Genomic DNA, 113145 nt, shown 5'->3' on the forward strand with positions numbered 1-113145 from the left:
TTCCGACGTCGCGGGGCTCAAGACCACCGCGCGCAAGGACGGCGACGACTATGTGATCAACGGCAGCAAGATGTGGATCACCAACTCGCCGAGCGCCGACTTCATCTGCCTGCTGGCCAACACTTCGGACGACAAACCACACATCAACAAATCGCTGATCATGGTGCCGATGAACACGCCGGGCATCAGCCTCAGTTCGCATCTGGACAAGCTCGGCATGCGCAGCTCGGAAACCGCCCAGGTGTTTTTCGACAACGTGCGTGTGCCCCAACGCAACCGCATCGGCCATGAAGGCGCCGGGTTCATGATGCAGATGCTGCAGTTCCAGGAGGAACGCCTGTTCGGCGCGGCCAACATGATCAAGGGCCTGGAATACTGCGTCGACAGCACCATCGAGTACTGCAAGGAACGCAAGACCTTCGGCAACGCGCTGATCGACAACCAGGTGATCCACTTCCGCCTCGCCGAATTGCAGACCGAAATCGAATGCCTGCGGGCGCTGGTCTATCAGGCCACCGAGCAATACGTGAAAGGCCAGGACGTCACTCGACTGGCTTCGATGGCCAAGCTCAAGGCCGGGCGCCTCGGCCGTGAAGTCAGCGACAGTTGCCTGCAATACTGGGGCGGCATGGGCTTCATGTGGGACAACCCGGTGGCCCGCGCCTATCGCGACGTGCGGCTGGTGTCGATTGGCGGCGGCGCCGACGAAATCATGCTGGGGATCATCTGCAAACTGATGGGCATCCTGCCGGGGAAAAAGAAATGAGCGCCCTGCCCGATTGCCAGACGCTGCTGCTGGAACGGCACAACGGCGTGTTGCACATCACCCTCAACCGCCCGGAAAGCCGCAACGCCATGAGCCTGCAAATGGTCGCCGAGTTGCGCGCCGTGCTGGCCTCCGTGCGCGATGACCGTAGTGTTCGCGCACTGGTGCTCAGCGGTGCCGGCGGGCATTTCTGCGCCGGCGGCGACATCAAGGACATGGCCAATGCCCGCGCTCAGGGCAGCGATGCTTATCGTGAGTTGAACCGAGCGTTCGGGTCGTTGCTGGAAGAAGCGCAGCACACGCCGCAAGTGTTGATCACCGTGTTGCAGGGCGCGGTACTCGGTGGCGGCTTCGGACTGGCCTGTGTCAGCGATATCGCCATCGCCGATCATCAGGCGCAATTCGGTTTGCCGGAAACCAGCCTCGGCCTGCTGCCGGCGCAAATCGCACCGTTTGTGGTGCAGCGCATCGGCCTCACCGAGACCCGACGTCTGGCCCTGACCGCCGCCCGCTTCGATGGCCATCAGGCCCGACGCCTGGGGCTTGTGCATTTTGTCGAGCAGGATCCACAGGCGCTCGCCGAGCGACTGGATGAAGTGCTCGACCACGTCTTGTGTTGCGCTCCCGAGGCGAATGCCGTGACGAAAAAACTGTTGCTGGCCAGCGCCGGCCAGCCGTCGAGTGAATTGCTGGACGAAGCCGCGCAGTGGTTTAGCGCAGCGGTGACCGGTGCCGAAGGGATCGAGGGCACGATGGCGTTTGTGCAAAAGCGCAAACCCGGATGGAGCACCTGACCCTGTGGGAGCGGGCTTGCCCGCGATGAGGCCTTTCAATTCACCGCCAACATTCAGGAAAACCACCATGCCCGCCCTCCACAAAATCCTGATCGCCAACCGCGGTGAAATCGCCTGCCGCATCCAGCGCACCGCCCAGGCCCTCGGTTATCGCACGGTCGCGGTTTTCAGCGATGCCGACGCCGACGCATTGCACGTGCAAATGGCCGATCAAGCGGTGAACATCGGCCCGGCGCCGGTGCAGCAGTCCTACCTGAACATCCCGGCGATCCTCGACGCCGCCCGGCGCAGCGGTGCCGACGCGATCCATCCCGGCTACGGTTTTCTCTCGGAAAATGCCGAATTCGCCCGAGCTTGCGAACAGGCCGGCCTGATTTTCATCGGCCCCAGCGTCGAAGCCATCGAACTGATGGGCAGCAAACGTCAGTCGAAAATCGCCATGCTCGCCGCCGGTGTGCCGTGCATCGCCGGCTATCAAGGCGCCGAGCAGGACGGCGCGACCCTGGCCCGTGAAGCCGAGCGCATCGGTTATCCGTTGATGATCAAGGCCAGCGCCGGCGGTGGCGGGCGCGGCATGCGTCTGGTGCACAGCGTCGAGGAATTGCCAGCGCAGTTGCGCACGGCGCGCTCCGAAGCCTTGAACGGTTTCGGCAGCGACGAACTGATCCTCGAACAGGCGTTGATCGAACCGCGCCATGTCGAAGTGCAGCTGTTCGGCGACCGGCATGGCAACCTGATCTACCTCGGCGAGCGCGATTGTTCGATTCAGCGCCGTCACCAGAAAGTCATCGAAGAGGCACCGTGCCCGGTGATGACTGAGGACCTGCGTCAGGCGATGGGCGAAGCGGCGCTCAAGGCCGGGCGTGCGGTGAACTACGTCGGCGCCGGCACCGTGGAATTTCTCCTCGACGCCGATGGCCGGTTCTATTTTCTGGAGATGAACACCCGGTTGCAGGTCGAGCACCCGGTGACTGAATTGATTACCGGGCTGGATCTGGTGGCGTGGCAACTTCTGGTTGCCGAAGGCCAGCCTCTGCCGCTGTCGCAAGCGCAGGTCAAACTCGATGGCCACGCGATGGAAGTGCGCCTCTACGCCGAAGATCCGGCCCAAGGTTTTCTTCCGCAGACCGGGCGTGTCGAAGCCTGGGTGCCGGCACTGGATCGCGGTGCGCGGATCGATCACGGCCTGATCGAAGGGCAGTCGGTCTCACCGTTCTACGACCCGATGCTCGGCAAACTGATCGCCCACGGCGCAACCCGTGAAGAGGCCCGGCGCAAACTGTTGTGTGCGGTTCAGGACAGCGTGTTGCTGGGCGTGCAGAGCAATCAGCGGTTGCTCGCCAGCCTGTTGCAGCATCCGCAGTTCATCAGCGGAGAATTCGGCACTGGCTTCATCCCTCAACATTTCGCCGATCACGATTGCCTGCACGCCTATTCGCCCAGTGCCGAAGAGCTGGCCATCGCGGCGGTGATTTTTTACCAAGCCGCCGCGCAGCAACATCGCGCCCCGCTGTCCGGATGGCGTAACAACGTCGGTGCGCCGTTGCTCTATCGCATCGGCCTCGACGCCCGCGACTGGAACGTGCAACTGCGCGCCAGCCCGGACAACACGTTTGAAGTGCAGGTCGCGGAGCGCGTCATCGAACTCAAACTCATCGAACACATCGCCGGGGCCGTGACACTGGAAATCGACGGCCTGCGCCAGCGCCATGCCTATCGCCTGCGCGACGACCAGCTCTGGCTGCTCACCCACCCTGGCAGCCTGCACCTGGTGGATCGAACTCACGCGGTGATAGACAGTCAGACCAGCGTCAGTTCCGGCACGTTGAAAGCCCCGATGGATGGCGCCATCATCGATGTGCTTGTCTGCGAAGGCAGCCCGGTCAGCAAGGGTCAGCTGCTGGTGGTGCTGGAAGCAATGAAAATGGAGCACCCGCTCAAGGCCGGCATCGACGGCGTGCTCAAGCGGGTGCAGGTCAAGGTCGGCGATCAGGTAAAAAATCGTCAGGTTCTGTTGCAGGTCGAGTAGTCGCCGCGCGCATCCGCAAGGTTTGACTACGCTCTGAATAATCAGGACGCGGAAATCAGGAACCCTGCGATGCCCCATTGGCTGGTCATAGATCTGGAAGCCACCACCGATGAGGGTGGCTGGCCGGTTACGGAGATGGAGATCATCGAGATCGGCGCGACCCTGGTGGATCGCGCCGGTCGCGAGCAGGATCACTTTCAGCGCTTCGTCAAACCGACGCGGCGCCCGTTGTTGACGCCGTTTTGCCGCGAACTCACGCACATCACCCAAGCCAACATCGACGCCGCGCAGCCGCTGAGTGAAGTGTGGCCTGCGTTCGAGCGCTGGCTCGGTCAGCACCAGACACGCCTTGAAGGCTGGGCGAGCTGGGGCGATTACGACCGCAAGCAGTTGCTTCAGGAATGGCAGCGGCTGCAACTCGACAGCGTCCTGAGCCGGGTGCCGCACATGAACCTCAAACAGCGCTTTGCCAAGGCCCGACGCCTCGAACGGCCGCTGGGCCTCAATGGCGCGTTGCAACTGGCGGGCATGCAATTCACCGGTCAACAACACCGGGCGCTGGAAGATGCGCGCAATACCGCCCGATTATTGCCGTTGGTGCTGCCGCTCTAGCGCAGGTGACGGCGCCATGAGCCTTGTGCATACTGGCCGACCTTTTTGACCCTTTTTAAGCCCTTTTCGAGAGGAATCGCCCATGTTTAAAGTCAACGAGTACTTCGACGGCACCGTCAAGTCGATCGCTTTTGGCACCGCTGAAGGCCCTGCGACCATCGGCGTCATGGCCCCGGGCGAATACGAATTCGGCACCAGCCAGCGTGAAATCATGCACGTGGTGTCCGGTGCACTGACCGTCAAACTGCCGGACAGCAGCGACTGGGAAACCTTCGCTGCGGGCAGCCAGTTCAATGTGCCAGCCAACAGCAAGTTCCAGCTGAAAGTGGCCGTCGACACTGCTTACCTGTGCGAATACCGCGGCTGAACCCACGGTTTTCGGCAGTCATAAAAAATGCCCGTGTCCAAGGACACGGGCATTTTTCGTTTCAGGGCGGGTTATTCGAGAATTTCCACTGGCATGCCAACTTCGAGCCGGCCGTTGCCGTCGTTGACCAGGTTCTGGCCGAACATCGCACCGTCGGCCTGGGCACGGGTCTTCTGAAGTGTCGCCAGTGGCTCACGGTCAGCGCTGCGCTCACCGGTCAACGGATCGATCGTGGTGAGAATGCAGCGGGAGCACGACTTGACCACGCGGAACTCGACATCGCCGATACGAATCCGCTTCCAGCCATCCTCGGCGTAAGCATCACTGCCTTCGATCACCAGATTCGGCCGGAACCGCAGCATTTCCAGCGGACGCCCGACTTCCTGCGACAGGTGTTGCAGCGAGGCCTCACCAATCAGCAGCAGCGGGAAACCATCGGCGAACGCCACTTGGTCGTCATCGTTGCCGTACCCGGCCTGGGTTGTCCGGGCACGATCCAGCGGCACTTGCACCAGTCGGGTCGGCTTACCGATGAAATCGCTAACCCAGCGGGCCGCCTCTTCACCGGCATCCGGTACGCGCAAGGTATCGCGCCAGATGGTTACGCCGCGCAGATCGTCGTCACTGCCGGGCAAGGCAACATCGATTGCCGAATGCCCCGGCGCGCTGAGCCTCAGGCCGCCGCTGGCATTCCAAAGTGCCGACAACTGACTCATTTTCGCTTCGGCACGCTGGGTCAGGAACCGCCCGCTGGCTTCGTCCACCAGCATCCAGCGTCGATCGCCCTCAAGCCCCAGTTTGTCCAGGCCGATCCCTTGCAGGACCTCGCCCTTGGCGGATTTCAACGGGTAACGATAAAGCGCGCTCAGACGCAGCATGGCCAGCTCCCTGGTGGGTCAAAAACGCCACCCTATACGAGCTTTGTCAGCGAATCAAAGGCTGACGCAGGGTCAGCCTCGACAGGTTGATCAGGCCGGCACTTCGTCGAGCATCAGACGCTGGCGCACCACATCGACCAGTTTGTCCGGCTGGAACTTGGAGAGGAAGTTGTCGCACCCGACCTTCTTCACCATCGAGTCGTTGAAACTGCCGGACAGCGAGGTGTGCAGCACCACATACAGACCACGCAGGCGCGGGTCGTTGCGGATTTCGGTGGTCAGGCGATAGCCGTCCATTTCCGGCATTTCCGCGTCGGTGAACACCATCAGCAGTTTGTCAGTCATGTTCACCCCGGTGTCCGCCCAGGCCTTGAGCATGTTCAGGGCTTTCAGGCCGTCGCTGGCGATATGCATCTTCACGCCCAACTGGCCGAGGGTGTCGCGCAATTGCGAGAGCGCCACGTTGGAGTCGTCCACCAGCAACACTTCACGGCCACGGGCGCGCTCCAGAACCGGATCGTCCAGTTTGTCGCGCGAAACCTTGGCGTTGTACGGCACGATTTCGGCGAGGACTTTCTCGACGTCGATGATTTCCACCAGTTGATCGTCGACCTTGCTGATGGCCGTCAGGTAATGCTGGCGACCGGCGCTGGTCGGCGGCGGCAGGATGGCTTCCCAGTTCATGTTGACAATGCGGTCCACGCCGCCAACGAGGAACGCCTGCACCGAACGGTTGTACTCGGTGACGATGATCGTGCTGTTCGGGCCCGGCACCAGCGGGCGCATGCCGATCGCCTGGGACAGGTCGATCACCGGCAGCGTCTGGCCACGCAGATTGACCACACCGCAGACAAACGGGTGACGCTGGGGCATCAGGGTCAGTTTCGGCAACTGCAGGACTTCCTGAACCTTGAACACGTTGATCGCGAACAATTGGCGCCCGGCCAGTCGAAACATGAGAATTTCCAGGCGATTCTCACCCACCAGTTGCGTGCGTTGGTCTACCGTGTCGAGAATGCCGGCCATCAATGACTCCTGGGCTTGTTCTGATGAATTCACTATTGGGGGTTATCGGCTGAATCTGGCGGATCTTGATCCCGTCACAAATCACCAACAAAATGCCACGAGCAGGCATTGATGTCACATTAACATCATGCTTTACTGGCCCGGTGAAATCATCTGCTACATTCTCTTCGGCGCGACCTCGTTTTGCGCGACAGGTTCCCGTGCCTAAGGGAATCCCCTAGTAACAATCAGGCCCAACCTGATATTCGCGATATCCAATAGCCATTAATGTGACGCCATTCTCATTGCATGAACGGAGTCAGGCTATTGTGTGCGATCGCAGTTCAGTGGAAACACATCCTCTTGAAACCTCAGGTCTGTGCCAATGCACGCCGGGGCGCGGTCTCGCGACGGTTCATGATCGTCGACACACACGGCATTCCCTCATCAGACATGACGTGGTGGAGATAAGCATGCCGAACGACCGTAGTGACTGGGCGCAGCGGTTCCCCGAATTCCTTGTCGAGGCTGAAACGCTCCTGGCCAAGTCTGAAGAATGCCTCAGCCACTTGCAGCTGATCAGCAATGACAAGGACGCCATCGACTGCATGCTCAGCACCCTCCTCAAGCTGGCGAACAAGGCTGATGCCCTGGCGCTGGAGGCGGTGTCCGAATTCTCCCTGCACCTGCATGGCCTGCTCACTCAGGTCCAGGATCACGTGGATTTGCATGCGCAAGCCCTGGAAGCACTGAAAGACTGCTTCACCCTGATGGCCTGGCAACTGGAACTGGTTGACCCAAGCACCGGCCAATTGGGCCTCGATGAAAGCGAGCAGGTGTCGCTGATCGAAGCCTTTGCCTGCCAGGTCGGACAGACTCACTTTCAAATGCCGCTCAATGGCAAGCCGATGTCCCTCGTCTCCTGGTCGGAGCGCCAAGCGTAACCGGGCACACAGTGGGCTGTTCGGGCCCGTCAGTTCTCGCCCTCGAATGTCGTAATTGAATAGTTCATGCCTGCCTGCGACACCTTCCAATAAATAATTACGAGCGATGAATGCAGACTATCCTCTGCGGATGTCAGGGTTTTCCTGTGTAAAAGAAAACTTGCGGTTGCATCGATAATTATCGAGTCAGGTACTTCAACTTTTCCATTATGGAACCCCCGTCCAACATGGCCTGTTTCCTGACTCTTTGGACATATAGGGCAAACGCGACCAACGGTATGTTAAGTGGTATTATGCCGCCCGTTAGTTGTTTCAGTTAATGGCATTGTGACTTCAATGAGCGGCCTCTACCGAAGTTGGCGCTCAATTATCGATCACTGAACCGTTTTGAAATCAACAACCTGAATGACAGTTTTCCAGACAGAGACCGCCAGCCCTTCTGACCGGTCTGCCCGCAGCGAACATCCATTGGCTCCATCCGCTATGTACGCCAGCCTCAAGTCAATCACCACATGGCCTCCCTCCCGAGAAAATGCCCGCAGGTTCACACTCCTGCTGTGCACGGCTTCGGCCTTGGGCAGTCTGTTGAGCTATGGCGTCTCTGCGCCGATGTCGCTCGGCCTGCTGCTGATCAACGTGGCGGCTGCCGGTTGCGTCTGGACACAACATCGTCTGTCGCGCAAATCCATCAAGTTCCAGCCACAGGAACTGGCCGACCGTTTGCTGGAAGTCCAGGAAAACGAGCGCCATCGCCTGAGCCGTGAACTGCATGACGATATCGGCCAACTGCTGACCGCCGCCAAGCTGCAAAGCGAATGGCTCAAGCGTCGCTTGCCCGCGGACATGCAGGAACACTGTTCAGTACTTTGCGAGACCCTCGAAGAAACCCTCAACAAGGTTCGCGACGTTTCGGCCATTCTCAACCCGCGGCAACTGACCAGCCTTGGCCTGGAAGCAAGCCTGCGTGCGCACCTGCTCAAGGTGTTGACCAACACTTCGGTGCACTGGAGTCTGGACTGCCAGCAGCGCCTGAATGGAATTCCCGAAGAAATGGCCGTCGCCGCCTTTCGTATCACTCAGGAAGCGGTGACCAACATCCTTCGCCATGCGCAGGCCAAAAACCTGTTGATCCGCGTGCAACGCCTGCCACAGGGCCTGACCCTGCTGATCAGCGATGATGGCCTGGGCTTTTCCCCGGCGGCGAATCCGGGTCGTGAAGGACAGCGGGGCATGGCCGGGATGGCCGAACGCATCGAGCAACTGGGCGGCACACTGAGCGTGACCAGCGAGCCGGGCAAAGGTACTCAAATCGAAGCACTATTCCCCTGGGCGCCCCGTGCACTCGAGCGGGCCAGTACGAATAAGGTTATGCGTTGACTTGTAACTTACTTCTGGTGGATGACCACTCGCTGATCAGGGCCGGCGTGCGCGCCCTGGTGCTGGATATTCCCGGTTATGCGGTTATCGGCGAGGCCAATGACGGCTCGCAGTTGCTCGAGATGGTCGAGCTGCTGTCTCCCGATATCGTATTGCTGGACATTTCCATGAAAGAAACCGGCGGTCTGGAAGCCCTGCAGCGGCTCAGACGCGTACGCCCGCACGCCAAAGTGCTGATTCTGTCGATGCACACCGACCCCGCGCTCATCATGCAGGCGCTGGAGTCCGGTGCGCACGGTTACCTGCTCAAGGACACCACGGCCACCGAGCTCGAACATGCACTGGAAGCGCTGCGCAACAACGAACGCTATCTCAGCCCTGCCATCGCCCACACCGTGATCAATCAGGCGCTGACCCGTAACCTCAAGCAGCAGCCGGAAGTCGCCGAGTCGCACAACCTCACGGCACGCCAGTTGGAAATCCTGCGCCTGATCGTGCGCGGCAAGTCCACGCGGGAAATCGCCAATGGCCTGGGCTTGAGCATCAAGACGGTCGAAACCCACCGTTCGCAGATCATGAAACGCCTGCAGATCTACGATGTGGCGGGCCTGGTGCTGTTCGCCGTGCGGGAACAGATCATCAGTCTGGACGACTGAGCCGAGGTGATGCACTCAACAGCGGCGAGTCCTTGGGCAAATGCACACGCAAAGCTCCGGGACGCGCCGCAAACCGCAGACTGTCGCCCTCCAGTGGCTCACCGTCGAGATTGATGCAAAGCCCTTCGGCGACCTTGATTTCAACCCATGGCAAACGCGTGCGCACGAACATGTTGTCGATGCCGAACCCGTCGCTGAGCAGATTTTTCAGCGTGCCAACCAGCTCCTGCGGGGCTGGCAGAATGCTGATATCCAGAAGACCGTCGTCCACCAGCGCTTCCGGGCACAACACATGCCCGCCACCCGCCTGACGACCATTGCCGATCCCCAGCGCCAGCAACTCGCCCTGCCAGTGAAAATCCGGCCCCTGCAATTCGCCATAGGCGGCATGCAGCTCGCTGAACCGCGATAAACCGGTGAACAGATAGGCCGCGCCGCCCAGCACTTTTTTCAAATCTTCCGACGTGTTGGCCGTCACCTGGCTGCCGAATCCGCCGGTGGCCATGTTCAGGAAAATCTGCCCGCCGACCTCGCCCAGATCAATGTCATGGGCGGGTGCCTCAAGCAATTCGAGTGCTTCGGACGGCTCCAGGGGAATAGCCGCCGCGCGGGAAAAATCGTTGGCGGTTCCCAGCGGCAACAGCACCAGACTGGCCTTGCCCGGCTGCGCCGCCAGTGCTTCGGCGATGTCACGCAGGGTGCCATCTCCGCCACCGGCAATGATCTGACGGTATCCCGCCGCCAGCGCCTCCTCCACCAGCCGCTGGGCATCGCCGGCCTCCCAGGTCAGGCGCACCGCCAGTTCCCAGCCCTGCTTGCGTTTGTTCTCGACAGCGGCACGAACCGCCTCGTTGAGTGCCTGCTTGCCATGCAGAATCAACAATGCCTTGCGTTCACTCATTGCGGTTACTCCCGGAATTGAATCAGTACGAGACATCTTGACCCTCAAGACCGGTAAAAAAGTCGCACGTCTTCTGATTAATTCCTGCTGCCCGTCTGGCCCGTCCTACATATCGGTAATTTTTCGTACAGAACGTACGGAATCGGCTCAATTGACCCAGACCGGTCGTTGGTACAACGTGTGTCGGCGTTAGCGATCTTCAATTCAATTACACAAGGATGTGCATGTAATGAGTGGATACAGTTTCAAGACTTTCGATACTTTGCATTCCGGCATTTGCCAACTGCCCCCAATGGCCGCAGGCGGGCGTTTCCATGCAAAGCCATGAAGCAAGACTATCCGTGAGTCCGGTTGCCTCTCTCTCCGAAAGTCGCGCCAGTCTTAAAGACGAATTCAAATGCAGCGCTAGAAACACTGGAGAAACCGATATGGAACCGCGTGTCACCGAGCTGGAAACCCACCTCAAGTACATTCGACGCGATATGGACGAAGTCAGAGGGGACGTCAAAGCCATCAAGCATCGCCTTGCCTACTCGGCAGGGGCGACAGCGATGGTGCTCGGGCTGTTGGGCTGGATTGCCAACAGCCGGTTCGATCAGCTCGTCTCATTGCTCAGCCGTTGACCCGCTGAAAAGGCAGGCATCGTTTTGCGACTATGCCTGCCTTTCAAATGCCTGCAATCAACCGAGCAGCTCGCTGAGCGGAATGAATGGCACCTGATCACCCTTGGCCAGGACTCGCCCCTCCTGCACTTCCACCAGACCCTCGGCCCAGGCAGCGCTGCGCAGAACGCCCGAACTCTGGTTACGGTAAATAATCGCTTGCCCCTGCTCCAGACGTCCGCGCAGAAATTCACGGCGGTTACCGGCCTGAGGCCAGACAAATCCTGCAGGCACCGAAAACTTCAGCGGCTCGACATCCTGAACGCCCTGGCGACGCAACAGATAAGGCCGGGTCAGCAAGGCAAAGGTCACCAGTGTCGAGGCAGGATTCCCCGGCAGTCCAATCACCGGGACACTACGAAAATGCCCAACCGTCAGCGGCTTGCCGGGTTTGATGGCCAGCTTCCAGAGTGTCAGCTCGCCCTCTTCCCTCAATGCGATTCCGAGGAAATCCGCTTCCCCCACCGAGACACCACCGGTTGAAAGAATCAGGTCTACATCCTGAAGCTCCCCAAGTCGCGCACGGGTGGTGGGCAGGTCATCAGGCAGAATACCGGCATCCACCACTTCACATCCGAGGCGCTGCAACCAGCTGCACAACAACACCCGGTTGCTGTTGTAGATCTGTCCCGGTCCCAATGCTATCCCCGGTTCGACCAGCTCATCCCCCGTGGACAACACCGCCACACGAACCCGGCGAACCACCTCGAGCCCTGCGCAACCCAGCGATGCGGCCAACCCCTGTTCGATCGGACCGAGCCGGGTTCCAGCGGCAAGGACCAACTCACCGACTGTCGTTTCCTGGCCTTGCGGGCGAATGTTCTGCCCGGCCACCATCGCCTCGATGAAGCTCACGCGCTCATCGGCATGAATCTCGGCGTTTTCCTGCATCTCGACACAATCAGCACCGGCAGGTACCGGCGCACCGGTAAAGATCCGTGCGCAGGTGCCTGACTTCAAGGGTTCCGGTGCCTGCCCGGCGAAGATTTTCTGACTGACCGGCAACGGTTCGCCGGTCCAGTCGGCCAGATTCAAGGCATAACCGTCCATGGCGCTGTTCGGCCATGGTGGCAGATCCAGCGTCGAAATCAGATCCTGCGCCAGCACCCGCCCTTGAACCTGAGCCAGTGGCAAAAACTCGCACTCGAAAATCCGCGAGCTCTCGGCCATTTCCAGCAATCGCGCCAATGCATCTTCGACGGGCATCAGGCTACCGGTCTTGCCCGGCTTACCCACGGGATTCACAAGGCGCCGCCTGTTTCAAATGAGTGACGAAATTGCACGGGCGGTGGCGTGAGTCCAGTTGCTCGGCGAGGATGCCATCCCAACCGGTGCGCACTGCGTTGGTCGAGCCTGGCAGGCAGCAGACCAGCGTGCCATTGGCCAGTCCCGCCAAGGCCCGGGATTGCACGGTGGAGGTGCCGATGTCGGCCACCGAGATCTGGCGGAACAGCTCACCAAAACCATCGACCTGCTTGTCCAGCAGGCAAGCGACCGCTTCCGGGGTGCTGTCGCGGCCGGTAAAACCGGTACCGCCAGTAATCAGCACGACTTGCACGACGTCTTCGGCAATCCAGTGGGCGACTTGCGCACGGATCTTGTAAAGGTCATCTTTGAGCAGCACTCGCTGCGCCAGATGGTGGCCCGCGGCCGTCAGCCGGTCGACGAAGACCTGGCCGGAGGTATCGGTTTCCAGGGTTCGGGTGTCGCTGACCGTCAGCACCGCGATATTGAGCGGCACGAAAGGTACATCAGCCTTGGCTTTCATAGGCTCGTCCAGTTGTAGGAGAAACAGCCCGGTGTTATATCACAGCGCCCCCTTTTTTCGCCGCCCCTGCGGAGAGCTGCCATGACTTCGAACACGCCATTACCACCCTGCTCTATTCTGTTGCTGGCCGGTGGGCGCGGCCAGCGGATGGGCGGCCAGGACAAGGGACTGGTGGAATGGCACGGTGAACCGCTGATCGCACATCTGCATCGCAAGGTTCGGCCGTTGACGGATGACCTGATCATCTCCTGCAACCGCAATCGTGAACGCTACGCGCCGTTCGCCGACCAGTTGGTGAGCGATGACGAGGAGGACTTTCCCGGACCGTTGGCTGGCATTCGTGCCGGCTTGAAAGCCGCGCGCCGCACCCATCTGCTGGTTCTGCCCTGCGATGTTCCGCGCATCGATCTTGCATTGCTGCAAAGCATGCGCGAGGCGGCCAGTCTGAATTCTGAAAAACCTTTAATGTTGCGACATGATGATCACTGGGAACCGCTGCTTTGCGTGATCCCGGTCGCACTCCTGGCGGCATTCGAAAAAGCCTGGAATGCTGGAGAACGCAGCCCCGGCCGAGTGATGCGCAATCTTGATGCCCAGGCCCTGGTTTGCCCTGACAACGATCCACGCCTGGCCAATCTCAACACCCCTGAACTGTTGAGTTCGCACAACACTGTGTCAGACTGACAGCATTCAAGGAACTTGCACGCCTTGTATACGTCTCAAGCTCAGTAACCAAAAGAATTCCCCTTCGGAGACACACTCATGACTCAACGGACCCTCGCCACTTTCATGCTCGCACTGGGCCTCGCCACCCTCGCCGGTTGCGCTTCGCCAACAGTGATCACCTTGAATGACGGTCGCGAAATCCAGGCTGTCGACGCCCCTAAGTATGATGAAGATTCGGGCTTCTACGAGTTCGAACAGCTGGACGGCAAGCACACCCGCATCAACAAGGATCAGATCCGCACTGTCAAAGAGCTGTAAGTCTTCAGTTCGACAGCGGATACAGAAAAGCCCGCATATTGCGGGCTTTTTCGTGTCTGGCAAAAAAGGGTTGATACCCGGGATCACCAGTCCAGCGTGATCCGGCTTTCAAACTCCCGCACCTGCCCCGTGACCGGATCGATGAATCGCAACCCCTGCGCCAGCAGTTTGAGCGGATTGGCATAGTCATCTTCAACGTCTTTGAGCACTTCGGGGTAAAACGGATCATTGCAGATGCTCGCCCCCAGCGCCGTCATGTGCACCCGTAGCTGATGCTTCTTGCCGGTTACCGGATACAGGCCGTAGCGCCAGAGCTCGCCGTTCTTTTCACGAACCTCCACCGCCGTTTCGGTGTTACTCACACCCGGCCCTTCCTGCATGCGGAAAAACGGTTCACCGTCGATCATGCGGCTCTTGTGCACCAACGGGAAGTCCAACTCGGGCAGCGCGGCCGCAATGGCTTCATAGCGTTTTTCGATCTGCCGAGTCGGGAACAGTGACTGATACACCGACCGCGTCTGTGGATTGGCAGAGAAAATCACCAGCCCGGCCGTATGCCGGTCAATCCGGTGCAGCGGCACGAGATGGGGATTGTCCAGGCGCCGGATCAATCGGCGAAGCAGGGTCTGATCGACGTACTCGCCGGCCGGGGTCACCGGAAGGAAATGCGGCTTGTCTGCCACCACCAGATGCTCGTCCGCATACAGGATCGACTCGACCACCGGGATCGGCTTTTCATCCGGCACTTCACGAAAATAGTGAATGCGCAGCCCTTCCTTGTAGGGCAAGTCCAGCGCAATCGGCTGCCCCTGACCATCCAGCACCCGGCCCCGGGCGATTCGATCCAGCCATTGATCGCGCCCGATGGCACTGAAATGCTCACACAGGCAGTCGAGCACTGTCCGCCAGCTACCGGGGGGCAGATACAGCGTGCTGGCCTGATTCTGTGCGGCGGAAAACGTTGACGTGCTGGACATACGGAAAACTCTAACCTTCAAAGCAGAGAGGCATTATCCAACACCGGACGCGGCAGACCTAGCGCGGAATCAGGCGGGGATCGATTTGAGCGCCGCCGCCTCGGTGAATTCCTTGAGCCAGCGCAACACATCCACGGCGTCCCAACGGCCCGGATCGTACAAGGCGTACAAAAGCCCCTGATATCCGACCACATCCAGTTGCTTGTGATAGCCGGCACGCTGGAACAAGGCCTCGATCTCGGCAAAGCAGGTGTTGAAATGCAGCTTGTTGAAGGGAGTCTTGCCTTCCGTGACCAGACCGTCCAGGCGCAATTCGTGGACGGCCTCGCGCACCACGTCAACCGACATCCCGTTCACGCTGCTTTTCAACTGTTCGACATTGACCACGGTGGCTCCCTCTGACATCCGGCTTGCCCTGACGAATGCCCGGAAACGGCATGGCAGGCCAACCCAATTACTGTATGCGCATACAGTAACCGAATAACCCGAAAAGTGCCAAGCCGTGATTGAGCGAAGGTGACGAGCGCCACCAACGCGAAAGAGAAAGGGCCGTTAACGCAGGAATGCCACCACCTGATCGGCGCTGAACGGCCACCCCAGTTCCGCGCCGGTATCGACCCTTCGTAAGACCGGGATCCGCAGGCTGTAGGCCTCGAACCACGATTCATCGTCAGCAATATCCACCAGTTCCACCAGCAGACCATGCTCGACAAAAGGCATCAGCTCGGCCTCCGCGACTTCACACAAATGGCACCCCAGGGTGCCGAACAACTGGCATTCAGGAAGCATGTGCGCTCAACCCCAAAAATCGAGTGATCATTCTAGGCCTGCCCGCAAAGCCCGTCGACCCACCCACCGGGTTCGATCCCGCGCCTCGTAAAACCCTGATGTAAATCAGCCCACAAAATCGCCATTTACGCGATGCTCCGGTGTTTTTTACCTCTACGCTTGAAGAGCCTGACCTGTTCTGGAGTGCCTCGTGTTTGCCAATCTGCTGATCATTCTGGCGTCGTCCCTGGTGATGATTGCCCTGTTCCGTCGCCTGCGCCTGCCGCCTGTGCTGGGCTACCTGTGCGTGGGCTTGATGGTCGGGCCGAAGGCATTCGACTGGATCAATGAAAGCGAACATCTGCCGGATCTTGCCGAACTGGGCGTGGTGTTTCTGCTGTTTTCCCTGGGGCTGGAGTTTTCCCTGTCGAAAATGATTGCCCTGCGCCAGGTGGTTTTCCGTCTGGGCAGCCAGCAAGTACTGATCACCACATTCCTGCTGGGAGGCGTGCTGATGCTGTTGGGCATGCCCACTACACCGGCCTTGCTGATGGGCGCCGGCCTGTCGCTGTCATCCACGGCGATTGTGACCAAGGAGCTGGGCAGTCTCGGCGAAATCTTCAGCAGCCATGGCCAGAACGCGGTGGGCGTCCTGTTGTTCCAGGACGTGGTGGCCGTGTTGCTGCTGACGTTGGTACCGGTGTTCGCCGGCAGCAGTGATCAGGCCTGGTACTGGGCGTTGCCCCTGACCTTGTTGAAGACCGTATTGCTGTTTTTCGGTTTGTTGCTGGCCAGCCGCTGGCTGCTGCCCCGCCTGTTTCAGGAAGTCGCGGCATCCCGTTCCGCAGAGTTGTTCGTGCTGCTGGCGCTGGTGATCGTGTTGCTGACAGCCTGGCTGACCCACCTGCTGGGTCTTTCTCCGGCCCTCGGCGCGTTCCTCGCGGGCATGCTGCTGGGCGAGAGCCATTACCGGCATCAGATAGAGGCCGATATCCGGCCGTTTCGCGACATTCTGCTGGGACTGTTTTTCGTCAGCATCGGAATGTTGATCGACCTGCAACTGTTCGCCAGCCACAGCCTGCTGATTATCGGCATGACCCTGGGTTTGCTGGTGATCAAAGGCCTGGTGGTGGCGCTATTGGTGAAATGGCGCGGCAGCGACAGTGAAACGGCCTGGCGCAGCGGCCTCGCGCTCGCCCAGGGCGGTGAATTCTGCTTCGCCCTGATGGCGCAGATGCAGCAGAGCCGGCTGCTCCCCGCCGAGCTCGGTGCCCTGCTGCTCGCCGCCACCTTCTGCTCGATGCTGCTGACGCCCCTGCTGTTACGCGCCGCACCGCGCATCGCCGCCGCCCTGCACCGCAAGCCCAATCAGGAAGCGCAGATCGAGGAAATCAGCGCCCTCAATGCCGGGTTCGACGGGCATGTGGTGATCTGTGGCTACGGCCGTGTCGGTCAGTCGATCGGGCGCTTCATGCGCAATGCCGGGCAATCCTACGTCGCGCTGGACAACGATCCGGTACGGATTCAGGAAGCCGCTACCGCCGAACGCGACGTCCACTACGGCGATTCAACCCGCGGCGATCTGTTGATCGCTGTCGGTTTGCTGCGCGCCAGACTGCTGGTGATTGCCGTGGATCAAGCCGACGTGGCCTTGCGGGTTCTCAAGGAGGCCAGACGCCTCAACCCGACAGTGCCGATCCTGGTGCGCACCCGGGACGACAGCCAGTCGGCCGAGCTGAAAGCAGCCGGCGCCAGCGAAGTGGTGCCGGAACTGCTGGAGTCGAGCCTGATGCTCGGCTCCCATGCCCTGATCCTGCTGGGGTTTCCTGCGCACCGGGTGCAGGAGAAAGTCGATCAGGTGCGCATCGATCGTTATCGCCTGCTTCACGGCTTTTACCCCGGAGCCGACGATGAGGAGACCTAGTCCTGGCTCACCGCGCCGATCTTGTGCAGCGACAGGTCAGCGCCGTAGTACTCCTGTTCCTGGCTCAGGCGCAGACCATGCAGCGCCTTGATCGAACCGTAGACGGCGAAACCGCCGATCAGCGCCACCGTCACACCGAGGGCGCTGCCGATCAACTGGCTGATCAGGCTGACGCCACCGAGCCCGCCCAACGCGGTCGAGCCGAAGATCCCGCAGGCGATGCCGCCCCACACGCCACACAGACCGTGCAACGGCCACACACCCAGCACGTCATCGATGCGCCATTTGACCTGCGCCGCCGTGAAGCACCAGACAAACAGGGCGCCGGCAATCGCGCCGGTCACCAGCGCGCCGACCGGATGCATCAGGTCGGAACCGGCACACACCGCCACCAGCCCGGCAAGCGGGCCGTTGTGCAGAAAGCCCGGGTCGTTGCGCCCGACGATCAACGCCGCCACCGTGCCGCCGACCATCGCCATCAGCGAGTTGACCGCCACCAGTCCGCTGACCCCTTGCAGGGTCTGCGCGCTCATCACGTTGAAGCCAAACCAGCCGACGATCAGGATCCACGAACCCAACGCCAGAAAAGGAATGCTCGACGGCGCGAACGCCACCAGCCTGCCATCGCGATAGCGCCCGTTGCGCGGCCCGAGCAGCAACACCGCCGCCAGCGCCAGCCAGCCGCCCATGGCATGCACTACCACCGAACCGGCAAAATCATGGAAAGGGGCACCGAACTGCGCGGTCAGCCAGGCTTGCAGACCGTAGTTGCCGTTCCAGATCATGCCTTCGAAAAACGGGTAGATGAACGCCACGATCAGCGCCGTGGCGCACAGTTGCGGCACAAACCGCGCGCGCTCGGCGATGCCGCCAGAGATGATCGCCGGAATCGCCGCCGCAAAGGTCAGCAGGAAGAAAAACTTCACCAGCCCATAACCATGATCGGCACTGAGCACCGCCGCTGGTTGCAGGAAGGTCACCCCGTACGAAAGCCAGTAGCCTATAAAGAAATAGGCCAGGGTCGACACCGCAAAGTCGCTGAGAATCTTCGACAGCGCATTGACCTGGTTTTTCTGGCGAACCGTTCCGACCTCCAGAAACGCGAACCCGGCGTGCATGGCCAGCACCATGACCGCACCGATCAGAATGAACAATGTGTTGGAACTGTGAACCAGCGTGTCCACAGCGCTTTGCAGATTTTCCATGAGGAGGCAGACCCAAGGCTGAAAAAAGGCACCAAAGCGGTTCATGCGCACATTTCATGCACCAAGTTGCGACTGTGCGGTCACTGATCCGGTGGTCCGGTGAACCGCTTTGGCGCACAAGGTCGATGGGCTGACATGAACCCTCATCATCCGGGCGTTGCTTTGCCCGGTTTCGCGCCCGGCAACAGCGCACTGCCACCGATCGACGCACCACGACACAGCAAAAGTTGTACCAGCCATTTGCACTGAACCTTCACACTTGGCTCATACTCGAACGCTTCAGAACACCGCTTCAGAACGCCACTTACGGAGATCCCCCATGGCCAGCATCAAGGCAAAGACTGCTCAAGAAATCCTGATGAACGACTTCCAGACTCTGGTCAGCGACACTGAACGCTTGCTGGAACACACCGCCACGCTGGCCGGTGATCAGGCTGACGATCTGCGCGAACAGATCCACGAAAGCCTGCTGCGCGCACGGGAAACCTTGAAGCTGACCGAAGACACCCTGCGCGAGCGCGGTCAGGCTGCGGTCACCGCCACCGAAGAATATGTGTCGGCCAATCCGTGGCAATCGGTGGGCATCGCCGCTGGCGTCGGCTTCCTGATCGGCCTGCTGGCCACGCGGCGCTGATCATGTCGATCGGTGAATCCGGCCCGGACTCGGGCACCGCCTCCTCCACACGCCGTCTGGGTGCTGCCGTTCTCGGTTTGCTGCACAGCCACGTCGAACTGTTCGGCATCGAACTGCAGGAACAGAAAGCACGCACCGTCAGTCTGTTGCTGTTCGCCGGCCTGGCGCTGGTGTTTGCGCTGCTGCTGCTGGTCGGCCTGTCGACCCTCGTACTGATCGTGTTCTGGGACACCTATCGCCTGGCCGCAATCATTGGGCTGTGCGTGTTCTACACCCTGGCGGCAATCTTTTGCGCGCTGCGTCTCAAGGCCGCGATCTTCGATGAATCCTCGCCCTTCCACGGCACGCTGGAAGAACTGGCCAATGACCGGGAGCGCCTGCTGCCATGAGCCTGCCTGAACTTCCGCACAACAGCTCTCGCCGTGAAATGCGCAAGGCACTGATCCGTCTGCGCATGGAAATGCATCGTCAGGAAATCCGCCACGAAACCGGCCAGGTCCTGCAACCTCTGCAGCGCATGCGTGGCATGACGCAAAACCTGCAGGGCGGGTTCGGCATCAAGCACGCGCCGTTGTGGGGCGTGGCGGCCGTGACGCTGCTGGGTTTCATCACGGGAAAAGGGGCCAAGAGCGGAGGTGTCGGCGGCTTGACCCGACTGATCCGCCTGGGCACCAGCCTCGCTCCGCTGATCAAACTGGTCATGCAGAGTTCGAGCAAGCGCTGATCCCTCGCATCTGGCTGCATTCTTGCAATACCGGCGGGATTGAATCTCTTATCCGGAGGTTCAATCCCGCTTGCCTATCCGGCCGGCAGAATTCGACCAGAACAAGAACGACAAGGAGGCCCCGTGATCGACGGGCAACCGCTCGCCTGCTTTCAACCTTTCATCGATACCGCCACCGGACGCATTGCAGGGGTCGAGGCACTGGGTCGTCTGCGCCAGGCCGATGGCCAACTGGCGTCGGTCGGACCGCTGTTCGCCGACCCGCGCACCCCGGCCATCGCGCTGCGCCGAATGGACCGGCAGATTCGCGACAACGCGCTAAGTCGACTGCACGAGGCACCGCCGGACTGGTTTCTCAGCCTGAACATGTCACCGCGCTGGATCAGTCGATTGCGTGCCGACCAGGCGCTGCCGAGCCTGAAACAGCTCGCCCGGCATGGCATCGACCCGCAAAGGATAGTTTTCGAAATCACCGAGCTTGGCGGTAACAGCCAGCGCCTGAGCGAAGTCGTAGCGCGCTATCGCGATGCCGGCGCACGGATCGCCATCGACGATTTCGGCGCTGGTTATTCCCAGCTCGATCGCGTGCTGGCGCTGCAACCGGACATTCTCAAACTCGACATGCGCCTGTTCCAGGCCGCCGCACTTGGCGGACCGAGCAGTGACGTGGTCAAGGCCCTCGCGCAAATGGCCGAAAAGACTGGCTGCTGGATCATTGCCGAAGGCGTGGAAACCGCGGCGCAACTGAATTTCGCGCTGGAGTGCGGATCGCGTTACGTGCAGGGTTTTCTGTTCGCCCGCGCGCAGGAGGCGCTTTTTGGTACGGATGACTTCGTTGAACGCTTCGCCGAGCTGCGCCAGTCCTATGTGCGCCAGAAGCTGGCCGAACGCAGCAAACTGATGTTCATGCGCCAGCAGCTCAGCGAACTCATGACCATCCTGCAAACCTGGGCCCAGGCCCGCGCCCCGCTCAGTGCCCTGCCGCAGCTCGACGCCTTTCCCTGGCTGCTGCGCTTTTATCAGTGCGACCGTCACGGCACTCAGCTGACACCGAACCTGGAATGGCGACAAAGCGGCTGGGTGGCCGACAACCGCTACCTGGGCCACAACTGGTCATGGCGCCCGTACTTCTATCACCTGCTGGCCGAAGGCTGGGAAGAACGACGCCTGACCCTTTCCAACACCTATCGCGACGCCACCAGCAACCAGTATTGCCTGACCGCCGGACAGTTTTTCGATAACGGCGAGCGCCTGCTGCTGATCGACATCGATGCGGCGGGCTTGTAGTTGCGCTTGCAGATGCCAGCCTGAACCGGGAAGCTAGGGAATCAGTCACCAGACGGAGAGAATCAGCCTTGGATTGGCATACCCTGCTCAACCGCGAACGTCTCGGCAAACCATTGCACAGCCCGCAGGAACTTGGCCGCAGCCCGTTCCATAAAGACCATGACCGCATCATCTTCTCCGGCGCCTTCCGCCGCCTGGGGCGCAAGACCCAGGTGCATCCGGTGTCGAGCAACGACCACATTCACACGCGCCTGACCCACTCGCTGGAAGTCAGTTGCGTCGGCCGTTCGCTGGGGATGCGCGTGGGCGAAACCCTGCGCCGCGCCTTGCCCGAATGGTGCGAGCCGAGCGATCTGGGCATGGTGGTGCAGTCGGCCTGCCTGGCGCACGACATCGGCAACCCGCCATTCGGCCACTCCGGCGAAGATGCGATCCGTCACTGGTTCCAGCAGGCTGCCGGACGCGGCTGGCTGGATGCGATGAGTGATGCGGAACGCGGTGACTTCCTGAACTTCGAAGGCAATGCGCAGGGCTTCCGGGTACTCACGCAACTGGAGTATCACCAGTTCGACGGCGGCACCCGGCTGACCTACGCCACCCTCGGCACTTACCTGAAGTACCCGTGGACCGCGCGTCACGCCGACTCCCTCGGTTACAAAAAGCACAAGTTCGGTTGTTACCAGAGCGAACTGCCGTTGCTCGAACAGATCGCCCACAAGCTGGGTCTGCCGCAGCTGGAAGAGCAACGCTGGGCGCGCCATCCGCTGGTGTATCTGATGGAGGCGGCGGACGACATCTGCTACGCCTTGATCGATCTGGAAGATGGCCTGGAAATGGAGCTGCTGGATTACGCCGAAGTCGAGTCGCTGCTGCTCGGTCTGGTCGGCGATGACCTGCCGGAAACCTATCGCCAGCTCGGCCCGCAGGATTCGCGCCGGCGCAAACTGGCAATCCTGCGCGGCAAGGCCATCGAGCACCTGACCAACGCTGCGGCCCGCGCCTTCGTCGAACAACAGGATGCGCTGCTGGCCGGTACGCTGCCGGGGGATCTGGTGGAGCATATGCACGGTCCCGCCAAACGCTGCGTCCTAAACGCCAAGGACATCGCCCGCAAGAAAATCTTCCAGGACAAGCGCAAGACCCTGCACGAAATCGGCGCCTACACGACCCTGGAGATTTTGCTCAACGCCTTCTGCGGTGCGGCCCTGGAACAGCACAACGGCCGCACGCCGTCGTTCAAGAGCCGCCGGATTCTCGATCTGCTGGGCAACAATGCGCCGGATCCGCACGGCCCCTTGCACGCGTCGTTCCTGCGCATGATCGACTTCATCGCCGGCATGACCGACAGCTACGCCAGCGACATGGCGCTGGAAATGACCGGACGTTCCAGTCATTGACGCCTGCCGCCCGACCGATCTGCAATGGATCGGTCGGGTCTGGTGCAGTAGCGGCGAAAAGACAAGTCTTCCTTTTTTATAGTTTCAAGAAGACAGAAACAAACAACGAATAATAGCTTCAACCTTGACCGCACAAACTTTTCCTGCGCATCTGCCAAATTAATCAAGTACAACGCTTGAACATCTCACGCCTCTACCTACGTCAAACCTAGTTAACACGTAGTCTGATTCCTCTTTATTTGTAGGACTTCTCCTTGATTGCCGCTGACGCCCTGTCAGTTCATGCGTGCGTTCATTCATCTGAGCTAAGGTTCGCCCTTTATTTGCGCTCGTATGGGATTTGATTATGAACTCCGTTTTTATTGTCGACGATCACCCGGTCATCCGCCTCGCCGTTCGAATGCTGCTGGAGCATGAAGGTTATAAAGTCGTCGGAGAAACCGATAATGGTGTCGATGCCATGCAGATGGTTCGCGAATGCATGCCCGACCTGATCATCCTCGACATCAGCATTCCCAAGCTCGACGGCCTGGAGGTCCTGGCCCGCTTCAACTCCATGAGTTCGCCGTTCAAGACGCTGGTGCTGACCGCACAATGCCCGACCCTGTTCGGCATCCGCTGCATGCAGTCAGGTGCGTCGGGGTATGTGTGCAAACAGGAAGACTTGAGTGAACTGGTCAGTGCAATCAAAGCTGTGCTGTCCGGTTACAACTACTTTCCCAGCCAGGCTTTGAATCCTGTTCGTCACGATGATGTGCGCTATGTAGAACTTGAACTTTTCAAATCCGTCAATGACCGGGAACTGATGGTCCTGCAACTGTTTGCCCAAGGGCGCACCAACAAGGAAATTGCCAAAGGCATGTTTCTCAGCAATAAAACCGTCAGCACTTATAAAAAACGCCTGATGCAAAAACTGAAAGCCAAGTCCCTTGTAGAACTTATCGAAATGGCCAAACGTAACGCACTCGTGTGAGAGCCAACATGCCCCGTCGCTTAAAGAATTTTCTGATTGCATTGAGTGCATGCCTGAGTCTCAGCGCGCCTGTCACAGTTGCATCGCCTGGTTTTCAGGACTTTGCCCTGCTCGCGCGCTCGACCGATCGATCGCTACCGGTCTTGTTCGAGCCATCACAAGCGGCGTGGCTGCACACTCGCAAAGAGTTGATTCTGGGAGCCTCAGCTCCCGACTATCCGCCCTTCGACATGACCACCAGCGGTCACGACTTCGAGGGGTTCACGGCGGATTACGCCGGACTGATTGGCCAGGCGACCGGACTGCCGGTCAAGGTCAGGCGCTTCGCCTCGCGAGAAGCCGCGATCCGGGCATTGATCGACGGCAGCATCGACATCCTGGGTACGTCCAACGGTTTCGAAGCGGAGAACCCTGACATCGTGTTGTCACGACCCTATGCAGTCGACCAGCCGGTGCTGGTGACCCGCGAAGGCGAAACCCGCTCGCTGACCGAAGGCCTGGCCGGTCTGCGGCTGAGCATGCTCTATCACTACCTACCGCTGGATGAGGTCAAGGCGATGTATCCCAAAGCCCTCATCACGTCCTATCCGTCCTACCAGAACGCAATCAACGCGGTCGCATTCGATCAGGCGGACGTATTTCTCGGCGACACCATCTCCACCCACTACATGATCAGCAAGGGTTACCTGAACAACATTCGCATGGCCAATTTCGGCAAGCACGAGGCCCACGGTTTCAGCTTCGCCGTGCATCGCAACAACGCGCAACTGACCGGCATCATCGACACCGTGCTCAAGGCTGTCCCGGGCAGCGAGCGCGAAAACATCGCCAAACGCTGGAGCGTCGGCAGCGACACACTGCTCACCGACCAGAAGCTGCAACTGACCCGACGCGAAGAACAATGGCTGAAAAAGCATCCGGTGGTGAGTGTGGTCGTCAACGAGGCCTTCGCTCCGCTGACGTTCTTCGACAGTGAAGGCAACTTTCGCGGCATCAGTGCCGACCTGCTCGAACTCATTCGCCTGCGCACCGGTCTGCGTTTCGAGATACGCCGCAGCCGCAGCGATGCCGAGATGATCAAGCAGATTGAAAATCACCAGGCCGACCTGATTGCCGCCCTGCTGCCCACCACCCAACGCGAAGAAACCCTGACCTTCAGCCGTCCCTACCTGGAAAACTCCTACGTGCTGTTGACCCGAAAAGCGGCCGACAGCCCGACACACCTGGGCCAGCTCAAACGCAAGCGGCTGGCGATTGCCCAAGGCAATCCGATGATCGAATATCTGCGCACCGAATTTCCGCGTATTCAGCTGATCGAAACGCCGGACACCTTCAGCGCCGTGGCACTGCTCGACGAAGGTCAGGTCGAGGGCGCCGTGAACTCGCTGGTCATCGCCAACTACTTCATTACTTCCCGCATCTTTGAACAGCCACTGCAGATCACCACCACCATCGGCACACGTCAGGCGGCTTTCTCGCTGGCAACCGCCCGGGACAACACGGAGCTGGGCTCGATCATCGACAAGACGCTGATGAGCATCACCCCCGAAGAACTGGGCATCATCAACGGGCGCTGGCGGGGATACTCGAGCGTTTCACAAGGCACCTGGCGCCAATACCAGCGTTTTTTCTATCAAGTGATCGGCGGCGCCTGCCTGCTGTTGCTGCTGTCGCTGTTGTGGAATGCCTACATGCGCCGCCAGATCAGACAACGCAAGGCGGCCGAACGGGCCTTGAATGACCAGCTGGAATTCATGGGCTCACTGGTCAACGGCACCCCCCACCCCATCTACGTGCGTGACCGCCAGGGCGTCCTGCAAAGTTGCAATGACAGCTATCTCCAGGCGTTCAATGCCCGGCGCGAAGACGTCATTGGCAAAAGCGTGATGCAGGGTGCATTGAACAATGCTTTCGAGGCCCTGACGTATCAGGCCGACTATCAGCGGGTAGTGGCCGAGGGTAAACCGCTGGTGCTCGACCGGCCCTTGCAGATCGGCAACCGGCACCTGACGATCTATCACTGGATCCTGCCGTACCGGGACTCCAGCGGTGAAGTCCAGGGAATCATCGGCGGCTGGATCGACATCAGTGAGCGCCGCGAACTGCTCGACGAACTTCGCGCAGCCAAGGAACGGGCAGACGATGCCAACCGGGCCAAGAGTACGTTTCTGGCGACCATGAGCCACGAGATCCGCACCCCGATGAACGCCGTGATCGGCATGCTCGAGTTGACGCTCAAGCGCATGGATCAGGCTCATCCGGATCGCTCGGGCATCGAAACGGCCTACCACTCCGCCAAGGACTTGCTGGGCCTTATCGGCGACATCCTGGACATTGCGCGCATCGAATCCGGGCGGCTGAGCCTGAACCCCGAACGAATCAACCTGATCGATACCGTCGGCTCGGTGGTCAGAATCTTCGAAGGTCTCGCCCGGCAAAAACAGCTCTCACTGACCGTGTCCGTCTCTCCCCCTGAACTGAATGTCGATGTACACCTCGACCCGCTGCGCTTCAAGCAGGTGCTGTCGAACCTGATCAGCAATGCCATCAAGTTCACCGAAGCAGGACACATCAGAATCACGCTGGACGTTCTACCCACGGACGACCCCGAACGCTCGGTGATGCAATTGACCGTACAGGACAGCGGCATCGGGATCACGACGCAGGATCAGTCGCGCCTGTTCGAACCCTTCGCCCAGGCCGGCAACGGCGGGCAGCGAACCGTCGGTGGTGCGGGACTGGGGCTGGTCATCAGCCGCAACCTGTGCGAGATGATGGGTGGAAAACTGCGGTTGAGCAGCCTCCCCGGAATCGGCACTCAGGTCACTGTTTCTCTGCCGGTGGCGATCCTGCCTGCGCAAGTGGCGAGAGCTGAAGAGGAACCACAGATTCAGGCCCCCCTCATTCCGTTGACGGTTCTGGTGGTCGATGACCACCCGGCCAACCGGCTGCTGATGTGCCAACAGCTTGAATACCTCGGCCATCGTTTCTGTATCGCCGAAGATGGTTTGCGCGGGCTGGAACAATGGAAAAATGGCGAATTCGATCTGGTCATCGCCGATTGCAACATGCCCGTCATGAACGGTTACGAGCTGACCCGGGCGATTCGTCAGCACGAAAAAATCACCCGTCGTCCGGCCTGCACGGTGCTGGGGTTCACCGCCAATGCCCAGCCGGAGGAGATCCTGCGCTGCAAACAGGCCGGCATGAACGAGTGTCTGTTCAAACCCCTGAGCCTGAACAGCCTGAGCCAATGGGTCGGCAGTATTCAGCCGCTGTTCCGTGCGCCGGTGTTCAATCTGCAAGGGCTCACGCTGCTGACCGGTGGCAACCCGTCCCAGACTCACCGCTTGCTGGCAGAACTGCTCAACAGCAGTCGTCTTGACCGGCAGGAATTGCAGGCCCTGTCCCTCACCCGGGATCCTCCCGCGCTGGCCGTCATCGCCCACAAGATCAAGGGCGCCGCGCGCATTGCCCAAGCCTCGCGCCTGATCGACAGCTGCGATGCGCTTGAGCTGGCGTGCCTGCAAGCACAGCCGGGGGATGAGATCGAGCGTCGCTGCCAGGCCAGCCGTCTCGCCATCCTGGAACTGGAGCAGGCACTGGAACAGCAACTGAACCGGATCAGCGAGAGCAAAGTGACCGGGGCTTAACTATGCTTGGACGCTGAGCAGTGTGCTTACCTACACGGAGAGTCCGCAATGCCCAGCCCACTGCGCCCGGAACAACGCCGGTTTCCGCTGCATGTGCACATCAGCGTCATGTTCACCTTTCTGCTGTTGCTCACCGGGGTGGTGCTGGGTCTGTTCAACTATCGACAGACCACACAGATCATCCTGTCGAGCAGCGAAAAACTGTTCAACCGCATCGAGCAGGATGTGCGCCTTGATCTGCAGGCCACTTATGCACCGATCCGGCACCTGCTAAGCCTGCTGGCGGACACCCCCGCCGCCCGCTCTTCCGGCCTCGAACAGCGTCTGGCGCTGCTAAAGCCGTTCAGCCAGTCCCTGACGGACAACCCGGATCTGGCCTCGCTGTACCTGGGTTATGGCAACGGCGATTTTTTCATGGTCCGTCATTTGCGCACGCCGGCGCTGAAAACCCTGCTCAAGGCACCGGACGCCGCGGCGTTTCAGGTCTGGAGCATCGAACATGACGCCAGCGGTCAGGCGCATTCGCAGTCGCTGTTCTTCGATCAGGCACTGTCCCCGGTCGGCCGGCAGGACAACCCCGACGATCCTTATGATCCTCGCAGCCGTTCCTGGTACATCAACGCGCGGCAACAGACCGAACAGATCACCACCGAACCCTACGTCTTTTTCTCCACCCACAACGTCGGCACGACGCTGGCCCGACGCAGCGGTGATGACGCGGTGATCGGCGCCGACCTGACCCTCGACGCACTCTCCGCAACCCTGATCAAACACGTGGTGACACCGGCCACGGAAATCGTCCTGTTCGACGCCGAAGGCAACGCCGTGGCCTACCCCGACAGCAGCCGGCTGATCGTCGATGACCGTACGGCGCGTCTGGCCAAGGCTGCCGACTTGAGCCCCGCCCTTGGCGCCTTGTTGTCCGGCCATCAGGGCAATCGGCTCAAGGCCGACGGCCGACTATGGATCGTCGCCCGCAGCCAGTTGCAGGAAGGCGGGCCGAAAGGTTTGCAGATGGCGTTGCTGGTGCCGGAGGACGAGTTGCTGGTCGACGCCTATCGCATGCGCTGGCAAGGCGCGCTGATCACCTTGGCCACCCTGCTGTTGTGCCTGCCGCTCGGGTGGCTGATCTCGCGGATTCTGGTCAAGCCGCTGCATGCGCTGGTCAAGGAGGCCGATGCGATTCGCAGTTTCGATTTCAATTTTCCCGTGACCCGTCGATCACCGGTGCTGGAGGTCGACCAGTTGAGTCTGTCGATGGCCCGCATGAAGGACACCTTGGCCAGTTTCTTCCGGATCACCGACAGCCTGACCGCCGAAACCCGCTTCGCCCCGTTGCTGCAACGAGTCCTGTTCGAGACCGTGCAGATCGCCCAAGCCCAGGCGGGCCTGATTTATCTTCGCGAAAATGATGGCAACCGGATGGAGCCCTACGGACTGGTGGTGGATGGCGCGTCACAAGCCCTGGCCGCGTTCGATATTCAGGGGCGCAATCTTGACGCTACTCAGGGCCCCGAATGGTTTCGGGAACTGGCGAACGCCAACACCGTCGTGAGCAATCTGGGTTTCGAACAGGCCACCGACTTGCAGAAAGTGCTGCTGGCCATGGAGTCGCCAAGGGTGCACCTGATCGGTATCCGTTTGCATAACCGACACAACGAGACCGTCGGCCTGCTGGTACTGCTGATCAATGACAGCGGCACGGCGAGTGATCTGGAAAAGCTGCGGCCCGACCGCATTGCCTTCCTGCAAGCGGTGTCCGGGGCAGCGGCGGTGAGTATCGAAAGCCAGCGCCTGCAAGCCCGGCAGAAGCAACTGCTGGATGCGTTCATTCAACTGCTGGCCGGCGCCATCGATGCCAAGAGTCCTTATACCGGCGGGCATTGCCAGCGCGTGCCGGAGCTGACCCTGATGCTCGCCCATGCCGCCGCAGCCAGTGAGGCGCCGGCCTTCAGCGATTACCAGCCGAACGAAGACGAATGGGAGGCCCTGCACATCGCCGCCTGGCTGCACGATTGCGGCAAGGTCACGACCCCGGAATACGTGGTCGACAAAGCCACCAAACTGGAAACCCTGAACGATCGCCTGCACGAAATCCGCACCCGCTTCGAAGTGCTCAAGCGCGATGCCTGGGTCAGCTACTGGCAAGCCCTGGCCATGGGCGGCGAAGAACGGCAACTGGCCGAGCTGCGCGACGCAACCCTGACGGCACTGGATGATGATTTTGCATTCGTCGCCCACTGTAATCTGGGCAGTGAAGCGATGGCCGAGGCCGACCTGCAACGCCTGCAAGGCATCGCGAAACGCCCATGGACGCGCACGCTGGATGATCGGCTGGGCCTGTCATGGGAAGAGAACCGGCGTCAGTCACGCACCCCGGCACCGACCTTGCCGGTCACCGAACCGTTGCTGGCAGACAAGCCCGAACATCTGCTGGAACGCGCCGAAGGCGAGTTGATTCCCGAGGACAATCCGTGGGGCTTCAAGCTCGACGTGCCACCGTACAAATACAATCGCGGCGAGCTGTACAACCTGAGCATTCCTCGGGGAACCCTGACCCGCGAGGAACGCTACATCATCAACCACCACATGGTGCAGACGATCCTGATGCTCAGCCACCTGCCCTTCCCCGGGCATCTGAACAGCGTCGCGGAAATCGCCGGCGGGCATCACGAAAAGATGGATGGCACCGGTTATCCCAAGCGCCTGAAGCGCGAAGACATGAGCCTGCCGGCGCGCATGATGGCGATTGCCGATATTTTCGAAGCCCTGACCGCTGCCGATCGCCCGTACAAAAAAGCCAAGTCCCTCAGTGAAGCGCTGGGGATCATGGCCACCATGTGCCGCGAGGCGCACATCGATGCGGAGTTGTTCGGGCTGTTCATCCGCGATGGCGTGTATCTGCAGTACGCCACGCGGTTTCTCGATCCACGGCAGATCGATGCCGTGGACCCGGCGGCCGTGCTGCTCAAGGCAGGCCTGGCGGCGTGATCAGCAGTCGGTCAGACGCAGGAAGATCGCCGCCAGTTGTTCGATCCCGGCCTGATCGTCGGCACCGAAACGCGCGAGCTTCGGACTGTCGAGGTCGAGCACGCCGATCAGGCGACCGTCCTTGACCAATGGCACGACCAGCTCGCTGTTCGACGCGCTGTCGCAAGCGATATGGCCTGGAAACGCGTGAACGTCTTCGACCCGTTGCGTCTGCAGGCTGGCAGCCGCCGCGCCGCACACACCGCGACCGAACGGAATGCGCACGCAGGCGATCTGGCCCTGGAATGGGCCGAGCACCAGCTCTTCGTTGCGATTGAGGTAGAAACCAGCCCAGTTCAGGTCATCGAGCTGGTTGAACAGGAACGCCGAAAACTGCGCGGCGTTGGCGATGAAATCGCGCTCGTCCGCCAGCAGCGATTCCAGTTGCGCGGCCAACATGCCATAGCCTTCGAGGCCTTGGCCGCTCTGTTGCAAATCAATCATGCCTTGTGCTCCAACAATTTCAGTCCCACCCAGTAACGGGCGAATTGGTACGCGCAACGTCCGTTGCGGTTGCCACGGCCGGTTGCCCAGCGCACGGCGAGAATGTCCAGTTGTTCGTCGCGCTCCCAGCTCAGGCCGGCCTTGGCGGCCAACTGGCCGATCCAGTGTTCGACGACGTTTAGGAAATGTTCCTGGGTAAACGGATAGAACGACAGCCACAGGCCGAAGCGATCCGAGAGCGCGATCTTGTCTTCAACCGCCTCGCTCGGATGCAGTTCACCATCGACGCGCTTCCAGTTTTCGTTGTCGCTTTCCTTTTCCGGCACCAGATGGCGACGGTTGGAAGTGGCGTACAGCAACACGTTGTCCGGCGCCTGTTCAAGCGAGCCGTCCAGCACGCTTTTCAGCACGCGATAGTCGCCTTCGCCGGACTCGAACGACAGGTCGTCGCAGAACAGCACAAAACGCTGCGGCAGCTTGGCGATCTGCTCCACCACCCGTGGCAGGTCTGCCAGGTGATCGCGTTCGATTTCGATCAGGCGCAAACCGGCCTTGGCATGCTCTGCCAGCAGCGCGCGGACCAGCGACGATTTACCGGTACCGCGCGAACCCCACAGCAGCGCATGGTTGGCCGGCATGCCATCGAGGAATTGCTGAGTGTTGCGGCCTAGTTGCTCCAGCTGCCGATCGACGCCGATCAGGTCCGACAAGCGCATGTCGAGGCTGACTTCCAGCGGCAGCAGATAACCGCTGCGACCGTCACGCTGCCAGCGTGCGGCGAGGCAGGTACCCCAGTCGATGACCGGGCGTGGAGCCGGCAGCAGTGGTTCGATCCGCGCCAGAACCGACTCGGCGCGTTCAAGAAAAGCATTCAATCGGGAATCCACGTCTTCTCCTCGGGCTCGTTCACAGTGATGATGGCGGTGCAGCGACGACAGACAGCGTTCGAAACCTGTCCCGGGCCTTGTTACAAGGCGCTTCGGGAACCCCGGAATCCGTGCATGATCGACTATGCTTGAGCAGCGAAGGGAAACGGAAGTGGTTCAACACCCCATGGATATCAAATTCACCCACCGGCTGTCGTACAAACAGGCCCGGCTTACCGTGCTGGTCGGGTTCATTCTGGGCACGCTGCTCAGCCTGCTGCAAATCGGCATCGATTATGCCAGTGAAGACGCGTCCATCAACCGTGAAATCCTGTCTTTGCTGGAAATCAGCCATAACCCGGCCTCGCGCATCGCCTACAACATCGATGCCGAACTGGCGCAGGAACTGACCCTGGGCCTGCTGCGCTCGCCGGCGATCATTTCCGCACAACTGACCGACAACAATCAGACGGTGCTGGCCAACGTCAAACGCCCGGAGCTGCAAAGCGGCTACCGGATGATCAGCGACTTCCTGTTCGGCGCCAAACGCCAGTTCGAAGACCGCCTCTACCTCGATCACTTGCCCAACGAATCCCTTGGCACCTTGAAACTGGAAGTCGACACCTACGCGTTCGGCAGCCGCTTCCTGCGCCGGGCCGAGGTCACGCTGCTCAACGGGTTTGCCCGCAGCCTGATTCTCACCGGGATTCTGCTCGCGCTGTTCTACGTGATGCTGACCAAACCGCTGGTGCGGGTGATCCGCGAACTCAGCGGCCGCGACCCGCGCAGCGCCGAGCCGACGACCCTGGAATGTCCGGGCGGGCACGCCAACGACGAGATCGGCGTGCTGGTCAAGGTTGCCAACCAGCAGTTCGAAAACATCGCCACGGAAATCCAGCAGCGGCGCAATGCGGAAAACCGCCTCACCGACTACCTCGCGCAACTCGAAGACATCGTGTCCGCGCGTACCGCCGAGCTCAAGGCGATCAACGCACGGCTCAGCCAGTCCAACCAGGAACTGGAAGTGGCCCGCAGCACGGCACTGGACATGGCCGAAGCGCGTTCGGCCTTTCTCGCCAACATGAGCCACGAGATCCGCACCCCGCTCAACGGCCTGCTCGGGATGATCGCCCTGTCGCTCGACGGCCCGCTCAACGCCGAACAGCAGCAACAACTGTCGATCGCCCACGACTCGGGCAAAGTGCTGGTAGAGCTACTCAACGATATTCTCGACCTGTCGAAATTCGATGCCGGGCAACTGGAACTTGAACACATTCCGTTCGATCTCGGCTCGCTGATCGAAGACACCGCCAACCTGCTGTCGCAGAACGCAGCGCCGAGCGTTGAACTGACTTGCCTGATCGATCCGTACTTCCCGGCGCTGGTGCTCGGCGATCCGACCCGGGTCAGGCAGATCGTCAGCAACCTTCTGTCCAATGCGCTGAAATTCACCCGTTTCGGTCGGGTCGATGTGCGCTTGTCCACCTGGAAGGACGGCGTCCGGATCGAAGTCTGCGACACCGGCATCGGCATTGCCCAGGAAGCGCAGGTGAAGATTTTCCAGCCGTTCACCCAGGCGGGCGCCGGCATCACCCGCCAGTACGGCGGCACCGGGTTGGGCCTGGCATTGACCTACAACCTGTGCGAAGCCATGCAAGGGCGTCTGACCATCAGTTCCGAAGTGGGTTTTGGCAGTCAGTTCTGCGCCGAACTGCCACTGCCCTGCCACACCCGCGCGGTGATTCCGCCACCGTTGCACGGCAAGGTGCTGGCGATCACCAACGCGGTCAGCGGGCTGGCGGAGCTGCTGGAAAGTCTGCTGCCGGTCTGGGGGCTGACCTACGAACAACGAACCCTCGACGACCCACTGCTCGGCCTGTCCCCCGACGTCATCATCACCGACTGCCCGGAATGCCTTTTCGGCCTGCGCCCGGCGATGACGGCACCGATTCTGCTGGTGACTGCTTACGGCAGTTTCATGCCAGGTGAAGAAGCCACCGCCCTCGCCCCGTTGCAACAGCAGGCCCGACCACTGGCTCGTAACGCGCTGTATCAGAATCTGCGCCGGACGCTGTTGCCGGATCTCACCACCATCGATCGCGCACGCCTCGAAAGCGTGCCGTCGCAGCGGCGCGGTCGGGTGCTGTTAGTGGAGGACAACCCGGTCAACCAGTTGGTGGCCAAGGGCATGTTGGGCAAACTCGGCTGCGACGTTGTAGTCGCCGCCCATGGCGTGGAAGCGCTGGATCAGCTGGAACACGACGAATTCGATCTGGTGCTGATGGACTGCAACATGCCGGTGATGGACGGCTACGAAGCCAGCCGCCAGATCCGCCAAAGCGGACGCTGGCCGCATCTGCCGATCGTCGCCCTGACCGCCAACGCCATGTCCGAGGAACGCGAACGTTGCCGGGCGGCGGGCATGAGCGACTACCTGGCCAAGCCGTTCCGCCGTGAAGAGCTGGCGGCGCTGCTGGACCAGTGGATTCCGACTACGACAGTGCTTTGATCTGCCCCAGCAGGTGATCGAGACCGTCGCGCAAGTCATTGAGCCGGTCCAGATCCACCCCGCTGTCGCACAACAGCCGCGCCTTCAACGGCCCGACCTGTTCACGCAGCGTCTGCCCTTGCGGCGTTAGGCTCAGATGAACCTCACGCTCGTCACGGGCCGAGCGCTGACGCTGGACCAGTTGCAGTTGCTCCAGACGCTTGAGCAACGGCGTCAGCGTGCCGGAATCCAGTGCCAGACGCTCACCCAGCGCCTTGACCGTCGGTTGCTCCGGCGCGGTTTGCTGCCATTCCCACAACACCAGCATCGCCAGGTATTGCGGGTAGGTCAGGCCAAGCTGATCGAGCATCGGTTTGTAGGCACGGATCACCGCCCGCGATGCGGCATACAACTTGAAGCACAGCTGACTGTCGAGCTTCAGCGAATCGGCGGACAGGCTGTTCATTTGAGCAGGGCTTCGATCTCGCGGCTCAGATCCTGCGGCTTGGTGGCCGGGGCGAAGCGCTTGACCAACTGGCCGTCCTTGCCGATCAGGAACTTGGTGAAATTCCACTTGATGCCCTGAGAGCCCAGCACGCCTGGCGCGCGTTTCTTCAACTGCACGAACAGTGGATGCGCGCCGTTACCATTAACTTCGATCTTCTTGAACAGCGGGAAGCTGACACCGTAGTTCAGCTCGCAGAACTCGCTGATGGCGCCCTCGTTGCCCGGCTCCTGCTTGCCGAACTGATTGCACGGGAAGCCCAGCACCACCAGGCCCTGATCCTTGTAGGTCTGCCACAGTTCCTCAAGGCCTTTGTACTGCGGCGTGAAACCGCATTTGCTGGCGGTATTGACCACCAGCACAGCTTTGCCGGCGAAATCGGCGAGGGTCTTTTGCTCGCCTTTGATGGTGGTGCACGGAATGTTCAGCAGGTTATCGCTCATGGTGCGCACTCTTGAAAAATGGGTAGACGGCAAAAATAGCGAGCAATTGAATTGTGTGCAATTTAATTATTCGAAAGGCGACCCGTGGATCGCCCGTATCGGTTACTCGCGCGGCACCAGGTCCAGGCACACCGAGTTGATGCAGTAACGCAGGCCGGTCGGCGGCGGACCGTCAGGGAATACGTGGCCCAGGTGCGCATCGCACTTGGCGCATTTCACTTCGGTGCGGATCATGCCGTGGCTGGTGTCACGGATTTCGGTCATGGCGCTCTCGCCGATCGGCGCGTAGAAGCTTGGCCAGCCGCAACCGGAATCGAATTTGGTCTTGGAATCAAACAACGGCTCGTTGCAGCAGACGCAGTGATAGACACCGTCAGTCTTGGTGGCGTTGTATTTACCGGAGAACGGTCGCTCGGTAGCACTGAGACGGCACACGTTGTACTGCTCGGGGTCGAGCATCGCCCGCCATTCTTCCAGGGTCTTTTCAATCTTTTCCATCATCACACCTCAGCGGCTGAAAAAGCCCGATCTGTACCTTTTCCACGGATCGGGCGGCACGTATGATTGCGCCTCGTCACACGCCAGTCTGGCAGCGGGTTCCTGCGCATTCAAACGGATTGTTGGAAACCGCCGCTCGAGACACTTGCCTGTGTGAAGACGCAGGATTCCCAGCACGGTTGTCCACCCGCCGCCTGGATCGTTCATTTTCGGGATCACATCGCCATGCAGTTCAGCAAATCGAACAAGCTCGCCAACGTCTGCTACGACATTCGCGGCCCGGTGCTCAAGCACGCCAAACGCCTGGAAGAGGAAGGCCATCGCATCCTCAAGCTGAACATCGGCAACCCGGCGCCCTTTGGTTTCGAAGCGCCGGACGAAATTCTCCAGGATGTGATCCGCAACCTGCCGACCGCCCAGGGCTACAGCGATTCCAAAGGCCTGTTCAGCGCGCGCAAGGCGGTGATGCAGTACTACCAGCAAAAGCAGGTCGAAGGTGTCGGCATCGAAGACATCTACCTGGGCAACGGCGTGTCCGAGCTGATCGTGATGTCGCTGCAGGCGCTGCTCAATAACGGCGACGAAGTGCTGGTGCCGGCCCCGGACTACCCGCTGTGGACCGCTGCCGTGAGCCTGGCCGGCGGTAACGCGGTGCATTACCTGTGCGATGAGGGCGCCGACTGGTTCCCGGACCTGGCCGACATCAAGGCCAAGATCACCCCGAACACCAAGGCGATGGTGATCATCAACCCGAATAACCCGACCGGCGCGGTGTATTCGAAGGAAGTGCTGCTGGGCATGCTGGAACTGGCCCGTCAGCACAACCTGGTGGTGTTCTCCGACGAGATCTACGACAAGATCCTCTACGACGACGCCGTGCACATCTGCACCGCTTCGCTGGCCCCGGACCTGCTGTGCCTGACCTTCAACGGTCTGTCGAAGTCGTATCGCGTGGCCGGTTTCCGCTCCGGCTGGATTGCCATTTCCGGGCCGAAACACAACGCCCACAGCTACATCGAAGGCATCGACATGCTGGCCAACATGCGCCTGTGCGCAAACGTGCCGAGCCAGCATGCGATTCAGACCGCTCTGGGTGGCTATCAGAGCATCAATGATCTGGTGCTGCCGCAAGGTCGCCTACTGGAACAACGCAACCGTACCTGGGAATTGCTCAACGACATTCCCGGCGTGAGCTGCGTGAAGCCGATGGGCGCGCTGTACGCGTTCCCGAAGATCGACCCGAAAGTCTGCCCGATCCACAACGACGAGAAGTTCGTGCTCGACCTGCTGCTCTCCGAGAAGCTGCTGGTGGTGCAAGGCACGGCGTTCAACTGGCCGTGGCCTGACCACTTCCGCGTGGTCACCCTGCCGCGGGTCGATGACCTGGACATGGCCATCGGTCGCATCGGCAACTTCCTCAAGTCCTACCGCCAGTAACCGGCGCTCAGTGCGCAACGGCCCGAACGTTGCGCACTGTCTGATTCAGCAACACTTCTGCTCCGCCCCTCCTCCAGCACCTTCTACACTTTCGACTCATACGAATCATGCGTGCCTGACGCAATGAGACCGGGTGCCGCGTGCCTGTCATCCATAGCGGATCCGGCGGTGGGAAATGTCCCATGCCCGACGAATCCGGTGTAGGACACAGTTTGAAATAGTCACTCGGTTGAATCGCCAGGTGCCGCACCTTATATACCCCGCAGTACGCTACATCTTTAGCTTGAGGAGATTTCTACAACCATGATGCGCATCCTGCTGTTTTTGGCCACTAACCTGGCGGTCGTGCTGATAGCCAGCATCACCCTGAGCCTTTTCGGCTTCAACGGGTTCATGGCGGCCAACGGGGTTGATCTCAACCTCAGTCAGCTGCTGGTCTTCTGTGCAGTCTTTGGTTTCGCCGGCTCCCTGTTCTCGCTGTTCATCTCCAAGTGGATGGCGAAGATGAGCACCAGCACCCAGATCATCACCCAGCCACGCACCCGCCACGAACAATGGCTGCTGCAAACCGTCGAGCAACTGTCCCGGGAAGCCGGGATCAAGATGCCTGAAGTCGGGATTTTCCCGGCCTACGAAGCCAACGCCTTCGCTACCGGCTGGAACAAGAACGACGCACTGGTCGCGGTCAGCCAGGGCTTGCTCGAACGTTTCAAGGAAGATGAAGTGCGGGCCGTGCTGGCCCACGAGATCGGTCACGTGGCCAACGGCGACATGGTCACCCTGGCGCTGATCCAGGGCGTGGTGAACACCTTCGTGATGTTCTTTGCACGAATCATCGGCAACTTCGTCGACAAGGTGATCTTCAAGAACGAAGAAGGCCAGGGCATGGCCTACTACATCGCGACCATCTTCGCCGAGCTGGTGCTGGGTATTCTGGCCAGCGCGATCGTGATGTGGTTCTCGCGTAAACGTGAGTTCCGTGCTGACGATGCCGGTGCACGCCTGGCCGGTACGGGCGCGATGATCAACGCATTGCAACGTCTGCGCGCCGAACAGGGCCTGCCGGTGCACATGCCTGACACCCTGAACGCCTTCGGCATCAACGGTGGCATCAAACAAGGGTTCGCCCGCATGTTCATGAGCCACCCGCCGCTGGAAGAGCGTATCGACGCCCTGCGTCGTCGCGGTTGATCAAACCGGCGCACCAACCAAAAGGCCCGCAGTGATGCGGGCCTTTTTTTTGCCTGTCGATTACTGTCCGGAAATCCGGTAAACCCGTTCCTCCAGCCGCGTAACGCCGGCCTGCACGAACTTCCAGCTGTCACCGAGTACATCCTGCTCTTCCAGCATCTCGACGCGCCAGGTACTGCCCAGCAAACGCTGCACTTCGGCATCGTCTACGGAAAATGGCGGCCCGGGCATCTGCGACTGGTCATAATCCAGCGTCACCAACAGCCCTCGGCATATCGGCAAAAGTCCCTGCAAGTGCGCCGCATAACGCTCGCGCATCGCTGGCGGCAAGGCAATCACTGCCGCCCGGTCATACAGCGCGGTGCAGCCCGCCACGTCAGCCGCCGTCAGCGAGAAGAAATCCCCGCACCACAACTCGATCGACCCGGCGCGATAAACCTTGAAGTCGCCCTGCTCGCTCACCTGCGCCTGCAATTGCTGCTCAAGAAAGAAGTCTTCCACAGCCTTCTCCGACAGCTCGACACCGAGCACCTGGTGACCACAGCCGGCAAGCCACAGCAGATCCAGACTTTTACCGCACAACGGCACCAACACACGCGCTTGCGCCGGGATGGCCAGATCGGGCCAGTGCCGCTGCAAATACGGGTTCACCTCAGGCTGGTGAAAGCCGATCTGGTTCGATTCCCACTTCTTGTGCCAAAACTCCGGCTGCATGCATCCTCCTAAGAATTCGATCAAAAGGCGTTAAAACTTATATTGGAATTAGATCAATGAACTGACTGAAGATGAGCCATCTTAACGCTCAGGAACCCTTCCATGTTTCCCAGCCTGTTTATCTCTCACGGCTCGCCCATGCTGGCGCTGGAGCCCGGCGCCAGCGGCCCGGCCCTGGCGCGGCTGGCGGCCGAACTGCCACGCCCGAAAGCCATCGTCATCGTTTCCGCCCATTGGGAAAGCCATGAGCTGCTGGTCAGCAGCCATGCGCAACCGGAAACCTGGCATGACTTCGGTGGCTTCCCCCGTGCGCTGTTTGAAGTTCAGTACCCGGCACCGGGCAATCCGCAACTGGCCCGCGAGGTTGCCGACCTGCTGACCGCCAACGACCTGCCCGCACGTCTCGATCCACAACGACCGTTCGATCACGGCGTGTGGGTTCCGCTGTCGCTGATGTACCCGCAGGCCGATATCCCGGTGGTTCAGGTTTCCCTGCCCAGCCGTGGCGGCCCGGCCTTGCAGAACCGCGTCGGTCAGGCGCTGGCCAGTCTGCGCGATCAAGGCATTCTGTTGATCGGCTCCGGCAGCATCACCCACAACCTGCGGGAGCTGGACTGGCACGCCGGCCCGGAAAGCGTCGAGCCGTGGGCCCGGGAATTCCGCGACTGGATAGTCGACAGGCTCGCCGCCAACGACGAAGCCGCCCTGCACGATTACCGCCAGCAGGCACCGAACGCCGTGCGCAGCCATCCAAGTGATGAACATCTGCTACCGCTGTACTTTGCCCGCGGCGCTGGCAGTGATTTCAGCATCGCCCATCAAGGTTTCACCATGGGCGCGCTGGGCATGGACATCTACCGCTTCGGCTGAGCTGCTCATTCCCGACTCAAATCGCAGGCAAAAAAAATCCCCGAACCAGTCGGGGATTTTTTATGTTCGATCAATCAGCCCAGAGGCGGATCAATCTTCGCGGTAGCGACGCAGTTTCAGTTGCTTGCCGGCAACGCGAGTGTCCTTCAGCTTGGTCAGGAGTTTGTCCAGACCATCTTCCGGCAGCTCGACGAGGCTGAAGCTGTCACGCACCTGGATGCGACCGATGGCTTCACGTGCCAGACCACCTTCGTTGAGGATGGCGCCCAGCAGGTTTTTCGCCGCGATACCGTCACGCGCGCCCAGCGCGGTACGGCAACGGGCACGGCCTTCGCCCAATGGCATCGGAGCACGACGCTCGCGGTCACCACGGTCCGGACGATCACCGGAACGCTCAGGACGGTCGCCACGTGGAGCGCTGTTCGGCACCAGTGGACGTTCCTTCTCGATCGCTGCCAGGTTCAGCGCCTGACCATTGGTGGCCTTGCGCAGCAGTGCGGCAGCCAGGGCACGCGGGGTGCAACCGATGTCGGCGGTCAGGCGATCCAGCAGATCACCGTGAGTCGATTCGGCGTCAGCCACCAGTGGCGACAGGCTGTTGGTCAGTTTCTTGATGCGGGCATCGAGAACGGCCTGGGCGTCCGGCAGACGCACTTCGGCAACTTTCTGACCGGTCACACGCTCGATTACCTGCAGCATGCGGCGCTCACGCGGAGTCACCAGCAGCAGCGCGCGGCCTTCGCGACCGGCACGGCCGGTACGGCCGATACGGTGCACGTAGGATTCCGGATCGTACGGCATGTCCACGTTGAACACGTGGGTGATGCGCGGAACGTCCAGACCACGGGCGGCTACGTCGGTCGCTACAACGATGTCCAGACGGCCATCTTTCAGCGAGTCGATGACGCGCTCACGCTGGTTCTGGGCGATGTCGCCGTTCAACGCTGCGGCTTTGTAGCCTTTGGCGTCGAGGGCGCTGGCCAGATCCAGGGTCGCTTGCTTGGTGCGCACGAACATGATCAGAGCGTCGAAATCTTCCACTTCCAGCAAGCTGAGAACGGCAGAAGTCTTCTGGTCAGCGTGAACCAACAGGTGAGCCTGTTCGATCGCGGTAACGGTCTGGGTCTTGCTCTGGATCTTCACGTGCTTTGGATCGCGCAGGTGACGCTCGGCGATGGCACGGATCGATTGCGGCAGGGTCGCCGAGAACAATACGGTCTGACGGGTTTCCGGCATGGCCTTGAAGATGACTTCGAGGTCGTCCATGAAGCCCAGTTTGAGCATTTCGTCTGCTTCGTCGAGAACCAGGTGGTTCACGGTCTGCAGTACTTTTTCGTCGCGACGCAGGTGGTCGCACAGACGGCCCGGAGTGGCGACAACGATCTGTGCGCCATTACGGATTGCTTTCAATTGTGGGCCCATCGGCGCGCCGCCGTAGACAGCCACAACAGTCACGCCCGGCATTTGCTTGGCGTAGGTTTCGAAAGCGGTTGCAACTTGCAGCGCCAACTCACGAGTTGGGGCCAGGATCAGAGCTTGCGGCTCGCGCTTGGACGGATCAATGCGGTGCAGGATAGGCAGGGCAAAGGCAGCGGTTTTACCGGTACCGGTTTGCGCCTGACCAATCATATCGTGACCGGCGAGGATGATCGGGATCGACTGCTGCTGAATGGCCGAAGGCTCTTCATAGCCGGTAGCGACTACTGCAGCGACAATATTGGGATGAAGTTCAAGAGCGGCGAAGCCGCCGATTTCCTGGGTCATGGGTCTGCCTCTAAGTGCATCCGCAAAGACCCATGCTCCAAAGCTGCACATGCCGTGTTGAGACTCAAGAGTCGCCCTGGCAGCTTTGTCGGCGGGGATTTGCGAAAACGAATGAATGAAAAAGAATCGTCAAGGAAGAGCCCGCAGTGCGGACGTGCAGCCGAAGCTGACTTCGGGGAATTGCGCTACCTAAACGCGGCCCGGTTAAAGGCCGGCGCGCACTATACCGGAATTTGCCCAAAAAGGGAGCTTTTTTTATCGGCGAAATACAGTTGTCACCGCCGTGTAACGGGGTTTTGCGGATAATCGGGCAAAGGTCTATTTTTCAAAGACCCCGGCCCTGCGGGCGATGGCGCTTAAACGATTCACCGACGTGCGGCATCTGGTCGCTGCACCCTTTCTTCCCCTGCGAGGAAACACCCATGAATCAGCCCTGCCCCGGCCGCGTGAGCCGTGCGCGCCACGGTCACGTGCATTTGATCGGCCTGGACCGCGCCGCCAAGCGCAATGCCTTCGACCTCGACCTGCTCAACGACCTGGCCCTGGCCTACGGCGAATTCGAGGCCGACAGTGACGCACGGGTGGCGGTGGTATTCGGGCACGGCGAACATTTCACCGCCGGGCTCGATCTGGTCAATGCCAGTTCTGCCCTCGCCCAGGGCTGGCAGGTTCCCCCCGGTGGTTGCGATCCCTGGGGCGTGTTCGTCGGGCCACGGGTCAGCAAACCGGTGATCGTGGCCGCGCAGGGTTATTGCCTGACCATCGGTATCGAATTGATGCTCGCTGCCGACATCAACCTGTGCGCCAGCAACACTCGGTTCGCGCAGATGGAAGTACAGCGCGGGATCTTTCCGTTCGGCGGTGCGACATTGCGCTTTCATCAGATCGCCGGGTGGGGCAACGCGATGCGCTGGTTGCTGACTGGTGACGAATTCGATGCCCATGATGCGCTACGCTTGGGCCTGGTGCAGGAAGTCATGGCCAGCGAGGATCTGCTGCCGCGTGCCATCGAACTGGCCGAGCGCATCGCCCGGCAGGCGCCGCTTGGCGTGCAGGCGACGCTGATGTCGGCGCGTCAGGCGCGCTATGAAGGAGAAACTGCGGCGGCTAAGAGCTTGCCGCCACTGGTGAAGAAGTTGCTGGCCACTGAAGACGCCAAGGAAGGTGTGCGCTCGCTGGTGGAGCGCAGGCCTGGCGTTTTCAAAGGCCTTTGAAGATCAGGTCGCTGGACGGATGCAGTTGATCAACGTCTGCAACGAGTAGCCCAGCTTCGGCGCCAGCGCTTCAGCCCGGGCGGTCAGCGCCTGCATGTCCAGCACCTGATCAAGATCCGCCGGTACGATCAGAATCACGTTGCCCTCCTTCACCGGCAGTTCCCAGTAATGCCGGTGATAGAGCCCGCGCAGCAGCGCCGCGCCCAAGGGTTTGCCGTCATCGGTGGCCCACTGGTTGATCACCAGCCAACCGCCGGGATTCAGACGTTTCTGACAATCACCGAGGAAATTCCACGCAAGGTGCCCGGCGCCGGGGCCGACATCGGTGTACAGGTCGACGAAAATCAGATCCGCAGGTTCGGCGGTCGGCAGCAATTCGAGGGCATCGCCGACGCGGATGTACAGCCGTGGATCGTCATCCAGCCCGAGGTATTCGATGGCCAGACGCGGTACGTCGGGGCGCAGTTCGATGGCTTCGACGTCTTCCAGCGGCAGGAACTTGAGGCAGGCCTGGGTGAGCGTTCCCGCGCCCAGCCCGAGGAACAGCGCACTCTCCGGTTGCTCATGGCACAACGCGCCGATCAGCATCGCCCGGGTGTAGTCGTACTCCAGCCAGCTCGGGTCGGCGGTAAACACGCAGCTTTGCTCGATGGCATCGCCGAACTCCAGAAAGCGGTAGTCGGCCACTTCCAGCACGCGAATCACGCCGAACTCATCCTGTACCTCGGCGAGCAACAGCTCGACGCGCTCCTCAGTCATTTCGTCTCCTGGTGGTCACCGGGCGCGGTGACGCGATGGCACCGCTGTGGTGCCGTGGCAAAGCGGCGATTGTCGGCGAAGCGGCGGGAGCAGGTCACGCACTAATTGCTGCTAACATGGCCGTCCGTGCGTAGAACCTTAGAGACCGTGATGAGCCAACCCTGGAGCCCTGACAGCTGGCGCGCCCTGCCGATCCAGCAACAACCCCAATACCCCGACGCTGCGCATCTGCGCCAGGTCGAGCAGACGCTGGCCAGCTATCCGCCGCTGGTGTTTGCCGGCGAAGCGCGCGAGCTGCGTCGTCAGTTTGCCGAAGTCACCCAGGGCCGGGCGTTCCTGCTGCAGGGCGGCGATTGCGCGGAAAGCTTCGCCGAGTTCTCTGCCGCAAAGATTCGCGACACCTTTAAAGTGTTGCTGCAAATGGCGATCGTCATGACCTTCGCCGCCGGTTGCCCGGTGGTCAAGGTCGGGCGCATGGCCGGCCAGTTCGCCAAGCCGCGCTCGGCCAACGACGAGACCATCGACGGCGTGACCCTGCCGGCCTACCGGGGCGACATCGTCAACGGCATTGGTTTCGACTCGGCCAGCCGCGTACCGGATCCGGAGCGTCTGCTGCAGTCCTATCACCAGTCCACCGCCACCCTCAACCTGCTGCGCGCCTTCGCCCAGGGCGGTTTTGCCGACCTGCATCAGGTGCACAAGTGGAACCTCGATTTCATCGCCAACTCGGCGCTGGCGGAGAAGTACAGCCACCTCGCCGACCGCATCGATGAAACCCTGGCCTTTATGCGCGCCTGCGGCATGGACAGCTCGCCGCAACTGCGCGAGACCAGTTTCTTCACGGCCCACGAAGCGCTGCTGCTGAACTACGAAGAAGCCTTCGTGCGCCGCGACAGCCTGACCAACGATTACTACGATTGCTCGGCGCACATGCTGTGGATCGGCGACCGCACCCGTCAGCTCGACGGCGCCCACGTTGAGTTCCTGCGCGGGGTGAACAACCCGATCGGGGTGAAAGTCGGCCCGAGCATGAACCCCGACGACCTGATCCGCCTGATCGACGTGCTCAACCCGGACAACGATCCGGGCCGTCTGAACCTGATCGCGCGGATGGGCGCGAACAAGGTCGGTGATCACCTGCCGGCGCTGATCCGTGCGGTACAGCGCGAAGGCAAGCAGGTGCTGTGGAGCTCCGACCCGATGCACGGCAACACCATCAAGGCCAGCAGCGGCTACAAGACCCGCGACTTCGCGCAGATTCTTGGCGAGGTGAAGCAGTTCTTCCAGGTTCACGAAGCGGAGGGCAGCTACGCCGGCGGGATCCACATCGAGATGACCGGGCAGAACGTCACCGAATGCATCGGTGGCGCGCGGCCAATCACTGAAGATGGCTTGTCGGATCGCTATCACACTCACTGCGACCCACGGATGAATGCCGATCAGTCGCTGGAGCTTGCATTCTTGATTGCTGAAACACTGAAGCAGGTTCGCCGTTAAACCGCATCGTCCCTATCGCTAGCAGGCTAGCTCCCACTTGATTTTGTGTACGGCACAGATTCAATGTGGGAGCCAGCCTGCTGGCGATGAGGCCAGTTCAGTCAACGCCGAACTGGGCCAGCGCCATCCGCAACCTCCCTGCACTTTCCCGCTGACAATTAAGCTGCACCTGCTCAAGCCCCAACCAGTGCGCCATGCGCCGCAAGTTCAGCGCCAGCGCCAGCATCCCCGCGTCATCCAGTCCGGTTTCTTCCTCGTGCACCGCATGCACTGCCAGGCGCCCCGCCGCTCGTTCGGCGCGCAGGTCAACTCGCGCGGCAATCCGTTCATTGTGCAGGAACGGCAACACGTAATAGCCGTAGACACGTTTGTCCTGCGGCGTATAAATCTCCAGCCGATAGCGGAAGTCGAACAGCCGCTCGGTCCGGCTGCGTTCCCAGATCAGTGAGTCGAACGGCGACAGCAATGCACTGGCCTCGACCTTGCGCGGGATTTTCGGCTCGGGCAGGCAATAGGCGATCTGGCGCCAACCGGCGACTTCGCAGGTCAGCAGTTGTCCGTCCTCGACCAGTTCGGCCAGACGCGGGCGGGCATCGGAAGGATTCAGTCGGAAATAATCACGCAGGTCTTTTTCCGTGCCGACACCCAGCGCCTGCGCTGCATGCAGCAGCAAACCGCGCTGCGCCTCGGCTTCATCGGGCAATGGCTGTTGCAGCACGGAAACCGGAATCACCCGTTCCGGCAAGTCATACAAACGCTCGAAGCCACGCCGTCCGGCGACGGTGACTTCGCCGGCGGCGAACAGCCATTCCAGTGCGTGCTTTTCCGCGCTCCAGTCCCACCATGGCCCGGCCTTTTCCTCGCGGGTCGACAGGCTGCCAGCGCCCAATGCGCCCTGCTCTTCGACCGACGCCAGCACCCGGCGAATGGTGTCCTGTTGCTCCCGGCCGAACCGCGCCAGTTGCTGATAGATGTCCTCACCGCGCCTGGCCCGCTGCATGCGCCAGCCCATCAACGGGTACATCGACAGCGGCAGCAACGACGCCTCATGGCCCCAGTATTCGAACAGCGAACGACGTCGCCCCGAACTCCAGGCAGCCTGGTCGAGCAAGTCAGCAGAATAGGAACCGAGACGGGAGAACAGCGGCAGGTAGTGCGAGCGCACCACGGCGTTGACGGAGTCGATCTGCAACAGGCCGAGACGTTCGATCAGCCGGTTGACGTGCATCGCCTTGACAGCCGGCGGCTGGCGCCCGTGAAACCCTTGGGCAGCCAGTGCCAGACGTCGAGCCTGTTTAAGGGAAAAGGACAATGTCGCGGGCATGTGTACCTCCATGTCTGCTCGCAACCTACCTCACTACAAAGGGGTTTGTGTAGCGATGGCCTCATCATTTATGCATCGGATCGTCCCAGAACGGCCGAATCGCTTCGTGCTCGACATCGGCACGGCTGACCCCGATGTCCTTCAACGCTTCGTCGCTCAGACTGGCAAGCAACTCGCGTTCGCGGTGAAGTTCGTACCAGCGGCTAAACTTGTGCAGCAGATCGGAAATCAGATGGACCGGCACTCTTTCATCGCTCACATGCAGTTTTTGACCTTTCATCGTGTTGCCCTCCTTTAGGGATGGCTCAAGTCTCGCGCCGGGGCTACGATCAATCCAACGAATGTTTCTGATGGCATGCATCACGGAGATTCATCAATTGTCGGCTTACCCGAGTATCGATACCGATGTCCTGCGCACCTTTGTCGCGATTGCCGATCAGGGCGGTTTCACCCGCGCCGGCGAAATGGTCAACCGTACCCAATCGGCGGTGAGCATGCAGATGAAGCGTCTGGAAGAGGACGTGTTGCAGCGCCAGTTGTTCGAGCGCGACGGGCGTCAGGTGCGCCTGACCGCCGAGGGCCAGGTGTTACTCGGCTATGCGCGGCGCATCCTGAAATTGCACAGCGAAGTGTTCAACACCCTGCGCGAGCCGCACATGGTCGGCACGGTGCGGATCGGCACGCCGGACGATTACGTGATGCGGTTCCTGCCGGGGATCCTGTCGCGCTTCGCCCAGTTCTATCCGCTGATCCAGATTGAAGTGCACTGCGAGTCGACCAAACAGTTGCTGCAGCGCACGGATCTGGATCTGTCGATCGTCACCCGCGAACCGGGCAATGAAATCGGCCAACTGCTGCGCAAAGAGCGTTTCGTCTGGGCCGAGGCGCAGAATTTCAGCGCCCACGAGCAGACGCCGTTGCCGCTGGCGATGTTCAACAGTGATTGTTTCTGCCGCTTGTGGGCCTGCAATGCGCTGGACGCGATGGGCCGCGAATACCGGATCGCCTACAACAGCACCAGCCTGTCGGCGTTGATGGCGGTGGTGAGCGCGGGTCTGGCGATCACCGCACAACTGGAAAGCCTGATCACCCCGGACCTGCGGATTCTCGGCGCCGCCGAAGATCTGCCGCTGTTGCCCGAGGCCAGCATCATGCTGATCCGCAATCTCAACAATCCGTCGCCGATCACTGAATGCCTGGCCGAGCACATCGTCGAAGGCTTCAAACTTTAAAGGCGAGCATCACCGCGCACAGTACCAGGAACCCGCAGAACAGCCCGCGCAGGAGTTTTTCCGGCATCGCGTGGGCCACTTTCACGCCCCAGCTGATGCTGGCCAGACCGCCGATGGCCAGCGGCAGGCCGATCATCCAGTCCACTTCGTGGTGCACCGCGTACGTCACCAGCGTGACGCCGGTACTCGGCAGCGCCAATGCCAGCGACAGCCCCTGAGCGACCACCTGAGTGGTGCCGAACAGACTGGTCAGCACCGGCGTCGCCACCACCGCCCCGCCGACACCGAACAAGCCGCCCATGGTGCCCGACGCCGCGCCGAGCACGCCCAGCCACGGCCACGAATAACGCATCTCGGAAGTCGCTGCCGGACGCGCGCCAAACATGCGCACCAGGTTGTAGGCCGACAACGCCACGAGGAACGCGACAAAGCCGATGCGCATGGTTTGCGCGTCGATGCCCACGGCCCAGATCGAGCCGATCCACGCGAAACAGAATCCCATCACCGCCAGCGGCAATGCATGCCGGAGTTCGATGCGGTTGCGCTGGTGATAACGCCACAGCGCCAGCATCACGTTCGGCACCACCATCACCAGCGCCGTGCCTTGGGCTATCTGCTGATCGAGCCCGAACCACACGCCCAGCAGCGGAATGGCGATCAGCCCGCCACCAATGCCGAATATCCCACCTAATGTGCCAAGGGCGGCGCCAAACAACAGGTACAGCAAAAACTCGATCACAGCAGAATTCCTCATACGTCAGGCGACTCATCCTACGCAGTCGGCGCTGGCACGGAAACGCACAGCAACGCACAATGGCTGTGCCAAATCCGCATAGGCACTGAGCTGATTCATGAATCCCAACCAATTGACCGACCAACTCGGGCTGTTTCTCGATGTGCTGGAGAGCGGCAGTTTCTCTGCGGCTTCACGCCGACATCCGCTGACGCCCTCCGCCGTTGCCCGACGCATCGACAGTCTGGAAAGCGCTGTCGGCAGCCAGTTGTTCATACGCAGCACTCACGCGGTGCGCGCCACGCCGGCGGGTCTGGCATTTGCCGAACGGGCGCGACGGATCGTGGCGGAGTTGCAACTGGCCCGGGCTGAAGCGGTGTCCCTGAGCAGCGCGCCGGAAGGTCTGATTCGGGTGGACGCGCCGGCGGCATTCGGGCGTCGGCATCTGGCGCCGGTGATTGCCGATTTTCTGGTGCTGTATCCGGGCCTCGATGTGCAACTGCATCTGATCGACAGCTTCGTCGATATGGACGGTTCGAACCTGGGCAAGGTCGATCTGGTGTTGCGCGCCGGGCAAATGGCTGACACCCGGTTGGTGGCCACACCGTTGGCGAGCATGGTGCGCATCGCCTGCGCCAGCCCCGATTATCTCAAGCGTCGAGGTGTACCGAGCGAGCCAGCTCAACTGGGCGAACACGACGGCCTCGATTGGGACGGCCTCGCCCCGCCCTTCGCCTGGCGTTTCGAACAAGATGGGCAAATGCAGCTGCACCGCCCGGCGCGGGTACGCATGAGCGCCAACAACGCCGAGGCGCTGGTCTGCGGCGCGCTTGCGGGACTCGGGATCGCGCATCTGCCGACCTGGCTGGCGAGCGAATACTTGTTGCGCGGCGAATTGCTGCCGCTGTTCTGTGAAAACGGCCTTCCAAAACCGGAAAGCACCGGCATCTATGCTTTGCGACTGGAGCAACAGGCCAGTTCCCGCAGCCGCCTGCTGCTGGAATACCTCAAGACCCGGTTCAGCCCCGTACCGCCGTGGGATCTGGCCCTGCAACGGGAACTGGGCCGGCACTGACCGACTCGCCACCGGGCACAATTGTCTGGCGCATTAAAGATTCGAGCGCTAGATTCATCTGCATTACCGTTCAAGGCACCGACATGACCACCACCCGCGACACCACCGATCACTGCGAAGACCTGCTGCTCGACAATCAGGCCTGCTTCGCCCTGCATTCCACTTCGCTGATGATGACCAAGGTCTACAAGCCACTGTTGCAAGCGCTTGGCCTGACGTATCCGCAATACCTGGCGATGATGGTGCTGTGGGAGAAGGATGGTTTGACCGTCGGAGAAATCAGCACGCGTCTGCTGACCGATCCGGGCTCGCTGACCCCGCTGCTCAAGCGGCTGGAAGGTGAAGGTTTGCTCAGCCGAACCCGCAGCCGCGAGGATGAGCGGGTGGTGATCGTCGAATTGACCGAACAGGGCCGCGCCTTGGAAGACAAGGCCCGAACCGTTCCGCAATGCATCCTCGGTGCCAGTGGCTTCACGCTGGAGCGCCTGCAAAATCTGCAAGCCGAGTTGCAGGCCTTGCGCGGTCATTTGCAGGACAGCCTCGCTTAAGACTCCCCCTTCCCTGTGGGCGCAGCCTTGCGCCTGCGGGCGTATCGCCCGTTCGCTGCTAATCCCCGCAAAAAAATTTCCTCTCGTTTTTTCCTTAAAAAAACCTTCTATATCAAAAACTTGGGTTCACAGCTCGTCCTGATCCAAATGCCGATTACCGACTTCTTCAAAAATTTATCTTGCGCGCTAAATATTAGCGAAGTACATTTACCTCGCACCTAGTTAGCGCGCAAACAATTAGCGCAACATACACACTTAATGAGGCTCACATCATGCAAACTCTCTACACCGCAATCGCAACCTCCACTGGCGGCCGTGACGGTCGTGCGATCTCCAGCGACAACATCCTCGACGTCAAACTCGCCACTCCGAAAGAACTCGGCGGTGCCGGCGGCGCAGCCACCAACCCTGAGCAACTGTTCGCCGCCGGATACTCGGCCTGCTTCATCGGCGCCCTGAAATTCGTCGCCAGCCAGACCAAACGCAAAATCCCGGACGACGCCTCGATCACCGCTCACGTCGGCATCGGCCAGATTCCTGGCGGCTTCGGTCTGGACATCGACCTGCACATCAGCCTGCCGGGCCTGGAACAGGCTGACGCACAAAGCCTGGTCGACGCTGCCCACCAGGTCTGCCCGTACTCCAACGCCACTCGCGGCAACGTCGATGTGCGTCTGCACGTCACCGTGTAATCACTGACACTTCGGCCCGTACAGGAAATGAACATGAACACTTTCAGCAAAGTATTGACCGGTACCCTTCTCGCCCTGTCCATCCACAGTGCATTTGCCGGGGAGGTTGAACACAACACCCAGGCGTTTCTCGATGTGCTGAATGCTGGCACCGGCAAGCCGATGGAACAGCTGACACCCAAGGACGCCCGCGCCGTTCTGACCGGCGCGCAGTCCGGGGTCAAACTGACGCTGCCCAAAGCAGACGTCAGCGAGAAGACTATCCAGGTCGATGGCCAACCGTTGAGCCTGACCATCGTCCGGCCGGCCGGGGTCAAGGGCGAGCTGCCGGTGTTCATGTTCTTCCACGGCGGTGGCTGGGTGCTGGGGGATTTCCCGACCCACGAACGTCTGGTGCGGGATCTGGTGGTCGGCTCGGGTGCGGCGGCAGTGTTCGTCAATTACACTCCTTCGCCGGAAGCGCATTACCCGGTGGCGATCAACCAGGCTTACGCCGCGACTAAATGGGTGGCCGAACACGGCAAAGAGATCAACGTTGACGGCAAGCGTCTGGCGGTGGCGGGCAACAGCGTTGGCGGCAACATGGCGGCGGTCGTCGCCTTGATGGCCAAAGACAAAGGCACCCCGGCGATCAAGTTCCAGGTGCTGCTGTGGCCGGTGACCGATGCCAATTTCGACACCGGTTCGTATAACCAGTACGCCGAGGGGCACTTCCTCACCCGCAACATGATGAAGTGGTTCTGGGACAACTACACCACCGACGCCAACCAGCGGAACGAGATCTACGCCTCGCCGCTGCGGGCAACCACCGCGCAATTGAAAGGTCTGCCGCCAGCGCTGGTGCAGACCGCCGGGGCCGACGTGCTGCGTGACGAAGGTGAAGCCTACGCCCGCAAACTCGACGAAGCCGGCGTGCCGGTGACCTCGGTGCGCTACAACGGCATGATCCACGACTACGGTTTGCTCAACGTGGTCAGCCAGGTGCCGGCAGTGCGCTCGGCGATGCTGCAGGCCTCGGAAGAACTGAAGCAGCACCTGAAGCAGTAATTTTCATCAGGCACAAAAAAGCCCGACTCAATGGTCGGGCTTTTTCTTTCCGCAAAAAGCAGTGCTTATTTGGCACGGCCTTTGTAGGAACCGCCTTCGCGGGTATCGATCTCGATCATGTCGCCGATTTCGATGAAGTCAGCAACCGACAGCTCGGTACCGTTCTTCAGTTTGGCAGGCTTCATCACCTTGCCGGAAGTGTCACCGCGAGCGGAACCTTCGGTGTAGTCAACCTGACGCACGATGGTGGTCGGCAGCTCTACGGAAACCAGACGGCCTTCGAAGAATACGGCTTCGCAAACGTCGGTCATGCCTTCTTCCACGAATGGCAGAACGCTTTCGATGTCTTCGGCGTTCAGCTCGTACATGGTGTAGTCGGTGGTGTCCATGAACGTGTAGGAGTCACCGCTGATGAAGGACAGGGTCGCTTCTTTGCGATCCAGGATCACGTCGTCCAGCTTGTCGTCCGCACCGTAAACGGTTTCGGTCTTGTAACCGGTCAGCAGGTTCTTCAGCTTGGTCTTCATGATCGCGCTGTTACGGCCCGATTTGGTGAATTCAGCTTTCTGAACCAGCCAAGGATCGTTGTCGATACGGATCACGGTACCGGGTTTGAGTTCTTTACCAGTTTTCATTGCGAATATCCGAATTTGGATGGGATTTACAAAAATCTAGGCCGCGTATCATATCCAATTTCGGTAAAACTGTACCAGCGCCGTCGCAAGATCCGCCTGCAAGGCCTGTTCCAGACACCACGCGCGGGCATTTTCCTGCAGTTCGGGCCAGTGTTTGCGGGCCTCAAGCCAGTGGTCGCCGATAGGCTGCCCGGCACTCCAGGCGCGCCATAGACCGTTCATCGCCTCGGCGGCAGCCGGTGAAAGACGTTTTGTGTAGAGCGCAAGGAAGGCGTCGAGCTTGTCGAGATGGATGTCTTCGTCCTGCTGATAGATGTGCCACAGCATCGGCCGCCCCGCCCATTGCGCCCGGACAAACGAGTCCTCGCCGCGCACCGCGTTGAAATCGCAGCACCAGAGCAATTGATCGTATTGATCCTGCCGGACGAACGGCAGCACTTGCACGGTCAGCGACTGACGAACATGCGTCGCCCCGACCGCCAGCGACTCTACCCCGAGCCAACGGGCGACATCACCGAGAATCCGCCCTTCCGGCACCAGCAGATGAGTGGGCGTCGAGTCCGCCGCGAGCACATCCAGCCAGCTGCCGAGCCCGGCATTCTCATAGGCAAACAACGAGATCAGTTGCGCATCGGGTGCAGGAGCGATCCCCAGACCGTGCAGGAATTGTCGCTGCGCCTCGGGATCCTGCTGAAACTGCTGACGCCGCTCCAGCAAACCGCTTTCACGCAACAGGCCGCCGGTGCCCGGCTGGAACCCCGGAAAGAAAAAGTACTTCTGCACCGACTTGTACTTCACCGACGGCAGACCGTGGCAGCCAATCACCCAGTCTTCAGCGCTGAGATAGTCGAGGTTCATCCACAACGGCGGCTCTTCCCGCGCGGCCATGGCATCCATGTAGGCGCTCGGCAACTGGCAGGCAAACGCAGCGATCACCACGTCGGCCGCCTCCGCGTCCTGCCACTCGGCTGACCAGTGCCGGACTTCGACGCCCTGCTGCCATTGCTGATCGAGTCCGATGTCGATTTCCGGGCAAATGCGTTCGAAAGCGCACAGGTCATCGACCCACAATCGCACCGTCATTGCCTGCTCGCTGACCAGTTGCCGGGCCAGACGCCAGGTCACGCCGATGTCGCCGTAGTTATCGACGACCGTACAAAAAATGTCCCAGCGGGTGTTCAGTGGCGGCATTCAAGGCTCCCGTTGGCAAAAGCGCCGATTGTCCGCATAAATGTCTCCATGCAGAAGAGCCGACGGCAATTAATCTTCGTGCGACAATCGCCACTCGCCCGCATTCATCCGCCAGGAGGCAGCCATGCCCTATCGTCCCAACCCGCGTCGCCCGTTCCCTGTTCAGCTTAGCGCGCTGCAATTGACCGGCAGCATTGCCCTGGGTCTGTGGCTGGGTTTTCTGGCCATTGCGCTGACGTGCTGGCTCGCTTCACGCTTTTTCTTCAATGAACAACTGGCACCGGTTGCCCAAGCTGTACAGCAACTGGCCAATCCACCCGCCGTCCGAGCGGTGCCGGACATTCCGCCGCAGAGTCCGCTGTTCGAGCAGTACGAAGAAAACCTGCGCAAGAACGAACAGCAGGCACGCCTGGATCAGGCCCGTGGCAGCACGCGCAATCTGTCGAACCCGAAATGCCAGTTCTGGCTGCAACAGGATCAGACGGCCCCGAGCGAAAAAAGCCGCGCCAACGTCCTGCAATTTTGCGATTGATCATGAATAAACAGACGGTTCACCAACTGATTCTCGACAAGCTGCGCGTCGATCTCGACATCGCTGAACGCGCGGCGCAAACCGCTTACGAAACCGCGACCCACGAAGAGAACATCGCCGAAAACAAGTACGACACGCTGGGTCTTGAGGCGTCGTATCTGGCGGCGGGCCAGGCGAAACGGGTCGAGGAAATTCGTCAATCGCTAGCGCTGTGCCAGAACCTGACGCTGCGTGCGTATGACGATCAGCGAGGGATTGAAGTCGGCGCCCTGCTTGGTCTGGAAGACGAAAAGGGTCGTGAACAATGGCTGTTTCTGGCGCCGGATGCGGCAGGCCTGAAAGTCGACGTGGTGGGTCAGCCGATTACCGTCATCACCCCGCGCTCGCCGCTGGGCAAAAGCCTGCTGGGCAAGTTCGAGGGTGACGAGGTGGAGATTCTGGTGGCGGGCACCCGGCAACAGTTCGCTGTCACCGAGGTGCTGTAGACAGGGGCTTAGTGAACCGGCAGTTCGACGCCTTCGAACAGTTCTTCCAGTTCCTGCTTGTTGTGGCACTGAATGGCCTTGGCCATGACTTCGCGGGTCAGGTGCGGCGCGAACTTCTCGATGAAGTCGCACATGAAGCCTCGCAGGAAGGTGCCGCGACGGAAACCGATCTTGGTCACGCTGGACTCGAACAGTTCGCTGGCATCGAGCACCACCAGGTCGTTATCCAGTTTGGTGTCGACCGCCATTTTCGCCACGATGCCGACACCCAGGCCCAGACGCACGTAGGTTTTGATCACGTCGGCGTCGGCCGCGGTGAACACCACTTTCGGCGTCAGGCCGCGATGGCTGAAGGCTTCGTCGAGTTTCGAACGACCGGTGAAACCGAACACGTAAGTCACGATCGGGTATTCGGCCAGCGCTTCGAGGGTCAGCTTCGGCAGCTTGGTCAGCGGGTGGCCCTGAGGCACGACCACGCAACGGTTCCAGCGGTAGCACGGCATCATCACCAGATCGCCGAACAGCTCCAGCGCTTCGGTGGCGATGGCGAAATCGACGGTGCCGTCAGCAGCCATTTCGGCGATCTGCATCGGCGAACCCTGGTGCATGTGCAGCGCCACGTCCGGGTATTGCTTGATGAAGTTGCTGATCACCGGCGGCAGTGCATAACGTGCCTGGGTGTGGGTGGTGGCGATCGACAGGGTGCCTTTCTTCTCGTTGGAGAATTCCTGGGCGATCTGCTTGATGCTTTCGACCTTGCGCAGAATCTCACCGGCGGTGGTGATGATGCGCTCGCCGGCCGGAGTGACGCGGGTCAGGTGCTTGCCGCTGCGGGCGAACACTTCGACGCCCAGTTCGTCTTCCAGCAGGCGGATCTGTTTACTGATGCCCGGTTGCGAGGTGTAGAGGCTTTGGGCTGTAGCGGAAACGTTGAGGTCGTGGTGCGCCACTTCCCAGATGTAGCGCAATTGTTGAAGCTTCATATGAATCCCTCAAAGCAGGTAGACGCCACGGGCATCAGCGACGGTATATAACTATATTAATGGTTTGAAGAATAAATCTAGAACTTTTTTATCAAAGTGCCATTATTCCTGCTTCAGCGATCCTCCCGACGCCGACGCTCCACCAGCGGCACCAGATAAACCGGCACCTTGGACAATTGCAGCAGCCGGGCTGCCGTTCGCCCCAAAGGTGTTTCCGCCCCGACCCCGTGGCTGTGACTTCCTACGATCAGCAAATCGACAGAGAGTTTCTGTACCTGATCGAGAATCACCTGTGACGGATCGCCCTGCAGCACCCGCACCGCGCGTATCCGCTGCAGGTCCTGCTCGCCCTCGTCCCCCAGCTCTTCACGAAAACTGTCGAGCACCCGCTGCTCGATATTGGCGATGACGGTTTTCAGACCCTGACTGTGAAATTCGTTCAACGCCTGTTCGTCGAGATAGCTCTGTAAAACCGATTCGGCAAACAGCCCCATGGGTTCCACCGCGTGCACCACGTACAGATCGGCATTGAACGTTCGCGCCATTGCCAAGGCATGCTGCATCACTAACGGTGCGTACAGACCGAGGTCAGTGGCATACAGCATCGAACGAATCATATGACCTCCTCGCGTGCCAACATGGCGGAGATTTGATTCAGCTTAGCAGTGCCTTGGCGAGTACGACGTGCGACGCAACGTCTTGAACCACGTGGGCTTTAGACCGCCGGTTCGTTGCTGATGCCGTGGGGCACGTGACCGGTTGCCACGACTTCCCGGGCCAGCTCGCAGTGGCCGGCCTGATCGTCGAAAAACACGTCGGCGGCGAAGGCTTCGAGGAACGCCGATTTGGTCAGGCCACCGAGAAACAGCGATTCGTCCAGACGAATGTCCCACTCGCGCAAGGTGCGGATCACCCGCTCGTGGGCCGGCGCCGAACGCGCGGTGACCAGGGCAGTGCGGATCGGGCACTCCTCGTCGGAGAACTCGCGCTGCAACAGATTGAGCGCCGCGAGAAAGCCCTTGAACGGCCCGCCGCGCAACGGTTCGCGCGCGGATTCACGCTCCTTGGCCTGGAAGGCTTCGAGGCCACCGGATTGATAGACACGCTCCGATTCGTCGGAGAACAGCACCGCATCACCGTCGAAGGCGATGCGCAATTCATCGCTGGCCGCACGGCTGGCGCCGCCGGACAGAATGGTCGCCGCCGCGAAACCGGCATCCAGTGCAGCGCGCACGTCTTCTGCGTGGGTGGAGAGAAACAGATCGCAACCAAAGGCCTTCAGATACGGATAAGGACTGCGACCGCCGACGAACGCCGCGCGGGAGATCGCCAGGCCGTAATGACCAATGGAGTTGAAAACGCGCAGGCCGGTGTCGGCACTGTTGCGCGACACCAGAATCACCTCGACCCGGGCGCGGCCGAGGCGACTGTTCAGGTTGAGGAGTTTTTCCACCAGCGGAAAGGCATCGCCCGGCGCGAGGATTTCGTCTTCGTGATCGATCTGATATTGCCGGTAGGCTTCGACGCCACTCGACTCATACACCTTGTGGCTTTCGCTCAGGTCGAACAGGGCACGGGACGAAATCGCCAGCACCAGTTTGTCATCGATGTTCTTGGCCATGCCTTTCCCCCAGTGCGACCGGTTTAAACGTTACGCCGGTCGATAAAGCTCAATGTGCGATACAACGATTCGATTCGCGGCAACTCGCAGCCTGCCGCTTTTGCCGCCGCCAAAGGACGAGCGTAGATCGCCTCCAGCTCCAGCGGTCGCTTGTGCAAAAAGTCGTGGTACATGCTCGGCCAATAGTCGGGCATTTTCTCGGTCATCATGAACAGGTATTCGGCGTAACCGGGCGGCATGTCGTGACCGCAGGCCTTGGCGCCCTGCACCACTTCGGCCATCAGTGCCTGAATCAATGCGCGGCTGTCGGTATCGGCCATCAACGGCGTGGTGCTGGCACGGAGCAACACCGAAAGGCCGTTGTAGGGAATGTTCCACACCAGTTTCTGCCAGCGCGCCTGATGCAGGTTCGGCATCGCTTGGGAGTCGAGACCGGCGGCGCGGAACAGGCCGGCGCCCTCCTCGACGATCGCCATGCGCGCCGCGTCATCCGGTGCCGGGCCGCTGTGATACCCGACGTTCACCGCCCCCAACGCCTGGTGGGTGATCTGCCCCGGCCCTTCGCGGTGGACGCAGATCAGGCACAAACCGCCCAGCAAGTGCAGGGAGTCGGGCAGCAACGCCCGCAAGCTGTCTTCGACGTCGAGGCCGTTTTGCAGCACCAGCACTTTCGCGTCGGGCTTCGCCGCCTGAATGATCGAAGGCGCCAGCCCGGCATTGCTGGTGGTCTTGGCGCCGACCAGCAGCCAGTCGCAGGGCGGCATGTCTTCAGCTGACGAATAGGCCTGCACCGGATTCAGCGTCAATGTGCCATGCACGGCACTGTCCACCTGCAAGCCGCGCTCGGCGACCGCGGAAAATTCACTGCGCAACAGAAAGTGCACATCGAACCCGGCCCGGGCCAGCATCACCCCGTAGAACCCTCCGATGGCGCCGGTGCCGATAATCCCCACCACCGGTTTGTTCACTGCTCCCATCACGGCAACTCCTCTGCAATTCGACCCAGCGCCTGCGCCACGGCTGCGTTCAGCTCATCGACATTCAGGCGCGTGTGCACTGCCCCAAAGAACTCGCCGTCGCGCACCACAAACAGCGCCGGCAAATGAAAGACCTGATAACGCTCGACCAGTCCGCCGTTGTCGCCGGCATCGATCCAGCACACGCGATCGACGGCGAGATCGAGCCCCGGCAACACTTCGCGGGCATAGCGGCAACTGGCGCAGCCGACGCTGGTGAAGATCACCAGTGAAACGCCGTTCATCGCCAGCAGCCGTTGGTCGGCGTCAAAATCGGTCAGCTGCGATTCGACCACTATACTGGGGGAAACAATGTCAAATGGCCGACACAGGGAGTCTGTGCTCATGGGACGGTTTATTCCTCATCCGGATGATGTGCCCGTTGAATTGACCCTGCTCACACCGGAGTGTATTTCGCGTCAACGGCTGCACACTATCAGCCTCGGCGGCATCGCTTGCAATTACCACCGTGCCTGGCGCCATGGCACCGCGCTGCAAGTGCGCATGCCGACCATCAATGCCGATTTCACCTATCCGGGCTATGTGGCCTGGTGCCTGCGTCGTAAAAAAGGTTATCTGGTGGGCATTGCGTTCACGGATGAGCAGACGCTGTTCAGCGCGCGAATGGGTGAGCAGGTGTGTCAGATCGAGCGCTATTGCCGAATCAACGATGCCCACGATGACCTGCAGGATATCCAGGCGCGAGCCCTGCAATGGGTCGAGCAGCACGCCGAAGAGTTCTCCCACGACAGCGTTCGCAAGGCTTTTGCGTAACCAGAGCTGGACTGAACAGTTACTTGCCCATTGTCTAGCAGGCGTCTAACGCGATAAGGTTCGGCTCCCCGACGCGCTTAAATCCGCTGTGCTCCGCCGCGCGGGGATCGCTGGCGGCCGGCACCCGTGACCTGACGAGTAAACGATGGCTGATTTACCGATCAACGACCTGAACGTCGCTTCCAACGAGACCCTGATCACTCCCGATCAGCTCAAGCGTGATATTCCTCTGAGCGACGCTGCCCTGCGCACCGTCACCAAGGGTCGCGAGGTCATCCGCAACATTCTCGATGGCACCGACCATCGTCTGTTCGTGGTGATCGGCCCCTGCTCGATCCACGACATCAAGGCTGCCCACGAATATGCCGATCGCCTGAAAGTGCTGGCGGCAGAAGTCTCGGACACCCTGTATCTGGTCATGCGCGTGTATTTCGAAAAGCCACGGACCACCGTCGGCTGGAAAGGCCTGATCAACGACCCGTACCTGGATGACTCGTTCAAGATCCAGGACGGTCTGCACATCGGTCGCCAGTTGCTGCTGGACCTGGCCGAGAAAGGCCTGCCGACCGCGACCGAAGCCCTCGACCCGATCTCCCCGCAGTACTTGCAGGACCTGATCAGCTGGTCGGCGATCGGCGCCCGCACCACCGAATCCCAGACCCACCGCGAAATGGCTTCCGGCCTGTCCTCGGCGGTCGGCTTCAAGAACGGCACCGACGGCGGCCTGACCGTGGCGATCAACGCCTTGCAGTCGGTTTCCAGCCCGCACCGTTTCCTGGGCATCAACCAGGAAGGTGGCGTGTCGATCGTCACCACCAAAGGCAACGCCTACGGTCACGTGGTACTGCGCGGTGGCAACGGCAAGCCGAACTACGATTCGGTCAGCGTCGCCCTGTGCGAGCAGGCGCTGAACAAGGCCAAGATCAAGCCGAACATCATGGTCGATTGCAGCCACGCCAACTCCAACAAGGATCCGGCCCTGCAACCGCTGGTGATGGAGAACGTCGCCAACCAGATCCTCGAAGGCAACCAGTCGATCATCGGCCTGATGGTCGAAAGTCACCTGAACTGGGGCTGCCAGGCGATCCCGAAAGACCTCGCCGACCTGCAATACGGCGTGTCGATCACCGATGCCTGCATCGACTGGTCCGCTACCGAAAACACCTTGCGCAGCATGCACGCCAAGCTCAAGGATGTCCTGCCGAAACGTCAGCGCGGCTGACAGCCGTTTCGCAGGCATAAAAAAACGCCGGGCATTGCCCGGCGTTTTTGTGTGTGCGGTGTGAGGTCAGTCAGATCTTGGCGGTGCGCCGCTGATGACGCTCCATGTAACGCTCCACGTAGGAGCACGATGGAATGACCGTGTAGCCCATTTCATCAGCGTACTGCAACGCCCGCTCGGTCAGGGCTGCCGCGATGCCTCGGCCACGCAAGGCGTTGGGCACGAAGGTGCGGTAGATATCCAGGGTCTGTTTCCCCAGATCCATATAGGTCAGGTAGGCACGATGACCGTCCACATTGGTCTCGAACTGATGACCAGCCTGGTCATGGTGGATGGACAACGCCTCGCTCATCACTACTCCTCGCGGGTCTCGAATTCTGACCCCTACCTTACCGATGTTTTCCCGGCGAAGGAACATCTACGCCACCCCGTGCCTGATGGACACCGAGAAGAACTGCACCGATCTCGCGCAACCCGAGCACGTATCAAATAGTAGGCACCATTGGCGAAAATGCTCAAGGTACGCTCGTCATCATGCAGATTGACGGGGCAGTTCCGGTGGACTCAGGGCCGGTTCGGGAGACAATCTTCCCGAGCCGAAAGGCTGAACATCGCCGGATGTTGAGACTTAAGACGAGCCCCCTGTTTTAAAGTCACCTCAACATGGACAAAGATATGCGAGGCGCTGCGCAAATTCGCAACAAAAGTGTGGACGAATCCATATAGACAGACTTTAGCCACTACCTGCAAAACAACCCGCGGCAACGGGAACTTTTTCTCATTAACTCGCTCATCTCGCGGCTTACAGCTGGATATTTTTTATACAACGCAGTTAAAAGTTGCTCGAAAAAGAATCAACGCCTACAATTTTTTTTGCTTCTTGCCTCACGTCAGTTTACTTACTACAAGTAATGGGTAGTATGTACGCCGGCTATTTCCTCAATCGGAGGAGACAGCCACTTAATTGAAAGTCCTTGAAGGGGAACACGATGAACAACGTTCTGAAATTCTCTGCTCTGGCTCTGGCCGCAGTTCTGGCTACCGGTTGCAGCAGCGCATCGAAAGAAACCGAAGCACGTCTGACCGCTACTGAAGACGCAGCTGCTCGCTCCCAGGCTCGTGCAGACGAAGCTTACCGTAAAGCTGATGAAGCTCTGGCTGCTGCTCAAAAAGCACAACAGACTGCTGACGAAGCTAACGAGCGTGCTCTGCGCATGCTGGAAAAAGCTAGCCGCAAGTAATAGTCCTTCGGGATTGTTATCAAGCCGACCCATTTTTTGGGTCGGCTTTTTTGTGCCTGCGGTTTTCTGCGGGCAATAAAAAACCCGCCGCTGCGCAAGCCTCGGCGGGTTTTGTCTTTCAGCTTATTGCTGCAGGTCGATCGGTGCGCTGGAGACCATCGGCGCCGAGGTGTTCGGCGTGCCGATTTCGGTTGGCAGGCCATCTTCGGCCGCCACCACATCACGCACCACATCCCAGTCCATGCGCAGGTTGTTGGTGATGTCTTCACGCTTGAGCATCGCGTTGATCACGGCGGTGTGCTTGTCGACCACCGACGGGTTGCCCTTGTCGTCGATCGGCGTGTGCGCTTCCAGGTAGATCTTGCCACCACTGCGACCGAACTTGTAGGCGTCGTTGAGAATCCGTACCGAAGTCCCCACCGGCACCATGCCGGCCATTTCCAGCACGTTGTTGTTGAACATGCGGAAGCAGCCGTGGCTGGTGCGCATGCCGATGCCGAACTTCTTGTTCGAGCCGTGGATCAGGTAGCCCGGCGTGCCCAGGGTGAACTTGAACGGACCCAGCGGGTTGTCCGGACCGGCCGGCACCACGTTCGGCAGCGGATCACCGTCGGCCGCGTGCTCGGCCTTGATCGAGGCTGGCGGCGTCCAGGTCGGATTCGGTGTCTTGGCGGTGATTGTGGTGTGCGCGATCGGCGAGCCCCAGCCTTCACGACCGATACCCAGCGGGAAGGTGTACACCACGTTCCGGCCTTTCGGGAAATAGTAGAGGCGGTATTCGGCCAGGTTGATCACGATGCCTTCACGCGGGCCCGGCGGCAGGATGAAGCGGGTCGGCAGAACGATTTCGGTACCGGCGCCCGGCAACCAGGCATCGACGCCTGGGTTGGCCGCGACCATTTCCGAATAGCCCAGATCGTAGGTGGTGCCCAGATCGGCAAAGGTATCTTCGTACTTGGCCTTGATCACCTGCACCTGGCCGATGATGTCCTCACCGGGTGGTGGCAGGGGAAACTCCAGTGCGGCAACGGGACCGGCCACACACAGGGCGGCAAGAGACAGGCAGCGGGTGACGGCAGGAAAACGCGGCAACATCCGGAGAATCCTTCGCAAGATCGACAAGGTAATAAGAACGCGATTGTACACCGCGCCCAGGGAATTCGGGGAGATGCGCCGATGGGCTGGCATCACTCTTCATGATTGAAGCTGCCGCTCGCCCAAACTGCATTCAAAAGAATGGTTGCGCTTAAAGCTCGAAACGCAGCTCAGGCCAGATCGGCGACGTGCCGCGCTTCTGCGATTCGAGGATCGCCCGGCACAGCGAGCACAGGCGCTGATCCTGAAACACCCGGCGATCCACGCTCGACCAGCGCGGTTGCGCCGGCAGCAGACTGCCGCACAGGGTTCGGTCAGCCGAGCCACCGAGCTCCAGTTGACGGGTCACCAGATGCACTCGCACTTCCTGGCAGGCGAACAGATCCAGCTGTTCGTCAGGCTCGATCAGTTGGTAGGCAAACAGGGACCAGGCAGAACGCGGCATCGGGGGCTCCAAATTAGGGGGCGCCACATTAGCCGAAAGCCTGCCGCTAGAAAAGCCTCATAGCAGCGGTTTTAGCGTCGGCCAGACATTTTCCAGCAACTTGCCCTGAGCCCCGGCCGCCGGGTGCAGACCGTCTGCCTGCATCAAGTCCGGATGCCCGCCCACACCGTCGAGGAAAAACGGCACCAGCGGGATTTTTTTCTCCTCGGCGAGTTTGCCGTAGACCTCGGCAAAGGCATCGGTATAACGCTTGCCGTAGTTGGGTGGCAATTGCATGCCGAGCAACAGCACCTTGGCACCGCTTTGGCGGGAGCTGTCGATCATCGAAGCAAGATTTTGTTGCAATTGCGTCGGCGGCATTCCGCGCAGGCCATCGTTGCCGCCCAATTCGAGGATCACCAGTTCCGGTTTGTGCTCTGCAAGCAGCGCAGGCAGCCGTGCCTGGCCTCCGGCACTGGTGTCGCCACTGATGGACGCATTGACCACTTTATCGTCAAAACCTTCGGTCTTGAGCCGCTGTTCGAGCAACGACACCCACCCCAGCCGGGTATCCAGTCCGAAACCGGCGCTGATACTATCGCCAACGATCAGGACTGTACCCGCCGCTGCGTTCTGGGCCATGCACATCAAGGCCAGGCCAGCACTCAAAAACCACACACGCATCGGATTCTCCATGGGCGCAAGCATTCTCACCGCGAAGAACCTTAGCAAAGTGGTTCCCAGCGCGGAAGGTGAACTGACCATCCTGCACGAACTCAGCCTGGAACTGAACAAGGGCGACAGCCTGGCCATCGTCGGCGCGTCCGGTTCCGGCAAATCCACCCTGCTGGGTCTGCTCGCCGGCCTTGATCTGCCGAGCAGCGGCGAAGTGACGCTCGCCGGGCAAGGCCTGAGCAATCTCGACGAAGACCAGCGCGCGCGCATTCGGGCCGAACACGTGGGCTTCGTCTTTCAATCGTTCCAGTTGCTCGACAGCCTCAACGCGCTGGAAAACGTCATGCTGCCGCTGGAGCTCGACGGCCGCAAAGACGCTCGAAGCCGCGCCACCGAACTGCTGCAACGGGTCGGCCTCGGCCAGCGCCTGACTCACTCGCCGCGCCAGCTCTCCGGTGGTGAGCAACAGCGCGTGGCGATTGCCCGGGCCTTCGCCGCCGAGCCGGACGTGCTGTTCGCCGACGAACCCACCGGTAACCTCGACAGCCACACCGGCGAGCGCATCAGCGACTTGCTGTTCGAATTGAACAAGGAACGCGGCACCACCCTGGTGCTGGTGACCCACGACGAACGCCTGGCCCATCGCTGCCGGCGCCTGATCCGTCTTGAAGCCGGCCTGTTGGTCGCCCCTCTGGAGCCTTGATGGCACGTCTGCCGCTGTTTCGTCTGTTCAGTCTTGCCCTGCGCCAACTAATGCGCGATGCCCGCGCCGGTGAACTGCGGGTGCTGTTTTTCGCCCTGGTGGTGGCGGTGGCGGCGAGTACCGCGATCGGCTACTTCGGCGCCCGCCTCAACGGCGCAATGATGCTGCGCGCTACCGAGTTTCTCGGCGCCGACCTGTCGCTCGAAGGCAGCTCGCCGGCCCGACCGGAACAGATCAGGAGCGGCACCGAGCTGCGTCTGGATCATGCGCAGGTAGTGGAGTTTTCCAGCGTCATCGCCACAGACAACGGCATTCAGCTCTCCAGTATCAAAGCTGTCGACCGCGCCTATCCGCTGCGCGGCGAACTGAAAAGCGCCCCCGCTCCCTTCGCGACAGAGGAAGCCGGTGGCGAGCCGCAGCCCGGTGAAGCCTGGGTCGAAGCGCGCCTGCTGACGGCGCTGGACTTGAAGATCGGCGACAGCATCGACGTCGGCATGAAGACGCTGAAACTGACGCGAGTGCTGACTTACGAACCGGATCGCGCCGGCAACTTCTACAGCCTGACGCCACGAGTACTGATCAACCTTGACGATCTCGCCGCGACCGGCGTGGTGCAACCCGGCAGCCGGGTGAGTTACCGCGAACTCTGGCGCGGTGAACCGCAGGCGCTGGAAACCTATCGCCAACTGATCAAACCGGGGCTCGCCGCCAACCAGCGGATTCAGGATGCCCGCGACGGCAACCGGCAGATCGGCGGCGCGCTGGGCAAGGCCGAACGCTATTTGAACATGGCCAGTCTGGTGGCCGTGCTTCTGGCCGGTGTCGCGGTGGCGCTATCGGCCAACCGCTTCGCCAGCCGGCGTTTCGATGCCAGCGCCCTGCTCCGTTGCCTGGGCTTGTCGCGGCGGGAAACCCTGGTGCTGTTCAGTCTGCAACTGACGGTGCTCGGCCTGCTCGCCAGCCTCAGCGGCGCCCTGCTGGGCTGGCTCGCGCAATTGGGATTGTTCGCACTGCTGCATGATCTGCTGCCGACCGACGTACCGCCGGGTGGCTTGCTGCCGGCACTGGCCGGCATCGGCACCGGGCTGGTGGCGCTGGCCGGTTTCGCCCTGCCACCGCTCGCCGCACTGGGCCGCGTGCCGCCGTTGCGGGTATTGCGTCGGGACATGCTGCCGATTCCATCGAGCACCTGGATGGTCTATGGCGCGGCACTCGGTGCGCTCGGGCTGATCATGTGGCGACTGAGCCTCGACCTGCTGCTGACATTCGCCCTGCTCGGCGGCGGTGTGGTCGCCGCGCTGGTGCTCGGCGGTTTGCTGCTGTTGCTGCTGCAAAGCCTGCGTCGCCTGCTCGCGCGTGCATCCCTGCCGTGGCGTCTCGGGTTGGGTCAGTTATTGCGCCACCCTTTGGCGGCCGCCGGCCAATCATTGGCTTTCGGGCTGATCCTGCTGTCCATGGCTTTGATTGCATTGCTGCGCGGTGAACTGCTCGACACCTGGCAGAACCAGTTGCCGAAAAATGCCCCCAACTATTTCGCTCTGAACATCCTGCCGGCCGACAAACAAGCCTTCACCGATCACCTGATCAACGTCTCGGCCCAGGCCGCGCCGTTGTACCCGGTGGTGCCGGGACGGCTGATCAGTATCAATGGCGAAGCAGTGCAGCAGATCGTCAGCAAGGATTCGGCCGGCGACCGCGCCATCCAGCGCGACCTGAGCCTGACCTGGGCGGCCGATCTGCCGGCGGGCAACAAGATCACCGCCGGATCGTGGTGGACCGGCCAACCTTCGGATGACGTTCCGGGCGTCTCGGTGGAAGGCAAGGTGGCCGAAAGCCTCAAGCTCAAGCTGGGCGATCACATGGTGTTCAGCGTCGGCGGGGTCAATCGCGAAGCGAAGGTCACCAGTTTGCGGGAGATCAACTGGGACAACTTCCAGCCGAACTTCTTCATGATCTTCCAGCCTGGCACCCTGAAGGACTTGCCGGCGACCTACCTGACCAGCTTCTATCTGGCCCCCGGTCACGATCAGCAGATTGTCGAGTTGTCGCGAGCATTCCCGGCGGTAACCATCCTGCAGGTCGAAGCCTTGCTCGAACAGCTGCGCAGCATCCTCGCCCAGGTCACCCTGGCGGTGGAGTATGTGCTGTTGTTTGTGTTGGCGGCGGGGATGGCGGTGCTGTTTTCCGGGTTGCAGGCAACGCTGGATGAACGCATTCGCCAGGGTGCGCTGTTGCGTGCGCTGGGGGCCGAGCGGCAGTTACTGATCAAGGCACGACGGATCGAGTTCGGTTTGCTCGGCGCGGTCAGCGGGTTGCTCGCGGCGATCGGTTCGGAAGTGGTGAGTCTGGTGCTGTATCGCTTTGCCTTCGACCTGCCGTGGCATCCCCATCCGTGGTTGCTGCTGTTGCCGTTGATCGGCGCGGCGCTGATCGGTGGCGCCGGCGTGTTCGGCACGCGGCGTGCGCTGAACGCCAGCCCGCTGACAGTGTTGCGCGAGGGTTGATAGACTCCAGCCGTCTTAATCAAAAGAAGTTGCCATGAGCCGTTATCGCCCTCCCCGCACTGCCGGTACCGCGCTGATCACCCCCGAAGGTGAAGCGCGGATGCGCGCCGAATTCCATGAGCTGTGGCACGTGCGCCGCCCGCAGGTGACGCAGTCGGTCAGTGAAGCGGCGGCTCAGGGTGATCGTTCGGAAAATGCCGAGTACACCTACGGCAAGAAAATGCTGCGCGAGATCGACAGTCGCGTGCGTTTTCTCACCAAACGCCTTGAGGCGTTGAAAGTGGTCAGCGAAAAACCGAGCGATCCGAACAAGGTCTACTTCGGCGCGTGGGTGACCATCGAAGACGAAGACGGCAAACAGTCGCGCTATCGGATCGTCGGCCCGGACGAACTGGACCTGAAACTCGGCCTGATCAGCATCGACTCGCCGCTGGCCCGCGCCCTGATCGGCAAGGCGCTGGATGCTGAAGTGCGGGTACAGACGCCGACCGGCGAACAGTTCGTCTACATCGTGGCGATCGAATATCCCTGACGCTCAGCGCCGGGTGATCAGGCCTTGGCGTGCGACTCGGGTCAGTTGGCGAATCATTTCCGGCGCCTCTTCAAGGCTCGGGGCCTGAATGACGGCCAGATCGAAACTGTCATCGGCAAAACGCGCCAGCGACTCACCGTCTTCGACAAACTGGATCAGGAAGGCGGCAGGACCGCCGCTGCGACGTGGCCAGCCATCGAGATAACGCAACAGCGTCGGCTGATGTTTGCCGCCAAGCAGGATTTTCGGATTGCGCTGGGTGATGTGTGCCGTGATCGGCGCGGGACGTGCTGGAGGGCGTAGTGCATTCATCGTGTCGTGTCTCTGCCTCAAAAGTCTGCATGGCAGGTGAGAGGCAACACCGAACCAGCGCTTTAGCGGTATTTCGAAGCCCTGTTCCGGCTTCTGACGGCAACTGAAGAATAGTCACCTGGCGCCCCGCAAGTAGCTGTTTAAATCGGCGCATGAGCGGCATCGTAGAGAACGTGACCGGCCAGTGTCAAGAATCAGCCGCAACAAAAAAGGCCCGCACAATGCGGGCCTTTTGCTTGAGCCAGAGCCTTCAACCGGCGATGGCGCGATCCACCGAAAGCTTGCCGGCGCCTTCGATCAGCACCGCGAGGCTGCCACCGAGCAGGGCCAGGGCGAACTCGTAACCGTTGTTGGCCATGAACAGACCGTTGCTGATGTGCACGGTGAAGATCGCCACCAGCGACAGGAAGGTCAGACCCAATGCCGCCGGGCGAACCAGCAGGCCGATGATCAGCGCCAGACCGGCGAAGAACTCGGTGCCGCCGGCCAGGGTGGCCATCAGGTAACCCGGGGTCAGGCCGATGCTTTCCATGTATTGTGCAGTGCCCGCCAGGCCATAGCCACCGAACAGGCCGAAGAGCTTCTGCGAGCCGTGGGCGGCGAAGATCACGCCGACGGCAATGCGCAGAATGGTCAGACCGTAGCCGGCGCGAGTGAACAGAACCTTGTTGATCAGAGAGCTCATGTTGCGTTTCCTTGTTGTCAGAAGTGCTTGTTGGTTGGCCGCTATATTAATCAGTTAATTTCATGTTAAAAGCGCAAAAATTCCGCCATAACAATCAACTTATTAGATCATTTGCGTGAGACCACTTTCTGCCCCCGGGGCTCCAACGACTCCCGCTCCCGGTCGAACGCCAAGTAATACTTGTTCACGCTATTAACATAGCTGACGGCCCCCATTCCCACCTGCTCCATGGCGATACGCTCGACCTGGAAGAACCACTGGTTGGGGTTCAGACCGCGACGCCGCGCCTCGGCGCGCATGCCTTGCACCCGCTCCGGGCCGATGTTGTACGCCGCCAGGGTGAACGCCATGCGCTCGCGCTCGTTGAGCTTGGGGCTGTTGAAGAACTTGCGGCGGATCATGGCCAGGTACTTGGCACCGGCCTGCACATTCGCATCGAGATTCTGGATATTGTTGACACCAACTCGCTGCGCGGCGGACGGGGTGATCTGCATCAGCCCGGTCGGCCCGCTACCGCTGCGCGCATTGGGCTGCAGCGCCGACTCCTTGAACGCCAGCGCCGCCAGGTTGAGCCAGTCCATGTTTTGCGCTTCGGCGTGTTTCTGCAGGGTCGGTCGCAGTTTTTCCAGGCGCTGACGGTCAGCCTTGGCCAGCGGATAGTGCACTTGATACAGCCGGCGGTAGATCCGCAGGAACGCCGCATCTTCGTTCGATGGTTTTTTGTAGCCGGTCAGGAAGCGGTCGATGCTGGCCCGCAACATCGAGGCATCACGGCGCACGAACCAGTATTCCTCGCCCGGTTCGCTGATCATCACCTGACGGTCGAAACGCAGCTTGGGCAGGATCTTGCCCCACCGCTCGGCGATCGGTTGCTCGACAATGGTCAGGTGGAAGATCCCGCCCTGAACCATTTCCAGCACATCCTCGACCGCCAGCGTTGGATCGACCCATTCGATCTTGATCGGCGCCAGTTTATGCAGCGCCAGTTTCTGGTTGAGCTGACTGACCGCCTCCCCCGCCGCACTGCCAGTGGGCAGCGCCAGGGTTTTGCCGGCGAGTTGCTCGACCTTGGTGTAGCGCTTTTCACCCTTGATGCCGACCAGCACCAGCGGCACGTTGCTGGCAATCGGCTCGCTGCTGGCGACCGCGTGGCCCGGTTGCAACTCGAGCAGTTCGCCTGGCGCAACAAGATCGCCTTCGCCACGCTGTAGCGCGCCGAGCAGTTGATCCTTGGCTTTGGGGATGATCTTGAGGGTGATTTCCTGGCCGTCGCGGGCGTGGCCATTGAGGTATTGCTCGAAGGCGCGCAGGCGGTGGTATTCGATGCCGATGGCCTGGCCCTGGACTTCGCCGGAGCTGTTGCGGCTTTGGTTGACCAGCACCCGCAACACGCGGCTGCTGCGGATTTCGGTCAGGTCGCGGACCTTGGCGGCCGGCACGGCTTGCAGCGGCCCGGGCAGCCGCGCGACCGCCGTCATCGGCAGCAGCAACGAACCACACAGCAGGAGCAAAACCGAGGGACGAACCATCCACTCTCCGGAAAGAATACGGGGCGTTTGCACCGCTGAGCGGTCGCAAAACACCGACGAAAACAGAGCGCCTGGAGCGCTGATAAAGTGCGAGAGACTGGCACAGTGATGGCAACTCTGCCAGCCCAGCCTGCCTCGCGGCCTCAACAGACAGCCATAAGCCGTTGTAGTTCTTGGCTTTTCTTATAAATCTACAGCTCTGATATGCTTTCCGGCCTTCGGCCCGAGGTAGCACCATGCAACTCATCGATATCGGCGTCAACCTGACCAACCCCAGTTTCGCCGACAAACACCAGGCCGTGCTCGACCGCGCCTACGCTGCCGGGGTCTGCCAACTGGTGCTGACCGGCACCAGCGTCGAAGGCAGCGAACAGGCACTGGAGCTATGCCAGCAACTGGATCCGGACGGCCAGCGACTGTTCGCCACCGCCGGCATTCACCCGCATTCGGCCAGCGACTGGAACGCCGACAGCGTGCGGCGTCTGCGCAGTCTGTTGCAGGAATCGAACGTGGTAGCAGTGGGCGAATGCGGGCTGGACTTCAACCGCGATTTCTCGCCGCGCCCGCAGCAGGAAAAAGTCCTCGAAGAACATCTGGCGCTGGCCGCCGAACTGCAATTGCCGGTGTTCCTGCACGAGCGTGATGCGAGCCAGCGCCTGCTGGAAATCCTCCGTGACTTCCGCGACCGATTGCCCGCCGCCGTGGTGCATTGCTTCACCGGCGAGCAGAAAGCGTTGTTCAGTTACCTCGATCTGGATCTGCACATCGGCATCACCGGCTGGATCTGCGACGAGCGTCGCGGTACCCATTTGCATCCGCTGGTGAAGGAGATCAAACGCGGTCGCCTGATGCTGGAAAGCGATGCGCCGTACCTGCTGCCGCGCACATTGCGGCCAAAGCCGAAGAACGGGCGCAACGAGCCGGCGTATCTGACCGAAGTGCTGCGTGAAGTGGCATTGCATCGAGGCGAAACCGAAGAGGATCTGGCGGCTCACACCACCGCCTGCGCGCGTGCGTTTTACGGTTTACCTACCCTGCCCTAGCCGAGGCGAATGCATCACTTGTTGATGCACATCAAGATCCGGACACCTGCGTAGCGGCACAATAATGGCACCTTGCCAAAATTGTTTCCGCTATCAGAGAAGACCTCCATGGGTGCCTGGCTTAGCAATATCTCGCTGAAATACAAATTCTGGGCGGTCAATGCGGTCGCCTTCGTCACCACTCTGTTGCTGGTGCTGTACGCCGTACAGCTCGAACAACAGGCCCGCAGCCACGCCGCGCAAACTTCGGCCCAGGCCCAGGCGCAATTGCTCAAGGCCTGGCCGGCCGGGCAAGCGCTGCCCAAATCCGATCAAGTGCTGACTTTCAAACGCGGCGAAGCGCCGCGCCTCAACGATCAACCGCTGCTGGAGATCACCGACAGCAACGGCTGGATCGAGATCAGTCACTTGCCGTTGTTCGGTGAAAACCCGCTGCTCGGCGCCGAGGTCTTCAGCCGTGCCGATGGTCAGCAGGTCGCCGTGATCGCCTACGCCCCCAGCCTCAGCCAGGTGTTCGGCGAACGCTTCGCCAACTACGCGGTGGCGGTGTTCATCCTGATGCTGGCGATGCTCGGCGCTTCACAGTTGCTGATCCGCTTTCTGCTCAGTCAGCTGAACACCCTCAAGGACGTGATGCTGCACGTGGAGAAAACCGGCGACCTCGCCGCCCGGGTGCCGCTGGCCTGCAAGGATGAAGTCGGGCAGATGGCCAACGCGTTCAATGCGATGCAGGCCGGTTACCAGCGAGTGGTGACCACCGTGGCCAACACCGCGCGGCAACTCGACGTCGGCGCCGCGCGGCTGGCATCAAGCATGAACGAGGTGCGTCACGGCATGCTCGGCCAGCAGAGCGAAACCGATCAGGCCGCCACGGCGATCAACGAAATGACCGCAACCGTCTACCACATCGCCCAGCACGCCGGCGCCACGCGCGACCTGTCGCAGACCGCCGATGGCCTGGCTGGCAGCGGCCAGCAAGTGGTAAGCCGGGTGCAGACTTCGATTGCCGGCCTGTCCAGCGGCGTGCAGCAGACCGCCGAGATGATCCAGCGGCTGGCCGAGGACAGCCAGAAGATCAACGGCGTGGTCAGCGTGATCCACAGCATCGCCGAACAGACCAATCTGCTCGCGCTCAACGCTGCCATCGAAGCGGCTCGCGCCGGGGAAATGGGTCGCGGGTTCGCGGTGGTCGCCGACGAAGTGCGCAACCTCGCCAAACGCGTGCAGACCTCCACCGATGAAATCACCACTATGGTCTCGGCGTTGCAGGCAGGCACCCGCGATGCGGTCGACTTCATGCAGGAGAGTTCGTACAAGGCCGATGACTGCGTGCAGCAGGCGCAAGAGGCCGGCGAAGCACTGGCGGAAATCACCGGAGCGGTGGCGCAGATGCGTGAGAGCAACACGCAGATTGCGGTGGCGGCGGAGCAACAGAGTCAGGTTGCCGAAGAAATGAACCGCGCGGTGGTGAGCATTCGCGATGTCACCGAGAACACCGTGCAACAGACCGTGGATTCGGCGACCACCAGTAACGAGTTGGCGACGCTGGCCGGTGAACTGAATAAGGCGATCGGTCAGTTGAAGCTCTAGGGGGCAACATCAAGAATGGCCATTGTCCCTATCACTTCAATAGCCAACCTTGATTCGCCGCCCTGGCTGCCCGGGCCTATTCTTCAACCATGTACCAAACATGGATCGAGGAGCAGCAACATGGGCAAACGCCACCCCAACCTTCCCGCGTGGCAATGGCGCGCGTACCCGAACAACCATCAGCACCCGACCAATCTGGTGCTGCACCTGATTGCCGTGCCGCTGTTCATCGTCGCGTTTCTGTTGATCGTCTCGGGGGTGTTCAGCCTGAGTCTGGCCAGCGTGGCGATCGGCGTGATCGGCATCATCGCGGCGCTGGGTTTGCAGCGTCACGGCCACAGCCTGGAGGCGCAAGCCTCCGAGCCGTTCAGTGATCGCAAGGACGCCGTCTCGCGTCTGCTGGTCGAGCAGTTCCTGACGTTTCCGAGGTTCTTCCTCAGTGGCGGCTGGTTCCGCGCCTGGCGTGAACGCCATCGCCGCCATTGAGTCAGGCGAAGATCGTCACCGTCTGCCGACTCATGGCAATCAGTTCACCCTTCGCGCTCCACAGCTTGGCGGCGACATGGCCGTAACCGTCAGCCGCATACTCGATGTCCGCCAGGTATTGGCAGAAATCCAGCGTGCTCAAATCCCGTAACGGCTGAACGAATTCGATGGTCCAGGTCAGCGTGCTGCCCGGTGCCGGTTTCTTCAGGTACGGCAACAGCGCGGGCGGCCAGGCATCGACCAGCGCCAACAGGTGCGCCTCGTTGACCGGCTCTTCCTTCACATCCCCACGCAGACGCACCCAGCCGCCCATCAGCCGCGATTGATTGCCGGTGAACGGCATGCCGCCGACACTCCAGCGCATCGCCAGATGACGCATGAACTCTGGGGTTACGCCTTTGATGTACGGCAATTCCTGGCAATCGTCCCAATGTTTCATCTCGGGTGCCGGATAGGCTTCAACCGCCACTTCCGAAGGCCGCGAAGCCCCGAAGCTGCCTTGCACCATCGTCACCACCTGACCGTTCTGCACGGCGCGCCCCAGCACCTGGCTGACTGCCTTGCCTTCGCGCAGCACTTCGACTTCAAAGCTCACCGGCACTTCGGGCTCGACCGGGCCGACGAAGGTGATCGCCAGCGAACGCACCGGCCGATCGGTCGGAACCTTGGTGCGCATCACTTCAAATTGCAGCGCGGCCACCAACCCGCCAAAACTGGCCCGGCCCTGGCCCCACTCCGCCGGAATCGTGACCTCCGGTTGACGACGGACAGCATCGATCAGATCGCAAAAGCGCATGGAAACCTCGGACAGGAAAAAGGGAATGACCGGATCTTAACCAGCGCGGCAGAGCGGCGCAGCGTCCATTCCGGTCAAAGAGACTGACAGATAAGCCGTTTAGTGTGGGAGCGAGCCTGCTCGCGATAGCGGTGTGTCAGTCACTTCATTGGTGACCGTGCAGCCGTAATCGCGAGCAGGCTCGCTCCCACATGTGGTCTTGTGGAAAATTCAGGACTTGAAGCAGGCCGCGCTGAGTTTTTCCAGCACCCGGTCGGCCTTGATTTCGGCCTTGGCCATGGTCGCCTGCCAGGTAGCGACGCAGGGTTGCAGATCCGGCTCCAGTTCGGCGCGGGCCAGCCATTGCCAGCAATCGTGCCAGTCACCGAGGGCGCCTTGCGCGGATTTCAAACGGGGCAAGGCGGCTTCGGGCAGACGATCCAGTTCGGGGTAGGCCTCGATGCCGTAACGCACACGCTTGATCAGCAGCCGCAGGCGATGGCGGTCGTGGGCCGGATCGTGCAGCGCCACGTCGAGATTCTTCCATTGTTTGCCCAGACGTTTTTCGATGCGCTTGTCCAGGCGCTTGAGCAATCCCTGGCGCTGGGACGCGCGCAGAAAACGCGGAAAGGCATCGAGGATCATCAGCAGCGACGCCACTTCGGCGCTGGCCGCCAAGGCCGGATAAGCCTCGGCCATCTGCGCCATGCGGCGCTGCGCGGCTTCGGGCTGATCGTGTTTGATCAGCCAGGCTGCCAGCACCTCGCGGTCGCGCCACGGCGTGGTCAGTTGCCCGACGCTGGCTGCCGCGCTTTCCAGTTGTTCGACACCGGGCAAACCGCGCAACGGTCGCAGCAGACTGCGCAAGCGCCGCACGGTGGTGCGCAGATCGTGCAGCGCCTCAGGATCAGTCCGGGCGGTCAAACGTGCCTGACAGGCCAGCAGCCTGACTTCCAGGCTCAAGACATGAGCCACCAACCGGTCGACCAACGCAGACATTACTTGCTCCTGAATTCAATGGCTTTGCACGAGTGTGCGCCGGCGCAAGGCACCTGCCCTTGCGCCACGTCAGCAGCTTAGCGCCCGGCGCGGGATTCGCGAATGTAGAAGCGCGCTTTTTCGGCTTTCTTGGTGCAGCCTTCGAACCCTTCGAATTGCTGCTGGGTCTTGGCTGCCGTCAACAGCGACAGCGCCTTGGAATAGCTGACGGTGCCGGCAAACCCTTCGGCTTTCGCCAGATCCAGTTCATGCCACGCCGCGTCGAGCTGGCTGCCGCAGCTGTCGCGGTAAGCGGTCTTGCCGGCGCAACCGGCCAATGCCAGCGCCATCAACGGCACACAGATCCAGGCTTTCATCACTCACACCTCAAAGATAGGTCAACAGTCGTGCAGGTAAGACGGTGCGGCAGCGAAAAAGTGCCTTGCGCCCCGTGATTCCACCGCACTGCAAAAGATAACGCCGACGGGTCATGAAGTATCGAAAAAACGACGCCATCGCCGCCCCGAACGACCCCGGCGATTGTCGCCCGGCCCTCGATGGGTGCATTGTGGAACCTTGCCGGGAGGAAGTCGGATGAAAAAGCGTGTCGCACTGGTGCTGGGCTCCGGTGGCGCCCGGGGCTATGCCCATATCGGGGTCATTGAAGAGATCGAACGACGGGGCTATGACATCAGTTGTATTGCCGGCTGTTCAATGGGGGCCGTGGTCGGCGGAATCTACGCCGCCGGCAAGCTTGACGAGTACCGCAACTGGATCGAAAGCCTGGATTACCTCGACGTACTGCGCCTGGTGGACGTGAGCTTCCGTCTCGGCGCGATCCGTGGCGAAAAAGTCTTCGGCCAGATCCGCAAGATCGTCGGCGAGATCAACATCGAAGACCTGCGCATCCCCTACACCGCCGTAGCCGCCGACCTCACCAATCAACAGGAAATCTGGTTCCAGGAAGGCTGCCTGCATCAGGCGATGCGGGCCTCGGCGGCGATTCCCAGCCTGTTCACCCCGGTGATGCAGGGCAACCGGATGCTGGTGGACGGCGGCATTCTCAACCCGTTGCCGATCGTGCCGGTGGTGTCGAGCCATTGCGACCTGATCATCGCGGTCAATCTCAACTCGACCAACCAGCGTCATTACAAATTGCCGGTGATCCAGCGCCCCGCCGCGTTCCGCACCCGCTTCGACAGCCTGATCAATTCGCTGGGCTCGAAGATGCCGTTCCGCCGCAAACAGGCCGAGCAACTGCTGCGACTGGAACAGGAAGCGTTGCGGGCCGAAGCAGCCGAGATCAATCCATGGGTCGAGGGTGCGGAACCGGAAACCCAGCAACCGGCCGCGGCCCCTGAGCGCGACGGCGCGCCGAAGTCCGCCACCGGTTCGTTCATCATCGATAACGTCGGGCCTGCGTCATTGCTCGACCTGATCAACCAGAGTTTCGAGGTGATGCAGACCTCACTGGCGCAGTACAAGATCGCCGGGTATCCGCCGGACATCCTGATCAATGTGCCGAAGCGGGTGTGCCGGTTCTTCGAGTTCTACAAGGCGCCTGAATTGATCGCGCTGGGTCGCGAGATTGCCAGGGATACGCTGGATCGCTACGAGAGCGAGCAGAACTAAAGGCTGCTCTCGCTCAACAAGCGATAACCGACGCCCGCCTCGGTCACGATAAACCGGGGCCGGGTCGGATCGTCCGCCAGTTTCTGTCGCAGGTGCCCGACCACGATCCGCAGGTAGTGGCTGTCCTCGGTGTGAGTCGGGCCCCAGATGTCCTTGAGCAATTGCTGCTGGGTGATCACCCGCCCCGGATGCCGCGCCAGTTGCGCCAGCACGGCGTATTCCTTGCGGGTCAGGGCGACTTCGACGCCGTCGAGCAATACCCGGCGATACGCCAGGTCCACGGTCAGAGGGCCGAAATTCAACGCGGCCTGCTGCGCTTCTCCGGCCGGCGCCTGACGCAGCAACGCCCGCACCCGGGCGAGAAATTCCTGAATGCCGAACGGCTTGGTCACGTAGTCATTGGCGCCGCCATCCAGCGCCTGGACTTTCTGCCCTTCGCTCGCGCGCACGGACAGCACCAGCACCGGCGCCGTGGCCCATTCGCGAAACTCGCGCAGTACCTGCTGGCCGTCCATGTCCGGCAGGCCGAGGTCGAGCACCAGCAGGTCCGGTTTGTTCAGCGCCGCCTGGGCCAGGCCCTCGGCGCCGGTGCCGGCCTCCAGCACCTTGTAGCCCTGGGAAGCGAGGCTGATGCGCAGGAACTTGCGGATCTGCGGTTCGTCATCGATGACCAAAATGGTCGCGGTCTGGCTCATGAATTCACATCAACACAAAAGAGTGGCAAGAGAGTAGCGCAGCGCGGATCAGGCTTCACCGTCCATCCCCGGTTGCGTCTGCAAAGGCAGGTGCAGGGTAATGCAGGTGCCGCGCCCGTCGATGCCGTCGCCGACACTGATCCGCCCGCCATGGGCGCCGACCATGCCCTGACAGATCGCCAGCCCCAGCCCCGTGCCCTGCCCGCCCCGATCCCCCCGGGCGGCGGTGTAGAACATGTCGAAAATCTTCGCCCGCTCATCGACCGGAATCCCCGGCCCTTCATCGCTGACCGAGAAAAACACCTCGCTGTCATCCGCCCCGGCGCGCAATTGCAGACGGCCGTGGGATGGCGAGAAGCGGGCGGCGTTTTCCAGCACGTTCACCAGCGCCTGCTCGATCAGCGCGGCATGCACGTACAGCAGCGGCAACTCGGCCGGTACATCGGTGCTCACTTGCAGCGACGACAACACCGCCCGCAGGCGATTGAGCGCACTGCCGACGATGTCTGCGGGCGACACCCAGTCCCGCGCCAGCTTCAGGGCGCCGTGGCCGAGACGGGTCATGTCCAGCAGGTTCTGGATGTAGCGATCGAGACGCTCGGCCTCATCGCGAGTGCCTTCGAGCAATTCGCGGCGATCCTCCAGCGGGATCGCTTCGCCGAGGGCCAGCAGGCTGTCGATGCTGCCGCGCATCGAGGTCAGCGGCGTGCGCAGATCGTGGGACACCGAGGCCAGCAAGGCACTGCGCAACTGTTCGGTTTCGCCGTGCAGACGTGCGGCTTCCAGGTCATCGGCCAGTTGTGCTCGGGCCAGTGCTTGAGCCAAAGGCTGACTCAACGCGGTCAGCAAACGACGACGTTGGCCGCTCAGGGTCTGGCCCTCTTTGGCGCACACACCGAGCAGCGCCAGCGGTCCGTCCTCCACCGACAGCGGCCACCACCACCAGCGCCCGAACGGCAACGTGCCGGTGCCCATGCCCGCCGGTTGATCGTGCTGCCAGGCCCAGTCAGCGGCGGCGCGCTCGGATTCAGTGAATTGCAGCGGCCCGCCGGTTTCGACTTTCCAGCCGCCCTGCCCGTCGCGATTGAGCAGGCACAGTTGCAGATCGCTCCAGCCATTGAGGTGTTGGGCTGCGGCGCTGACCACGGCCTGGCGATCTGTTGCGGCGGTGAGTTTGCGCGACAGGTCGAGCAGCTCGGTAGTCTCTTCCTGGGTATCGCGCAGCGCCTGCAATTGCCGCCGCTGACGCGCCGCGAGGTTGCCGGTGAGCGCCGCCATCAGCAGAAAGAACAGCAACGTCAGCACGTCTTCTTCGCGCTGGATGCTGAAGGAGAAATTCGGCGGAATGAACAGAAAGTCGTAGGTCAAAAACGACAACGCCGCACAGGCCAGCGCCGGGCCGAGACTGCTACGCACTGCCACCAGCAGCACCGCCGCAAGAAACACCAGCGAGATGTTCGGCAACGGCAGCACGCTGGACACCGCCCAGGCCAGCGCACTGGCCAACAGCGTGGCCACCAGCGCCAGCGCATAGTCGAACCACACCAGCGTCGGCGCTACACGCGGGCGCGCTTGATGCTGTTCCTGATCACTGTCCAGCACGTTGATTTCCAGACCATGGGCCTGACGCAGCAAACGCGCCGCCAGCCCACCACCGAACAGACGCCTGCGCAGGCGCGGCCGCGATTGACCGACCAGCACCAGACTCGCCCGACGTTCAGCTGCATGCTGGATCAGGGTTTTCGCCACTTCGCCGGCCCGTAGCAACACCACTTCGCCGCCGAGGCGTTCGGCCAGTTGCTGGGCGCTTTGCAGGCGCAGCCGCGATTGCTCGTCGCGCACACTGCCGTTGTCGACGTGCACCAGACTCCACGGCAAATGCCTACGCTGGGCGACCCGACTGGCGTGGCGCACCAGCCGTTCGGCCTGGGCATCGCCATCGACGCCAACCAGCAAGCGCCCGCGCACCGCCGGCGCGGCCTGGCCGAGCTGGCGATAGCCTTGAGCGAGATCGTTATCGACCTGCGCGGCAGCGGTCTGCATCGCCAGTTCGCGCAGCGCTGTGAGGTTGGTCTGGGTGAAAAATGCATCAATCGCGGCGCGCGCCTGCTCCGGTACGTAGACCTTGCCTTCGCGCAGGCGCTCGAGCAGTTCGCGGGGCGGCAGGTCGATCAGCAGCAGTTCGTAGGCTTCCTGCAACACCCAGTCCGGCAGGGTTTCGCGCACCTGCACACCGGTGATGCCACGCACCTGATCGTTGAGACTTTCCAGGTGCTGGACGTTGACCGTGGTGTACACGTCGATGCCGGCGGCGAGCAGTTCCTGAATGTCCTGCCAGCGTTTGGCGTGGCGACTGCCGGGGGCGTTGCTGTGAGCCAGCTCGTCGACCAGCACCAGTTTCGGCTTGGCGGCGAGCAGGCCGTCGAGGTCCATTTCCTCCAGCGTCACGCCACGGTATTCCGAGCGCACCAGCGGCAGTTGCGGCAGGCCGCCGAGCAGCGCTTCGGTTTCGGCGCGGCCGTGGGTTTCAACGACCCCGGCGATGACTTTCACGCCCTGACGCAACTGGCTGTGGGCGGCCTGCAACATCGCGTAGGTCTTGCCCACGCCTGGCGCTGCGCCGAGAAAAACCTTGAGCCGGCCGCGTCCGTCGCGGGGCAAGTCTGCTAACAGCGCGTCGGCGCGGCCGGAGTCACTCATGCTTGAAGCTCTCTCTTCCTGATGTGATCGCGATTCACAACTTTTCCAGCGCCATGTTCAGCGCCAGCACATTCACCACTGGCGGGCCTACCAGCGGCTGTTCGATGTGCGTGTCGAGCAGTTGCTGCAGGGTCGCCACCGGCAGATTGCGCGCTGCCGCGACACGCGCCAGTTGATAGGCAATCGCGGCCGGTGGCAAGTGCGGATCGAGACCGCTGCCGGAGGTGGTCAGCAGCGCCAACGGCACCGGGCCCTGACCGGGAACCTGCAACTTGTTGGCGTCATCGATTACCCGAGTGGCCAGCGCCGGATTGCTTGGCGACAGGTTGCTCGCACTGCTCGACACGGTTGCAAAGGCACCGGCTGATGGACGTGGATGGAACCAGGCATCGCCGACAAAATCCTGAGCGATCAGCGACGAGCCGCGCACCTTGCCTTCGGCATCCCGCACCAGGCTGCCGTTGGCCTGCTCGGGGAAGGCGACTTGCGTGACGCCCGTAACTACCAGCGGATAGGCAACGCCGGTGACCAGGGTCATCAGCACCAGCAGGCTCAGGGCCGGACGTAACATTGTGGACATTTCAAAATCCTCGAATTCGTGCTTGAAGCGGTGTGCCCGGCACACCGCTGTTCAGGTTCAAACCAGATGCAACGCCGTCAACAGCATGTCGATCGCCTTGATCCCCACGAACGGCACCAGAATCCCGCCCAGGCCATAGATCAGCAGATTGCGACGCAGCAGCGCCGCCGCACTCGCCGCCTGCACCCGCACGCCACGCAGGGCCAGCGGAATCAGCACCACGATAATCAAAGCGTTGAACACGATGGCCGACAGGATCGCGCTCTGCGGGCTGCTCAAATGCATGATGTTCAGCACGCCCAGTTGCGGGTAGATCGCGGCAAACAACGCCGGCAGGATCGCGAAGTACTTGGCCACGTCGTTGGCGATGGAAAAGGTCGTCAGCGCGCCGCGAGTCACCAGCAATTCCTTGCCGATCTGCACCACGTCCAGCAGTTTGGTCGGGTCGCTGTCGAGGTCGACCATGTTGGCCGCTTCACGCGCGGCTTGTGTGCCGTCGTTCATCGCCATGCCGACGTCAGCCTGGGCCAGCGCCGGGGCATCGTTGGCGCCGTCGCCGCACATGGCGACCAGACGACCGTCGTTCTGCTCGTGACGGATGCGCGCCAGTTTTTTCTCCGGTGTCGCTTCGGCCAGCACGTCGTCGACGCCTGCTTCAGCGGCGATCGCGGCAGCGGTCAGCGGGTTGTCACCGGTAACCATCACCGTGCGAATCCCCAGCTTGCGCAGCTCGGCGAAACGCTCGCGGATGCCCGGTTTGACCACGTCTTTCAGATGGATCGCCCCGAGCAGTTTGCCGTCGGCACAGACCAGCAACGGCGTGCCGCCGCTCTGGGCGATCTTGTCGATTTCCCGGGACAGCGCCGGGGCCAGATCCTTGCGTTGTTGACCGAGGAACGCCAGCAGCGAATCCACCGCGCCCTTGCGAAATACACGGCCCTGATAGTCGACACCGGACAAGCGGGTTTCGGCACTGAACGGTACGGCGGTCAGGGTGTCCGGCGAAGGTTCCGGCTGCGGATTGGTGCCGCGCAGGTACTCGACGATGGACTTGCCTTCGGCAGTTTCGTCAGCCAGCGAGGCGAACAGCGCGCCTTCGGCCAGCTCACGGGCGTTCACACCCGGCGCGGCATATACCGCGCTGCAACGACGGTTACCGAAAGTGATGGTGCCGGTCTTGTCCAGCAGCAACACGTGCACGTCACCCGCCGCTTCCACTGCACGACCGGACTTGGCGATCACGTTCAGACGCACCAGGCGATCCATCCCGGCAATACCGATCGCCGACAGCAGACCGCCGATGGTGGTCGGAATCAGCGTGACCAATAACGCCACCAGAAACACCAGCGGCAGGCTGCCGTTGGCGAAGTGGGCGAACGGCTGCAGGGTCACGACCACCAGCAGGAAGATCAGGGTCAGGCCGATCAGCAGGATATCCAGCGCGACTTCGTTCGGGGTCTTCTGGCGTTTGGCACCTTCGACCAGCGCGATCATCCGATCCAGAGTCGATTCACCGGGGTTGGCGGTGATCTTCACCAGCAGCCAGTCGGACACCAGCCGGGTGTTGCCGGTGACGGCGGATCGGTCGCCACCGGACTCGCGGATCACCGGCGCCGATTCACCGGTGATCGCCGCTTCGTTGACCGCCGCGATGCCTTCGATGACTTCGCCGTCACCGGGGATCATTTCCCCCGCTTCGACGCGCACCACATCGCCCTTGCGCAAGCTGGTGGCCGGTACGACCTGGAAGCTGCCGTTGGCCAGTTTGCGGCGGGCGCTGAGGCCTTCGCTGCCAGCCTTGAGGCTGTCGGCGCGGGCCTTGCCGCGACCTTCAGCGAGCGCTTCGGCGAAGTTGGCGAACAGCACGGTGAACCACAGCCACAGGGCGATTTGCGCGGCAACGAAAGTCGGCACGCTGCTGTCGGGAATGAAGCACAGCACGGTGGTCAGGATCGCCGTCAGTTCGACCACCAGCATCACCGGCGAGCGCTGCAACTGGCGCGGATCGAGCTTGACGAACGCTTGCACCAGCGCCGGACGCCACAGGGCGCTGATCGCGGTTTTCGCTTGTTCCGGCGCCTTTACGGCGGCGGGTTTGATTGCGGGCATATTCATCATCAGCTCCTTAGAAGCCCATGCTCAGGTGTTCAGCGATAGGGCCCAATGCAAGGGTCGGCAAGAAGGTCAGGCCGCCCACCAGCAAAATGGTCACGGTCAACAGGGTCACGAACAGCGGACCGTGGGTCGGGAAGCTGTTCTGGCCGATCGGTGCGGTTTTCTTCATCGCCAGGCTGCCGGCCAGGGCCAGTACCGGGAGGATGTAACCGAAGCGACCGATCAACATGCCCAAGCCGAGCATCAGGTTGTGGAACGCGGTGTTGGCGCCGAAGCCGCCGAACGCCGAACCGTTGTTCGCGCTGGCCGAGGTGTAGGCGTAGAGCAATTGGCTGAAACCGTGCGGGCCGGGGTTGCTCACCGCCGCCACCGGGCCGGGCAGGCTCGCGGCAATCGCGCCCAGCACCAGCACGCCGACCGGCATCACCAGCAGGGTGACGACCAGCAGCTGTACTTCACGGGCCTGGAGTTTTTTGCCGAGGTATTCCGGCGTGCGACCGATCATCAGGCCGGCGAGGAACACCGCGATCAGCACGTTCAGCAACATGCCGTAGAGCCCGGCGCCGACGCCGCCGAAGATCACTTCGCCGACCATCATGTTGACCAGCGCGACCATGCCGCTGAGCGGGTTGAGGCTGTCATGCATGCCGTTGACCGAACCGTTCGACGCCGCCGTGGTGGTCACCGACCAGAGCACGGTGGCGGTGGTGCCGAAGCGCGCTTCCTTGCCTTCCAGCGGCGCGGTCTGTTCGACGGCGACGTTGTTCAGCGCCGGGTTCGGCTGATACTCGGCCCACAGTGAAGTGGCGCCGCCGATGATGAACAGCGCGAGCATGCAGCCGATGATGGCGCGGCTCTGGCGCAGGTCCTTTACGTAGTGGCCGAAGGTGAACACCAGCGCGACCGGGATCAGGATGATCGACGCGACTTCGAACAGGTTGCTCCACGCGGTCGGGTTCTCGAACGGATGCGCCGAGTTGACGCCGAAGAAACCACCGCCGTTGGTGCCCAGTTGCTTGATCGCAATCTGGCTGGCGGCCGGGCCGAGCGGGATGACTTGGTCAACTCCCTGCATCGTCACAGCATTCACGTATTGCGCGAAGGTTTGCGGCACGCCCTGCCACACCAGGTACAGCGCCAGCAGCAGGCACAACGGCAGCAGGCCGTAGAGGGTGGCGCGGGTCATGTCGACCCAGAAGTTGCCGAGGGTCTTGGTGGATTTGCGCCCGATGCCACGGCACAGCGCAACCAGCACGGCGAGGCCGGTAGCGGCGCTGACGAAGTTCTGCACGGTGAGGCCGACCATCTGGCTCAGGTAGCTGAGCGACGCTTCGCCGCTGTAGGCCTGCCAGTTGGTGTTGGTCATGAAGCTGACGGCGGTGTTGAACGCGAGGGTCCACTCCTGGCCCGGCAGGTTTTGCGGGTTCAGTGGCAGGTGATCCTGGAACAGCAAGATCGCGAACAGCAGCAGAAAACCGGCGAGGTTGAACGCCAGCAGCGCCAGCGTGTATTTCTGCCAGCTCTGTTCGTCCTGCGGATTGACCCCGGCGATGCGGTAACAGCCGCGCTCGACCGGGCCGAGAATCGGCGTCAGCCAGGTGCGCTGACCTTCCATCACCTTGTAGTAGAAGCGCCCGAGGAACGGCGCCGGCAGCAAGACCACCGCGAAGAATGCGAGGATCAGCCAATAGTCATAACTGTGCATAGCCGCTCCTAAGTCCGATCCGCGCGCAACAGCGCAACCAACAGATAAATGAACAGCCCCACTGCCAGCAGCAGTGACACCCCGTCCAGAACGCTCATGGAAGATCTCCGTGTTACGGCGTATTGCCGCGTGTGGAGGCATTGTCGGAAAGGAGGCTGTAAAGGAACGAGAGCGAGGGTGCGCGCGGGGCATAAAGAAAGCGTAAAGAGTGGGTTTATGCCTTCTTTACGACGGCATCCGGCTGGCGGCGCACCTGACTGGCGCACAAAAAAGAAGCCATCAAGCCGCGAACATCCCCGATACGACAGCTTTCAGCCCATTACGACCCGCCAATACAAAATGGCACGCCCACTGCACACGCCCTTCCCCGAGCTTTCCAAACCGTTCAGGGAGCAAACGCATGAACACAAAACTCAAACCCACGCTGGGCACGTTGCACCTGTGGGGCATCGCGGTGGGGCTGGTGATTTCCGGGGAGTATTTCGGCTGGAGTTATGGCTGGGGCGTCGCGGGAACACTGGGCTTTCTGGTGACCTCGTTCATGGTCGCGACCATGTACACCTGCTTCATTTTCAGCTTCACCGAACTGACCACGGCGATCCCCCACGCGGGCGGGCCGTTCGCCTACAGTCGCCGGGCCTTCGGTGAAAAAGGTGGATTGATCGCCGGACTGGCGACACTGATCGAATTCGTTTTCGCCCCGCCGGCGATTGCCCTGGCGATTGGTGCGTATCTGAACGTGCAGTTTCCGGCCCTCGATCCGAAACACGCGGCGGTCGGTGCGTACATCGTGTTCATGGGTCTGAACATTCTCGGTGTGAAGCTGGCCGCGACCTTCGAATTGATCGTGTGTGTGCTGGCCGTCGCCGAGTTGCTGGTGTTCATGGGGGTGGTCGCACCGGCCTTCAGCTTCAGCAACTTCGCACTGAATGGCTGGGCCGGCTCGGACGTCTTCGGTGCACCGGCGATTGCCGGGATGTTCGCGGCGATTCCGTTCGCGATCTGGTTTTTCCTCGCCATCGAAGGCGCGGCCATGGCCGCCGAAGAAGCCAAGGACCCGAAACGCACAATTCCCAAGGCTTACATCAGCGGCATTCTGACCTTGGTGTTGCTGGCGATGGGCGTGATGTTCTTCGCCGGTGGCGTCGGTGACTGGCGCACCCTGTCGAACATCAACGACCCGCTGCCACAAGCGATGAAAACCGTGGTCGGTGACAACTCCGGCTGGCTGCACATGCTGGTCTGGATCGGTCTGTTCGGGCTGGTGGCGAGTTTCCACGGGATCATTCTTGGCTACTCGCGGCAGTTCTTCGCCCTCGCCCGCGCCGGTTACCTGCCCGCCTCGCTGGCGAAGCTGTCGCGCTTCCAGACCCCGCACCGCGCCATTATTGCCGGCGGCGTGATCGGTATCGCGGCGATCTACAGTGACGGCCTGATCAACCTCGGCGGCATGACCCTCACTGCCGCGATGATCACCATGGCCGTTTTCGGGGCGATCGTGATGTACATCATGAGCATGCTCAGCCTGTTCAAACTGCGTAAATCCGAACCCAATCTGGAGCGCACCTTCCGCGCGCCGTGCTATCCGCTGATTCCATTGATCGCACTGGTGCTGGCCGTGGTGTGCCTGGTGGCGATGGCCTGGTTCAATGCGCTGATCGGGCTGATCTTTCTCGGCTTCATGGCGGTCGGTTTCGGCTACTTCCTGTTGACCGGCCAATTGCGCGCCAACGCCCCGGCAGACGCCATGCTCACCGGACTGTAAACCGCGACGGGCATAACCGGCCTAGAATGGAACCACTGCGAATGCACTTCGCTCAAAGTGGTATGCAGCGTTGCACGGCGAAACCCTCGCCCGTCGACCTGCCTTTAAGGAGAGCCGTTATGCCCTGGTATGCCTGGTTGATTCTGGTCGTTGCAATCGGCTCGATCGTCGGCGGTCTGATGATGTTGCGTGACACCGCCAACAAGGTCGAACTGACCGATGAACAACGCAAGCGTGTCGCTGAACGCAATGCCGAAGCGGACATCAAGGACGCGCAGGACCGCTGAACGAAAAACCCCGCCTGAATCGGCGGGGTTTGTTTTTTTGTGGCGATTACTTTTCCCAGTCGGCCTTGGCAATGTGCAAGCCATGCAGGCCTTTGTACGCCGCACGTTCCGGCTGGCTCCAGCCTTCGAGCAGCGCATCGTCCAGACGATAGATTTCCACGCCGAGCGGGCGGCATACGGTCAGCGGGTCCTGCGCATCCGGCCCCCACATCGCCAAAGACAAGTCACCACCCGGACAGGTCGACAACGCGCACAGCAAGTCGATTTCGGCAAAGAACTCCAGATAATCGCCCTTCTGCGCCGGACAGGCCTTCATGAAATACAGGTCATCGTGATTCAGGCCGGTGCACTGGAAGATGTTCAACACGTCATGCACATCGAACTCGGTCAGGCCATGGGGCAAGACGGCGCGGGTCAGGTTGGAGTGGCAGTGATGATGAAAATCCTCGCCAGTGAGCATTTTGTTCACATAGGGATCGCAGCGCGTGCCGAGCAAATCGTGCAGGCGCCCGCCGTGCTCGTCGATGCCATAGTCGGCCAGGCTGTCATCGGTGATCGTCACCAGCGGACGCAGAAAAGGCAGGTTCGACCACAACCGGTCATGGGTGCTGACATGCGCGCCCTGCAGCTGCCGGGTGCGCGCCGCCCACATCCGTTCACGCGGATCGTGTGCGTTCCACACATTGAAATCGCCCACTTGGGGCCCGACCGGTGTGGTGACACGAAACACATGCCCTGCCGGAACATGCCAGGCGCGACCGGTGCGGATCGGCACCTCAAATTGTTCGATCAGCGTGCGCCCGTCCTTGCGATCGCGAATCCGTTCGTAGAAAGGTGTATTGACCTGTAACGCCGAGCCTTTGCTGACCTGATAGGCGGCCGGGTAGTCTTTGTACATGATTCTCCTGCTCCTCAAGTGATGGCAACTTTGCAAGCTGCAACCACTATCCGTGCCAACCGTTGATGGCTGTTACGAACATGTCGGAGTCACCGGACGTTTTTTTAGAAGTAGAAGTACAGTCACCATTCAATTTGCATTGGTTAAGATGGCGATCTTGTTGCGGAGAGTTTAAATGCGTTACTCGCAGGATCATAAAGCCCAGACCCATCAGCGCATCATCAAGGAAGCGTCCGAGCGGTTTCGCAAGGACGGTATTGGTGCAACCGGTCTGCAACCATTGATGAAGGCGCTGGGCCTGACCCATGGCGGCTTTTATTCGCATTTCAAATCGAAAGACGAGTTGGTTGAAAAAGCCCTGCAAGCGGCCGGCGATCAGGTTGCGGGATTGTGCGAGGAGCTGTTCGCCCAGGAAAAACCACTGGAAGCCTTCATCGATACGTACCTCTCCGAATGGCACCAGACCTCTCCTCATGAAGGCTGCCCGCTGCTGACCATTTCATCCGAGCTTGGGCTACGCGGCCAGCCGAGTCCGACCAGCGATGAAGTGCTCCAGGCGCGTCTGGATCAAATCCAGAGCACGCTCGAAGGCGATAACGCCGCCCAACGCAGCATCGTCATCATGTCGACGCTGGTGGGCGCGCTCCTGCTCTCGCGCAGTGTTGCGGATGCCGAATTTGCGCAGCAGATCCTCGACGTCACCCGCGAACATCTCAAGCGCTCCGAAGACTAAGCCTGCCAGCGCCTGAACAGCACGCTGGCATTGACCCCGCCGAAGCCGAACCCGTTGGACAACGCATACTCGATCGGCATCGACCGCGCCTGACCGTGGACGATGTCCACGCCTTCGCTCGCCGGATCGGGATTTTCCAGGTTGAGGGTCGGCGGAACGATCTGATCGCGGATCGCCAACAGCGTGAAGATTGCTTCCAGACCTCCCGCCGCACCGAGCAGATGCCCCGTCGCGGATTTGGTCGAGGTCACGGCGATTGCTTTTTGCGCACCAAACACCGACTTGATTGCAGCCAACTCACCGAGGTCGCCCACCGGCGTCGAGGTTGCATGCGCGTTCAGATGCTGCACCTGATCCGGCGTTATACCGGCCTGAGCCAGCGCCAATGTCATCGCCCGTCGGGCACCGCTGCCATCCTCCGGCCCGGCGGTCAGGTGATAGGCGTCGGCGCTGGTGCCGTAACCGACCAGCTCGACCAACGGCTGTGCACCGCGCGCCAGCGCATGCTCCAGCGACTCGATCACCAGCAGCCCGGCGCCCTCGCCCATCACGAAACCGTCCCTGCCGCTGTCGAACGGGCGTGAAGCGCGTTCAGGCGTGTCGTTGTAGCCGCTGGACAAGGCCCGCGCCGCCGCAAAGCCGGCGAGGCTTACTCGATCGATTGATGCCTCGGCACCGCCACACACTGCAATATCGGCCTCACCGGCGCGAATCAGCCGCGCCGCGTCACCAATCGCCTGCACGCCAGCGGCACACGCGGTGACCGGCGCACCAAGCGGACCCTTGAGACCGTGCTGGATCGAGACATGCCCCGCCGCCAGGTTGACCAGAAACGAGGGAATGGTGAACGGCGACAAGCGTCGCGGGCCTCGGCTGTCGGTGGTGCGCACCGCATCGGCAATCGCACCGAAGCCGCCGACACCGGAGCCGATGATGGTCGCGGTGCGCTCCTGAGCGTGGGGCTCGGTCGGGTGCCAGCCGGCCTGTTCAAGCGCCTGACGGGCTGCCTCCATCGCGAACAGAATGAACCGATCCATTTTCTTCTGTTCTTTGGGCGGCGTGGCGCGATCCGGATCGAAACCCGCTTCGGCGTCCTCCTCCATCGTCGGCACCACGCCGCCGACCCGGGTCGGCAGATCGGCAATTACCGCTTCCGGCAGATTTCGCAATCCCGAACGCCCGGCCAACAAGCGCTGCCAGACGACTTCGACGCCGCTTCCCAAGGGCGATACCAGGCCCATACCCGTGACAACTACTCGACGCTGATCCATATCGGGTTGACCTCTCGTGACTCAAAAGACTTTTACTTGTAACGGCTGGCCGCCGAACTGTGGGACAGGTTGGGCGCCATCACGTGACGGGCGGCGACGAACGCTTGCCACTCGCCCGCATCGGGCAGCGAAGGAATCGTGACGAGCTCGCCCTGATCCAGACCGGACAGCGCGGCATCGACCATCTCGCCCGCCTCCATGACCATTTCCGCCGGAATGCCGCTGGCATCGAAACCGGAGCGCTCCCAGATTTCGGTGCGAGTCACACCGGGCAATACCGCTTGCACCTTGACCCCGGTGCCTTCGAGTTCGGTATTGAGCGATTGAGTCAGGCTCAGCACGTAAGCCTTGCTGGCGCTGTAGGTGGCGTTGAAACGCTCGGGGAACAACGCCACCACCGACGCAATGTTGATGATCGTGCCACGCCCGGCGCGGGTGAACGCAGAGGCTGCTGCGGCTGCCAGCCGGGTCAGCGTGGTGACGTTCAACTGGATCAGTTGCTCCAGCACCTCGGGATCGGCATTGGCCAGCAAGCCGTTTACCGCTACGCCCGCATTGTTGACCAGCAGGCTGATACTGGAGTCGCTGCGCAGGCGCTGCTCAAGCTTGAGCACTTCATCCTTCTGGGTCAGATCGGCCTTCAGCACTTCGACCTGAACGCCATGTGCGTCCCGTAGCTTGCTGGCCGCGGACTCCAGACGCTCCTGATCGCGAGCTACCAGCAACAGATCAAAACCACGTGCCGCCAACCGCTCGGCATACACCGCACCGATGCCGGAAGAAGCGCCAGTGACCAGCGCCGTGCCTTGGGATTTCGGGGAATTCATGACGGTACTCCTGGAATGCATGAGAAATGAGCGACCGCTGAAAAGCAGAGGGCTTCAGTGGCGACTGAAATTATTATAGGCATAATCTGAAACCAATATGATAGCCGTAATTTTCTATTTTCCGACGGAAAGGCTGTAGCCCTTCTGCAACGCTTGAAGGAAGCGGGAAGCAAAAAGGGCCGGTCAATGACCGGCCCCTTGGCGTTGAACAATCAGCTTAGTTCACTTCCAGCTTGTCGCGATTGCGATCCAGGATCGCCTTGCCAATCCCCTTCACTTCCAGCAGCTCATCCACGGACGCAAAAGGCCCGTTTGTTTCACGATAAGCAACAATCGCTTTCGCCTTGGCCTCGCCCACTCCTGCCAGTTCCTTTTGCAGAGTGGCCGCGTCGGCACCGTTCAGATCGACCTTCTGATTTTCAGAAGTGGCTGACGCGCCCATCACCACGGGCACCTTGTTCGCTTCGGAAGTAGCCAGAGGCGCAGCAATGGCGGCAATAGAGGCGCTAGTCAGCAAGGCAAAAATCAGGGAGTAGAAATATCCGGTACGCATAAGTGACGCTCCATCATCAATTGAGAAAGCAGCTTTTCCGAAGCTGCTCTCCAAACTTAGGCGATGATGGGAGCCTGTCAAAAACGTGTCCGTTACAGGATGTGAAACAATCAGGGTTCGAGGCGACGCTGCTGATAGATCCAGTCAACGATTTCCCCGTCCGGCGTATAACCGCTGACCGTTTCGCGCAGAATCTGGCGAACCCGCGAATAATCATCATTGTTCACGGCACCGAGCAACTCGCTCAACCTGCCCTTCAGCACATCCCAGGCCAGATGATCTTCATTGGCCGTCATGATCATTGGATGGGGCGTGGCAGCGACATTGTCGCCAATCAACAATTCCTCGTAGAGCTTCTCGCCGGGACGCAGGCCAGTGAATTCGATGGAAATATCCCCTTGCGGATTTCTCTCCGAGCGAATGCTCAAACCGGACAGATGGATCATCTTCTCTGCCAGTTCGACGATCCTTACCGGCTCCCCCATGTCGAGAACGAACACATCACCGCCCTGCCCCATGGACCCTGCCTGAATCACCAGTTGCGCAGCTTCCGGAATCGTCATGAAGTAGCGAGTGATTTTCGGGTGGGTAACCGTCAACGGACCGCCGGACTTGATCTGACTGTGAAACAGCGGGATCACCGAGCCGGACGAGCCCAGTACGTTGCCGAAACGGACCATGGTGAAGCGGGTTTTGTTGACCCGGGAGACATTGGCCTTGTCGCGAAACAGGACGGGGGCGATTTCGCGACTCAAGGCTTGAAGAATCAATTCGGCCAAACGCTTGGTGCTGCCCATCACGTTGGTGGGCCGGACAGCCTTGTCGGTCGAAATCAGCACAAAGTTCGAAACCCCTGCCTGCAATGCGGCTTGAGCCGTATTAAGTGTTCCCATCACATTGTTCAGCACGCCTTCGGCAATGTTGTGCTCCACCATCGGCACATGCTTGTAAGCGGCAGCGTGGTAGACCGTGTCCACGCTCCAGGTCTTCATGACATCCAGTATTTTTTCCGGGTGGCGAATCGAACCGAGAATGGGCAGCAACTTTGTCGATACCGACTCGCGATCCGCGCGTTGCTCCAATTCGGAAAGAATGCTGTAAAGGTTAAATTCGCTGTGCTCGAACAGCAAAAGCGATTTTGGCCCCAGTGAAAAGATCTGCCGGCATAACTCGGAGCCTATTGACCCGCCCGCCCCCGTCACCATCACCGTTTTGCCCTTAATGCAACGCTCAAGCAAATCATGCTGCGCCGGGACCGCGTCCCGCCCGAGCAAGTCCGCGATATCGACTTCCTGAATGTCGTCGACCTTCACGCGACCGCTGGCCAGGTCGGTAAAATTAGGAACACTGCGCACGTGCAAAGGAAAACCCTCCAGCATATTGAGGATTTCCCTGCGTCGAGCACGGGTCGAAGACGGCAGTGCCAGCAAAATTTCTTGCGCACCGGTGACGTCAATCATTTGTTGAATATGTTTGGGTTTATAGACCTGGAGACCGGAGATTGAGCGGTCCGAAATTCCTGAGTCATCATCGATAAAGGCTACGGGACGCATCGCCCTTCCCATGCGCAATGCAGCGACAAGCTGATTGCCAGCTACGCCCGCCCCGTAGATAGCGACTTTGGTCAACCCATCATCGCGATTGGCAAAAGGAACGTGCTGAGCGGCGGTGAACCAGTCCCCCATGAAGTACTGGCGCATGCAGAGACGAAGCCCGCCGATGATCACCAGGCTGAGCCACCAGTAATTGAAGATGATCGAGCGCGGCACGATGGCTTCGTGATTACTGTACCAATAGACCACCAAAGCCAGGATCAGCGAGGACAGACTGACTGCTTTAATGATCACCACCAGCGCGTCATTACCGAAGTAACGCATCACTGCCCGGTACATGCCGAACCGGATGAACAGAGGAATGGCGACGAGCGGAGCACAGACAAACAACCACAAGTGCACTTTCAACGGATTGACCATCTCGTCGATACCCAGACGGACGATAAACGCCAACCACAAGGCTACCCAGACGAGCAAAACATCTGTAAGCACCTGAATCAATCGCTTCTGGCGGCGCGGTAAACCCAGCAAGAACTCGCGCATTCTGTCCATATTCCCCTGTACCAATCTGGCCTGCTCCCTTTGGTTAATCGGCGGGTACATTGTACGGAGGTAGTGAACTTCGTTACAGAAAAAAGAATGTGATGAGGACGTTCCCCCTCAAGAGCCGCCATCACTGAGTCTTACGGTGATCTCACCGCCCCCATTTGTTTATCACCCGTCACCTGCACCATGCGATGTCTGTGCTGCGACATCATGGTCGAGTGAGTATACTGCGCAACAAATTTCCTGCACCTCGCCACCGCGAATTCGGGATCAAAAAAGAAACCCCCTCCTGGGATGTTTTTTCCAATGCCCCGGGCACGAACAGGCTTGGTTGTTGAAGCGACTGCTCACTGGTGTACGGCCAGCAACAGCGAAAGTGAAGACATTACAATCAGAATGACGAAAAGGAAGTGAAAGCAAGTGACAACAACAGGGCGCGGCATTAACTTGAAAAACATTGTCAAATGGGTCCTTCCCTGCATTTTCATGACGTTGGTCATCGCTTTTATTCTGTTGAAAAGCCCTGCGCTGGATCCTGTCGTCAGTATCAGCACCAGCCAATTCCCTGCGACGCAGTCCCAGTTGTTTTACAAACGCATGGATGACTATAAGGAAAGAAATTCCAAAATCAGCAAACTGGATATGGAGAACCATACATTTAGCTTTGCGTTGCCAAGGTACGATGAGAATCTGCGCTGGGACCCATTGGAAAAATCCGGTTCTTTCTATGTCAAGGCTGTGACGATCAGCGTGCTGGCTTATACCCGCTCTATTGAACTCGACAACCTGACGCCGATGGCACAGATTGAGGCGTCCGCCCGCGAAACGAACATTGTCAAATTCACAGCGCCGTCGGGTGCGACTGACCCACAGATAAACATTCACCTTAACTACAAGTTACTCGACAAAGTGCGCTACGTTTTCGCGCTCTTGCTCGGACTGGCCAGCGCATTTGCCATTCTTGCCTGGATCAAATGGCATTCACGGATCCTAGACTTCCTGCAGGGTGACCGCGGTTATACCGCACAATTGAAATCAATCTTCAGACAAGAAAACTTCAGCCTTAACGAATTCACAAAGTTACTCGGCATCGGGGTTTTTCTTAATATTATCCCGGTCGTCAATTTCTTTTTGTCTGTTGATGATGAGCGGGGCGCCTTCCGTACCGACCCATCCATCTGGATCGCCGATGGCCGATGGACAGCCTATCTGGTAGAGAAATTTATCTTCCCTCAGCCAGTAATGCCTTTCGTTCCTAATCTTTTCTTTTACGCCTGCGTTGCACTGGCGTACATGTTCCTGATCAGGGCACACCGCCTCACCTTCGGCTGGATTGCCGCCCTGGCCTACTGCATTTTCATTGCGCACCCGATCTGGTGGTTCATTGGCGAGTTCTACTCCAACATTCCTTCGATCGGTGTAGGCGTACTGGCACTGTCGATCGGCATCTTTGTATTTTCAAAATGCCGTATCGGCGACGACTTGAAAGGCAAAACTGCCCGCTTGGCGTTGCTTTCCAGCGTATTGCTGTCCGTGGCAATCGGCGCCTACCAATCACTGGTCATGTTCTACATTGTTGCCGGTCTCGGTGTCGTTCTTTTCAACTTCCGAAAAGACAACCCGACAGCCGTACTATCAATTTATCCGACAATCCAGCGTGCAGCCTTGTTGCTCGGCACCCTCGTTGGCGGCGTTGCTTTCTATGTCATCATAAACAAGCTTGCCCAACTGGCTTACCCTTCCGACCGTGGTTACATCGATAACTTTCTGCGTATCAACGAACTGATCGCGGACCCTGTTCTAATTACCAAGCTGGTTTTGTTAGAAGCGTGGAAACTCTACTCAGGCTCCCCTCTGAGCTACGGCGTTTCATTCTTCAGTGCGGCCATCGCATTGGGATTTGCAGCCCTCTTCCTGGTCACACAGAATACTTGGAAAGCTGCTTTGTGGATGACTCTCCTCATCGGAGCATTGTTGATCTCCCCATTCCTGCTGAACTTCGTCGCCGGAGGTATTTATTTGCCTCTGCGCGCCATGCTGGCCATTTCCTTTGTTGCGTGGTTCACCACGATCATCGTTCTGGAAAAACAGGGGCTGTTGCGGATCTTCGGCGCTGTGCTCGCAGTCACACTGCTATTCCAGATGATTTCGGTAAATGGTCAATACTCGGCAAGCACGATGATGGCCACGACCCACGACCGATTCACCGCCGAAGCGCTTTACGATCGAATCAGCAAGGCCAACCCGGAATTTGACAAGAATGAACGCATCATGGTCGATGTTTATGGACGAATGCCATTCGCGAGCCGCTATCCAGGCCCGGAAACCTCGACCATGAGTTCTTCGTTTTTCGATTGGGACCAAGGCAACGTCTATCGCATGCTGGAGTACATGCGCCTGATCGGTTTCTCGAATGTTTATGCCTTGGGCAACGCGCTGCGTATTCCGTTGACACCGCACTTTGACAACATGCCGGTATGGCCGGCAGAAGGCTCCGTGCGATATGAAAACGGCGTTTATCTTGTCAAGTTGAGCGAAGTTGCCGACCCGACGCACGCACAGTACAAGCGAGTCGAGTCGCAATGATTAACAAGGCAGGCATGCGACCCTTTTTCGCCTACCTTGCGCTTGCCGGGCTGTCTTTGCTAGCAGCACTTGCGTCCCTTTATCTCGCCAAGGCAACCGGTACGTTCGACGCCACCAGACACAACATTTGCTTGAGCATTGATTCGTCATCCAAAGGCGTGACGCAACTGTTCTGGTCCAGCGAATCTGGCGCTTTCAGTGAATCACAATCGGATTCGCAAAGGATCGACGCCGGTACTCAGCGTGTTTGCTTCTCGGTCGCGACAGGTCAGCGCTTCCTGCGCTGGGATCCCAACAACGTTGCGTCCGAGATGCGTGTCAGTCAAGGCGAAATAAACTTTTGGGGTCTGCGGCAAGCGCTGCCGCTAAGCGTTCTGGCTCCTGGCAATGCACCAACGTCATTGTCGACCGAAGCGTCTTCGGTCACATTGACGTTTGATAATGACGACCCGCAAATCAAGTTCGAAATCAGCGACTCGGTCAGGTTCAAGGAAATAGCTTATAGCGCAGCGCTGCTGACTTTCGCTTATTGGTTGATCCTGAGCTGCACGCTGTTCATCCTCGGGAAAATAATTTTCGACGAAAGCATCGCCTATCGCATGTCGGTATTGGCGGCGCTTCTTTTGATAGCCGTATATCAATTAACCGGACTTATTGCGGTGGGCGATGGTGCGGGCTGGGACGGCAACGCCTATTTGAATCTTCTGTTCGACTGGAAAAATTCCGGGCATATTCCTGTCACGGATCCCTACCGTATCAGTCGCCTCACGGGCTTTTTTCCAACGGTAGTAGCAGAGTTCCTGCTAGATCTGACCAGACAACAGCTTTTATATGTACAGATGTCTTTCAATGTGCTCGGTATCAGCGTAGCCGCCGGGCTATTTACTGACTACTTGATGAAGTCCGGCATCCCGACCAGGCGGGCAGTGCAGTACACAACTGCCTTACTTTTGACGTGGCCAATCCTGGTCATGTCGACTTACTACCCCCTTTTAAGCGACCATTTGGCAATAGTACTGTCGTGCTGGAGCTTGTGGTGCTTTTCGCACAAACACTTCAAATGGCTACTGGCAACCTGCCTGATAGCACCATTGATCATGCCAGGCTTGTTTCTCCTGCCGCTGACGCTTCTCACCTTCTCACAGCCAGAAACGCAAGTTTCCTTCATCAACCGTCTGACTTTCGGCATGAAAGTCAGGATGCTGGTTTTTCTAGGTCTGGCTGCCGCCATGGTGGGTTATGCGTGCCTGTGGTTCACACGTATCGAAGACAGCGAACTATTACATGTCGGTTCTACACTTGCCTCGGGCATTCCTGGACTCAGATGGCTTAGCTCCACTTACTTGATTCTGGCCCTGATTGGCGTTGCCTGGCTTTGGAGTCGACTTCTGGGGCGTGATGGTGCGTTGCCAGTATTGTCCATCAAGTGGTTTTTCCTGGCCGCCATTGCGACGGCGTGCGGCCATGCAACTCTCTACTTCGGACTGGACTGGAGCCAGGGATTCCGAGGCCCGGACTTGGTGCAGAACATGTTTTATCAAGGTTTGAATACGCCATTCAAACCCATCCTCTCGCACTTTAGTTATTTTGGCCCATGCTTGCTTATTGCCTTGCAGCTAGTGTGGACCAGCAATCGAAGCGCGCGCCCGGTGCGCGCCGTTCAAATTGCCATATTGGGATTCTTGCCACTGTTGGTCGTCGGTTCCGAAAGTCGCCAATGGATCGCCATTCTTCCATTTCTGGTAGCGTACGTTGCGCAATCCGGAGTTTCGGATAAAACCACGAAGCTGATTCTTTATTTTTCCCTGCTGATGGCGACCCCATTATTCTGGCTGGCCAAGTCCATAGCCAGTGCCTTTGCAGCGGGCTTACCCATGAGTGATCCATTGTGGCAGCTGTACTTTGGGCGTCAGGGACCATGGATGTCGCATTCGACGTACCTGATCACTGCGATTGCGTGCCTGATCTTCACGGCTGCATGGTGGCTGACACGGCCAACCACCCCTAAATCGGCGGATTACGTCGGCTCAGACCTGCCAGATTGAGCCGACATCACTGTCTGAATGTGTAGTAAAATTGCGGCCATTATCATGTGCGCAGTCAAAAATTCTGGATGGATCATGGACGCAAATCATCAAATTCCTTTGTTTTCTGCAGTAGCGGCGAATTCCGGTATTGATTTTTCCGAACCGCTTATGCGCGTCGTTAATCGGCACTGGTACATTTTGGGTGAAGAAGTAAAGAACTTCGAACGAGAGTTCGCCAACTATGTCGGCGCAGAACATTGCATCTCGGTCGCGAACGGCTCGGAAGCACTGGAAATCGCCTTGCTGGGCATGGGTGTGGGCCCGGGTGATCGGGTTATCACCGTTGCCAACGCCGGGTTTTATAGCAGCACCGCCATCCACGCTGTCGGCGCCGAGCCGGTATATGTCGATGTCGATGAGAACACTTTGACCATGTGCCCGAAATCACTGGAGAAGGCGCTGGCCCAACCGGCGAAGGTCGTGATTGTCACGCACCTTTACGGACAGTTGGCAGACATCGAAACTCTGGCAGCCATTTCTCGCTCGGCCGGGGCGGTCGTGCTCGAAGATTGCGCCCAGTCCCACGGTGCGCGCTCTGATAATCGGCTTTGTGGATCGTTCGGCGACCTGGCCTGCTTCAGCTTTTACCCCACCAAAAACCTCGGCGCACTGGGCGACGGTGGCGCGATCGTAACTTCATCCTCCGAGATTGCCGCCCGCCTGCTCACGCTTCGCCAATACGGCTGGTCGACCAAATATCACGTTACCGTTCCGCACGGCCGTAACAGCAGACTCGATGAGATGCAGGCTGCCATCCTGCGGGTCAAACTGCCTCTTCTCGACCAATGGAACGAGCAGCGCCGCTCGATTGCCAGCCGCTACTGTGCAGCCTTCAGCCAACTGCCAGTCAAATTGCCTGCAAGTCTGGGCGACGACTTTGTTGCCCACCTGTTCGTAATGCGTGTCGAACATCGTGAAGCGTTCACTGCCTACCTAAAAGAGCATGGCGTCAGTACCGATATTCACTATCCAGTTCCAGACCACTGGCAAACAGCGTACACACCGCGCGAAACATTCAATCTTCCGGTGACCGAGTCAGCATGCACCCGACTGGTCTCGTTACCTTGCTTCCCTGGGCTGACCGATCAGCAAGTCGATCGTGTCATTGAAGTGGTTTGCGCCTACTTCAAGCAGGAGATTTAGGGTGCTTTCGCTGGTTATTCCGGTTTACCGTAACGAGGAATCGCTGCCGTCATTGCTCAAAGCCGTCGATGATTTGAACGTCGAGCTTCAAGGCGCGCTTGAGGTGGTTTTCGTGGTCGATGGCAGCCCGGATCGCTGTTACGAGATCCTGCGAGATCGCCTGCCCGAGCAACGTTTTGCCTCCCAGCTGATTCTGCTGTCGAAGAACTTCGGTTCTTTCATGGCGATACGTACAGGTTTGCAGCATGGCAAGGGTCGCACGTTTGCCGTAATGGCCGCCGACCTGCAAGAGCCGCCAAGCCTGGTGCTGACCATGAACCGGGTGTTGAATACCGAGCCGGTGGATGTAGTAGTCGGTGTCCGCGAGGGTCGTGACGATCCATTCCTGTCTAAACTGGCGTCGAAAACCTTCTGGGGTCTGTACAAACGTTACGTTATCCCGGAAATGCCTGCCGGCGGCGTCGACATGTTCGGCTGCAACCTGGAGTTTCGCGACAACCTGCTCAAACTCGAAGAACGCCACAGCTCTTTGATCGCGCAGATTTTCTGGCTGGGTTTCCGCCGACAGGTAGTCAGTTACACTCGAGTTGCCCGGGAACACGGCAAGTCGGCGTGGACATTGCGAAAGAAAGTGAACTATCTGATGGACAGTGTCTTCTCGTTCACGGACTTGCCCATTCGCCTGCTTATTCGTGTAGGTGCAGCCGGCTCAGCACTCTCGGCGTTATACGGCGTCAGTGTAATCCTCGCGAAGATAGGCGGCCTGATCGATGTCCCTGGTTATGCCATGACACTGTTTACCATTACCCTGCTGGGCAGCCTCAATCTGCTGGGGCTCGGCGTGATCGGTTCGTACGCCTGGCGTACCTATGAAAATACCAAAGGGCGCCCTTTGGCGATCCCTATGAAAGTTTCTGAGTTTGGAGCCAATAAATGATTGATTCGCGCGATTTTTTCGTTCACGACCGTGCGATTTGTGAATCGTCCACTATCGGTAAAGGCTCGCGTATCTGGGCGTTTGCACACGTATTACCGAACGCCCGTATCGGCGCCGAGTGCAACGTGTGCGACAACGTGTTTGTCGAGAACGACGTCATCATTGGTGACCGGGTAACACTCAAATGCGGCGTTCAGGTTTGGGACGGCATCACCATAGAAGACGATGTTTTCGTGGGACCGAACGTCACGTTCACCAATGACAAGTTTCCACGCAGCAAAATCTATCCGGAAGCGTTTTCTCGCACCATCATCCGCAAAGGTGCATCCCTGGGCGCCAATTCGACGATTCTGCCCGGAATTACCATTGGCACCTCGGCAATGGTCGGCGCAGGCGCGGTCGTCACCAAATCCGTTCCACCGAATGCTATCGTGGTCGGTAACCCGGCGAAGATCATCGGCTACGTCGATGCCAAGCCTACCGAAGGCACAGTCGTAGACAACCCGGTAAAAGTCGGCCAATCAGATGTCCATCCTTGTGGCGTTACGCTGCACCGCATGATGGAAGCCGTCGATATGCGCGGCAGCCTGAGCGTTGGCGAATGCGGTAAGGACGTTCCGTTCGAAGTGAAGCGTTACTTCCTGGTAACCAACGTTCCGACTGCTGAAACACGTGGTGAACATGCTCACCGCGAATGCCACCAGTTTCTGGTAGCGGTCAAAGGCACCGTGCACGTAGTTGCCGACAATGGAAAGCACCGCCAGGAGTTTGTTCTGGACCACCACACACTGGGCCTGTTCCTGCCAGCAATGACCTGGGGTATTCAGTACAAGTACTCGGCGGACGCGGTGCTGCTGGTTTTTGCTTCCGAGCATTACGCTGCTGACGACTACATACGCGATTACGATCAATTCCTGATCGAGAAAAAAGCGCAGATTGGTTAATAGCCGTGAAAATTTCCGAACTGATGGAAATCAGGTTTTTCCGGTTCCTCCTGACAGGCGGGCTGAACACCGGAATTACGTATGCGCTGTATCTCATATTGCTCAGTGTACTTCCCTACACATGGGCTTATTCGATCAGCTATGTTTGCGGGATTGTTTTCGCGTTCGTGATGAGCCGGTTCCTTGTCTTCAAAGAACACCAGGGGATCAAATCGATCCTGCTGTTCCCACTCGTCTACGTCGCGCAATACGTATTGGGGATGTTTGTCGTCTGGTTCTGGGTCAAACAGCTGTCGCTGCCTGAATACCTGGCTCCACTGGCGGCGATCATTCTGTCGCTACCACTTACATACGTATTGACGAAGCTGGTATTCGTCAAACCCGGAGCGGTTACTCGCTAAAAAAAGGCAGACGGAATAATCCGTCTGCCTTTTTTAATTGCTGAACGCTATCAGCGCAATCAGGCTGATCCCGCCTCGATGTTCATGCCGCAACATCCTTTTCGGATTTTCCCGCGCGGAACCGCAACGCCAGAATGAACAGTGGCACGTAAGCCACCACGGCACCGACAAAGCCATTCAGCTTGAAGTGCGTGACAGCCACTGCAATCGGCAGGAGCCAAAACACATTGATCAAGCCCACGACAAGGGTCACCGGCAGGTGCTTGCCATAACGGCGCGAGGCGAATTGGTAAGCATGACTGCGATGCGCTTCATACACTTTCTCGCCGCGCAGCAATCGACGCAACAAGGTGAAAGTTGCGTCGACGATGAACACCCCGAGCAGGATCAACCAACCCCAGAAGTACTCAAATGAGGCATTGGCGGCCTGTATCGACAAAATGCCCAAGACGATACCCAGAAAGCCGCTGCCCGCATCGCCCATGAAAATTTTCGCTGGCGGAAAGTTCCACAACAGGAATCCTCCCGCACAACCAGCCAGTAGCAGGGCCGGCCCCATCAGCCCGACATGCCCGTCCAGGGCGTACAGCACGCACGCCCCGACACACGCAGTTACCGCCTCGACCCCGGCAATCCCGTCAATACCGTCCATAAAATTGTAGAGATTGAGCATCCAGACGAGGTAGAGGCTAGCCAATACAAACCCGCCCCAGCCCAGATCGAAGACCTGTCCGAACACACTGACGGGCGGTAGGCCACCCAACCAGGCCAACGCCCAGATCGCCGCGCAAAAGTGCCCAAGTAAACGCCAGCGCGCAGCAATATGGCCATGATCATCCATGAATCCGATGATCGCCACCAGGCTGCCAGCACCGGCGATTGCAGCGAAATCTCTGAATGCGATCAAGTCAGCAGCATACAGCGAGCACATGGCGACAAGGAACGTCACGACGATCGCAACACCCCCTCCCCTTGGCGTGGGGACCGTATGCGAACTACGGGCATTGGGAATATCCATCAGACTTCTGGCAAGGGCATACCGGCGCAAAACAGCAGTCAGAAGGAACGAAATAATTAAAGCGATCAGCACAAACCAGCTGAAATTCATCGCGGCAGTAGCTCCAAATAAAAGCCAGCATTCGTCACTGGCAAACAAAAACCATTGCGCCCGCCTGGCCGATCATGAGGTTCGATAAGCCAGGCGGGCGCACTGCATCAGTTTTTGTTCACATCCACGATCTCATGCAGCGGACGCTTGCTCAGCACGCGTTTGATTTTTTGCCGTAGTGAGTAAGGCACCGCATGGCTGATGCGCTCCATGCGCGGATGGCGGTAAAGCGTCCAGATGGCCAATAGCGCGATTTCCTTAGTCGTCAGCGGCGCCTCATACACAGTTGTCGGGGCCGAGAATTTCGGCAGTTCGAAACCGGTTTTTGGTTTGCTGTGCTTATCACTGCCGACGCCGCATAAGGCCGGGTAATCAACGCTATAAAACGCTGGCTGCTGCAGGTGGGTGTCCACGACAGGCGCAGTCAACTGCTCACCGGCAGCGAGCCTTTTCACAAACTCGCTGATTCGCCGCATCAACTCGGCTGGCTCAAGCCCATAATCATAAACAAGAGTGTTTTCACGTCCGGACAATCGTTCCGGGAATGCCCCAATGTTTGGCGCAATAATTGGCAACCCGGCTTCCAGCGCATAGCTGAGGGTATAGCTGTAGGTTTCCGGGCACTGACTTGGAAACAGGACGACATCAAACTCATTTGCGGCCATTAGGGAAGACAGCTCACTGGCATCGTAACGACCTGTAGTCAGGACACCGCCCAACTCTCTGTAGCCGAAACCGACCAGCCGGAAGTTGATTGGTGCATTGACCGTCGCTGCCGCCTCCGCCACTTGCTCCAGATAATCGGCACCCTTTTCTTTACCAAGAGCACCGATAACGCCCACGTTGTAGCGGATCTTTTGCGCGACCGCCGCGACACCCTGCCCAATATTGCGTTTGTGCTCTACGTGACCTGCAACGACAGCGTTACGCAACTCGAAGTTGAGTCGATAATTGGCGAGGGTGTACGCCGAAGGGAAAATTACCGCTTTCGCCCCGTCGATAAAGCCGCGCAATTGCTCACGCCATTGTGCCGGCGATACACCATCCGGCAGAGGGAAGTCAGGATTGACGATGTCGTCGGCATAACTGCCTGGATAAACGCCCTGCGCATCGGTCAGTGTAGGGTTGCCGCATAGCCAGTAATAATCATGAACCGTCAATGCATATTCAGCGCCCAACTCAGCGGGCAATTGAACCAGTTGCGAATTCAGACCGAGCGTGTGATGGAAGTGCACGAAGCCGACACCACAGCCCTTCAAGAACTCGACCAAAAGGTTGTGCTCTTCCGGCAACTGGAAAAGAAGCTCGTCGGCCCCCGGAAAACTCCCCATCCGTAAAGTAACGGCGGACTGGCCACGACGAGGCGCCAGGAACAGGCAGCAAACATCGGACTCAAGAGCGTCTGCCAACTCGTCCAGATGCTGCTGCACACCGCCTCCAGCCTCATGCGAAATGTGCAAGACCTTTGGCCGGTCCAACGATGCGATCAATTGCGCAAGACGTTTTACCCGTACTGCTTTCAGCGGATCAGCTGCGATGAACCTCTGGATATCCAAGTGATAATCCGGATGCAGCTCGGTGATGACCTTGGTTGCATGCTCGGTCAACGCCTGCTTGGAAGAGGAGAAACTGACCCCGCCCTCATGAAATGCATACAGGTTAGGGGTCACGATGTTGAGCCAACCGGCTTTCAGCCCGCGCTGGCACAGATCGTTCTCTTCACCATAACCCTTGCCGAACTTTTCCTCGTTCAGCAGCCCCACGACATCCAGACAATCGCGGCGAATGTACATGCAGAAACCTACACCTGTCGGTGCCTGGCTGACCGGCAAACGCGGGCCGGAAAACACAGCATCGATCTGCTCGACGCTTAAACCAAAGGCTGGCTGGTTTTCGTAAAGAAACGCCGGGAAGCTACAAATAGTCGCGTTGTTGGAAAACGGTGTAACGGTACCGATGTTTGGCGCGATGTAAGCCTCAGCGGTCAGCCGCTCCAGCCAGTCAACAGGCACGATGACATCACTGTTAAGGAAAACGATATCGTCCTGGCTGGCATGGCGCATGCCGCGATTGACGGTTTTGACAAAGCCAAGATTGACTTCGTTTTCGAGAACGGTCATCACCTGCGGCCATTGCATTTGCAATTCGATCAACATGGCCTGCATGCCTGCATCTGGGCTCGCATCATTGATCGCGACCAGTTTGGAGTCGAAAGCAATAATCCCTGGCATCGCGGCAAGGATGCAGCGACGAGTCATTTCGACATTTTTATAGATTGGCAGAATGACGCTGACCGAGCGAGTCCGCGCGACAGGCGCTTCAATTACGTCGTCAACCGGCTGTGGCAGATTGGCTTCCTGGCCGCGCAGATAGGCCGTCAGCGCCTGCTTGGAAGTCTCCACTTTGCTGCGCAACACGCCTTTCCCCTGCCGCAACGAGCGCACAAGGAAGCGTACAGGTTTAGTGATGAACCAAGAGTTGGAGTTAATGACTTGATTATAGTCAGCTTCACGTTGGTCCAGTTTTGCACTCAGCGTTTCGATTTTCTGCCTGGCGTCAGTGACAGCGCTTGCAAGCGCTTCACGGGTTTGAGCCAATGCAATCTGCGAACTGCTGAAAGCAGAAAACAGATTGTCTTCGACAATCAATCGATCTTCGCCCCACGCCGTAAATTCACTCGGGCTTCGGCCGTTAATCGCATTCTGAATCTGCGCCTCGATGGCCAGAAACTCTTCCACATCTTCTTCGCAAAGTGGGTACCCGGCGGCTTCGCAAGCTCGGAACACAAAGTCTTTGCGTGTAACCGGGCCAGCCTCTGCCCCCTTGCTGATACGGGTAATCGAACCCAGCAACTGCGTTAGCGCTTTGAACAGCAGGTACTCGTAGCGAACATTCGTGTTGAGTGTCCACTCTTTGTCGATCAACTGCGGACGACCGTCCAGATCAATCACAATATTTTGCGGGACCGCATCGATCAACGCTCCCGACACCTCACCCGGCTGGCTCTCGGCGTTATCACAGAGCACGTTTAGCATGCTCAGATAATTTTTGAGGAAGACGCCGATACCTGCGTAAGTCCAGCCCTCGGCATTGACTATATCGATCAGCTTAGTGCCAAGCACATAACCATTGATGTAAGGCTCGGACGCAGCAAGATTAAAAGCGACGAGCGATTGCCCTTCACCCTCATCGATAGTCTTTCCGAGTTTTTGGTAATGCACATTGATCGCATCTTCGGAATCGCGACGAAATTCCGAACGTTTGCAGTACATCGAGCGTCGATCGCAACTGTAATGATACGCCAGGGTCTGCGGGTCGACTGCGCTGCGCGAGACCGGCGAAGCACCTACAAGAAAGGAGTTGGACATGTCCATGCCCAAGCCGTTCCTGAAAATCTGCGACCAGGCTAATTCCAGTGAGAAGGTGCACAGATCCGGCAATTGCGGATCTCTCTGTACACTTTGCGATGCGAATGCACTGGCATCGAAATCAGGATCTTTGAACCCCTGTTCGGTGATGATCGAAACGGGCAACTTGTAATCGGGAAATGGCGCAAAGAACTCACTCGAGGTAAACCCGGCTGTCGCCAACAACGACGCGAGAGCTTTTTTCCCGTAGGTCTGCACGGTAGCGCTGTTATAGCGCCCCTCGACACCGTACATCGGCGTCGTCACGTGATCTTCAGGCGCTCCGGCGAAATATTTCAAGCCGAGCTGATTTTCGATCGCGATGATGAGCAAACCGTCAGGTTTAAGCAGTGAGCGAACTTTCTCAAGCATTCTCGCACCCGGGTTATCACCCGATACGAACAGGTTGGCATACTCAAAAACGCCGATCAGGGTGATGACATCGAATTGGGTATCAATGCTGAAATTCTCGAACGACTCAGCCAGAACCGAGACGTTTGGCAAGTCTCGGGTGCGTGCACGGGCGATGCTGGCGCGACGCGAGCTACCTTCCAGCGCCAGCACTCTGCCGCCCTGCTCACCTAAATACCGGGTAATTGCACCACAACCGGCACCGATCTCGAGCACATCGCCACGCAGATCGGCATCGAACACCCGCAACAAGTTCGAACGGGTACTTGAGAGGTAATAAAGCGATGGCCAATCGGTGCACGATCTTCGCAGCTCATCAGAAAAAACACTGACGTCACTGGCCTGATCGATCAAGAATTTTATGCGCAGTTCGGTGCTATCACCATCGCTGTAGTTGATGCTCGAATAATCCGGCCTCGACCAGATGTTGAGCTCGTCATTAAGCTGATAGCCCGCTTGTTTCAATAAAATATTCAATTTGAAACCTTCTTGGCACGAATGCTGGAGTCCAGATTTACAAGCCCAAAAAATTTGTCAGTCGGACGAACCTGGAAGTGGATCGAATCATAACGCCTGTCACGGGGAGTAACCTCTTCTCCATCTTTGGTCGACACTCCGACAGAAATGAAGTAGTCACCTGGGGCCAGATCACAAGATATAAGTACCTCAACTTCGACGATCTCGCCCTTGCGCCCGCACGTTCTGAATTCCAGGCAATCCAGCGTTTCACTATTTACGCCATAGAGGGTAACGCCCTCTTTGGTCTTGATCGTCATCCCGAGAATCGGACACACCAGATCAGTATCAAAACGTACAAATACCGATAGTTTGATCTGCACGCCAGTGTCCAGGGCAATGGGGTACTCAAGCCCTCCTGCGCTCAGGTGGAAGTCGATGATAGTGGCCGATCTGTCACCCCAACGATATTCGTTCGGGTTGTAGTTCGGATGCGTTTCAAATACATCGAGGCCGCCTTCAGGCGTTTGATACGCTGCCAACTCGTCAGACGCTTCTGCACTTTCGACAGAGGTCGATTGCTGAGTCTTGCCGAACAACAAATCAAGGTAACGGTTGACGACCATGCGCGGCTCGCCTTCAGCGAGCTGCACACCGTTGTTCAAAAGAAAGGCGTGGTCACAGTGCGTAACGATTTGTTCGCTGGAGTGCGTTACCAGCAGAATGCTCGTGCCGTTTTCCTTGAGCTTTTTCAACCGATCAAAGCAACGGGCCTGAAATTTTGCATCCCCCACTGCCAGCGCTTCATCGACAATAAGAATATCGGGCTCTACTTGCGCCTGAACGGAAAACGCCAGTCGCACCAACATACCGCTCGAATATGTCTTGACCGGTTGATTGATGAAATCGCCAATGTCCGCGAATTCGATGATCGCGTCATATCTTGCGTCGATTTCTTCTTTGCTCAAACCCAGAATCGAGGCGTTCAGGTAGACGTTCTCGCGTCCAGTGAACTCGGGATTGAATCCGGAGCCCAGTTCGAGCAATGCAGCGATCCGGCCATGGGTTTCAACCGTACCACTGGTTGGATTCAACGTACCGCAAAGAATTTGCAGCAAGGTGGACTTGCCACTGCCGTTGCGACCAACGATACCGACCGTTTCGCCTTTGCGAATTTCGAAGGAAACGTCGCGTAGCGCCCAGAACTCACGGCAATATTTTTTCTTCCCGCGACTAAGCATCTGAAGCAGTCTGTCGCGCGGTTTGTCGTAAATCTCATAGCACTTACTGAGATTTTGAACTTTGATAGCGACCTCAGATGACATCGGCGAATCCTTTTCGTGTTTTCTGAAACCAGGCGAATCCAAGCCACGCAATCAACGCCGAGCCGGCGAGATAAATGCCCAATACGGTAAAGTCAGGCAGCTTTCCCCAAAACAGAATGTCCCGGGCGTACTCGATTGCAGGCGTCAGCGGATTGAGCATCAGTAGATGTTGATACTTCTCAGGTAGCGCACTGGCAGGGTAAAAAATAGGCGACAGAAACATCAGGACGGTGGTCAGGATGCCGATGAATTGCGCGACATCTCTCAAGTAGACGCCGAGCGACGCCAAGGCCCACGTCAAACCCATGATCATCAGCATCAACGGCAGGATAATCAACGGGAACAACAGGACGGTCAGGTGCGGCGTGCCAAACAGTATCAAATAGGCCAGCAGCCACACAGTCAGGCTGATCACCATATGAAAGAGCGCCGAACCGACTGTGATCCAGGGAAGGATCTCCAATGGAAACACAACTTTCTTCACATAGTTGGCGTTCGAGAGAATCAGCATCGGGCTTCGATTGAAACACTCCGCAAAAAAGTTGAAGACGATAAGTCCCGCAAACAGAATAAGTGCAAACTCGGTTTTCGAGTCACTTCCGCCGCTCCAGCGTGCCTTGAAAACGACGCTAAAGACAAAGGTGTAGACAACCAACATGAACACGGGGTTAAAAAACGACCAGAGAATCCCCATGAACGATCCACGGTAACGCCCAACGACTTCTCGCTGTACAAGCGCCGCGATCAGGCTCCGATTACGCCAGAAACTGCTGACCATTTCCTTTGGCGACGTGGAAAAATTAAGCATTATGCACACACCTGAGATAAATCGAGGGAGACAGACTTCATACAAAAACTCTCTTGTTGAGATACCGGGAGGACGCCACGGAGCAATTTTCACGTCCCGCCCTGCACGATGATGGCATCAAATTCTGTTGAGCACCGCGGCCAGCATCAGCCCAAGATTACCCAAACACGTCTGCCGATAGACCTTCGCGCGGTAGAGCCAGACGAAACGGCCGAATCCTTTTGAATCACGGGCTTTCTTGAATTGCTCAAAGGTCTGCAGGCTGTCTGCACTCAAGCGTGAGCGAACCGTTTCAAGTGCAGCGATATTTTTGTCATTCCAGTCACGAAAGCGACCCGTAGACATCATCCGCAAGCGCATGATCCGTGCGCGCACTCCAGAGTTGGCGCCAATCAGATTCGCTTCATGCTGCCTGTACAGAATGGAAGGCGAGGCGTCATAGACGACCTTGCCACCCACCGCGGTAATCAGGAGATAGGCCCACCAGTCATGGGAAACGATATCCACTTGGCTGCCGGCATGACAGAGCACGTCCCGAGCCAAATGATTGAATACCATGGTATTGCCCCCGGCCAGACTTTGTACCAGTGCATTGGCAAAACTGGCGGGGCGAGAAAATAGTGGCGAGCGACCGATGACCGTTCCCGAGTCACCAATCAACTCGGTCCGGGCGCAATACAACGCCGGAAGACCGGACGGCAGCGCCTCCAATACCTTTACGGCAGACTCAAGTTTATTGGCTTGCCAGATATCGTCCTGGTCGGCCCATGCATAAAATTGCGATTGCACGGGCGCATCGCAGGCAACGGACATGAAGTTAGCCGCAAACCCTCGCTTGGGCCCTTGCAGAATGGTCAGTCGGCCTTCTCCCCAGATCGAGCTGTACTGGCGCAGAATATCCAGTGTCGCGTCGGTAGAACCGTCATCAGAAACAACGACGGTCCATTCGCGATAACTCTGGCGAGCTATCGAATCCAGTTGTTGTGCGAGAAAGCGCTCACCGTTGTAGGTACACATCAGAATCGTCACGCGGGCCGGTTGCGTTTCATGACCGTGAATACCAACGTCAGAACCGCTGCCAGGCTGCTCGCCTGTCTGATCAAATTGTGGAAGAGGGGCTACCACCGAGCACTCCATTGCATTGAAGATAAAATAATGACGATGTCGTTTCGCTCAACATCAAGAGGTACAGCCTTGGCAGCATGAAAATCACATGCCCCTCTCATGGACCGCTCCCGACAGCGAAAAATTTGCCATTATAAGTCATACCAATTTGATAGCCCAGTGACATCACCACCTTCAACAGCACAAGGCGGTGGTCATGGTATGAAAAGAGTAATCTGAATGTTGCCTTGAGCCGGAAAAATCCTGCCAAGGCGTACTGATTTGGGCTGCGTAGGGTATCAAGGCGCCCTAATTGGCAAAAGGGTGGCAATCTGCCAATTCTTCGAGGGTCAGATCAATGGCCATGCTTTATCGAGCAAGCCTTAGCGGAAAAGTGACATCCACAAAAAATACCGACCCGTTTAGCGCTCCCGAAAATGGTTGGCAGTGGCCTGAAGTGCCTGGCTCACGCTGACGGGCGGCGTCCACTCCAGCACTGTGCGCGTCTTTTCCATATCGACCTGTAACGAGCCGCAGAGTCGTTGAGCCAAGGCTCTCCTACCCAATAAAGCCGCCCCAAGGCGCAGAACAAACGGAGGCACGGGCAACAATCGCGCTCGGACAGTCAGGGCACTCGCCATCCTTTGAAGCAATTGAGTGGTCGAAAGATCTTCGCCATCACTTACCAGAAACGTTTGATTGGCTGCTTTTGGATGATCGATGCAGGTCACCAAAAGATCCACCAGATTACTGATTGCCACCAGGCTGCGGCGATTGCCCAATGCCCCCAATGGCAGTGGCAATCCTTTTTGCAACCAGCGCATCATACTTAGAAAGTTGGCTTTGACACCCGGCCCGTACACCAGAGGCGGTCGAATAATCACCAACTCCATTGCGGTTTCCAGTGCGATTTGACGCACGACTTCCTCTGCCTCGCACTTGGAAATACCGTAAGGATCAACAGGCGCGGGAATATCGGCTGCGGTAAATGGCCTCCCGGCGGGTGACTCTTCGCCATTGACCTTGATCGAACTGACAAAGATGAAGCGCTTCACCCCGGACGCTGCCGCATGACGGGCCAGCCGCGCAGTGCCCTGCACATTCATTTGCCGAAACATGGCAAGCGGATCAGCCTCCCCCTCGTTCATTACATGAACCCTGGCCGCACAATGAATCACCGTCTGAACATTATTCAATGGCGGCAATAAAACGCGCTCATCCAAATCAAAAGACACGACATCACACAAACCACTCAACCGAGTTTCGCCACGCGCAGCCGCAACTGGTGTGTAGATCTTGTCGAGAAGCAGGCGGAACACCACGGCCTCGCCGACAAACCCCGTCGCCCCGGTTACCAATACCCGAGCACCTTTCATTTGGTTTTCTTCCCGATCACGGCAGTCGCGCAACAAATAAAGAAAAAGAACAGCTTGTCCCTGGTTCGACGACGACATTCACCGGCTGTTAACGACAGTCGCAATAATTGTCGACGGCCCAAAGGTAGCCATTGCCGGACGAATGGATCATCGGCGAGACCCACCAACTGCGCAATCATTCGAATCTGAGAAAACCACCAACCGTCATGGATAGTTTTATAACGCGCAATCAGTGGATTTATACCGGTATTGGCCCCGATCTGATTACTTTCGTGCTGGCGATAACACATGGATGGCTGCGGATCAATGAACCAGCGCAAACCACGACTGCGTGCGAACGCATAGCAATACCAGTCATGCAGACTGACCTGTTGTAAGGCATCCCAATGTTTGAACAATGAGCCCTTCAGCAACTGCATCATCCTTTTGCTCATGACATACGTACAGCCCGGTCCGGCAGCCTCAAAGAGAAAGTCCCAGCGGGTTTGCGGCTGGGCCTTGTCCAGTACCTGGTTACGACCATCAGGCCAGAACGCAACTACGTTACTCGAGTAAGCATCCACGCCAAGAGATTTGATCGACCGGATAGCGCGCTCGATCTTGTCCAGATACCAGACGTCATCCTGATCAGCAAAAGCGATGAAATCGTAGCCTTCAAGATCAACATCTCGAATCAAACGGAAGAAGTTGCGGGAGGCCCCACCAAACGCACCGGCGTCGGGCAAGACGATTACGTTCGGATGCTGCGCAGCATAATCGGCGCACCATGCCTCGGTACCGTCATTGGAGGGATCAATACTTATATAAACGGTTACGTCGACAGCTGCCTGACCGAGGATCGAGGCCAACTGCTCCTCGATCCACTGCATGCCATTGTAGGCGGCCAGCAAAATCGCAACCTTGGGATGTTCTACTGGCATGCCATTCCTGCTTGCAGCGATAAACATAGCGTTGCGAAAGTCAGAACTTTCGATCAGGCAGACGGCGAGTCCAGCAACTTCTGAAGGTATTGACCGTAACCCGTCTTCTTCAGTGCTTGCGCTTGTGCGTTAAGCTGCTCGGCAGAAATCCAGCCATTGTGATAGGCGATCTCTTCCAGACACGCCACTTTCAGACCCTGACGCTGTTCGATCGTGTGAACGAAGTGACTGGCTTCAAGCAGTGAGTCGTGAGTACCGGTATCCAGCCAGGCAAAACCGCGACCGAGCATTTCCACGCTCAGGGTCTGGCGCTCCAGATACGCACGGTTGACGTCGGTGATTTCCAGCTCGCCACGCTCGGAGGGCTTGATGCTCTTGGCGATCTCGACCACATCGTTATCGTAGAAATACAGACCGGTGACCGCATAGTTCGATTTTGGCTTCAGCGGCTTCTCTTCGATACTCAAAGCCTTGCCACTTTTATCAAACTCGACGACACCAAAGCGTTCAGGATCGGAGACGTGGTAGCCAAATACGGTTGCGCCCTTTTGTTGGGTACTGGCGGAGCGCAAATTATCCGAGAAATGCTGACCGTAGAAGATGTTGTCCCCCAGAATCAGACAGCATGGATCCTGACCGATGAACTCTTCACCAATAATGAACGCCTGAGCCAGGCCGTCCGGGCTTGGCTGCTCGGCATAAGTGAGCTTGATCCCGTACAGGCTTCCATCACCCAGCAGTTTACGGAAGCACGGCAAATCTTCCGGCGTGGAAATGATCAGGATTTCTCGCATACCCGCCAGCATCAAAACGGACAGCGGATAAAAAATCATCGGTTTGTCGTAGATCGGCAGCATTTGTTTGGACACACCGAGGGTCAACGGGTGCAGGCGCGTGCCCGAGCCACCGGCGAGGATGATGCCTTTACGATTTGTCGTGATCATTTGTTCAGAACTTCCCTAAGCATTCGGGTTACACCACTTTGCCAATCCGGCAAGTGTAGAGAAAAATTGTCGCGCAGCTTGCGAGTATTCAAACGCGAATTCAGCGGTCGGCTCGCCGGCGTTGGATAGGCGGTTGTATCGATTGGGTTAATGGCTGTTACCGCCAACTCTTCACCTTGCGCCTTGGCAAACTCAATCACGTGACTGGCATAACCATGCCAGGACACTTCTCCGGCAGCGGCCAAGTGATAGAGACCTGCTAATTCCGGGCGCTTAAGAACTTGCTGAATAGCTAACGCCGTCACATCGGCAATCAAATCCGCGCCAGTAGGGGCGCCGATCTGGTCAGCGATAATATTGAGCGTTCCGCGATCTTTCGCCAGACGCAGCATAGTCTTCGCAAAATTATTGCCGCGAGCGCCATATACCCAACTTGTGCGAAAAATCAGATATTTGCAGCCAGATGCGATAATCGCCTGTTCGCCAGCGAGCTTGCTGAAACCATAGTAATTGACTGGCGCAACAGCATCAGTCTCCTGCCATGGCACGGAGCCCTCGCCACTAAAGACGTAATCTGTCGAATAGTGAATCAGCCAGGCACCGGAAGCGGCAGCCTCTTCAGCCATCACTCGACTCGCCAA

Annotated in this window: 109 protein-coding genes (2 of these 109 running past the window's edge); 52 read left to right on the forward strand and 57 right to left on the reverse strand. The window is 59.6% G+C overall.

Annotated elements, in window-relative coordinates; genetic code table 11:
- The 5 genes from atuD to LOY31_RS20405 form a co-directional block, all read left to right on the forward strand.
- Nucleotides 1-766, forward strand: the 3' portion of a protein-coding gene (gene atuD / locus LOY31_RS20385) for a citronellyl-CoA dehydrogenase (RefSeq protein WP_007908685.1). Its footprint begins 392 nt before the window's first position; 766 of the gene's 1158 nt are visible here — the last part of the coding sequence; its start codon lies off the left edge, out of view; it ends in the stop codon at nt 764-766.
- The gene (locus LOY31_RS20390; protein WP_258712148.1) at nt 763-1560 is read left to right on the forward strand and encodes an enoyl-CoA hydratase/isomerase family protein; all 798 of its coding nucleotides are present in this window, start codon (nt 763-765) and stop codon (nt 1558-1560) included. Before atuD ends, LOY31_RS20390 begins: the two co-directional genes overlap by 4 nt.
- 67 nt (nt 1561-1627) lie before the next feature.
- On the forward strand, nt 1628-3589 hold the full coding sequence (locus LOY31_RS20395; RefSeq protein ID WP_258712149.1) for an acetyl/propionyl/methylcrotonyl-CoA carboxylase subunit alpha: 1962 nt from the start codon (nt 1628-1630) through the stop codon (nt 3587-3589).
- 69 nt (nt 3590-3658) lie between these two features.
- The gene (locus tag LOY31_RS20400) at nt 3659-4201 is read left to right on the forward strand and encodes an exonuclease domain-containing protein (protein ID WP_007955759.1); all 543 of its coding nucleotides are present in this window, start codon (nt 3659-3661) and stop codon (nt 4199-4201) included.
- An 82-nt stretch (nt 4202-4283) separates the two neighbouring features.
- Nucleotides 4284-4568: a pyrimidine/purine nucleoside phosphorylase gene (locus tag LOY31_RS20405; RefSeq protein WP_007940055.1), complete on the forward strand. Its 285-nt coding sequence runs from the start codon at nt 4284-4286 to the stop codon at nt 4566-4568.
- Nucleotides 4569-4639: 71 nt separating this feature from the next.
- Here the strand turns inward: LOY31_RS20405 and LOY31_RS20410 are convergent, their stop codons facing one another.
- A complete protein-coding gene (locus LOY31_RS20410; protein WP_258712150.1) occupies nt 4640-5446 on the reverse strand; it encodes an MOSC domain-containing protein in 807 nt (268 codons plus the stop codon).
- Nucleotides 5447-5536: 90 nt separating this feature from the next.
- Nucleotides 5537-6472, reverse strand: a complete 936-nt coding sequence (locus tag LOY31_RS20415; RefSeq protein ID WP_003226705.1) for a chemotaxis protein CheV — start codon at nt 6470-6472, stop codon at nt 5537-5539.
- A 452-nt stretch (nt 6473-6924) separates the two neighbouring features.
- On the opposite strand from LOY31_RS20415, the gene LOY31_RS20420 reads away from it, so the two are divergent.
- The 3 genes from LOY31_RS20420 to LOY31_RS20430 all read left to right on the forward strand — a co-directional run bounded on the left by LOY31_RS20420 (nt 6925) and on the right by LOY31_RS20430 (nt 9428).
- Complete coding sequence (locus LOY31_RS20420) at nt 6925-7395, forward strand: hypothetical protein (protein ID WP_007955754.1); 471 nt, start codon at nt 6925-6927, stop codon at nt 7393-7395.
- Between the two features lie 483 nt (nt 7396-7878).
- Nucleotides 7879-8772 (forward strand): sensor histidine kinase, encoded by an 894-nt coding sequence (locus tag LOY31_RS20425; RefSeq protein WP_085607113.1) that lies wholly within the window; start codon nt 7879-7881, stop codon nt 8770-8772.
- A complete protein-coding gene (locus LOY31_RS20430; protein ID WP_007955750.1) occupies nt 8769-9428 on the forward strand; it encodes a response regulator transcription factor in 660 nt (219 codons plus the stop codon). The genes LOY31_RS20425 and LOY31_RS20430 overlap by 4 nt, the downstream gene beginning before the upstream one ends.
- Here LOY31_RS20430 and yegS read toward each other — a convergent pair.
- A complete protein-coding gene (gene yegS / locus LOY31_RS20435) occupies nt 9412-10329 on the reverse strand; it encodes a lipid kinase YegS (protein WP_258712151.1) in 918 nt (305 codons plus the stop codon). The genes LOY31_RS20430 and yegS overlap by 17 nt on opposite strands.
- A 314-nt stretch (nt 10330-10643) precedes the next feature.
- On the opposite strand from yegS, the gene LOY31_RS20440 reads away from it, so the two are divergent.
- Nucleotides 10644-10952, forward strand: coding sequence for a hypothetical protein (locus LOY31_RS20440; RefSeq protein ID WP_170929389.1), 309 nt, complete (start codon nt 10644-10646; stop codon nt 10950-10952).
- Between the two features lie 57 nt (nt 10953-11009).
- On the opposite strand, the gene glp is transcribed toward LOY31_RS20440, so the two are convergent.
- Both glp and moaB read right to left on the reverse strand, forming a co-directional pair.
- Nucleotides 11010-12236 carry a gephyrin-like molybdotransferase Glp gene (gene glp / locus LOY31_RS20445; protein ID WP_258712152.1) on the reverse strand — a complete coding sequence of 409 codons (1227 nt, stop codon included), beginning with the start codon at nt 12234-12236 and terminating at the stop codon, nt 11010-11012.
- Nucleotides 12220-12759, reverse strand: a complete 540-nt coding sequence (gene moaB, locus LOY31_RS20450; RefSeq protein WP_007955742.1) for a molybdenum cofactor biosynthesis protein B — start codon at nt 12757-12759, stop codon at nt 12220-12222. Before moaB ends, glp begins: the two co-directional genes overlap by 17 nt.
- Nucleotides 12760-12840: 81 nt before the next feature.
- Between moaB and mobA the strand changes: the two genes are divergently transcribed.
- Nucleotides 12841-13443: a molybdenum cofactor guanylyltransferase MobA gene (mobA, locus tag LOY31_RS20455; RefSeq protein ID WP_258712153.1), complete on the forward strand. Its 603-nt coding sequence runs from the start codon at nt 12841-12843 to the stop codon at nt 13441-13443.
- A 78-nt stretch (nt 13444-13521) separates the two neighbouring features.
- Nucleotides 13522-13743, forward strand: coding sequence for a YgdI/YgdR family lipoprotein (locus LOY31_RS20460; protein WP_007955739.1), 222 nt, complete (start codon nt 13522-13524; stop codon nt 13741-13743).
- An 83-nt stretch (nt 13744-13826) separates the two neighbouring features.
- On the opposite strand, the gene LOY31_RS20465 is transcribed toward LOY31_RS20460, so the two are convergent.
- From LOY31_RS20465 to LOY31_RS20475, 3 genes are all read right to left on the reverse strand, one after another.
- Entirely contained in the window at nt 13827-14720 is an 894-nt protein-coding gene (locus tag LOY31_RS20465) for a pseudouridine synthase (protein ID WP_085607121.1), read from the reverse strand.
- Nucleotides 14721-14789: 69 nt separating this feature from the next.
- Nucleotides 14790-15107, reverse strand: coding sequence for a hypothetical protein (locus tag LOY31_RS20470; RefSeq protein ID WP_007955735.1), 318 nt, complete (start codon nt 15105-15107; stop codon nt 14790-14792).
- A 165-nt stretch (nt 15108-15272) separates the two neighbouring features.
- Entirely contained in the window at nt 15273-15509 is a 237-nt protein-coding gene (locus LOY31_RS20475) for a glutaredoxin family protein (RefSeq protein WP_007955734.1), read from the reverse strand.
- Nucleotides 15510-15699: 190 nt separating this feature from the next.
- On the opposite strand from LOY31_RS20475, the gene LOY31_RS20480 reads away from it, so the two are divergent.
- Entirely contained in the window at nt 15700-17412 is a 1713-nt protein-coding gene (locus LOY31_RS20480) for a monovalent cation:proton antiporter-2 (CPA2) family protein (RefSeq protein WP_221535311.1), read from the forward strand.
- Here the strand turns inward: LOY31_RS20480 and LOY31_RS20485 are convergent.
- Entirely contained in the window at nt 17409-18617 is a 1209-nt protein-coding gene (locus tag LOY31_RS20485) for an ammonium transporter (RefSeq protein WP_221535310.1), read from the reverse strand. The genes LOY31_RS20480 and LOY31_RS20485 overlap by 4 nt on opposite strands.
- Before the next feature lie 319 nt (nt 18618-18936).
- Between LOY31_RS20485 and LOY31_RS20490 the strand changes: the two genes are divergently transcribed.
- The 8 genes from LOY31_RS20490 (at nt 18937) to LOY31_RS20525 (ending at nt 30276) form a co-directional block, all read left to right on the forward strand.
- On the forward strand, nt 18937-19251 hold the full coding sequence (locus LOY31_RS20490; protein ID WP_221535309.1) for a YqjD family protein: 315 nt from the start codon (nt 18937-18939) through the stop codon (nt 19249-19251).
- Between the two features lie 2 nt (nt 19252-19253).
- Nucleotides 19254-19640 carry a phage holin family protein gene (locus LOY31_RS20495; RefSeq protein ID WP_007955728.1) on the forward strand — a complete coding sequence of 129 codons (387 nt, stop codon included), beginning with the start codon at nt 19254-19256 and terminating at the stop codon, nt 19638-19640.
- Nucleotides 19637-19975 (forward strand): hypothetical protein, encoded by a 339-nt coding sequence (locus LOY31_RS20500; RefSeq protein ID WP_064598290.1) that lies wholly within the window; start codon nt 19637-19639, stop codon nt 19973-19975. Before LOY31_RS20495 ends, LOY31_RS20500 begins: the two co-directional genes overlap by 4 nt.
- Before the next feature lie 123 nt (nt 19976-20098).
- Nucleotides 20099-21262: an EAL domain-containing protein gene (locus tag LOY31_RS20505; RefSeq protein WP_085607125.1), complete on the forward strand. Its 1164-nt coding sequence runs from the start codon at nt 20099-20101 to the stop codon at nt 21260-21262.
- Between the two features lie 68 nt (nt 21263-21330).
- Entirely contained in the window at nt 21331-22659 is a 1329-nt protein-coding gene (locus LOY31_RS20510; RefSeq protein ID WP_085607127.1) for a deoxyguanosinetriphosphate triphosphohydrolase, read from the forward strand.
- Nucleotides 22660-23005: 346 nt separating this feature from the next.
- Nucleotides 23006-23632 carry a response regulator transcription factor gene (locus LOY31_RS20515; RefSeq protein ID WP_007955724.1) on the forward strand — a complete coding sequence of 209 codons (627 nt, stop codon included), beginning with the start codon at nt 23006-23008 and terminating at the stop codon, nt 23630-23632.
- Between the two features lie 8 nt (nt 23633-23640).
- Entirely contained in the window at nt 23641-27285 is a 3645-nt protein-coding gene (locus LOY31_RS20520) for a transporter substrate-binding domain-containing protein (protein WP_258712154.1), read from the forward strand.
- Between the two features lie 48 nt (nt 27286-27333).
- Nucleotides 27334-30276, forward strand: coding sequence for an HD domain-containing phosphohydrolase (locus tag LOY31_RS20525; protein WP_258712155.1), 2943 nt, complete (start codon nt 27334-27336; stop codon nt 30274-30276).
- Here LOY31_RS20525 and LOY31_RS20530 read toward each other — a convergent pair whose 3' ends face one another.
- A complete protein-coding gene (locus LOY31_RS20530) occupies nt 30277-30759 on the reverse strand; it encodes a GAF domain-containing protein (RefSeq protein WP_011335287.1) in 483 nt (160 codons plus the stop codon).
- Nucleotides 30756-31646: an ATP-binding protein gene (locus LOY31_RS20535; RefSeq protein WP_007955716.1), complete on the reverse strand. Its 891-nt coding sequence runs from the start codon at nt 31644-31646 to the stop codon at nt 30756-30758. The genes LOY31_RS20530 and LOY31_RS20535 overlap by 4 nt, the downstream gene beginning before the upstream one ends.
- Nucleotides 31647-31770: 124 nt before the next feature.
- On the opposite strand from LOY31_RS20535, the gene LOY31_RS20540 reads away from it, so the two are divergent.
- Complete coding sequence (locus LOY31_RS20540; RefSeq protein ID WP_408980455.1) at nt 31771-34134, forward strand: response regulator; 2364 nt, start codon at nt 31771-31773, stop codon at nt 34132-34134.
- Here LOY31_RS20540 and LOY31_RS20545 read toward each other — a convergent pair.
- The 3 genes from LOY31_RS20545 to msrB all read right to left on the reverse strand — a co-directional run bounded on the left by LOY31_RS20545 (nt 34118) and on the right by msrB (nt 35559).
- Entirely contained in the window at nt 34118-34579 is a 462-nt protein-coding gene (locus tag LOY31_RS20545; RefSeq protein WP_085607136.1) for a MarR family winged helix-turn-helix transcriptional regulator, read from the reverse strand. The two genes, LOY31_RS20540 and LOY31_RS20545, sit on opposite strands and share 17 nt — an antisense overlap.
- The gene (locus LOY31_RS20550) at nt 34576-35061 is read right to left on the reverse strand and encodes a glutathione peroxidase (RefSeq protein WP_085607138.1); all 486 of its coding nucleotides are present in this window, start codon (nt 35059-35061) and stop codon (nt 34576-34578) included. Before LOY31_RS20550 ends, LOY31_RS20545 begins: the two co-directional genes overlap by 4 nt.
- A gap of 102 nt (nt 35062-35163) precedes the next feature.
- On the reverse strand, nt 35164-35559 hold the full coding sequence (msrB, locus tag LOY31_RS20555; RefSeq protein ID WP_064383288.1) for a peptide-methionine (R)-S-oxide reductase MsrB: 396 nt from the start codon (nt 35557-35559) through the stop codon (nt 35164-35166).
- 225 nt (nt 35560-35784) lie between these two features.
- Between msrB and LOY31_RS20560 the strand changes: the two genes are divergently transcribed.
- Both LOY31_RS20560 and htpX read left to right on the forward strand, forming a co-directional pair.
- Nucleotides 35785-36996: a pyridoxal phosphate-dependent aminotransferase gene (locus LOY31_RS20560; RefSeq protein ID WP_007955711.1), complete on the forward strand. Its 1212-nt coding sequence runs from the start codon at nt 35785-35787 to the stop codon at nt 36994-36996.
- Between the two features lie 303 nt (nt 36997-37299).
- Nucleotides 37300-38187, forward strand: a complete 888-nt coding sequence (htpX, locus tag LOY31_RS20565; RefSeq protein WP_007955710.1) for a protease HtpX — start codon at nt 37300-37302, stop codon at nt 38185-38187.
- A 60-nt stretch (nt 38188-38247) separates the two neighbouring features.
- Here the strand turns inward: htpX and LOY31_RS20570 are convergent, their stop codons facing one another.
- Nucleotides 38248-38901, reverse strand: coding sequence for a thiopurine S-methyltransferase (locus tag LOY31_RS20570; RefSeq protein WP_221535304.1), 654 nt, complete (start codon nt 38899-38901; stop codon nt 38248-38250).
- 102 nt (nt 38902-39003) lie between these two features.
- On the opposite strand from LOY31_RS20570, the gene LOY31_RS20575 reads away from it, so the two are divergent.
- Entirely contained in the window at nt 39004-39771 is a 768-nt protein-coding gene (locus tag LOY31_RS20575; protein WP_221535303.1) for a class III extradiol ring-cleavage dioxygenase, read from the forward strand.
- 90 nt (nt 39772-39861) lie between these two features.
- Here the strand turns inward: LOY31_RS20575 and LOY31_RS20580 are convergent, their stop codons facing one another.
- A complete protein-coding gene (locus LOY31_RS20580) occupies nt 39862-41535 on the reverse strand; it encodes a DEAD/DEAH box helicase (protein WP_007955707.1) in 1674 nt (557 codons plus the stop codon).
- A 422-nt stretch (nt 41536-41957) separates the two neighbouring features.
- Between LOY31_RS20580 and LOY31_RS20585 the strand changes: the two genes are divergently transcribed.
- Nucleotides 41958-42749 (forward strand): crotonase/enoyl-CoA hydratase family protein, encoded by a 792-nt coding sequence (locus LOY31_RS20585; RefSeq protein WP_007955706.1) that lies wholly within the window; start codon nt 41958-41960, stop codon nt 42747-42749.
- Between the two features lie 3 nt (nt 42750-42752).
- On the opposite strand, the gene LOY31_RS20590 is transcribed toward LOY31_RS20585, so the two are convergent.
- Nucleotides 42753-43508, reverse strand: a complete 756-nt coding sequence (locus LOY31_RS20590; RefSeq protein WP_007955705.1) for a spermidine synthase — start codon at nt 43506-43508, stop codon at nt 42753-42755.
- A gap of 150 nt (nt 43509-43658) precedes the next feature.
- Between LOY31_RS20590 and LOY31_RS20595 the strand changes: the two genes are divergently transcribed.
- The gene (locus LOY31_RS20595; protein WP_064383296.1) at nt 43659-45005 is read left to right on the forward strand and encodes a class II 3-deoxy-7-phosphoheptulonate synthase; all 1347 of its coding nucleotides are present in this window, start codon (nt 43659-43661) and stop codon (nt 45003-45005) included.
- Nucleotides 45006-45102: 97 nt separating this feature from the next.
- Here the strand turns inward: LOY31_RS20595 and LOY31_RS20600 are convergent, their stop codons facing one another.
- Complete coding sequence (locus LOY31_RS20600) at nt 45103-46329, reverse strand: winged helix-turn-helix domain-containing protein (protein ID WP_221535302.1); 1227 nt, start codon at nt 46327-46329, stop codon at nt 45103-45105.
- 64 nt (nt 46330-46393) lie between these two features.
- On the reverse strand, nt 46394-46609 hold the full coding sequence (locus LOY31_RS20605; RefSeq protein WP_221535301.1) for a DUF1127 domain-containing protein: 216 nt from the start codon (nt 46607-46609) through the stop codon (nt 46394-46396).
- 97 nt (nt 46610-46706) lie between these two features.
- Between LOY31_RS20605 and LOY31_RS20610 the strand changes: the two genes are divergently transcribed.
- Nucleotides 46707-47561 (forward strand): LysR substrate-binding domain-containing protein, encoded by an 855-nt coding sequence (locus tag LOY31_RS20610; protein WP_007955701.1) that lies wholly within the window; start codon nt 46707-46709, stop codon nt 47559-47561.
- Here the strand turns inward: LOY31_RS20610 and LOY31_RS20615 are convergent.
- Complete coding sequence (locus tag LOY31_RS20615; RefSeq protein ID WP_085744971.1) at nt 47551-48300, reverse strand: sulfite exporter TauE/SafE family protein; 750 nt, start codon at nt 48298-48300, stop codon at nt 47551-47553. The genes LOY31_RS20610 and LOY31_RS20615 overlap by 11 nt on opposite strands.
- A gap of 112 nt (nt 48301-48412) precedes the next feature.
- Here LOY31_RS20615 and LOY31_RS20620 point away from each other — a divergent pair, with 112 nt between their 5' ends.
- From LOY31_RS20620 to LOY31_RS20635, 4 genes are all read left to right on the forward strand, one after another.
- Nucleotides 48413-49369: a LysR family transcriptional regulator gene (locus tag LOY31_RS20620; RefSeq protein ID WP_221535300.1), complete on the forward strand. Its 957-nt coding sequence runs from the start codon at nt 48413-48415 to the stop codon at nt 49367-49369.
- Between the two features lie 83 nt (nt 49370-49452).
- Entirely contained in the window at nt 49453-49917 is a 465-nt protein-coding gene (locus LOY31_RS20625) for a MarR family winged helix-turn-helix transcriptional regulator (protein ID WP_085607154.1), read from the forward strand.
- Between the two features lie 272 nt (nt 49918-50189).
- A complete protein-coding gene (locus LOY31_RS20630; RefSeq protein WP_034155242.1) occupies nt 50190-50609 on the forward strand; it encodes an organic hydroperoxide resistance protein in 420 nt (139 codons plus the stop codon).
- A gap of 33 nt (nt 50610-50642) precedes the next feature.
- Nucleotides 50643-51656: an alpha/beta hydrolase gene (locus tag LOY31_RS20635; RefSeq protein ID WP_221535299.1), complete on the forward strand. Its 1014-nt coding sequence runs from the start codon at nt 50643-50645 to the stop codon at nt 51654-51656.
- Nucleotides 51657-51721: 65 nt separating this feature from the next.
- Here the strand turns inward: LOY31_RS20635 and LOY31_RS20640 are convergent, their stop codons facing one another.
- Nucleotides 51722-52291, reverse strand: a complete 570-nt coding sequence (locus LOY31_RS20640; protein ID WP_007955690.1) for an elongation factor P — start codon at nt 52289-52291, stop codon at nt 51722-51724.
- A gap of 48 nt (nt 52292-52339) precedes the next feature.
- Nucleotides 52340-53482, reverse strand: a complete 1143-nt coding sequence (gene earP, locus LOY31_RS20645; protein ID WP_258712157.1) for an elongation factor P maturation arginine rhamnosyltransferase EarP — start codon at nt 53480-53482, stop codon at nt 52340-52342.
- A gap of 124 nt (nt 53483-53606) precedes the next feature.
- Here earP and LOY31_RS20650 point away from each other — a divergent pair, with 124 nt between their 5' ends.
- Together LOY31_RS20650 and LOY31_RS20655 are read left to right on the forward strand one after the other, a co-directional pair.
- Nucleotides 53607-54014 (forward strand): hypothetical protein, encoded by a 408-nt coding sequence (locus LOY31_RS20650; RefSeq protein WP_258712158.1) that lies wholly within the window; start codon nt 53607-53609, stop codon nt 54012-54014.
- A 2-nt stretch (nt 54015-54016) separates the two neighbouring features.
- Nucleotides 54017-54499: a GreA/GreB family elongation factor gene (locus LOY31_RS20655; RefSeq protein ID WP_221535297.1), complete on the forward strand. Its 483-nt coding sequence runs from the start codon at nt 54017-54019 to the stop codon at nt 54497-54499.
- Nucleotides 54500-54507: 8 nt separating this feature from the next.
- On the opposite strand, the gene cysB is transcribed toward LOY31_RS20655, so the two are convergent.
- The 5 genes from cysB to LOY31_RS20680 all read right to left on the reverse strand — a co-directional run bounded on the left by cysB (nt 54508) and on the right by LOY31_RS20680 (nt 58466).
- A complete protein-coding gene (gene cysB / locus LOY31_RS20660) occupies nt 54508-55482 on the reverse strand; it encodes an HTH-type transcriptional regulator CysB (RefSeq protein ID WP_007955684.1) in 975 nt (324 codons plus the stop codon).
- A gap of 113 nt (nt 55483-55595) precedes the next feature.
- Nucleotides 55596-56099 (reverse strand): universal stress protein, encoded by a 504-nt coding sequence (locus LOY31_RS20665; RefSeq protein WP_007955683.1) that lies wholly within the window; start codon nt 56097-56099, stop codon nt 55596-55598.
- 98 nt (nt 56100-56197) lie between these two features.
- A complete protein-coding gene (locus tag LOY31_RS20670) occupies nt 56198-57103 on the reverse strand; it encodes a 5'-nucleotidase (protein WP_007955682.1) in 906 nt (301 codons plus the stop codon).
- 23 nt (nt 57104-57126) lie between these two features.
- Nucleotides 57127-58083, reverse strand: a complete 957-nt coding sequence (locus LOY31_RS20675) for a putative 2-dehydropantoate 2-reductase (RefSeq protein ID WP_258712159.1) — start codon at nt 58081-58083, stop codon at nt 57127-57129.
- Nucleotides 58080-58466, reverse strand: a complete 387-nt coding sequence (locus LOY31_RS20680; RefSeq protein ID WP_085744977.1) for a co-chaperone YbbN — start codon at nt 58464-58466, stop codon at nt 58080-58082. The genes LOY31_RS20675 and LOY31_RS20680 overlap by 4 nt, the downstream gene beginning before the upstream one ends.
- On the opposite strand from LOY31_RS20680, the gene LOY31_RS20685 reads away from it, so the two are divergent.
- Both LOY31_RS20685 and LOY31_RS20690 read left to right on the forward strand, forming a co-directional pair.
- A complete protein-coding gene (locus tag LOY31_RS20685) occupies nt 58465-58893 on the forward strand; it encodes a PilZ domain-containing protein (RefSeq protein WP_085607164.1) in 429 nt (142 codons plus the stop codon). The two genes, LOY31_RS20680 and LOY31_RS20685, sit on opposite strands and share 2 nt — an antisense overlap.
- A gap of 145 nt (nt 58894-59038) precedes the next feature.
- On the forward strand, nt 59039-60115 hold the full coding sequence (locus LOY31_RS20690) for a 3-deoxy-7-phosphoheptulonate synthase (protein WP_011335309.1): 1077 nt from the start codon (nt 59039-59041) through the stop codon (nt 60113-60115).
- Between the two features lie 70 nt (nt 60116-60185).
- Here LOY31_RS20690 and LOY31_RS20695 read toward each other — a convergent pair whose 3' ends face one another.
- Nucleotides 60186-60467, reverse strand: coding sequence for a GNAT family N-acetyltransferase (locus tag LOY31_RS20695; RefSeq protein ID WP_007955658.1), 282 nt, complete (start codon nt 60465-60467; stop codon nt 60186-60188).
- A 637-nt stretch (nt 60468-61104) separates the two neighbouring features.
- On the opposite strand from LOY31_RS20695, the gene oprI reads away from it, so the two are divergent.
- A complete protein-coding gene (oprI, locus tag LOY31_RS20700) occupies nt 61105-61356 on the forward strand; it encodes an outer membrane lipoprotei OprI (protein WP_003183784.1) in 252 nt (83 codons plus the stop codon).
- A 123-nt stretch (nt 61357-61479) separates the two neighbouring features.
- Here oprI and LOY31_RS20705 read toward each other — a convergent pair whose 3' ends face one another.
- The 3 genes from LOY31_RS20705 to LOY31_RS20715 all read right to left on the reverse strand — a co-directional run bounded on the left by LOY31_RS20705 (nt 61480) and on the right by LOY31_RS20715 (nt 63559).
- Nucleotides 61480-62451, reverse strand: a complete 972-nt coding sequence (locus LOY31_RS20705) for a L,D-transpeptidase family protein (RefSeq protein ID WP_007955657.1) — start codon at nt 62449-62451, stop codon at nt 61480-61482.
- A 151-nt stretch (nt 62452-62602) separates the two neighbouring features.
- On the reverse strand, nt 62603-62896 hold the full coding sequence (locus LOY31_RS20710; protein WP_007955656.1) for a hypothetical protein: 294 nt from the start codon (nt 62894-62896) through the stop codon (nt 62603-62605).
- 57 nt (nt 62897-62953) lie between these two features.
- Nucleotides 62954-63559, reverse strand: a complete 606-nt coding sequence (locus tag LOY31_RS20715; RefSeq protein ID WP_007955652.1) for an arylesterase — start codon at nt 63557-63559, stop codon at nt 62954-62956.
- A 10-nt stretch (nt 63560-63569) separates the two neighbouring features.
- Between LOY31_RS20715 and LOY31_RS20720 the strand changes: the two genes are divergently transcribed.
- From LOY31_RS20720 to greB, 3 genes are read left to right on the forward strand one after another with little or no spacing between them, the layout of a single operon-like run.
- Nucleotides 63570-64253 carry an ABC transporter ATP-binding protein gene (locus tag LOY31_RS20720; RefSeq protein ID WP_007955651.1) on the forward strand — a complete coding sequence of 228 codons (684 nt, stop codon included), beginning with the start codon at nt 63570-63572 and terminating at the stop codon, nt 64251-64253.
- Nucleotides 64253-66757, forward strand: a complete 2505-nt coding sequence (locus tag LOY31_RS20725) for an ABC transporter permease (RefSeq protein ID WP_221535295.1) — start codon at nt 64253-64255, stop codon at nt 66755-66757. The genes LOY31_RS20720 and LOY31_RS20725 overlap by 1 nt, the downstream gene beginning before the upstream one ends.
- 34 nt (nt 66758-66791) lie before the next feature.
- Nucleotides 66792-67289, forward strand: a complete 498-nt coding sequence (gene greB / locus LOY31_RS20730) for a transcription elongation factor GreB (protein ID WP_039770483.1) — start codon at nt 66792-66794, stop codon at nt 67287-67289.
- Nucleotides 67290-67292: 3 nt separating this feature from the next.
- Here greB and LOY31_RS20735 read toward each other — a convergent pair whose 3' ends face one another.
- The 3 genes from LOY31_RS20735 to LOY31_RS20745 form a co-directional block, all read right to left on the reverse strand.
- The gene (locus LOY31_RS20735) at nt 67293-67601 is read right to left on the reverse strand and encodes a hypothetical protein (protein WP_085607170.1); all 309 of its coding nucleotides are present in this window, start codon (nt 67599-67601) and stop codon (nt 67293-67295) included.
- 250 nt (nt 67602-67851) lie between these two features.
- Nucleotides 67852-68286 carry a DoxX family protein gene (locus LOY31_RS20740; RefSeq protein WP_007950955.1) on the reverse strand — a complete coding sequence of 145 codons (435 nt, stop codon included), beginning with the start codon at nt 68284-68286 and terminating at the stop codon, nt 67852-67854.
- Between the two features lie 107 nt (nt 68287-68393).
- Nucleotides 68394-69815, reverse strand: a complete 1422-nt coding sequence (locus tag LOY31_RS20745; protein WP_085607172.1) for a transglycosylase SLT domain-containing protein — start codon at nt 69813-69815, stop codon at nt 68394-68396.
- Nucleotides 69816-70051: 236 nt separating this feature from the next.
- On the opposite strand from LOY31_RS20745, the gene LOY31_RS20750 reads away from it, so the two are divergent.
- The 3 genes from LOY31_RS20750 (at nt 70052) to LOY31_RS20760 (ending at nt 72934) form a co-directional block, all read left to right on the forward strand.
- Nucleotides 70052-70858 carry a TatD family hydrolase gene (locus LOY31_RS20750; RefSeq protein WP_221535294.1) on the forward strand — a complete coding sequence of 269 codons (807 nt, stop codon included), beginning with the start codon at nt 70052-70054 and terminating at the stop codon, nt 70856-70858.
- A 108-nt stretch (nt 70859-70966) separates the two neighbouring features.
- Nucleotides 70967-72448: a methyl-accepting chemotaxis protein gene (locus tag LOY31_RS20755; RefSeq protein WP_221535293.1), complete on the forward strand. Its 1482-nt coding sequence runs from the start codon at nt 70967-70969 to the stop codon at nt 72446-72448.
- A gap of 120 nt (nt 72449-72568) precedes the next feature.
- Complete coding sequence (locus tag LOY31_RS20760; RefSeq protein WP_007950951.1) at nt 72569-72934, forward strand: Mpo1-like protein; 366 nt, start codon at nt 72569-72571, stop codon at nt 72932-72934.
- A gap of 1 nt (nt 72935) precedes the next feature.
- Here LOY31_RS20760 and LOY31_RS20765 read toward each other — a convergent pair whose 3' ends face one another.
- From LOY31_RS20765 to LOY31_RS20775, 3 genes are all read right to left on the reverse strand, one after another.
- Nucleotides 72936-73730, reverse strand: coding sequence for an acyl-CoA thioesterase II (locus LOY31_RS20765; RefSeq protein ID WP_221535292.1), 795 nt, complete (start codon nt 73728-73730; stop codon nt 72936-72938).
- A 210-nt stretch (nt 73731-73940) separates the two neighbouring features.
- The gene (locus LOY31_RS20770) at nt 73941-74708 is read right to left on the reverse strand and encodes a CHAD domain-containing protein (protein WP_221535291.1); all 768 of its coding nucleotides are present in this window, start codon (nt 74706-74708) and stop codon (nt 73941-73943) included.
- Nucleotides 74709-74785: 77 nt separating this feature from the next.
- Entirely contained in the window at nt 74786-75064 is a 279-nt protein-coding gene (locus tag LOY31_RS20775) for a hypothetical protein (protein WP_007950948.1), read from the reverse strand.
- 217 nt (nt 75065-75281) lie between these two features.
- On the opposite strand from LOY31_RS20775, the gene LOY31_RS20780 reads away from it, so the two are divergent.
- Nucleotides 75282-76319 carry a patatin-like phospholipase family protein gene (locus tag LOY31_RS20780; RefSeq protein WP_221535290.1) on the forward strand — a complete coding sequence of 346 codons (1038 nt, stop codon included), beginning with the start codon at nt 75282-75284 and terminating at the stop codon, nt 76317-76319.
- Here LOY31_RS20780 and LOY31_RS20785 read toward each other — a convergent pair.
- The 6 genes from LOY31_RS20785 to kdpF are packed head-to-tail and all read right to left on the reverse strand — an operon-like array spanning nt 76316 to nt 84212.
- Nucleotides 76316-77014: a response regulator gene (locus LOY31_RS20785; protein ID WP_039770498.1), complete on the reverse strand. Its 699-nt coding sequence runs from the start codon at nt 77012-77014 to the stop codon at nt 76316-76318. The two genes, LOY31_RS20780 and LOY31_RS20785, sit on opposite strands and share 4 nt — an antisense overlap.
- Before the next feature lie 48 nt (nt 77015-77062).
- On the reverse strand, nt 77063-79714 hold the full coding sequence (locus tag LOY31_RS20790) for a sensor histidine kinase KdpD (protein WP_085607184.1): 2652 nt from the start codon (nt 79712-79714) through the stop codon (nt 77063-77065).
- A gap of 34 nt (nt 79715-79748) precedes the next feature.
- Nucleotides 79749-80294 carry a potassium-transporting ATPase subunit KdpC gene (gene kdpC, locus LOY31_RS20795; RefSeq protein ID WP_221533128.1) on the reverse strand — a complete coding sequence of 182 codons (546 nt, stop codon included), beginning with the start codon at nt 80292-80294 and terminating at the stop codon, nt 79749-79751.
- 57 nt (nt 80295-80351) lie between these two features.
- On the reverse strand, nt 80352-82409 hold the full coding sequence (kdpB, locus tag LOY31_RS20800) for a potassium-transporting ATPase subunit KdpB (protein ID WP_221533129.1): 2058 nt from the start codon (nt 82407-82409) through the stop codon (nt 80352-80354).
- Nucleotides 82410-82419: 10 nt separating this feature from the next.
- Nucleotides 82420-84114, reverse strand: a complete 1695-nt coding sequence (kdpA, locus tag LOY31_RS20805) for a potassium-transporting ATPase subunit KdpA (RefSeq protein WP_039770510.1) — start codon at nt 84112-84114, stop codon at nt 82420-82422.
- An 8-nt stretch (nt 84115-84122) separates the two neighbouring features.
- Nucleotides 84123-84212 (reverse strand): K(+)-transporting ATPase subunit F, encoded by a 90-nt coding sequence (gene kdpF / locus LOY31_RS20810; protein ID WP_007950940.1) that lies wholly within the window; start codon nt 84210-84212, stop codon nt 84123-84125.
- 302 nt (nt 84213-84514) lie between these two features.
- On the opposite strand from kdpF, the gene eat reads away from it, so the two are divergent.
- Both eat and LOY31_RS20820 read left to right on the forward strand, forming a co-directional pair.
- Nucleotides 84515-85879, forward strand: a complete 1365-nt coding sequence (eat, locus tag LOY31_RS20815; protein ID WP_258712160.1) for an ethanolamine permease — start codon at nt 84515-84517, stop codon at nt 85877-85879.
- A gap of 119 nt (nt 85880-85998) precedes the next feature.
- Nucleotides 85999-86166 carry a DUF2897 family protein gene (locus LOY31_RS20820; RefSeq protein WP_007950938.1) on the forward strand — a complete coding sequence of 56 codons (168 nt, stop codon included), beginning with the start codon at nt 85999-86001 and terminating at the stop codon, nt 86164-86166.
- Nucleotides 86167-86212: 46 nt separating this feature from the next.
- Here the strand turns inward: LOY31_RS20820 and LOY31_RS20825 are convergent, their stop codons facing one another.
- Nucleotides 86213-87064 carry a DUF1989 domain-containing protein gene (locus LOY31_RS20825; RefSeq protein ID WP_085683455.1) on the reverse strand — a complete coding sequence of 284 codons (852 nt, stop codon included), beginning with the start codon at nt 87062-87064 and terminating at the stop codon, nt 86213-86215.
- 175 nt (nt 87065-87239) lie between these two features.
- On the opposite strand from LOY31_RS20825, the gene LOY31_RS20830 reads away from it, so the two are divergent.
- Nucleotides 87240-87797, forward strand: a complete 558-nt coding sequence (locus LOY31_RS20830) for a TetR/AcrR family transcriptional regulator (RefSeq protein ID WP_221533131.1) — start codon at nt 87240-87242, stop codon at nt 87795-87797.
- Here LOY31_RS20830 and fabF read toward each other — a convergent pair.
- From fabF to LOY31_RS20850, 4 genes are all read right to left on the reverse strand, one after another.
- A complete protein-coding gene (gene fabF, locus LOY31_RS20835; RefSeq protein ID WP_221533132.1) occupies nt 87794-89068 on the reverse strand; it encodes a beta-ketoacyl-ACP synthase II in 1275 nt (424 codons plus the stop codon). The two genes, LOY31_RS20830 and fabF, sit on opposite strands and share 4 nt — an antisense overlap.
- A 32-nt stretch (nt 89069-89100) precedes the next feature.
- The gene (locus tag LOY31_RS20840) at nt 89101-89895 is read right to left on the reverse strand and encodes an SDR family oxidoreductase (protein WP_085607194.1); all 795 of its coding nucleotides are present in this window, start codon (nt 89893-89895) and stop codon (nt 89101-89103) included.
- Between the two features lie 217 nt (nt 89896-90112).
- Nucleotides 90113-90448 carry a ComEA family DNA-binding protein gene (locus LOY31_RS20845; protein ID WP_085607196.1) on the reverse strand — a complete coding sequence of 112 codons (336 nt, stop codon included), beginning with the start codon at nt 90446-90448 and terminating at the stop codon, nt 90113-90115.
- A gap of 110 nt (nt 90449-90558) precedes the next feature.
- Complete coding sequence (locus LOY31_RS20850; protein WP_258712161.1) at nt 90559-92553, reverse strand: nucleoside-diphosphate sugar epimerase/dehydratase; 1995 nt, start codon at nt 92551-92553, stop codon at nt 90559-90561.
- A gap of 441 nt (nt 92554-92994) precedes the next feature.
- Between LOY31_RS20850 and LOY31_RS20855 the strand changes: the two genes are divergently transcribed.
- The 6 genes from LOY31_RS20855 to LOY31_RS20880 all read left to right on the forward strand — a co-directional run bounded on the left by LOY31_RS20855 (nt 92995) and on the right by LOY31_RS20880 (nt 100645).
- Nucleotides 92995-95133 carry a glucosyltransferase domain-containing protein gene (locus tag LOY31_RS20855; protein ID WP_139834514.1) on the forward strand — a complete coding sequence of 713 codons (2139 nt, stop codon included), beginning with the start codon at nt 92995-92997 and terminating at the stop codon, nt 95131-95133.
- Nucleotides 95130-97178, forward strand: a complete 2049-nt coding sequence (locus LOY31_RS20860) for a hypothetical protein (RefSeq protein ID WP_085607202.1) — start codon at nt 95130-95132, stop codon at nt 97176-97178. Before LOY31_RS20855 ends, LOY31_RS20860 begins: the two co-directional genes overlap by 4 nt.
- A gap of 75 nt (nt 97179-97253) precedes the next feature.
- On the forward strand, nt 97254-98363 hold the full coding sequence (locus LOY31_RS20865; RefSeq protein WP_221533134.1) for a DegT/DnrJ/EryC1/StrS aminotransferase family protein: 1110 nt from the start codon (nt 97254-97256) through the stop codon (nt 98361-98363).
- 1 nt (nt 98364) lies between these two features.
- Complete coding sequence (locus tag LOY31_RS20870) at nt 98365-99300, forward strand: glycosyltransferase family 2 protein (protein WP_085607206.1); 936 nt, start codon at nt 98365-98367, stop codon at nt 99298-99300.
- On the forward strand, nt 99297-100244 hold the full coding sequence (locus LOY31_RS20875; protein ID WP_085607208.1) for a WxcM-like domain-containing protein: 948 nt from the start codon (nt 99297-99299) through the stop codon (nt 100242-100244). Before LOY31_RS20870 ends, LOY31_RS20875 begins: the two co-directional genes overlap by 4 nt.
- A gap of 5 nt (nt 100245-100249) precedes the next feature.
- Nucleotides 100250-100645 (forward strand): GtrA family protein, encoded by a 396-nt coding sequence (locus LOY31_RS20880; RefSeq protein WP_256578480.1) that lies wholly within the window; start codon nt 100250-100252, stop codon nt 100643-100645.
- Nucleotides 100646-100727: 82 nt separating this feature from the next.
- Here the strand turns inward: LOY31_RS20880 and LOY31_RS20885 are convergent, their stop codons facing one another.
- From LOY31_RS20885 to rfbD, 9 genes are all read right to left on the reverse strand, one after another.
- Nucleotides 100728-101753 carry a glycosyltransferase family 4 protein gene (locus LOY31_RS20885; RefSeq protein WP_085607212.1) on the reverse strand — a complete coding sequence of 342 codons (1026 nt, stop codon included), beginning with the start codon at nt 101751-101753 and terminating at the stop codon, nt 100728-100730.
- Between the two features lie 107 nt (nt 101754-101860).
- Nucleotides 101861-106048 carry a methyltransferase gene (locus LOY31_RS20890; protein ID WP_221533135.1) on the reverse strand — a complete coding sequence of 1396 codons (4188 nt, stop codon included), beginning with the start codon at nt 106046-106048 and terminating at the stop codon, nt 101861-101863.
- Nucleotides 106045-107352 carry an ABC transporter ATP-binding protein gene (locus tag LOY31_RS20895; protein WP_221533136.1) on the reverse strand — a complete coding sequence of 436 codons (1308 nt, stop codon included), beginning with the start codon at nt 107350-107352 and terminating at the stop codon, nt 106045-106047. Before LOY31_RS20895 ends, LOY31_RS20890 begins: the two co-directional genes overlap by 4 nt.
- Nucleotides 107342-108160 (reverse strand): ABC transporter permease, encoded by an 819-nt coding sequence (locus tag LOY31_RS20900; RefSeq protein ID WP_258712162.1) that lies wholly within the window; start codon nt 108158-108160, stop codon nt 107342-107344. The genes LOY31_RS20895 and LOY31_RS20900 overlap by 11 nt, the downstream gene beginning before the upstream one ends.
- Before the next feature lie 117 nt (nt 108161-108277).
- Nucleotides 108278-109285: a glycosyltransferase family 2 protein gene (locus LOY31_RS20905; protein WP_256578481.1), complete on the reverse strand. Its 1008-nt coding sequence runs from the start codon at nt 109283-109285 to the stop codon at nt 108278-108280.
- A gap of 401 nt (nt 109286-109686) precedes the next feature.
- Nucleotides 109687-110640 (reverse strand): SDR family oxidoreductase, encoded by a 954-nt coding sequence (locus tag LOY31_RS20910; protein ID WP_085607222.1) that lies wholly within the window; start codon nt 110638-110640, stop codon nt 109687-109689.
- Entirely contained in the window at nt 110637-111560 is a 924-nt protein-coding gene (locus LOY31_RS20915; RefSeq protein WP_085607224.1) for a glycosyltransferase, read from the reverse strand. Before LOY31_RS20915 ends, LOY31_RS20910 begins: the two co-directional genes overlap by 4 nt.
- A gap of 53 nt (nt 111561-111613) precedes the next feature.
- Nucleotides 111614-112504 (reverse strand): glucose-1-phosphate thymidylyltransferase RfbA, encoded by an 891-nt coding sequence (gene rfbA / locus LOY31_RS20920; protein ID WP_085607226.1) that lies wholly within the window; start codon nt 112502-112504, stop codon nt 111614-111616.
- A protein-coding gene (gene rfbD / locus LOY31_RS20925) for a dTDP-4-dehydrorhamnose reductase (protein WP_085607228.1) crosses the window boundary here: on the reverse strand, nt 112501-113145 show its 3' portion. It continues 249 nt past the right edge of the window; the window shows 645 of its 894 coding nt (coding positions 250-894); the start codon falls outside the window, past its right edge; the stop codon is at nt 112501-112503. Before rfbD ends, rfbA begins: the two co-directional genes overlap by 4 nt.

This window comes from Pseudomonas sp. B21-021, assembly GCF_024749205.1.
GTDB lineage: Bacteria > Pseudomonadota > Gammaproteobacteria > Pseudomonadales > Pseudomonadaceae > Aquipseudomonas > Aquipseudomonas paraglycinae.

Excerpts from the sequence above, each read along its gene's own strand:
- LOY31_RS20390 (WP_258712148.1), top strand. The coding sequence starts at position 763 with ATGAGCGCCCTGCCCGATTGCCAGACGCTGCTGCTGGAACGGCACAAC.
- LOY31_RS20395 (WP_258712149.1), top strand. The coding sequence starts at position 1,628 with ATGCCCGCCCTCCACAAAATCCTGATCGCCAACCGCGGTGAAATCGCC.
- LOY31_RS20400 (WP_007955759.1), top strand. The coding sequence starts at position 3,659 with ATGCCCCATTGGCTGGTCATAGATCTGGAAGCCACCACCGATGAGGGT.
- LOY31_RS20405 (WP_007940055.1), top strand. The coding sequence starts at position 4,284 with ATGTTTAAAGTCAACGAGTACTTCGACGGCACCGTCAAGTCGATCGCT.
- LOY31_RS20410 (WP_258712150.1), bottom strand. The coding sequence starts at position 5,446 with ATGCTGCGTCTGAGCGCGCTTTATCGTTACCCGTTGAAATCCGCCAAG.
- LOY31_RS20415 (WP_003226705.1), bottom strand. The coding sequence starts at position 6,472 with ATGGCCGGCATTCTCGACACGGTAGACCAACGCACGCAACTGGTGGGT.
- LOY31_RS20420 (WP_007955754.1), top strand. The coding sequence starts at position 6,925 with ATGCCGAACGACCGTAGTGACTGGGCGCAGCGGTTCCCCGAATTCCTT.
- LOY31_RS20425 (WP_085607113.1), top strand. The coding sequence starts at position 7,879 with ATGTACGCCAGCCTCAAGTCAATCACCACATGGCCTCCCTCCCGAGAA.
- yegS (WP_258712151.1), bottom strand. The coding sequence starts at position 10,329 with ATGAGTGAACGCAAGGCATTGTTGATTCTGCATGGCAAGCAGGCACTC.
- LOY31_RS20440 (WP_170929389.1), top strand. The coding sequence starts at position 10,644 with ATGCAAAGCCATGAAGCAAGACTATCCGTGAGTCCGGTTGCCTCTCTC.
- moaB (WP_007955742.1), bottom strand. The coding sequence starts at position 12,759 with ATGAAAGCCAAGGCTGATGTACCTTTCGTGCCGCTCAATATCGCGGTG.
- mobA (WP_258712153.1), top strand. The coding sequence starts at position 12,841 with ATGACTTCGAACACGCCATTACCACCCTGCTCTATTCTGTTGCTGGCC.
- LOY31_RS20460 (WP_007955739.1), top strand. The coding sequence starts at position 13,522 with ATGACTCAACGGACCCTCGCCACTTTCATGCTCGCACTGGGCCTCGCC.
- LOY31_RS20465 (WP_085607121.1), bottom strand. The coding sequence starts at position 14,720 with ATGTCCAGCACGTCAACGTTTTCCGCCGCACAGAATCAGGCCAGCACG.
- LOY31_RS20475 (WP_007955734.1), bottom strand. The coding sequence starts at position 15,509 with ATGCTTCCTGAATGCCAGTTGTTCGGCACCCTGGGGTGCCATTTGTGT.
- LOY31_RS20485 (WP_221535310.1), bottom strand. The coding sequence starts at position 18,617 with ATGGAAAATCTGCAAAGCGCTGTGGACACGCTGGTTCACAGTTCCAAC.
- LOY31_RS20490 (WP_221535309.1), top strand. The coding sequence starts at position 18,937 with ATGGCCAGCATCAAGGCAAAGACTGCTCAAGAAATCCTGATGAACGAC.
- LOY31_RS20495 (WP_007955728.1), top strand. The coding sequence starts at position 19,254 with ATGTCGATCGGTGAATCCGGCCCGGACTCGGGCACCGCCTCCTCCACA.
- LOY31_RS20500 (WP_064598290.1), top strand. The coding sequence starts at position 19,637 with ATGAGCCTGCCTGAACTTCCGCACAACAGCTCTCGCCGTGAAATGCGC.
- LOY31_RS20515 (WP_007955724.1), top strand. The coding sequence starts at position 23,006 with ATGAACTCCGTTTTTATTGTCGACGATCACCCGGTCATCCGCCTCGCC.
- LOY31_RS20520 (WP_258712154.1), top strand. The coding sequence starts at position 23,641 with ATGCCCCGTCGCTTAAAGAATTTTCTGATTGCATTGAGTGCATGCCTG.
- LOY31_RS20525 (WP_258712155.1), top strand. The coding sequence starts at position 27,334 with ATGCCCAGCCCACTGCGCCCGGAACAACGCCGGTTTCCGCTGCATGTG.
- LOY31_RS20530 (WP_011335287.1), bottom strand. The coding sequence starts at position 30,759 with ATGATTGATTTGCAACAGAGCGGCCAAGGCCTCGAAGGCTATGGCATG.
- LOY31_RS20540 (WP_408980455.1), top strand. The coding sequence starts at position 31,771 with ATGCTTGAGCAGCGAAGGGAAACGGAAGTGGTTCAACACCCCATGGAT.
- LOY31_RS20545 (WP_085607136.1), bottom strand. The coding sequence starts at position 34,579 with ATGAACAGCCTGTCCGCCGATTCGCTGAAGCTCGACAGTCAGCTGTGC.
- LOY31_RS20550 (WP_085607138.1), bottom strand. The coding sequence starts at position 35,061 with ATGAGCGATAACCTGCTGAACATTCCGTGCACCACCATCAAAGGCGAG.
- msrB (WP_064383288.1), bottom strand. The coding sequence starts at position 35,559 with ATGGAAAAGATTGAAAAGACCCTGGAAGAATGGCGGGCGATGCTCGAC.
- LOY31_RS20560 (WP_007955711.1), top strand. The coding sequence starts at position 35,785 with ATGCAGTTCAGCAAATCGAACAAGCTCGCCAACGTCTGCTACGACATT.
- htpX (WP_007955710.1), top strand. The coding sequence starts at position 37,300 with ATGATGCGCATCCTGCTGTTTTTGGCCACTAACCTGGCGGTCGTGCTG.
- LOY31_RS20570 (WP_221535304.1), bottom strand. The coding sequence starts at position 38,901 with ATGCAGCCGGAGTTTTGGCACAAGAAGTGGGAATCGAACCAGATCGGC.
- LOY31_RS20575 (WP_221535303.1), top strand. The coding sequence starts at position 39,004 with ATGTTTCCCAGCCTGTTTATCTCTCACGGCTCGCCCATGCTGGCGCTG.
- LOY31_RS20580 (WP_007955707.1), bottom strand. The coding sequence starts at position 41,535 with ATGACCCAGGAAATCGGCGGCTTCGCCGCTCTTGAACTTCATCCCAAT.
- LOY31_RS20585 (WP_007955706.1), top strand. The coding sequence starts at position 41,958 with ATGAATCAGCCCTGCCCCGGCCGCGTGAGCCGTGCGCGCCACGGTCAC.
- LOY31_RS20590 (WP_007955705.1), bottom strand. The coding sequence starts at position 43,508 with ATGACTGAGGAGCGCGTCGAGCTGTTGCTCGCCGAGGTACAGGATGAG.
- LOY31_RS20595 (WP_064383296.1), top strand. The coding sequence starts at position 43,659 with ATGAGCCAACCCTGGAGCCCTGACAGCTGGCGCGCCCTGCCGATCCAG.
- LOY31_RS20600 (WP_221535302.1), bottom strand. The coding sequence starts at position 46,329 with ATGCCCGCGACATTGTCCTTTTCCCTTAAACAGGCTCGACGTCTGGCA.
- LOY31_RS20605 (WP_221535301.1), bottom strand. The coding sequence starts at position 46,609 with ATGAAAGGTCAAAAACTGCATGTGAGCGATGAAAGAGTGCCGGTCCAT.
- LOY31_RS20620 (WP_221535300.1), top strand. The coding sequence starts at position 48,413 with ATGAATCCCAACCAATTGACCGACCAACTCGGGCTGTTTCTCGATGTG.
- LOY31_RS20625 (WP_085607154.1), top strand. The coding sequence starts at position 49,453 with ATGACCACCACCCGCGACACCACCGATCACTGCGAAGACCTGCTGCTC.
- LOY31_RS20630 (WP_034155242.1), top strand. The coding sequence starts at position 50,190 with ATGCAAACTCTCTACACCGCAATCGCAACCTCCACTGGCGGCCGTGAC.
- LOY31_RS20635 (WP_221535299.1), top strand. The coding sequence starts at position 50,643 with ATGAACACTTTCAGCAAAGTATTGACCGGTACCCTTCTCGCCCTGTCC.
- LOY31_RS20640 (WP_007955690.1), bottom strand. The coding sequence starts at position 52,291 with ATGAAAACTGGTAAAGAACTCAAACCCGGTACCGTGATCCGTATCGAC.
- earP (WP_258712157.1), bottom strand. The coding sequence starts at position 53,482 with ATGCCGCCACTGAACACCCGCTGGGACATTTTTTGTACGGTCGTCGAT.
- LOY31_RS20650 (WP_258712158.1), top strand. The coding sequence starts at position 53,607 with ATGCCCTATCGTCCCAACCCGCGTCGCCCGTTCCCTGTTCAGCTTAGC.
- LOY31_RS20655 (WP_221535297.1), top strand. The coding sequence starts at position 54,017 with ATGAATAAACAGACGGTTCACCAACTGATTCTCGACAAGCTGCGCGTC.
- cysB (WP_007955684.1), bottom strand. The coding sequence starts at position 55,482 with ATGAAGCTTCAACAATTGCGCTACATCTGGGAAGTGGCGCACCACGAC.
- LOY31_RS20665 (WP_007955683.1), bottom strand. The coding sequence starts at position 56,099 with ATGATTCGTTCGATGCTGTATGCCACTGACCTCGGTCTGTACGCACCG.
- LOY31_RS20670 (WP_007955682.1), bottom strand. The coding sequence starts at position 57,103 with ATGGCCAAGAACATCGATGACAAACTGGTGCTGGCGATTTCGTCCCGT.
- LOY31_RS20685 (WP_085607164.1), top strand. The coding sequence starts at position 58,465 with ATGGGACGGTTTATTCCTCATCCGGATGATGTGCCCGTTGAATTGACC.
- LOY31_RS20680 (WP_085744977.1), bottom strand. The coding sequence starts at position 58,466 with ATGAGCACAGACTCCCTGTGTCGGCCATTTGACATTGTTTCCCCCAGT.
- LOY31_RS20690 (WP_011335309.1), top strand. The coding sequence starts at position 59,039 with ATGGCTGATTTACCGATCAACGACCTGAACGTCGCTTCCAACGAGACC.
- LOY31_RS20695 (WP_007955658.1), bottom strand. The coding sequence starts at position 60,467 with ATGAGCGAGGCGTTGTCCATCCACCATGACCAGGCTGGTCATCAGTTC.
- oprI (WP_003183784.1), top strand. The coding sequence starts at position 61,105 with ATGAACAACGTTCTGAAATTCTCTGCTCTGGCTCTGGCCGCAGTTCTG.
- LOY31_RS20705 (WP_007955657.1), bottom strand. The coding sequence starts at position 62,451 with ATGTTGCCGCGTTTTCCTGCCGTCACCCGCTGCCTGTCTCTTGCCGCC.
- LOY31_RS20710 (WP_007955656.1), bottom strand. The coding sequence starts at position 62,896 with ATGCCGCGTTCTGCCTGGTCCCTGTTTGCCTACCAACTGATCGAGCCT.
- LOY31_RS20715 (WP_007955652.1), bottom strand. The coding sequence starts at position 63,559 with ATGCGTGTGTGGTTTTTGAGTGCTGGCCTGGCCTTGATGTGCATGGCC.
- LOY31_RS20720 (WP_007955651.1), top strand. The coding sequence starts at position 63,570 with ATGGGCGCAAGCATTCTCACCGCGAAGAACCTTAGCAAAGTGGTTCCC.
- LOY31_RS20725 (WP_221535295.1), top strand. The coding sequence starts at position 64,253 with ATGGCACGTCTGCCGCTGTTTCGTCTGTTCAGTCTTGCCCTGCGCCAA.
- greB (WP_039770483.1), top strand. The coding sequence starts at position 66,792 with ATGAGCCGTTATCGCCCTCCCCGCACTGCCGGTACCGCGCTGATCACC.
- LOY31_RS20735 (WP_085607170.1), bottom strand. The coding sequence starts at position 67,601 with ATGAATGCACTACGCCCTCCAGCACGTCCCGCGCCGATCACGGCACAC.
- LOY31_RS20740 (WP_007950955.1), bottom strand. The coding sequence starts at position 68,286 with ATGAGCTCTCTGATCAACAAGGTTCTGTTCACTCGCGCCGGCTACGGT.
- LOY31_RS20745 (WP_085607172.1), bottom strand. The coding sequence starts at position 69,815 with ATGGTTCGTCCCTCGGTTTTGCTCCTGCTGTGTGGTTCGTTGCTGCTG.
- LOY31_RS20750 (WP_221535294.1), top strand. The coding sequence starts at position 70,052 with ATGCAACTCATCGATATCGGCGTCAACCTGACCAACCCCAGTTTCGCC.
- LOY31_RS20755 (WP_221535293.1), top strand. The coding sequence starts at position 70,967 with ATGGGTGCCTGGCTTAGCAATATCTCGCTGAAATACAAATTCTGGGCG.
- LOY31_RS20760 (WP_007950951.1), top strand. The coding sequence starts at position 72,569 with ATGGGCAAACGCCACCCCAACCTTCCCGCGTGGCAATGGCGCGCGTAC.
- LOY31_RS20765 (WP_221535292.1), bottom strand. The coding sequence starts at position 73,730 with ATGCGCTTTTGCGATCTGATCGATGCTGTCCGTCGTCAACCGGAGGTC.
- LOY31_RS20770 (WP_221535291.1), bottom strand. The coding sequence starts at position 74,708 with ATGTCTGCGTTGGTCGACCGGTTGGTGGCTCATGTCTTGAGCCTGGAA.
- LOY31_RS20775 (WP_007950948.1), bottom strand. The coding sequence starts at position 75,064 with ATGAAAGCCTGGATCTGTGTGCCGTTGATGGCGCTGGCATTGGCCGGT.
- LOY31_RS20780 (WP_221535290.1), top strand. The coding sequence starts at position 75,282 with ATGAAAAAGCGTGTCGCACTGGTGCTGGGCTCCGGTGGCGCCCGGGGC.
- LOY31_RS20785 (WP_039770498.1), bottom strand. The coding sequence starts at position 77,014 with ATGAGCCAGACCGCGACCATTTTGGTCATCGATGACGAACCGCAGATC.
- LOY31_RS20790 (WP_085607184.1), bottom strand. The coding sequence starts at position 79,714 with ATGAGTGACTCCGGCCGCGCCGACGCGCTGTTAGCAGACTTGCCCCGC.
- kdpC (WP_221533128.1), bottom strand. The coding sequence starts at position 80,294 with ATGTCCACAATGTTACGTCCGGCCCTGAGCCTGCTGGTGCTGATGACC.
- kdpB (WP_221533129.1), bottom strand. The coding sequence starts at position 82,409 with ATGAATATGCCCGCAATCAAACCCGCCGCCGTAAAGGCGCCGGAACAA.
- kdpA (WP_039770510.1), bottom strand. The coding sequence starts at position 84,114 with ATGCACAGTTATGACTATTGGCTGATCCTCGCATTCTTCGCGGTGGTC.
- kdpF (WP_007950940.1), bottom strand. The coding sequence starts at position 84,212 with ATGAGCGTTCTGGACGGGGTGTCACTGCTGCTGGCAGTGGGGCTGTTC.
- eat (WP_258712160.1), top strand. The coding sequence starts at position 84,515 with ATGAACACAAAACTCAAACCCACGCTGGGCACGTTGCACCTGTGGGGC.
- LOY31_RS20820 (WP_007950938.1), top strand. The coding sequence starts at position 85,999 with ATGCCCTGGTATGCCTGGTTGATTCTGGTCGTTGCAATCGGCTCGATC.
- LOY31_RS20825 (WP_085683455.1), bottom strand. The coding sequence starts at position 87,064 with ATGTACAAAGACTACCCGGCCGCCTATCAGGTCAGCAAAGGCTCGGCG.
- LOY31_RS20830 (WP_221533131.1), top strand. The coding sequence starts at position 87,240 with ATGCGTTACTCGCAGGATCATAAAGCCCAGACCCATCAGCGCATCATC.
- fabF (WP_221533132.1), bottom strand. The coding sequence starts at position 89,068 with ATGGATCAGCGTCGAGTAGTTGTCACGGGTATGGGCCTGGTATCGCCC.
- LOY31_RS20840 (WP_085607194.1), bottom strand. The coding sequence starts at position 89,895 with ATGAATTCCCCGAAATCCCAAGGCACGGCGCTGGTCACTGGCGCTTCT.
- LOY31_RS20845 (WP_085607196.1), bottom strand. The coding sequence starts at position 90,448 with ATGCGTACCGGATATTTCTACTCCCTGATTTTTGCCTTGCTGACTAGC.
- LOY31_RS20850 (WP_258712161.1), bottom strand. The coding sequence starts at position 92,553 with ATGGACAGAATGCGCGAGTTCTTGCTGGGTTTACCGCGCCGCCAGAAG.
- LOY31_RS20860 (WP_085607202.1), top strand. The coding sequence starts at position 95,130 with ATGATTAACAAGGCAGGCATGCGACCCTTTTTCGCCTACCTTGCGCTT.
- LOY31_RS20865 (WP_221533134.1), top strand. The coding sequence starts at position 97,254 with ATGGACGCAAATCATCAAATTCCTTTGTTTTCTGCAGTAGCGGCGAAT.
- LOY31_RS20875 (WP_085607208.1), top strand. The coding sequence starts at position 99,297 with ATGATTGATTCGCGCGATTTTTTCGTTCACGACCGTGCGATTTGTGAA.
- LOY31_RS20885 (WP_085607212.1), bottom strand. The coding sequence starts at position 101,753 with ATGAATTTCAGCTGGTTTGTGCTGATCGCTTTAATTATTTCGTTCCTT.
- LOY31_RS20895 (WP_221533136.1), bottom strand. The coding sequence starts at position 107,352 with ATGTCATCTGAGGTCGCTATCAAAGTTCAAAATCTCAGTAAGTGCTAT.
- LOY31_RS20900 (WP_258712162.1), bottom strand. The coding sequence starts at position 108,160 with ATGCTTAATTTTTCCACGTCGCCAAAGGAAATGGTCAGCAGTTTCTGG.
- LOY31_RS20910 (WP_085607222.1), bottom strand. The coding sequence starts at position 110,640 with ATGAAAGGTGCTCGGGTATTGGTAACCGGGGCGACGGGGTTTGTCGGC.
- LOY31_RS20915 (WP_085607224.1), bottom strand. The coding sequence starts at position 111,560 with ATGCCAGTAGAACATCCCAAGGTTGCGATTTTGCTGGCCGCCTACAAT.
- rfbA (WP_085607226.1), bottom strand. The coding sequence starts at position 112,504 with ATGATCACGACAAATCGTAAAGGCATCATCCTCGCCGGTGGCTCGGGC.